Origin of the sequence: Enterobacter sp. RIT637 (genome assembly GCF_019718755.1) — a bacterium.
Taxonomy (GTDB): Bacteria; Pseudomonadota; Gammaproteobacteria; order Enterobacterales; family Enterobacteriaceae; genus Enterobacter.
The window spans coordinates 1-115,343 of record NZ_JAIHAZ010000012.1 but is presented as its reverse complement, the minus strand read 5'-3'; the positions used below and the strand labels follow the sequence as shown (position 1 = coordinate 115,343).

The following is a 115,343-nucleotide window of genomic DNA, read 5'->3' as shown; positions in this document are numbered from 1 at the left end:
CGCAGGACAAACGCGTTCGCCGTAGAGACAAAGGTATAGCTCGGCATGATCACTTCATCGCCGGGCTGAATGTCCAGCAGCAGTGCGGCCATCTCCAGGGAGGCCGTACAGGATGGCGTCAGCAGCACTTTGGCGCTGTGAAAACGTTGCTCCATCCACTGCTGGCAGCGACGGGTAAAACCACCGTCACCGCAAAGCTTGCCGCTGCCCATGGCAGACTGCATATAGTCGAGTTCCGTTCCCACGACGGGTGGTGCGTTAAATGGAATCATCATATCACCTGTATAACCAGTAAGCGGTGGTGTCGACGTTGGCCCCACTCGCAATATAACGTTTAAGCGCGGCGGTGTTGCCCATCTGGGTCGCCACCCGCAGCGTCGATAACTGCTCCTGCTCCGCCCAGTGCAGCGCGGCCTGCATGAGTTTTTCACCCATGCCGCGTCCGGCGAGTAAGCCGATACGCGCGTCCTGCTCATTCAGCTTACGCAGCGAAACAAAGCCCTGAATCTGTCCATCCACCGCGCGGAAAACCAGACACACGTGGTCGAACGTGCCTTTTACCGCATTTTCAATCCACTGCGCATAAAAACGGCCGCTGTCTTCAGGCTTATACCAGGGAGCACGAAAGCGGCTTTGGGCAAAGGCCTGTGCCGCCATCTGGCGCAGCGCGGGAATGTCCTGCTCTGCTGCAATTTCTGCGCCTGCCGACGGGTGGCGGGAAACCGTTATGGAGAGATCAACCTCGCCTTCGACCAGCTGAAAACCATGTTGCTGCAGCGCATCCAGCAGATCGGCGCGGCCCGCCGGGATCTTCGCCTGCACGCGCGGCCAGGCCGCGAAGTCAGACGCCTGCAAAACAGGCGCATCTTCACGCAGACGAACAATCGCCGAAGGCCGGGCAAAAAAAGTGCTTTCCCACTCAAGGGATTCCAGCACGCCGTTGAGTTGACTCAACGCCACACGCCTTTGGTATCAACCACGTACTTCTGGGATACGTTCTTACCGGAGATCGCTTTGAACGCGTTGTGATCCACCAGCAGCACCAGCACATCCGCCGTCGCCAGCGCATCGTTTAGCGCGGTCAGCGTACAATGGCCCGCCAGCTTCGCTGGCAGCTCATGGATATTCGGCTCAACCACCAGCGTTTCACCGCTGTGCCAGCCTGCAATCATCTCAGCAATTTCCATCGCCGGGCTTTCGCGTAGATCGTCAATGTTCGGTTTAAAGGCCAGGCCAAAGCAGGCAATTTTCAGCTCGCTGGCGCGCTTGCCGCTTTCAGCCAGACAATCCGCCACCGTCGCTTTAACCTGATTGAGTACCCAGTGAGGTTTGCTGTCGTTAACTTCACGCGCGGTGCGGATCAGGCGCGCCTGATCGGGGTTCTGCGCCACGATGAACCAGGGATCGACGGCGATGCAGTGACCGCCCACGCCCGGACCCGGCTGGAGAATGTTGACGCGTGGGTGGCGATTCGCAAGGCTTATCAGCTCCCAGACGTTAATCCCCTGATCGGCGCAAATCAGTGACAGTTCGTTCGCGAAGGCGATGTTAACGTCGCGGAAGCTGTTTTCGGTCAGTTTGCACATCTCGGCGGTGCGGGAGTTGGTCACCACGCATTCGCCTTCCAGGAAAATCTTATACAACTCGCTGGCGCGCGCGGAACATACCGGCGTCATGCCGCCAATCACGCGGTCGTTTTTAATCAGCTCGACCATGACCTGCCCCGGCAGCACGCGCTCAGGACAGTAGGCGATGTTAATATCGGCCTGCTCACCCGCCTGCTGTGGGAAGGTTAAATCTGGACGGGCTTCTGCCAGCCACTGTGCCATCTGCTCGGTAGCACCGACCGGAGACGTGGACTCGAGGATCACCAGCGCCCCTTTTTTCAACACAGGCGCGATAGATTTTGCTGCCGCCTCGACGTAAACCATGTCGGGCTCATGATCGCCTTTAAATGGCGTCGGAACCGCAATCAGAAAGGCATCGGCGTCGACCGGCGTGGTGCTGGCGCGCAGGAATCCCCCGTCGACCGCCTTTTTCACCACGAGGTCAAGATCAGGCTCCACAATATGAATTTCGCCACGGTTAATGGTTTCCACCGCGCGCGCATTGATGTCGACGCCTACAACCTGCTTTTGACGAGAGGCAAAGGCCGCCGCAGTAGGCAGTCCAATGTAGCCAAGACCCACGACAGAGATGGTAGTAAAACTCATAGCGTTACCCGATTGTGTTTAAGTGCATGCAAAATACGACCACAAGACTGCCCATCACCATACGGGTTATGGGCGCGGCTCATCGCCTGATACTCTTCTTCATCGTGCAGCAGGCGCGTCACTTCGTCGACGATGCGTCGCATATCTGTGCCTACCAGACGTACCGTGCCCGCTTTTACCGCTTCCGGGCGCTCGGTGGTTTCACGCATTACCAGCACCGGTTTGCCGAGGGACGGCGCCTCTTCCTGAATCCCGCCGGAGTCGGTGAGGATCAGCCAGGCGTGGTTCATCAGCCAGACGAATGGCATATAGTCCTGCGGTTCGATCAGAAGGACATTGTCCACATGACCCAGAATACGGTTCACCGGCTCGCTGACGTTAGGGTTGAGGTGTACCGGATAGACAATCTGCACATCTTCATTCTGCGCGGCAATCTCAGCCAGCGCGTGGCAGATTTGCTCAAAGCCGCGACCGAAACTTTCGCGACGGTGGCCCGTCACCAGGATTGTTTTCTTGCCGTTATGCAGGAAAGGATAGCGCGCAGCGAGTTCTGCCTGCAGCTCGGTGTTCGCCAGCACGCGGTCACGTACCCAGATCAGCGCATCGATAACCGTATTCCCGGTGACAAAGATCTTATTGTCGGCAATATTTTCCCGCAGCAGGTTCTGACGCGAGTTTTCAGTTGGCGCAAAGTGGTACATCGCCAGATGTCCGGTGAGCGTGCGGTTGGCCTCTTCCGGCCAGGGCGAGTAAAGGTTGCCCGTGCGCAGGCCCGCTTCAACATGACCAACGGGAATGCGCTGATAGAATGCGGCCAGACTGGTCGCCACGGTGGTCGTGGTGTCGCCATGCACCAGCACCACATCAGGTTTGAAGGATTCCAGAATGGGCTTCAATTCTTGCAGAATACGGCAGGTGATCTCCGTCAACCCCTGCCCCGGTTTCATAATATTGAGATCATAATCCGGGACGATAGAAAAGAGAGTTAAGACCTGATCGAGCATCTCCCGGTGCTGGGCAGTTACGCATACTTTTGCTTCAATATCAGGATCTCTGGCCAGCGCATGAACCAGAGGCGCCATCTTGATGGCCTCCGGCCTGGTGCCAAATACGGTTAGTACTTTCACATCGATTCTCTTCGATTAGGCGATGAAGGCCGTAGCCTTCATCGTAGACGGCGTTCTTAATTTGTGCGACGACGCATTAATGCTACGCCAGCGCCAGTCAGTGCGCCCACAATCCCCCACATGATCATCAGGAATGCGCGTCGCGGACTATCGCGTTTTACAGGTTCTTCAGGCGTTCTCAAATAACGATACGTCTGAAAACGGGGGTCCATCGTTGGACCGACGTTCAGGGTGTTAAGCATGGCGCGGTTTTGGTCGTAATCGAGGTCAAAATCAGGGCCCACGGCCTGAAGATTTTCCAGTCGCGCCTGGAGCATTGGACGACCAAGGAGGAACATTTCGGAATCAGGCAGTTCATCCGCCGGGACATCCGTTTCGCTGCGAGAGATATTGTGCTGCTCCGCAATTTTTAGCGCCTGCTCAATATTGTGGACACGGCGGGCAAAAATGGCTTTCGCCACCTCTTCCTGACGCTTCACCTGCGCCTTCATCTGAATCGTCCGCGCAGCCCAGGCGCCTTTCAGCTCATCATTGAGATGGCTGGCGGCGCGCTGGCTGGCAAAGGCAACATACTGACGCAGCAGGTTATTCGCATCCGGCGCCGTTTCGGCAATCAGCTTCACGCTGTCGCTGACATTGCGCAGCGCATCGCCCGGCATAAACTGGATATTGTTGATGAGATCATCCAGCAGCGCGGCATCAACTTTTGTGTTATCAACCCGACGCTGCTTGAAGTAATCGGTCTGCGACCAGAAATCGCGACGCGTATCCCACGAGGCGAGCTGCATCACGAACTCTTTGTAGGCCTCATCCATAACGGAAACCTGATCCGGCGTGGCGAGATTCGCTTTAATGTCCAGGTTACGCAGGAACTGCTGCTGGGAATAGAAGCCGCCGAGCATGTTAACCGTTGGTCTGTCGGTAATCGCCGTCGCGCTCCACTCTTGTTTTGCAAAGAATGTGTAGGCAAGCGCTAACAGAGCGAACCCCAACGCGATCCCCGCTATCCAGAACTTGCCCCGCCATAACACGCGAAACAAACCACGAATATCCAGCTCATTCTCAGTTACCACTGATTTCGCTCCCGCCAACGGTTGAGTCATCATAGTCCCGGTTTTACTTAGTTAATGTTGTGTTTTTGCCACTGTTCCGACGCATCCTGCGTTTTAAACGTTTAATGAATCGTGCAACTTTCCATGCGCGTTTGATGCAGTAACCGTACATAAAGAATGCTAGCAAGAATAATACCAACATTACCCATTCAGGGATGAAATGAGCATATTCTGCGGCCACGCCAATTCCGGCGAGGATCGCCGCAGCGAGGGTGATCAGGACAAAAGCCTGACGGGACGTGAACCCGGCGCGCATGATCAGATGATGGATATGCTGACGGTCAGGGGAGAATGGACTCATCCCTTTACGCAGACGGCGATACATAATCGCCACCATGTCCATCAGCGGGATAGCAATAATCCACAGCGCCGTTACCGGGCTAATCGGATGCGTTTTACCTTGTGTGGTTTCCAGCAGGACCCAGATAACGGTAAAGCCAATCAAGGTACTTCCCGCATCGCCCATGAAGACTTTATAGCGACGCCCCAAGACACCGAGGTTGAGGAAGATATAGGGCAGGATGGCGGCAATCATGGCGAAACACCACATTGACAGGCTGTACTGGCCATCAAACCACAAAATAATACCGATCGCGGCAAACGAGACGGAGGACAACCCACCGAGCAGGCCGTCAATACCATCGACCATGTTGAAAGCGTTTATTGCCGCCCAGACCGCAAACAGCGTCAGGAAGAAACCAAACGGACCCAGCACCAGCTCCCACGGGCCAAAAACATAACCCAGGCTTCTCAGGTACAGGCCACCGACCACCATCATGATGACGCCAATGGCCGCCTGTACGGTCGCGCGAAACTTCACACTGATATCAAATCGGTCATCAAGCGCCCCGACTAACACGAGGACACCCGCACATGCCAGGTAGAGCGCGGCATGCGGAATATAGTAATCCGCGATAGCAAACGTGAAACAGATACCTGCGTAAACCGAAATCCCCCCCACTAACGGGATAAGCCCCTGATGGCGCTTACGGAAATTCGGCTTGTCCACTAACCCGATTCTTTTTGCTACCTTGCGCGCAATGAACAAAAAACAGGTTGTGAATAAAAAAATACTGATCAGCTCAGTTACTGCAGTGAGTAGATTCACAATGGATTGCTCTCAACAAAAGTTAGTCCCGGAAGTATAACCATGAAGCCCCCGCCTCTGAAGGAATAAAAGGTGGCCTCTCACAACTCCGTTTGTATGTTTTTCAATCAATTATTTCTTTGACTGTTCAAACCTGCTTATTGTCGCACCGACAGGTCAAAAATGGGAGTCTGTAGTAATAGCGTATAATCCGTAAATGAAAAACGCCACGTAAAAACGTGGCGTTCACTGGGATAATTTGCGTTACGAGCGTTTCATCATGTCGAAGAAATCGTCGTTGGTTTTGGTCATCGCCAGTTTATTGATGAGGAACTCCATTGCGTCGATTTCACCCATTGGATGGATGATTTTGCGCAGGATCCACATTTTCTGCAGCTCTTCCTGGGTGGTGAGCAGCTCTTCCTTACGGGTACCAGAACGGTTGTAGTCGATAGCCGGGAAGACGCGTTTTTCAGCGATCTTACGAGAGAGGTGCAGTTCCATGTTGCCTGTACCTTTAAACTCTTCGTAGATAACTTCGTCCATTTTGGAGCCGGTATCAATCAGCGCGGTCGCAATGATGGTCAGGCTACCGCCCTCTTCCACGTTACGTGCCGCACCGAAGAAGCGCTTCGGACGATGCAGGGCGTTGGCATCCACACCACCGGTCAATACTTTACCGGAAGCTGGCACCACGGTGTTGTACGCACGCGCCAGACGGGTGATGGAGTCGAGCAGGATGATCACGTCTTTCTTGTGCTCAACCAGGCGTTTCGCCTTCTCAATAACCATTTCCGCAACCTGAACGTGGCGAGATGCTGGCTCGTCGAAGGTAGAAGCAACCACTTCACCTTTAACCAGACGCTGCATCTCGGTCACTTCTTCCGGACGTTCGTCAATCAGCAGTACCATCAGCACGCAGTCTGGGTGGTTGTAGGCAATGCTCTGCGCGATGTTCTGCAGCAGCATGGTTTTACCCGCTTTTGGCGGTGCCACAATCAGGCCACGCTGGCCACGACCAATCGGTGATGCCAGATCCAGAACACGAGCGGTTAAGTCTTCGGTCGAACCGTTACCACGCTCCATGCGCAGGCGAGAGTTCGCGTGCAGCGGCGTTAAGTTCTCAAAGAGGATCTTATTGCGCGAGTTTTCCGGTTTGTCGTAGTTAACTTCGTTAACTTTCAACAACGCAAAGTAGCGTTCACCCTCTTTTGGAGGACGAATCTTACCTGAAATGGTGTCACCAGTGCGGAGGTTGAAACGGCGGATTTGGCTAGGGGATACGTAGATGTCGTCAGGGCCGGCGAGGTAGGAGCTGTCTGCAGAGCGGAGGAAACCAAATCCGTCTTGCAATATCTCCAGCACACCGTCGCCAAAGATATCTTCGCCACTCTTAGCATGCTGCTTCAGGATGGCGAAAATGATGTCCTGCTTGCGCATACGAGCCTGGTTTTCCAGCCCCATATTTTCGCCGAGAGTGATCAGCTCAGAAACCGGCGTATTCTTTAATTCGGTAAGATTCATAATGGTGTGGGTTCTTAAACTCGGGGTGATTCTCGAACTTAATGTTGTGAATGGTATGGCAGGGTCATCCATGCCTGTTTAGCGGCCATCAACTCATGTCTGTTCGCTGTCTGGTCACAGGGAAAGAACGCAGAACTGAAACGACAAGACGGATTGAGTGACAAGCCCGGAATCTAGCAACTTCACGCACTGTTCATGTTAACAACGGGAAGTATCGGGTAAAACAAGATTCAAACAACAAGATATGTTTAAAACGAAGTCATAGCTAACTTAGCACGACTAAAGCCGGGCGTCCAGAGATCCACACAATTTAGGCGCTCAGGACGCTCAGCCGAGAAACCTTACGCCAGATTAGCGTCGAGGAACTCTTTCAGTTGACCTTTGGACAGTGCGCCCACTTTGGTCGCTGCCACTTCACCGTTTTTGAACAGCAGCAGGGTCGGGATGCCACGGATACCGTATTTTGGCGCGGTGCCCGGGTTCTGGTCGATGTTCAGCTTGGCAACGGTCAGTTTGCCCTGATATTCGTCAGCGATTTCATCCAGAATCGGGGCGATCATTTTGCAAGGACCACACCATTCAGCCCAGAAATCGACGAGGGTTAGCCCGTCAGCCTTAAGCACGTCCGTGTCAAAACTGTCGTCAGTCAGGTGAATAATTTTATCGCTCATATATAACTCCACAGGAATAAGCCTGGTACGTTGGTTTTGTCTCCACCAACGACGTGTTGATGTCGCATTAACCAACTAAAGGTTGACTTTATTTCACCGGATACGCTTTCGTAAAGCAATAGTAAGCTGATATTCTACCACACTATGAGCAAAACACATTTAACAGAACAGAAGTTTTCCGACTTCGCCCTGCACCCAAAAGTGATCGAAGCCCTTGAAAATAAAGGGTTTCATAACTGCACGCCCATTCAGGCTCTCGCCCTGCCGCTTACGCTGGCCGGTCGCGATGTTGCAGGGCAGGCGCAAACCGGTACTGGCAAAACGATGGCGTTCTTAACGTCAACGTTTCATTATTTACTGTCTCATCCAGCGATTGCAGACCGCAAAGTTAACCAGCCGCGCGCGCTTATTATGGCCCCGACGCGAGAACTGGCGGTACAGATTCACGCAGACGCTGAACCCCTGGCGCAGGCTACTGGCCTGAAGCTTGGCCTGGCCTATGGCGGCGACGGCTACGATAAGCAGCTGAAAGTGCTGGAAAGCGGTGTGGATATCCTGATCGGTACCACTGGCCGTCTTATCGACTACGCCAAACAGAACCATATCAACCTCGGTGCCATCCAGGTTGTCGTGCTGGATGAAGCCGACCGTATGTACGATCTGGGCTTCATTAAAGACATCCGCTGGCTGTTCCGCCGCATGCCTGCTGCGAATCAGCGTCTGAACATGCTGTTCTCTGCAACCCTTTCTTACCGCGTTCGCGAACTGGCGTTCGAACAAATGAACAACGCCGAGTATGTGGAAGTGGAGCCAGAGCAGAAAACAGGTCACCGCATTAAAGAAGAGCTCTTCTATCCTTCCAATGAAGAGAAAATGCGTCTGCTGCAAACGCTGATCGAAGAAGAGTGGCCCGATCGTGCCATCATCTTTGCGAACACCAAACACCGCTGTGAAGATATCTGGGGCCATCTGGCTGCAGACGGTCACCGTGTTGGTCTGCTGACCGGCGACGTCGCACAGAAAAAACGCCTGCGTATCCTTGAAGAATTTACCCGTGGCGATCTCGATATTCTGGTCGCAACCGACGTTGCTGCTCGTGGTCTGCACATCCCAGCCGTGACGCACGTTTTTAACTACGATCTGCCAGACGACTGCGAAGACTATGTACACCGTATCGGTCGTACCGGTCGTGCGGGCGCAAGCGGTCACTCGATTAGCCTTGCGTGTGAAGAGTATGCGCTGAATCTTCCAGCCATTGAGACCTACATCGGTCACTCTATTCCGCAGAGCAAATACAATCCGGAAGCGCTGTTAAGCGAACTGCCGCCGCCGAAGCGTCTTACTCGCCCACGCTCCGGCAATGGTCCGCGTCGTTCTGGTGGCGCACCGCGTAATCGTCGTCGTTCAGGTTAAGAAATTATGCTCAGTTCCACCTCGCTATATGCGGCAATTGATCTCGGTTCGAATAGTTTTCATATGCTGGTTGTGCGCGAGGTGGCGGGAAGCATACAGACGCTGACGCGCATTAAGCGTAAGGTCCGCCTGGCGGCGGGCCTGAGCAGCGACAATCACCTCTCCCCCGAAGCCATGGAACGTGGCTGGCAGTGTCTGCGCCTCTTTGCTGAGCGCCTGCAGGACATACCTCATACCCAAATCCGCGTTGTCGCTACCGCGACGCTTCGCCTGGCAGTTAATGCCGTGGATTTTATTGCCAAAGCGCAGGAAATTCTCGGCTGCCCGGTGCAGGTCATCAGCGGTGAAGAAGAAGCGCGTCTGATCTATCAGGGCGTGGCGCACACCACCGGGGGTGACGATCGCCGTCTGGTGGTGGATATTGGCGGAGCGAGTACCGAACTGGTAACCGGCACGGGCGCCCAGGCGACGTCGCTGTTCAGCCTGTCGATGGGCTGCGTGACCTGGCTTGAGCGCTACTTTACCGACCGCAATCTCGCGCAAGAGAACTTCGACGAGGCTGAAAACGCCGCGCGCGAGGTGCTGCGTCCGGTCATGGACGAGCTGCGCTACCACGGCTGGAAAGTGTGCGTTGGCGCGTCCGGAACCGTACAGGCGCTGCAGGAAATCATGATGGCGCAGGGGATGGATGAGCGGATCACGCTTGCCAAACTCCAGCAGCTGAAGCAACGCGCTATTCAGTGTGGTCGGCTGGAAGAGCTGGAAATTGAAGGTCTTACGCTTGAGCGTGCGTTGGTATTCCCAAGCGGTCTGGCCATTCTGATCGCGATTTTCACCGAACTGAACATCCAGTGCATGACCCTTGCCGGCGGCGCGCTGCGCGAAGGTCTGGTCTACGGTATGCTGCATTTGTCAGTTGATCTGGACATCCGCAGCCGTACGCTGCGTAACGTCCAGCGCCGCTTTATAGTGGATACCGAGCAGGCGCAACGGGTGGGACAGCTGGCGTCGCTCTTTGCGGATCAGGTTAAACAGCGTTGGGATATTGAACCCCTAAGCCGCGATTTGCTGCTAAGTGCATGTGCGCTGCATGAAATTGGCCTGAGCGTTGAGTACAAGCAAGCGCCGCTGCATGCCGCCTGGCTGGTGCGTAACCTTGATTTGCCGGGCTATACCCCTGCGCAGAAAAAATTGCTCGCTACCCTGCTGCTAAACCAGACCAATGCCGTGGACCTCTCTTCACTCCACCAGCAAAACGCAGTGCCGCCGCGCGTGGCCGAGCATCTGTGCCGTTTACTTCGTCTGGCGATTTTGTTTGCCAGCCGTCGCCGCGACGATCTCCTCCCGGCAATTACGCTGGTGGCAGACGATGAAAAGCTCACGCTGACGCTACCGGAAAATTGGCTGGATAATCACCCACTTGGGGCAGAGCTGATCGAGCAGGAGTGCCAGTGGCAGAGCTACGTGCACTGGGCGCTTGAGGTAAAGTAAGTCGCTGAACAATGCCGGGTGGCGGCTTCGCCTTACCCGGCCCACACATCATTATCCCTTCTCTTTGGCTTTTGCCAGCATGGCGCGAATATTCGCCACGTTAGCCTGTCCCTTGTGCATGCGCTCTTCCGCGGTAATGACTTTACGCTCCTGCTCCCAGACGAGGTCGTCCTGAGGTAACTCCAGCAGGAAACGGCTCGGCTCAGGGCGCACCAGTTCACCGTACTGTCTGCGCTCTTTGCACAGGGTAAAAATCAGCTCTTTCTGCGCGCGGGTGATACCCACATAGGCCAGTCGACGCTCTTCATCGACGTTATCTTCATCAATGCTGCTCTGGTGCGGCAGTAAGCCCTCTTCCATACCGACCAGATAGACATACGGGAATTCCAGGCCTTTGGACGCATGCAGGGTCATCAACTGCACCTGGTCGGCTTCTTCCTCGCTCTCACCGCGTTCCATCATATCGCGCAGCGTAAAGCGGGTGACTACCTGAGTCAGCGTCATCGGCTCGTCAATGTCCGAGCCTTCCAGCATTTCGGTCATCCAGCTAAAGAGCTGGTTGACGTTTTTCATCCGCATCTCGGCCGCTTTCGGGCTGGCAGAGGTTTCGTACAGCCAGGATTCGTAGTCGATACCGTGGATCAGATCGCGCACGGCAGCCACAGGCTCACGCTCTGCCAGCCGCTGTACTTCACCAAGCCAGTGGGTGAAGCGGGTTAAGTTGTCATATCCGCGTCCCGTCAGCGTCTGGCTTAGCCCCATATCAAAGCTGGCGGTAAACAGGCTTTTATTGCGGGTCATCGCCCACTCGCCCAGCTTTTGCAGCGTTGCCGGGCCGATCTCGCGTTTCGGCGTATTCACAATGCGCAGGAAGGCACTGTCATCATCCGGGTTAGTCAGCACGCGCAGATAGGCCAGCAGATCTTTGATTTCCGGGCGCGAGAAGAATGAGGTTCCCCCCGAAATTTTGTAAGGGATACGGTTCTGCATCAGCATCTTTTCAAAGACGCGCGACTGGTGATTACCGCGATAGAGGATCGCGTAATCCTTGTACTCCGTTTTATTAACGAAGTGATGGGCTATCAGCTCACCGGTGACGCGTTCGGCTTCGTGCTCTTCATTGTTGGCGCTGAGCACTTTCAGCTCTGTGCCGTAGCCCAGCTCGGAGAACAGACGCTTCTCAAACACGTGTGGGTTATTGGCGATCAAGATGTTCGCCGCTTTCAGGATGCGGCCGGACGAACGGTAGTTCTGCTCCAGCTTAATCACCTGCAATGCCGGGAAATCTTTGCTCAGCAGCACCAGGTTTTGCGGACGCGCACCACGCCAGGAGTAGATCGACTGATCGTCATCGCCTACCACGGTGAAACGCGCGCGTTGCCCTACCAGCAATTTCACCAGCTCGTACTGGCTGGTGTTGGTGTCCTGATATTCATCCACCAGCAGGTAGCGGATCTTGTTCTGCCAGCGCTCGCGCACCTCTTCATTACGCTGCAACAGCAACGTCGGCAGCAGGATCAGGTCGTCAAAATCCAGCACGTTACACGCTTTCATGTGCGCATCGTACAGACCATAGCAGTGAGCGAAGATACGATCCCGTTCCCCTTTTGCGCTGGCTGCCGCCTGGGCTGGCGTCATCAGATCGTTTTTCCAGTTGGAGATCGTCGAGATCAGCTGTTGCAGCAGGACTTTGTCATCTTCGATCAGCCCTTCCGTCAGCTCTTTAAGCAGCGCCACCTGGTCAGTGTCATCGAAAAGCGAGAAGTTAGACTTCATCCCCAGCGCCGCGTATTCGCGTTTAATAATATCCAGCCCCAGCGTGTGGAAGGTGGAGATCATCAGCCCGCGCGCCTCTTTACGGCCCAGCGTTTGCCCCACGCGCTCTTTCATCTCGCGCGCCGCTTTGTTGGTAAAGGTTACAGCAGCGATGTGCCGCGCCTGATACCCGCATCCGCGGATCAGGTGGGCGATTTTATTGGTGATGACTCGCGTTTTGCCCGATCCCGCACCCGCCAGCACCAGGCAGGGTCCGGTGACGAATTCGACGGCTTGTTGTTGTCCGGGGTTTAAACGCATAAAAGATCACTCAATGAAAGTCGGGAGAGGAGGAAAAACGCGTGGTAGTATACCGAGCGTAAACTAGTCGACTCAAGGCACGATCATGGCAAAAACAGCAGCAGCACTGCATATCCTTGTTAAAGAAGAGAAACTGGCACAGGATCTTCTGGAACAGATTAAAAACGGCGCCGACTTCGGCAAGCTGGCGAAGAAGCACTCTATCTGTCCGTCAGGTAAACGTGGCGGTGACCTGGGTGAATTCCGTCAGGGCCAGATGGTTCCGGCATTCGATAAAGTGGTCTTCTCTTGCCCGGTGCTGGAGCCAACCGGCCCCCTGCACACGCAGTTCGGATACCACATTATCAAAGTGTTATACCGCAACTAACAAAAAGCCCGGTGAGTCAATGCACCGGGCTTTTTTGTCAATGACTGCCGACGGGCTAAATGCCGTCGCCATACTCGAACGTGTGATGAATACCGTTGAAGTGCTGATCCATATCCATCGACGGTTTATCGCTGTCCGGTTTACCGACAATGCGAGCCGGTACGCCAGCGGCGGTGGTGTGCGGCGGTACTGGCTGCAGCACAACTGAGCCCGCCCCTATTTTAGCCCCACGTCCCACTTCGATATTACCGAGGATCTTCGCTCCCGCGCCAATCATCACCCCTTCACGGATCTTCGGATGGCGATCGCCGCTGGTTTTACCGGTACCGCCCAGGGTGACCGACTGCAGGATCGAGACATCATCTTCAATCACCGCCGTTTCACCGACGACAATGCCGGTGGCGTGGTCGAGCATGATGCCACGACCAATTTTCGCCGCAGGGTGGATGTCCACCTGGAAGGTCACGGAGACCTGATTTTGCAGGAAGATAGCCAGCGCGCGGCGGCCTTCATTCCATAACCAGTGGCCGATGCGGTAAGCCTGCAGGGCGTGAAAGCCCTTCAGATACAGCAGCGGCGTGGAGTATTTATCCACCGCCGGGTCACGCGTGCGTACGGCCTGAATATCGCAGGCGGCAGAGGCGATCATCTCCGGGTCAGCGGCATACGCCTCTTCCACCACTTCACGAATAGCGATAGCAGGCATGATGGAGGAAGCCAGTTTATTGGCGAGCATATAGCTCAGGGCGCTGCCGAGGTCTTCGTGCTTGAGTAGCGTCGCGTGGTAGAAACTGGCCAGCATAGGCTCGCAGTCGGCCAAAGCCCGGGCTTCAGCTTTTATATTGTTCCAGACGATATCCAGTTCTTCACACGGCATTGCTTACTCCAGACGATAGTTAATGACCAGCCAGTTCTGCGCTGGCTGGGTCATTCAGGTGACAACGGTTCCGACTAGTTACTGCTGCGCTCGTCCTTGCGCGCACGACCTAATAAGGTCAATGCTGCCTCGCGCGCATTTTTTCCGCAATACAATACCTGATAAATTTCCTCGGTTATTGGCATTTCGACACCGAAACGGTGCGCCAACTCGCGGACTTCTTTGGTATTGCGGTAGCCTTCAACCACCTGACCAATCTTCTCCTGGGCGCTTTTTACATCGCTGCCCTGACCGAGCATCATGCCGAAGCGACGGTTACGAGACTGGTTGTCGGTACAGGTCAGCACCAGGTCGCCCAGGCCCGCCATGCCCATAAAGGTGGCCGGGTCGGCACCCAGCGCTGCGCCCAGACGAGACATTTCGGTCAGGCCGCGGGTGATCAGCGCAGTACGAGCGTTCGCACCAAAACCGATACCGTCGGACATCCCGGCACCGATGGCGATCACGTTCTTCACCGCGCCGCCCAGCTGAACACCGATGAAATCGGGGTTGCTGTAGACGCGGAAACTCTTGCCGCAGTGCAGCAGCTGCTGGAGATCGTCGGAGAAGGCCTGATCGGTGGAGGCCAGTGAAATCGCTGTCGGCAGGCCAGCAGCAAGCTCTTTGGCAAACGTCGGTCCGGAAATCACCGCAAGCGGGATATCATCGCCCAGCGCTTCGCGGGCAACGTCCTGCAGCAGGCGTCCGGTTTCCGCTTCCAGCCCTTTTGTTGCCCAGACAATGCGTGCATCCGGGCGCATCAGCGGCTTGATCTGACGCAGAACTTCGCCAAAGACATGGCTAGGCACCACAATCAGAATGTTGCGGCTGGCCGCCAGCGCGGTCGCGAGGTCGCTTTCCAGGTGCAGGGAGTCAGGGAACGGAACGTCCGGGAGAAACGCCACGTTGCAGCGGTCGCGTTGCAACGTCGCGATATGTTTGGGATCGTGGCCCCACAGGACCACGTCGTGACCATTTCTTGCCAGCGTGATAGCAAGAGCGGTGCCGTAAGAGCCGGCACCGATCACAATCATTGACGCATTAACAGTGCTCATCAGGCATCCTGATGTTGTTCGGCACCTTCGCCAGCTTGCTGCTGCAGATAGTTCATGAACAGCGCATCAAAGTTAACTGGCGCAAGGTTCAGTTGCGGGAATGTACCGCGAGAGACCAGGCTGGTGATGCATTCGCGCGCATACGGGAACAGGATGTTCGGGCAGTATGCACCCAGGCAATGTGCCATCTGGTTGCCTTCGATACCGCCAATGGAGAAGATACCGCCCTGCTGTACTTCACACAGGAACGCCGTTTCTTCGCCCAGAGATGCGGTTACGGTCACACGCAGTACAACTTCATACACATCATCCGCCAGTTGGGTGGATGCGGTATCAAGATCAAGTTTAACCTCTGGCTGCCAATCTTTCTGGAAAACGTGTGGCGCATTTGGCGCTTCGAAAGAGACATCTTTGGTGTAGATGCGCTGGATCTGGAAAGTCATTTCAGTGTTGTTTTGTTCTGACATGGAAAAACCCTTTTTAATTGTCCTAAAGTCTCTTAGCTCAGCAGCGGATCGAGTCCACCACGGGCGTCGAGAGCATACAAGTCATCACAGCCACCAATGTGCTGCGCATCAATGAAAATCTGCGGAACCGTCGTGCGACCACTGCGTTGGATCATCTCTTCGCGTTTAATCGCGTCACCATCGATCGGCAGTTCCTGGAACGTTACGCCTTTGCTGTTCAGCAGCGCTTTCGCACGGTGGCAGAACGGGCAAGTTGCTTTGGTGTAGATCTCAATATTGGCCATCACTGAACTCCTTATTTACCGCGAACTAAAGGAAGATTTTCCCCGCTCCAGCCGGAAATACCTTCTTTCAGTACCGTTACGTTTTCGAAGCCTGCTTTATGCAGTGCGTTGGCAGATTCCTGCGCCTGCATGCCGGTGCCGTCAACAACGATGATCGGCTGAGCTTTATGTTTTTCCAGCTCACCAATGTTGTTCGCTTTGATTTCAGCAGGCAGCAGGTTAATAGAGCCTGCAATGTGACCTTTGCGGAAATCGTCGCGCTGACGCAAATCGACGACGACGGCGTCTTCTTTGTTGATCAGACGTGTCGCTTCACCGCGGGTGATCACCTTAATTTTAGACGTCAGTCCTTTAAAGGTGGTGAACAGCACAGCGACCAGCAGGCCAATCCACGCGATGCTCAGAACCGGGTGGCGGCTAACGAATTGCATAATTTCTTGCATGGGGGGTAACAACTCCCGACTAAGTGATTAAAAAAACCAGGACAGGAGTATACCTGTGCGTTGTGGCAAATACAGCCAGCGACAATAAGCTAATCGATTTTCTGCGGCATGCCACGAAAAAAAAGCCTCAAAATGTCTGGAGAAGTGCCTTGCCCCTACGCATTCTTTGATCTTCTGCGGCTATTTGATCGATTCAGCTGTAGTAAAATTACGCAAATTTTTCGTCTCTTGAGCATGAGGTTGTCGCAATGTCGGTTTCTAAAAAACCTATGGTACTGGTGATTCTGGATGGCTATGGCTACCGTGAAGACAGCCAGGATAACGCTATTTTCAACGCCAAAACGCCAGTGATGGATGCACTGTGGGCAAAACGTCCGCATACCCTGATTGACGCGTCTGGCCTGGAAGTGGGCCTGCCGGACCGCCAGATGGGCAACTCCGAAGTTGGTCACGTTAACCTGGGCGCGGGTCGTATCGTGTATCAGGACTTGACGCGTCTGGACGTTGAAATCAAAGAACGTACCTTCTTCTCCAACCCAACGCTCGCTGGTGCGGTCGATAAAGCCGTGGCCGCAGGTAAAGCCGTGCACATTATGGGCCTGCTCTCTGCAGGCGGCGTGCACAGCCACGAAGATCACATCATGGCGATGGTTGAACTGGCCGCCGAGCGCGGTGCGGAAAAAATCTATCTGCACGCTTTCCTGGACGGTCGCGATACGCCGCCACGTAGCGCAAAAGGCTCTCTGCAAGCCTTTGAAGAGAAATTCGCCGCGCTGGGCAAAGGCCGCGTGGCGTCCATCATTGGTCGTTATTACGCGATGGACCGCGACAACCGTTGGGATCGCGTTGAACAGGCCTATGACCTGATGACCCTGGCAAAAGGTGAATTCCAGTTCGCGACCGCCGTTGAAGCGCTGGAAGCGGCCTATGCACGTGATGAAAACGACGAATTCGTGAAAGCATCCGTCATTCGCGCTGAAGGCCAGGCTGATGCTGCCATGGAAGATGGCGACGCGCTGATCTTCATGAACTTCCGTGCTGACCGCGCGCGCGAAATCACCCGTGCGTTCGTGAACAGCGACTTCGACGGTTTCGCCCGTAAGAAAGTGGTGAAACTGGACTTCATCCAGCTGACCGAATACGCCGCAGACATCAAAGCACCTTGTGCGTATCCGCCAGCATCGCTGGAAAATACCTTCGGCGAGTGGATGGCGAAGAATGACAAAACGCAGCTGCGTATTTCCGAAACTGAAAAATACGCGCACGTCACTTTCTTCTTCAACGGCGGCGTTGAAGAGCCGTTCAAAGGCGAAGAGCGCATTCTGATCAACTCGCCGAAAGTGGCCACCTACGATCTGCAGCCAGAGATGAGCTCTGCCGAGCTGACTGAAAAACTGGTTGCGGCCATCGAAAGCGGTAAGTACGACACCATCATCTGTAACTACCCGAATGGTGACATGGTAGGCCATACCGGGGTGATGGAAGCAGCGGTTAAAGCAGTTGAAGCGCTGGACAACTGTGTTGAGCAGGTAGCAAAAGCGGTTGAATCCGTTGGCGGCCAGCTGCTGATCACCGCTGACCACGGTAACGCAGAGCAAATGCGCGACCCGGCGACCGGCCAGGCACACACCGCGCACACCAACCTGCCTGTTCCGCTGATTTATGTGGGTGATAAATCACTGAAAGCAGTGGAAGGCGGCAAGCTTTCCGACATCGCGCCAACCATGTTGACGCTGATGGGCATGCCGATCCCTGAAGAGATGACTGGTAAGCCGCTGTTCATCGTGGAATAATCGCTCCCCATGAGGGGAAAGGCGATTTTTTCAATCACATGGGTCGTGAAGCCGCTTAGGTTATCAGTCAGACCTCTGTTTTACGCCAGCGCACTCAGCGCTGGCGTATTGCTGTGCGCCGCATCCGCCCACGCGGATGACCGCGACCAGCTGAAATCCATTCAGGCCGATATCGCCGCCAAAGAGCGAGCGGTACGCCAGCAGCAACAGCAACGCTCCGCCCTGCTCGCCCAGCTTAAGCAGCAGGAAGAGGCGATCTCCGCCGCCGCTCGCAAACTCCGTGAAACGCAAAATACCCTCGCCCAGCTGAACAAACAGATCGATGAGATGAACGCGTCGATAGCCAAACTGGAACGCCAGCGTGATGCCCAGGAGCGCAATCTGGCCGCGCAGCTTGATGCCGCGTTTCGTCAGGGTGAACACACCGGACTCCAGCTGATCCTCAGCGGTGAAGAGAGCCAGCGCGGCCAGCGTCTGCAGGCCTACTTTGGCTACCTGAATCAGGCGCGTCAGGAGACGATCGCGCAGCTGAAGCAGACGCGCGAAGAGGTCACCACTCAAAAAGCCGAGCTGGAAGAGAAGCAGACCCAGCAGCAGACGCTGCTCTACGATCAGCAGGCCCAGCAGGCGAAGCTGGAGCAGGCGCGCAACGAGCGTAAGAAAACCCTGTCCGGCCTTGAGTCTTCCATTCAGCAAGGCCAGAGCCAGCTGAGCGAAATGCGCGCTAACGAATCTAAACTGCGTAACAGCATCGCGCGTGCGGAAGCCGCGGCGAAAGCGCGCGCGGAAAAAGAGGCGCGCGAGGCGCAGGCCGTTCGCAACAAGCAGCAGGAAGCATCACGTAAAGGCACCACCTACAAACCAAGCGAAAGCGAACGTTCTCTGATGTCGCGTACCGGCGGTTTAGGCTCGCCTCGCGGTCAGGCCTACTGGCCGGTTCGCGGTTCTATTCTGCATCGCTATGGCGAACAGCTGCAGGGTGAGCTACGTTGGAAAGGGATCGTTATCGGTGCGTCTGAAGGTAGCGAAGTGAAAGCCATCGCCGATGGCCGCGTGATCCTGGCCGACTGGCTGCAGGGTTACGGGCTGGTCGTGGTGGTCGAACACGGTAAAGGCGACATGAGCCTTTACGGCTACAACCAGAGCGCGCTGGTCAGCGTCGGCACTCAGGTGCGCGCAGGTCAACCCATCGCCCTTGTGGGCAGCAGTGGCGGTCAGGGCCGCCCGTCACTCTATTTCGAAATTCGTCGCCAGGGTCAGGCGGTCAATCCACAGCCGTGGTTGGGAAGATAAGTTTTGCTTCAATTTCGTCGAATGATTCTCTCCGTCGCCAGCGCGCTGGCGCTGGCTGCACCGGTATACGCAGGCAAACTCGCTATTGTGATTGATGACTTCGGTTATCGTCCGCACTATGAAAATCAGGTGCTGGCGATGCCGTCAGCGATCTCCGTTGCGGTCCTCCCCAATGCGCCTCACGCGCGGGAAATGGCGACCAAGGCCCATAACAGCGGTCATCAGGTCCTGATCCACCTGCCAATGGCACCGCTTAGCAAACAGCCGCTGGAAAAAGACACGCTTCGTCCGGACATGAGCAGCGATGAGATCGACCGCATTATCCGCGACGCCTACAATAAAGTGCCGTATGCCGTGGGCCTGAATAACCACATGGGCAGCGCGATGACATCCAGCCTGTACGGTATGCTGAAAGTGATGCAGTCGCTGGAGCGCTACAACCTCTATTTTCTCGACAGCATGACCATCGGCAACAGCCAGGCCCTGCGAGCCTCTCAGGGAACGGGCGTGAAGGTGATTAAGCGCAAGGTGTTCCTGGATGACACGCAAAATGAAGCGGATATTCGGGTGCAGTTTAATCGTGCTGTACAGCTATCCCGACGCAACGGCTCAGCCATTGCCATCGGCCATCCGCATCCTTCGACGGTGCGCGTGCTACAGCAGATGCTGCCAACCTTACCTGCTGATATCACGCTGGTACGCCCGAGCGATCTGCTCAATGAACCGCAGGTGGATACGTCTCGTCCTGGCAGCGCACAGCCGCCAGCAACGCAGCCGCGTAATCCGTTCAGCGGCGTAAAAAACTGCAAGCCAAAACAGCCGCTTGAACCGGTGCATGCGACCCGCTTCTTCACAGTAATTAGCGAAAGCGTGAGCCAGAGTACGCTGGTGCAATACTTCCAGCATCAGTGGCAAGGTTGGGGTAAAAAGCCCTTCCCCGCGACAGGTGACTAAGGTAGAAAGATGCCGCAACGACACAAAATCCTGCTCCTCGATACCGGTAAAGAATGGGGAGGAGGCACCAACAGCATGCTCGAACTTCTGAAGCGCATTAATCGCGAGAAGTTTGATATCACCTGTTGTTTTTACTCCGACTACAGCCGGGCCGAAGGGCAAACCATCGGTCAGGTGTTGCATGGCATTGGCATCCCGTTAATTGTCATCCCGCAACAAAAGCAGCCCGCATGGGCGAAGATTGCAAAAGAACTGGGTCGCAGCCTGCTTTTCTTCTCGCGCAGCGGCCGCAAGGCCGTCACGCGCCATATCGATACGCTCTGGCGTATTCGCCCCAACGTCAGCAAAATCGAGACGATTTTCAGGGAAGGCGGTTTCGATACGCTGTACATGAACAACCAGCCAGGCTCTAACGAAGAGGGTTACCTGGCGGGGGCTAAACTGCGCACCCGGATCATCCAGCACTGCCGTATTGAACCGGTACTGACGCCGCCGCTGGTGAAGCTGGTGAATGCCCATGCCACAAAAATCATCGCCGTCTCGCACGGCGTTGAGCGCGTGTTACTTCAGCATGGCGTCCGGCCTGAGCTGTGCACAACGGTCAACAATGCCATCGATATCCACCAGCCGTTGCCGGATCGACGCGCCATGCGTCATCGCCTGAACATTGATGACGATACGTTTGTCTTTGGCAGCATTGGGTCGTTAATTCCTCGCAAAGCCAACCACCACACGCTTGCGGCGCTGGCACAGTTCAGCCGCAGGGAACCCGACGCAAAATGGAAGATGGTGCTGGTGGGTGAAGGTGCAGAGCGTGCCGCGTTAACCGCGCAAGCCAGAGAATTGGGCATTGAGAAAAACGTGATTTTCACGGGCTTCCAGAATACGCCTTTTGACTACCTTGCCACGTTCGACGCGTTTATACTCGCCTCAAAAAGCGAAGGGCTGCCTCGCGTAGTGCTGGAAGCGATGCTGCTTAAAATCCCTGTTATTGGCTCTCAGGTAACGGGTACGGCTGAACTGATTGACCATGAGTCAACAGGGCTGCTCTTCCCCTGGAGCGATGTTTCACAGCTTGCTCAGCATCTGAATAATATCTGGGCGGATGCAGACCTGCGGGCGCGACTGGCTGCGGCTGCATACCAGAACGTCTGTCATACCTACGCTATCGAAAACTATGTCAGCGGTGTCGAAGCCGTTCTTGGCGCGCACTAACCAAACGAGAAGAACATGTTTAAATTCCTGAATGCTCGCTACCGCCACATCACCGGGCGACATAACATTCCGTACGCTTCCCTTCCGGTCACGCGCGATCTCGTTGCAGTGGATTCCATCGTGATCCCGTGTACGGGCGCAGATTTCGTCGAAGAAGCGTTATTGTCAGCGACGTTTGCGGAACGTTACGCCACCGGGGTGAGCGAAATCGTCATCGTCAGCGATCAGCCTGAATCCGCCTTCGGGGTATTGCCGCCGAAAACCCGCGTAGTGACGCTGAACCTTCCCGTTCGTGAGGAAGGCTACCGCTATAAGCAGATCTACCTCAGCCGTCTGGTGAAGCTTAACGCCCCGCTACAGGCGCGCGGTGAAGGCGTATTGATGATCGACTCCGATCTCAACCTGCTGAAAATGCCCGAAATCAACATGGCCGACATGCACATCTACTCCAGCTTCCGTCAGGGCAAAATGATTGCCAAGCTGGACGGCGCGCCAGCGGAGAAAGTGCCGGCGTATTACAAAGAGACGGTGCGTCCGTATCTGGTCGATCACGTTAACGGCGCGTTTCTTGCGGCAACCAAAAAAACCTGGCGCCGTATCTGCCCGCTGTGGCTGACGCTTTTCCAGGACACCTGGGAGTTGATGGACGACACGCAGCCGCCGACCGATCAGCTGCCGCTCGCCGCGCTGCTGGACATGCTGGATATAAAAACGGTTAACCTGGGCGACTGGATGAACTGGCCGGTCTCCAAGAAGATCGGCGGCCAGGAAGCCGTTGTACCGAAAGAGGTGATTGGCGCACACGGCGGTTTCCCTCTCTCCGAATGGCAGAAGTATCTTGAATCGCCGGATAGCGCGCTGCTGTTCAAAGGTCAGGACTACACCCGCAAGGTGCGTTACCTGACGGACGAAGAGAAAAAGAATCAATAAAAAAGGGGCCTCAGGCCCCTTTTTGATTACTTATCCCAGCTCAGGATCACTTTCCCTGACTGGCCGGAACGCATCGCGTCGAAGCCCTGCTGGAACTCATCGATGGAGAAACGGTGAGTAATAATCGGAGACAGATCCAGACCGGACTGGATCAGCGCTGCCATCTTGTACCAGGTCTCGAACATCTCGCGACCATAGATACCCTTGATGAACAGCCCTTTGAAGATGACTTTGTTCCAGTCAATGGACATATCTGACGGCGGAATACCCAGCATCGCGATACGGCCACCGTGGTTCATGGTGTCGAGCATGGTGCGGAACGCCGGTGGCGCACCGGACATCTCCAGACCCACGTCAAAACCTTCGGTCATGCCCAGCTCTTCCATCACGTCGGTCAGGCTCTCTTTCGAGACATCTACCGCGCGGGTGACACCCATCTTACGCGCCAGCGACAGACGGTATTCGTTCACGTCGGTGATCACGACGTTGCGCGCCCCTACGTGCTTCGCTACGGCTGCCGCCATAATGCCGATTGGGCCCGCGCCGGAGACCAGCACGTCTTCACCCACCAGGTCGAAGGAGAGCGCCGTGTGTACCGCGTTTCCGAACGGGTCGAAGATAGAGGCCAGATCGTCAGAGATATTGTCCGGGATTTTGAACGCGTTAAACGCCGGGATCACCAGGTATTCCGCGAAGCAGCCCGGACGGTTCACGCCCACGCCGACGGTGTTGCGGCACAGGTGCGTACGTCCGCCGCGGCAGTTACGGCAGTGACCGCAGGTAATGTGGCCTTCGCCAGAAACGCGGTCGCCAATTTTGAAGCCTTTCACTTCCTGGCCGATACCGACCACTTCGCCAACGTATTCGTGACCGACAACCATCGGGACAGGAATGGTTTTCTGCGACCACTGGTCCCAGTTGTAGATGTGAACGTCAGTGCCGCAGATGGCTGTTTTACGAATTTTGATCAGCAGATCGTTATGACCGACTTCCGGCTCCGGCACGTCGGTCATCCAAATCCCTTCTTCCGCTTTCAGTTTGGATAACGCTTTCATCACACGTCCTCAGGCAATTACGCCCAGCTGTTTGCCGATGCGGGTAAAGGCTTCCACCGCACGTTCAATTTGTTCAGGCGAATGCGCCGCAGACATCTGGGTGCGGATACGCGCCTGACCTTTTGGCACCACCGGGAAGAAGAACCCGGTGACGTAAATCCCTTCTTTCTGCAGCTCGCGGGCAAATTGCTGCGCGACGACCGCATCGCCCAGCATCACCGGAATGATCGCGTGATCGGCACCGGCCAGGGTGAAACCTGCGGCGCTCATTTTTTCACGGAACAGACGGGCGTTGGACCACAGGCGGTCGCGCAGTTCAGCGCCGGACTCCACCATCTCCAGCACTTTGATGGAGGCAGAAACAATCGCCGGTGCCAGGGAGTTGGAGAACAGATACGGACGGGAGCGCTGGCGCAGCCACTCCACTACCTCTTTGCGCGCGGCGGTGTAGCCGCCAGATGCGCCGCCGAGCGCTTTGCCCAGCGTACCGGTGATGATGTCCACGCGGCCCATCACGTCGCAGTATTCGTGGGAACCGCGGCCGTTTTCGCCGACAAAGCCGACCGCGTGAGAGTCATCGACCATCACCAGCGCGTCGTATTTATCCGCCAGGTCGCACACGCCCTTCAGGTTGGCGATCACGCCGTCCATGGAGAACACGCCGTCGGTGGCGATCAGCACATGACGAGCCCCCGCTTCACGGGCCTCTTTCAGGCGCGCTTCCAGCTCGACCATGTCGTTGTTGGCGTAGCGGAAGCGCTTCGCTTTGCACAGACGTACGCCGTCGATGATGGAGGCGTGGTTCAGGGCATCGGAGATAATCGCATCTTCTGCGCCGAGCAGGGTCTCAAACAGACCGCCGTTGGCGTCGAAGCAGGAGGAGTACAGAATCGCATCTTCCATTCCAAGGAAGCTCGCCAGCTTTTGCTCAAGCTGCTTGTGGCTGTCCTGCGTACCGCAGATAAAGCGTACGGAGGCCATGCCGAAACCGTGGGTGTCCATGCCGTCTTTTGCAGCGGCAATCAGCTCAGGGTGATTCGCAAGACCCAGATAGTTGTTCGCACAAAAGTTGATCACATGGCTGCCGTCGGCAACGGTGATGTCCGCCTGCTGAGCAGACGTGATAATACGCTCTTCCTTGAACAACCCTTCCGCACGTGCGGTGTCGAGGTCGCTGTTTAACTGTTTGTAAAAATCACCACGCATTGCAATTCTCCAGACTCGGCAAATTTCGGCACATATTACCCAAACCTATAGTTCATGACGAGATGACGCAGTATCTCTTCTCGTTTTTGCAGCATAAATCACGTGTAACCCTGCTGCATATCGGTGAATGGCTGAAGGGTCGCCATACTAATGATATGATATGAATATTAGCGTCCGGGATTGTCCCCGGGCTCCACACTTCAAAGGTTACAGTTATGATCATCGTTACCGGCGGCGCGGGCTTTATCGGCAGCAATATTATTAAGGCCCTCAATGACAAAGGCATCACCGACATCCTGGTGGTGGACAACCTGAAAGACGGCACCAAGTTTGTAAACCTGGTGGATCTGAACATCGCTGATTACATGGATAAAGAAGACTTCCTTATCCAGATTATGGCGGGCGAAGAGTTCGGCGAGATCGAAGCCATCTTCCACGAAGGTGCCTGTTCTTCCACCACCGAGTGGGACGGCAAGTACATGATGGACAACAACTATCAGTACTCTAAAGAGATCCTGCACTACTGCCTGGAGCGTGAAATTCCGTTCCTGTACGCCTCCTCCGCGGCAACCTACGGCGGCCGCACCTCGGACTTCATCGAGTCCCGCGAGTACGAGCAGCCGCTGAACGTCTACGGTTACTCCAAGTTCCTGTTCGACGAATACGTGCGTCAGGTTCTGCCGGAAGCGAACTCGCAGATCGTCGGCTTCCGCTACTTCAACGTTTACGGGCCGCGCGAAGGCCACAAAGGCAGCATGGCGAGCGTGGCGTTCCACCTGAACACCCAGTTGAATAACGGCGAAAGCCCGAAACTGTTCGAAGGCAGCGACGGCTTCAAGCGTGACTTCGTCTACGTGGGCGATGTTGCAGCCGTAAACCTGTGGTTCTGGGAAAACGGCGTGTCAGGTATCTTCAACCTGGGTACGGGCCGTGCGGAATCCTTCCAGGCGGTAGCCGATGCAGCGCTGGCGTATCACAAGAAAGGCAGCCTTGAGTACATTCCGTTCCCGGAAAAACTGAAAGGCCGTTATCAGGCGTTCACTCAGGCGGACCTGACCAACCTGCGCGCCGCAGGCTACGACAAGCCGTTCAAGACCGTTGCCGAAGGCGTAACGGAATATATGGCCTGGCTGAACCGCGACGCGTAAGTATGAAGATTCTGGTGATCGGCCCGTCATGGGTGGGCGACATGATGATGTCGCAAAGTCTCTATCGCACGCTCAAGGCGCGTTATCCCCAGGCGATAATTGATGTGATGGCACCCGCATGGTGCCGTCCGCTGTTGTCGCGTATGCCGGAAGTGAACGAGGCGATCCCGATGCCGCTCGGCCACGGGGCTCTGGAAATCGGTGAACGCCGCAAGCTCGGACATAGCCTGCGCGAAAAGCGCTATGACCGCGCGTACGTGCTGCCAAACTCCTTTAAATCCGCTCTCGTGCCTTTCTTTGCGGGCATCCCACACCGTACCGGCTGGCGCGGTGAAATGCGCTACGGCCTGCTGAACGATGCGCGGGTGCTGGATAAAGAGGCCTGGCCGCTGATGGTGGAGCGCTACGTGGCGCTGGCCTACGACAAAGGCGTGATGCGCAGCGCGAAAGACCTGCCCCAGCCGCTGCTCTGGCCGCAGCTTCAGGTTAACGACGGGGAGAAATCCCACACCTGCAACGCGTTTGGACTTTCATCCGAACGCCCGATGATTGGTTTTTGCCCCGGTGCAGAGTTCGGTCCGGCGAAACGCTGGCCGCACTATCACTACGCCGAACTGGCGAAACAGCTGATCGACGAAGGCTACCAGATTGTGCTGTTTGGCTCGGCGAAAGATCACGAGGCGGGTAACGAAATTCTCGCCACGTTGAGCAACGAGCAGCAGGCTTGGTGCCGCAATCTGGCTGGCGAAACGCAGCTTGAGCAGGCGGTTATTTTGATCGCCGCCTGTAAGGCCGTGGTCAGCAACGACTCTGGCCTGATGCACGTGGCCGCCGCGCTGGACCGCCCGCTGGTGGCGCTGTATGGCCCAAGCAGCCCGGATTTCACGCCGCCGCTGTCGCATAAAGCGCGCGTCATTCGTCTCATCACCGGCTACCACAAGGTGCGCAAAGGTGATGCTGCTGAGGGTTATCATCAGAGCCTGATCGACATCACGCCAGAGCGCGTCCTTGAAGAACTCAACGCACTGCTGTTGAGCGAAGAAGGATAACGAATGCGGGTCTTGATCGTTAAAACGTCTTCAATGGGTGATGTTCTGCATACGCTGCCGTCGCTGACTGACGCCATGCGGGCCATTCCCGGCATTCGTTTCGACTGGGTGGTGGAAGAAGGCTTTGCGCAGATCCCCACCTGGCATGAAGCGGTTGATCGCGTGATCCCGGTGGCGATTCGCCGCTGGCGCAAAGCGTGGTTCTCCGCCCCCATTAAAGCCGAGCGCAAAGCCTTTCGCGATGCGGTGCAGGCTCAGCGTTACGATGCCATCATCGACGCGCAGGGACTGGTCAAAAGCGCCGCACTGGTGACGCGTCTGGCGCACGGCGTAAAGCACGGTATGGACTGGCACACCGCCCGCGAACCGCTGGCAAGCCTGTTCTATAACCGTCGCCACCACATCGCAAAACAGCAGCACGCCGTCGAACGCACCCGGGAGCTGTTCGCGAAAAGCCTCGGCTATGCGAAACCCGACGATCAGGGCGATTACGCCATTGCGCAGCACTTTTTACGCAATACAGCCCCCGACTCTGAGCCTTATCTTGTCTTCCTGCATGCCACAACGCGCGACGATAAGCACTGGCCGGAAACGCACTGGCGAAGGCTGATTGAACTAATGCAACCTTGCGGTATCCATATTAAACTCCCGTGGGGCGCTGAACATGAACGACAGCGTGCGGAGCGTCTGGCCGCAGGATTTTCGCATGTAGAGGTTTTGCCAAAACTCACGCTGGCACAGGTTGCAGCGCAGTTAGCGGGAGCGAATGCTGTCGTTTCCGTTGATACGGGATTAAGCCATCTAACCGCTGCGCTGGATCGTCCAAATATGACGATTTTTGGCCCGACCGATCCGGGTTTGATTGGGGGTTACGGTAAAAACCAGCATCAGATGGTCAGCCCGACTCAGCAAACAAAGGATATTAGCGCAGATGCGATTTTTTCATTTTTACAGGGCAGCCGCTGGCTTTCCAACAGGGATATTTAACCCATGAGTTATGTATTTCTGCTGATTTTACTCTTTCCGGTGAAGCTCATCCGGAAGCTGTTTCGCAAAGACACAGGTAAAAACCTTGTCATTCAGACAGCTAAAATCGGTGACTTTGTTAATGCTACGCCCCTCCTGGCGTACCTGCAAAAAAGCGATGTGCTTATCAGTCGCGGCGTAGGTGCGCTGGCGAAGCATGATGACACTATCGAGCAGATTTATTTTATCGAGCAGCATAAGCGCAATCTGTGGCGCAAGCTCTGCTTTGCCTGCAGGATCATGAATCGCTATGACAACGTGTACCTCCTGCAACCCAATAGCGTGAATCTCTTTTTCGCCTCCGTCTGCAATGCAAAAAACAAACAATTTTTAAGCACTTATACGCGCAGATGGTATCACGGCATTTTTTACGCTACGGCTGACGGTACCGTTGAGCATGGTAAACAAACGTTGTCGGTCACAAACTATCTGAAGCTGGCAGACCGCTCGCTTACGTGGCAAGACTCCCCAAAGCACGCTACCAGGCCACTTTTTAAGCCCCAGACCTGGCCGGAAATCCTTGATAAACCCGGCGTTATCCGCATCGGCATCAGTATCGCCGCGGGAAATAAAGCGAAAACCGTTCCTCCCATTATCTGGAAGCGAATTATTGAGCATCTCGCTGACCTGCCCTGCGAATTTTATGTATTTGGTGCGCCCAATGAGCAGCCGTGGATGGATGATATCACCCGTGCTTATGGTGAAGTGCCCAATCTCATCAACCTGATTGGGCAAATCTCCCTTGAAGAGCTTCCCTGGGCGATTTCAAAGATGGATTGCTATATCGCATCGGATTCGGGGAACGTTTATATTGCCGACGCGGTAGGTGTGCCGGTGGTGTTGCTGTTTGGACCATGCTGTCACCATGAACAGCGTCCGCTTGGCAATGTGTTGTTGATTGGTAATGACGACAACATTTGTTCTTATGTGTTTGAAACACGTTATTATTTTTCACAAGAACGCGAAGCGTTATTCGCGGTAACAGAAGACGCGCTACGCGAGCTTAAACATTTTATCTGCGAGTTACCTACCGTTAACGCAACCACCTATGCTATTGATGCTCAGGGAAACTAATTTCTATGGCTTTTCTTAGCGTCATTATTGCCGCGCATAACGCCGAAGATACGCTTCATGCTACGTTAGAAAGCCTGCACGCCGCGATTGATAATGCGGGCGATGCTGTTGAAGTCATTATCGTTAATGACAGTTCCGATGATGCCACTCAGGATATTATCGAAAAATGGTTGCCTGCGTTCCCACACGCGCAATCCCGGTACGTTGAGTACCGTAACGTCGGTCATGTTCGAAACAGTGCAGTGTCTCTGGCATCAGGCGATTACATCACGATGCTGGATAGTGATGATCGACTGAAGCCTTGCAGCCTCAGGGATGCAGTGGCGTTTTTGAAAGCACAGCGTCCTGATATGCTACTGACGCGCTTGCTGGAAATTCGTGATATCAGGAAAATCACCGCATTCTGGCAGGGCTTTACGCCCGTTTCTTTATCCCAGAGAGACGCGATAAAGCGTTTCTTGCAGCATAAAGAGTTTCAGGCACATCTTATCGGTCAGTTTATTCATCGAAAGTTGTACGAGAGCAACCCCATTCCATCGATGGTCTGTTACGAAGACTTTGCGGTATTTCCTGCCATGCTGATGCAGTCAGAAAAAATCTGCTATCAACGCCAGGGCCATTACTATTACATCAAACGTAGTGAAAGTTTGTCGAGCCGTCTCGACGCCAGTAAAATCACGACACTTGTTGAATGTACATTAAAGATGGAAAAAACGTTTCCGCAAGCGTTTAAAAATCTGATTAATTGTCACTGGTTTGATATCTACAGTAACCATCGGCAACACCTTACCGAGCAACAGCTTAAATGCGTTAAGTCACGGGTAAACGCGCTTTATTCGTTATCATTTTTCTTATCCAGCGATGTTCGCTTCAGCTATAAAAAAAGGGTTATTGAGGCATTATGGAAAAAGTAAAATTGCGTCTTTATCAACTGACGCTAATTCTTAGCCTTATCTCGCTTGCATTGGCCCTGGTCAGTTCGGGTAAACAGCGAGAGTTTTTCTATATCGCGATATATGCCAGCATTATCGGCTTAGCGCTCGAATATAAAAAAATCACACTGCGCCCCTTTTCAATAGCTCTGCCCATTTTGTTGATTGGGTTACTTAATTTTGCCTGGTACATGGTTTATGAATACCATAGTGAAGGTTTAAACGCTTACAGCGATTATCTCGGTTCAAGTAAGAAGCTGATTTTAGCCAGTTTCCTTATTTTCTATCTTGACCGGTTTAAGTCTTACGTTGATAAGGCCTCCTTCCAGAAGTATTTCTTCTATGCCGCAGGCGCGGGGTTTGTCCTCGCCACGGGTTATGGCTTATGGCAGGCATCGCAGGGAATGGTACGCGTTGAGATGGCCATAAATCGTGCGACCGTATCAGCTTACGTATACTCCGTGTTATCTCTGGCTTTCGTATACAGTCTTTATCTTCAGAAAAACGTGAAGCTGTATGTGGCTGCGGGTCTCACCATCTTAATTTCTTACTTCGTCATTCTTCTGACGGGGACGCGTGCCGCAATGGGCCTGTATTTGCTTTTGGCCATTGTGCTCACGCTTTACCACTTCAGACGAATTCATCTCAAATCAACACTGATCTTTTTATGTGTTGTGGCGGGGATTGTCATCGTTAGCTACAAGCCATTGATTTCGCCAAAGATAACGCAAACGCAAATCGAAATAGAAAAGTATGAGAAAGGGTATGACAAAACCTCCCTCGGCGCGCGTTTCTCTATGTGGACGGTGGGTATTCAGAACGGGCTCGCGCATCCATTGGGGCAGTCAGTTGACGATCGCCAGGCATGGACGCAGCGTTATATAAAAGAGGGACATCCGCATCTCGTTACTGCACTAACATATATCAACGTGCATTTACACAACGAATTTATTGAGAAATATTCGCTGCAGGGTATCCCGGGGCTGGTGATATTATTCTTTTTCTTTGCGTCGATGATCGCTTACGCGCTTAAAAATAAAAATGGCCTGTTGCTAACGACCATGCTCCTGCTTTTACTGTATGGCCTGACTGACGTGATATTGTTGAGCTCAGAAGCCCTGATCTTCTTTGTTACCCTGTTTGCCTTGAGTACGCCCTTTTCGCAAACAAGACAACGCTGATGATAATGCCCGCCTGGCGGGCATTAATTTTTTTTGTACTGATAAAACTCCGCCAGCGTCATCCCTACGGTTTTATCTGACAGCCACGTAAACAGCGCTTCCAGATCGCGATACAAGCCTTCAATCGCCGCATCATCCTTAAACGTGGGGCTCCCGCCGGGCATAAACTCAGATGAATGCAGCATAAACTCCACGTAATCATTCCCCTGCGATAAACACTGTTGCGCAACCTGAATCATCTGCGAGGCGTTCCCACCCGACGGCCGTAGCCAGTTCACGGACGGTGAGCGATATTTACCGCGAAGACGATCGTAGCCCTGCTTGACGGTATTCAACCAGGCCGGGTGTTTATACTGAATACTCATCGGGACTTCGAGCAGCGGGCTATTACCCGCCCGGGAAATATCATCCGTGTCCATGAAGTAGGCACGGTCAGGGAAATGCTGATAATTCGTTCCGCCACTCCCCTGCGGGGCACCTTTCGCGTTGCGCCAGTTCACGCGCGGCGTAACGGAACAATCAACCTGATAGCCCAGTTCAATAAGCAGCCTGGCATAGCGGTTATCAAATGCCCAGCGTCCGGCACGATGGCTCAGCATTTTGGTCTGGAAGGTCTCTTCCAGCAGGCGGGTCATGAAGAGGACTTTTTCGCGCATCATCTCGTCTGAAAACTCAATCAGATACGGCTGCCAGCGCCAGTCATCACCCGTGAGATCGTGCTCCGGCGGGCTATTCCAGGCATGCAGGTGCATACCCACTTCCCCCTGGCCGCGAGCAATAACGTCCCGTGCGAATTCAATGAAAACGGGCTCGATTGCCATCTCATAGTTTGTCAGCCAGACGGGCTTAAAACCAAAACGTTCGCAAAGCGCCTGAAAGCGCGCCAGGTAGCGCGCATTTTCCGTTTTGATCACCCGATGGTTTTGCCAGAGATTATCGCCTTCGGTATCGATCGTGATGATAAACGCTGGTTTTTTCATAATGAGTCCACGAGACAAAGTAGTTAGCGCTATGTTACGCACTCCCTAAAGCAGGAGTAAACCCTTCCAGGGAAATTCCTGACATTGTGGAGAAAGAGTGCAAGTCGCTACCAGGTCTATTAGAATTGCCAACAGTACAACGCCGATAAGATGATGATGACTAACTTACCTGACACGCCTGATTTGCGCATTTTACTGATCAAACTTCGCCATCATGGTGACATGTTACTCACCACACCCGTCATCGATTCGTTACGCCAAAAATGGCCCGGGGCGCAAATCGACGTGCTTCTTTATGAAGAGACACGCGATATGCTCGCCGCGCATCCGGCGATCGGCACAATTTATGGTATCGATCGCAAATGGAAGCAGCTGGGCACGCTGAAGCATCTTCAGAAAGAGTGGCAGCTGCTTTGCACATTAAGAAGACAGCGTTATCACCTGGTGATTAACCTTGCCGATCAGTGGCGCAGCGCCATCGTCACGCGCTTCACCGGCGCCCCGGTTCGCCTCGGGTTCGCTTTTAACAAGCGCAAGAGTGCATTCTGGCGTTTTTGTCATAGCAATTTGGTCTCTGTCGCGAATCACCCGTCACTCCACACCGTTGAGCAAAATCTTTCCATCCTCTCAGCGCTGCCGGTTGACCCCAAACCCGCCGTCACCATGGCTTACCGCCCGGATGACTGGCAACACGCGCACCACCTCTTGACGCAAAAAGGTGTGGGAGAGCGGTACATCGTGATTCAACCCACGTCGCGCTGGTTCTTCAAATGCTGGGATGAAGGAAAGATGGCGCAAACCATCACCGCCCTGCAGCAGGAAGGCCACAGCATCGTTCTCACGGCTGGCCCGGATAAAAAAGAGATGGCAATGATCGATCGCATTCTCGCTGCCTCACCGAAAACGGATGTCGTTTCGCTGGCAGGTCAGTTGACGCTGCGTCAACTGGCATCCCTTATCGATCATGCGCGTCTGTTTATCGGCGTGGATTCCGTGCCGATGCATATGGCCGCGGCGCTTCAGACACCCTGTGTGGCGCTGTTTGGCCCCTCAAAGCTAACGTTCTGGTCGCCATGGCAGGTCAACGGGGAGGTTATCTGGGCCGGTGACTACGGCCCGCTCCCGAATCCGGACGCCATTGATACCAACACCAAAGAACGCTATCTCGACGCCATTCCCGTGGATGCTGTCGTCTCTGCTGCAAAGAGATACCTGTAATGAAACACCATCGCCTGGCGATTGTTCGCCAAAAATATCGCCCTGATGGCGGAGCGGAACGTTTCGTCTCCCGAGCGCTGGCGGCGTTAAGCAATCAAAATCTTGAGCTCAACGTTATCACCCGCGAATGGCAGGGAGAAAAGCAGGACGACTGGCATATCCACATTTGCGACCCGCGCAAGTGGGGACGCATCAGCCGCGAACGCGGTTTTGCGCATGCCGCACGCGCACTGTGGCAGCAGCAGCAATTTGATATTGTGCAAAGCCACGAGCGTATCCCGGGCTGCGACATTTATCGCGCAGGCGATGGCGTTCATCGCCGCTGGTTGCTGCAACGTGCGCGGATTCTGCCCGCCTGGCGCGCACAAATGCTCATGCACGATCGCTACCACCGCTACGTAATGAATGCCGAACGTGAAATGTACCAGGCTCCTGAGTTGAAGGCCGTTATCTGTAATGCGGAGATGATCAAACGCGAAATCGTCGAAGACTTTGATATTGACGCAAAAAAGATACATGTGATTTATAATTCAATTGATTCCAGCCGCTTCGTTCCGGCCGAGGAGGCACAGCGTGCCGCGCTGCGTCAGCAGTTTGGTTTACCCGCCGACGCCGTTGTGTTTTGCTTTGTAGGCTCAGGATTTGAACGAAAGGGATTAGCCAGCGCCATACGCGCTATCGCGGGAACCGCGGCGTGGCTGATTGTGGTTGGGCAGGATAAAGCGGAAAATCGTTATCGTGAACTCGCCCGTTCACTCGGCTGTGAAGGGCAAATCCGTTTCCTGGGGATGCAAAAAGAGACGTTGCCATTTTACCAGCTATCCGATGGTTTACTGCTGCCAACGCTGTATGATCCCTTTCCTAACGTTATTCTCGAAGCGATGGCCTGCGGTTTACCTGTCATTACTTCAGAGAGTTGCGGCGGAGCCGAATTTATTGAGCAAGGCAACAACGGATTTTACTGTGACGCACTTGATATCAACACTTTGAAGGAGGCAGTAGCAGCCATTCCTTCTCTGGAAAAGAATAACAATATGGGGCTAGCGGCACATGAACGTGTAAAAGAGGCCACCCCTGAAAAACTATCAAGTCAGCTTATTTCGCTTTATCAAAAATTACTGGATTAAAAATGCGCATCCTAATGATTATTGATGGTTTACCCGGTGGAGGAGCTGAAAAAACAGTTCTTACACTTTCCAGCGGATTGATCGAAATGGGACATCAGGTCTCCCTGTTCTCCCTGCGGAAAGTGTGCGACTACGCCATCCCGGAAGGCATCGATTTTCAGGTTATTCAGGATACGTGTAAAAAGCCGTGGCGTAAGCTGACGGAGATCCCGCGCCGCGCCCGACTGTTGGATAATGCGATTAAGCAGGCTGAACGCAGTGGAAAATTTGATGCGGTGTTCTCCCACCTGCACAAAACAGACCGCATCGTGGCGCACTGCCGCGCACTGGAACGCGATAAAGTCTGGTTCTGCGTACACGGCATGTTCTCGTTCTCCTATCTGCGCCATCGCAGCGGTCTTTCGCGCTGGTTTAAACATTATAAGATTCGTCATACCTACGAAAAACGCAACGTTGTCGCCGTCTCAGCCGCCGTGTTGAAAGATCTCTCGGAAACGCTGGCAATCGATCTTCGTCGCCAGGCGGTTATCCATAATCCTTTCGATATTCCAGAAATCCAGCGTCTGGCAGACGAACCCTATGAGATGCAGGGACAGGATTACCTCATTCACGTCGGCCGCTTCCACGAGCATAAACGTCACGATCGTCTCTTACGCGCCTTTGCGCTGAGCCAGATAGATACAACACTGGTCATGATGGGAAATGGCGCCGACGCTAAAATTCAAAAACTCAAACAGCTGGCCACCGAGCTGGGCATTGAAAACAAAATTGTTTTCCGTCCATTCCAGCCCAATCCCTATCCATGGATCAAAGGCGCACGCCTCTTAGTGTTAAGCTCTGACTGTGAAGGTTTTGGTAATGTATTGGTCGAATCCATTATCTGTCAGACGCCGCCCGTCAGCACAAATTGCCCGGGTGGACCCGCTGAAATCCTCACTGGCGACTTAGCGCGCGGGCTGACAGCATTAAATGATGAGTCACTGGCAAAAACGCTGGCCGATATCTATGCCTCTCCGCCAGTCGTTGATCGCGCAACGATCGCATCGTTCGGCATCAATGCCATCTGCCAGCAATATATTGCTTTGGTCGACAATCCATAATAATCAGGTTTCTTATGCAAAATTCAGCGCCATTATTAAGCGTGGTGGTTGCCGTTTATAACGGTGAAGCGTTCCTGGATCAGTTCTTTACCTGCCTTGTCAATCAACGCATCGACAGCATGGAAGTCATCATCGTCAATGACGGCTCCACTGACCGCTCGATGGAGATCGTCGAAAACTGGCGAGAAAAACTGCCGCAGCTGCAGGTTATTGAACAACAAAACCAGGGTGTCTCCATCGCGCGTAATAGCGGTCTGGCCATCGCGACGGGTCAATACCTTTCCTTCCCGGATATTGATGATGTCTTTAAACCTGGCATGTATCAGCATCTGCTGGATATGGCCGTTACGCAGGATCTGGACGTCGCCACCTGTAACGGGAACTACGTCTGGGAAAATAACAAAAAACCCTCGCGCCCGATTTTCCCTGAGGACAAACTGGCCTCGACAGGCGTTATGACTGGCGCGGCATGGTTAAAGATGGCGCTGGATTCTCGTAAGTTCCTCCACGTCACCTGGTTGAATATCTATCGCCACGACTTTATCCGTAAACACAGTTTCCATTTCGAACCCGGCCTGCGCCATCAGGATATCCCGTGGACGACTGAAGTGCTGCTTGCGGCTGAGCGGGTTCAGTACACCAGTGAACGTTATTATGACTACTACATTCACTCCGCATCGGTGTCCCATATGCCGGACAATGACGACACGCTCATTCGCTCGGCGCGCCATTACATGAAAATCCTGCAGATGCTCGATGCCATCAATCAGCGCTACCCGGATAAAGTGAAAGGTATCCCTGCCTGCCACTGGCAAATCGCCAAAGAGGGGCTGGGGATTATTCACACCTTCGACAACATGAAGGATGAGAAGAAGAAATCTATGATTATTAAAGAGTTCTTCGAAACGGGGATCTGGAAACTCATCTGGAAAAGTGCAAAAAGTCCGCGTTTGCGCTGGCGACTGGGCCGCCGTTACTTCCGCTTAAAGCGGTATCTGGCATAAGAGATAGCTTTACCTGGCTTAAATGCTTAGAATTTGCCCGCCGAAACTAAAAAAACGGATAATCGATTGGAATTGTTGTATACCGCCCTGCTCTATCTCATTCAGCCACTGGTGTGGCTGCGACTGTTGCTTCGTAGCCGTAAAGCACCCGCGTATCGAAAACGCTGGGCTGAACGCTATGGCTACTGCCGTAATAAAGTTGCCCCGGACGGTATTTTGCTCCATTCCGTTTCAGTTGGTGAAACGCTGGCGGCTATCCCGCTGGTTCGCGCCCTGCGTCACCGATACCCGTCACTGCCGATCACCGTCACGACCATGACGCCCACCGGCTCTGAGCGTGCGTTATCCGCTTTCGGAAAAGACGTGCATCACGTCTATCTCCCTTACGATCTGCCCTGCGCCATGAACCGCTTCCTGAATACCGTTCGCCCGAAACTGGTGATCGTGATGGAAACCGAGCTGTGGCCGAATATGATTTCCGCCCTCCATGCCCGTAAGATCCCGTTGGTTATCGCTAATGCCCGCCTGTCTGAGCGTTCGGCGAAAGGGTACGGCAAGCTGGGTAAATTTATGCGTCGCCTGCTGAGCAAAATCACCCTGATTGCGGCGCAGAATGAAGAAGATGCGGCGCGCTTCATCGCGCTGGGCCTGAAACGCAACCAGCTTGCGGTAACGGGCAGCCTTAAATTCGATATTTCCGTCACGCCTGAGCTCGCCGCCCGTGCGATCACACTGCGTCGCCAGTGGGCCCCACGTCGTCAGGTCTGGATTGCGACCAGCACCCACGACGGTGAAGAAGAGATCATCCTCCAGGCTCACCGTAAGCTGCTGGAAACATTCCCTGATTTACTGCTTATCCTCGTGCCTCGCCATCCTGAGCGCTTTAAAGATGCCCGCGATATGGTGCAAAAAGGGGGGTTCAGCTACACCCTGCGCAGCAGCGGTGAGATCCCTTCCGGCAGCACTCAGGTAGTGATTGGCGATACGATGGGCGAACTGATGCTTTTATACGGCATTGCTGACCTCGCCTTTGTCGGCGGCAGCCTGGTCGAGCGCGGCGGTCATAACCCGCTGGAACCGGCAGCACACGCCATTCCGGTGCTGATGGGTCCGCACACGTTTAACTTCAAAGATATCTGCGCGAAATTGCAGCAGGCCGATGGTTTAATTACCGTGACCGACGCGGATTCAGTGGTCAAAGAGGTGTCTACCCTTCTGACTGACGAAGATTATCGCCTGTGGTACGGGCGTCATGCCGTCGAAGTGCTGCACCAGAACCAGGGCGCACTGACCCGTCTGCTGCAGCTTCTGCAACCTTATCTGCCTCAGCGGAGCCACTAATGTCAACGCGTCTGTCGGTCGTGATGATCGCCAAAAACGCCGCCGACCTGCTTCCGGACTGCCTGGCCTCCGTCGCCTGGGCTGACGAAATCGTCATCCTGGACTCCGGCAGCACGGACAACACGGTAGACGTCGCCCGCGCTGCAGGCGCGAAAATCTATACCAACACTGACTGGCAAGGTTATGGCATTCAGCGCCAGCGCGCGCAGGAATATGCCACGGGCGATTATGTGTTAATGCTCGACACTGACGAACGCATCACGCCAGAACTGCAGCAAGCTATTCAGGCAGTGCTTTCCTCGCCTCAACCGGGTGCCGTATACAGCATTGCCCGCCGCAACTACTTCCTTGGCCGCTTTATGCGCCACAGCGGCTGGTACCCTGACCGCGTGATACGCCTCTACGAGCGCGAGCGGTATCAGTATAACGACAATCTGGTGCATGAATCCCTGAGCTGCGATAGCGCCCGGGTCATCCCCCTGACGGGCGATTTGCTGCACCTGACCTGCCGTGATTTCGCGAGCTTCCAGCGTAAACAGCTCAGCTATGCCACCGCATGGGCGCAGGAGCGTCACCAGCGCGGCAAGAAGGCCTCGCTGACGGGTATCTTCACCCACACGCTGGGCGCGTTCCTGAAAACGCTGCTGCTGCGCGGCGGCGTACTGGATGGTAAACAGGGCTGGTTACTCGCGGTCGTGAATGCCCAGTATACTTTCAACAAATACACCGAGCTGTGGGCGCTCTGCCGCGGCTACTCAGAGAAAACGTGAGCCATGAGCACAAAAGCGATTTATCCGGGTACCTTCGATCCGATCACCAACGGTCATCTTGATATCATCACCCGTGCGGCGTGCATGTTCGACAAGGTGATCCTGGCCATTGCCGCCAGCCCCAGCAAAAAGCCGATGTTTGACCTCAACGAGCGCGTACAGCTCGCCATCGATGCCATTTCGCATCTGCCGAACGTTGAGGTGGTTGGGTTTAGCGATCTGATGGCTAACTTCGCCCGCGCTCAGCAGGCGAACATCCTGATCCGGGGTTTACGCGCGGTGGCAGATTTCGAGTATGAGATGCAACTGGCGCACATGAACCGCCATCTGATGCCGGAGCTGGAGAGCGTGTTCCTGATGCCCTCCAAAGAGTGGTCGTTTATCTCTTCCACACTGGTAAAAGAGGTGGCGCGTCATCACGGCGACGTCACCCACTTCCTGCCGGTTAACGTCCACCAGGCCTTAATGGAAAAGTTGAAGTAACGCTATTTCTGGCACTGACGGCAATAGAACGTGGCGCGCTGGGCGTGCTTCGTGGCAATAATTGGCGTCCCGCAGGCTCTGCACGGTTCACCTTTACGGCCATATACCTGCAATTCCTGGGCAAAATAGCCCGGCTTCCCGTCGCTTTGCAGGAAGTCCTTCAGCGTGGTCCCGCCCTGCTCAATCGAGCGCAGCAGCACCGCTTTAATCACTCTGACCAGCAGTTCGCACTCCTGCGCCGACAGCGAAGAGGCCAGCCGATCGGGATGGATCCCGGCCGCGAACAGCGATTCGCTGGCGTAAATATTCCCCACGCCAACCACCAGCTTATTATCCATCAGCCAGGGCTTAATCGGGGTCTTCTTCTTCGCGCACTTCTCTTTCAGGTATTCCGCATTAAACGCATCTGACAGCGGTTCAGGCCCGAGATGCGCCAGCACGTTGTGCCCTTCCAGCTCCTTCGTCCACAGCCATGCGCCAAAGCGCCGTGGATCGGTGTAACGCAGCACTTTGCCGTTGCTCATCACCAGGTCAACGTGATCGTGCTTTTCCGCAGGCAGCTCTTCGGTGAGGATGCGCAGACTCCCGGACATACCCAGATGGATAATAATCCAGCCGTCGGGCAGCTCCAGCAGCAGGTATTTGGCGCGACGCTGCACGCTAAGGACGGGTTTGTCACTTAACGCGTGGATCTCATCGGACACCGGCCAGCGCAGGCGCCCATTACGGACAACTGCGTGAAGAATGGTTGCGCCGACCAGATGGGGCTCAATGCCGCGACGGCTGGTCTCTACCTCAGGTAATTCAGGCATGGTTCCTCCGTTGAGATGCAGAATGCAAAAAACCCCGCAGATGCGGGGTTTTTCAATACAAGGAGACTAAAATTATTTGATTTTAGCTTCTTTGTACAGTACGTGCTGGCGTACAACTGGATCGAATTTTTTCAGTTCCAGTTTTTCCGGCTTAGTACGTTTGTTCTTCGTGGTGGTGTAGAAGTGACCTGTACCAGCAGAAGAAACCAGCTTGATTTTCTCGCGAATACCTTTAGCCATGATTTATTTCCTCTTTAAGTACTTAGTACTTTTCGCCACGGGCACGCAGTTCGGACAGAACTGTATCGATGCCTTTCTTATCGATTACACGCATACCTTTAGCAGATACACGCAGGGTGACAAAACGCTTCTCGCTCTCAACCCAGAAACGGTGAGAGTGCAGGTTCGGCAGGAAACGGCGTTTAGTCGCGTTCAGTGCGTGGGAACGGTTGTTACCGGTCACCGGACGCTTGCCAGTAACTTGGCAGACTCGGGACATGTCTATTCTCCAAAAATCAAATTAGCTCGAGCTTCGTATGGGGTATCGGCGCCTCGTCAGGCTTTACAGCCCGGTCATCGCATAGTTCTAAGTGAACTCTCGATTGCCAGGCCCAAATGCCAAACCCGAGATTCTCAAAGGTGGCGTAGTATACGCTGACTCGGCGGTGTGCTCAAGTCCCGAACAGACAAAGATCCCGATGGATCGCGAGAAATGGTCTAAATCCAACCACGCTCTGCAAAAGAAATGTACTCTCCGCGGCCAATTATCAGATGGTCCAGCACACGAATGTCCATGAATTGACAGCATTTGATAATGCGTTCGGTGATTTCTTTGTCCGCTCTGCTCGGTTCTGCACAGCCAGAGGGGTGATTATGCGCGAGGATCACGCCGGCTGCATTCACTTTTATCGCTTCCCGCACAATTTCTCGCGGATAGACCTCTACGTGGGTCAAGGTTCCAGAGAAAAGGTGACTGTGTTTCAGCACCCGGTTCTTGTTGTCGAGAAAGATCACCATGAAGATCTCCCGCTCCATATCTGACAGCTGGCTTTGCAGGAATTCGCGGGTCATCGCCGGGGAAAGGATCGGATCTTCCTCCTCCATACGGACATTGTAAAAACGGCGGGCAAGTTCAGCAATCCCCCTCAGTTGGGCATATTTCGCCACGCCAATCCCTTCAACGTGCGCAAACGCTGCCAGATCGGCGGTCAGCAAACCATGCAGCGAACCGAAATGTGCTATCAGCTCTTTTGCCAGCGTAAATACCGTTTTCCCCTGCGTACCCGTACGCAAAAAGAGCGCCAGCAGCTCATCGTCTTTTAACAAGGTGACGCCATATCGCAGCAGTTTTTCGCGCGGTAACAGCAGTTCCGTCTCTTCCATGCCCAGCCTCCTTCTGTTTGCCATCATGCTGCCACAGGCCAATCCGGGGCTCGACGCTGACTTTTCGTTCTTGCGTAACGCCTCGCAAAGTGAACGAAGGACAAAATCACCCCGTTTTTGTGATTGTGATAAAATGCCCGCTCTCTGGTGAAACCCAACAGGAAAGAATCATGATGAGCCTGGCCGGTAAAAAAATCGTTCTTGGCGTGAGCGGCGGTATTGCAGCCTATAAAGCGCCGGACCTGGTGCGTCGTCTGCGCGAGCGCGGGGCGGATGTGCGGGTCGCGATAACCGAAGGTGGCAAAGCCTTTATCACGCCTCTGAGCCTGCAGGCTGTCTCGGGGTACCCGGTATCCGACAGCCTGCTTGACCCTGCTGCAGAAGCGGCGATGGGCCACATTGAGCTTGGGAAATGGGCAGACCTGGTGATTCTTGCCCCCGCCACGGCCGATTTGATTGCCCGCGTAGCGGCGGGCATGGCGAACGATCTGGTCTCGACCATTTACCTTGCGACACCTGCGCCTGTCGCCGTCGTGCCCGCGATGAACCAGCAGATGTACCGTAACGCGGCCACCCAGCACAATCTGGAGACGCTGGCCTCACGCGGTCTACTCATCTGGGGACCGGACAGTGGCAGCCAGGCCTGCGGCGATGTTGGCCCGGGTCGTATGCTTGACCCGCTGACGATTGTTGATATGGCAGCAGCCCATTTTTCGCCTGTCAACGATCTGCAACATCTCAACATCATGATTACCGCGGGCCCTACGCGTGAACCGCTGGACCCGGTGCGTTACATCACTAACTACAGCTCCGGCAAGATGGGCTTTGCCATTGCTGCTGCGGCGGCAAAACGCGGCGCGAACGTCACGCTGGTGAGCGGGCCGGTCTCACTGCCGACACCCCCGTTCGTTCAGCGCATTGACGTCACCACCGCGTTGGAAATGGAAGCCGCCGTGCAGGCCCATGCGCAAAACCAGCAGATTTTTATCGGCTGTGCGGCCGTCGCGGATTACCGTGCAGAGACCATTGCAGACGCCAAAATCAAAAAGCAAGGTGATGAATTAACGATAAAAATGGTGAAAAACCCGGATATCGTTGCTGGTGTCGCAGCGCTGAAAAGCCATCGCCCTTACGTTGTTGGGTTTGCCGCAGAAACAAATAATGTGGAAGAATATGCCCGGCAAAAACGTACTCGCAAAAACCTCGATTTGATTTGCGCGAATGACGTATCGCTGGCCACGCAAGGATTTAACAGCGACAGCAATGCACTGCACCTTTTCTGGCAGGATGGAGATAAAGTCTTACCGCTTGAGCGCAAGGAACTCCTGGGCCAACAATTACTGGACGAGATCGTTACCCGTTATGATGAAAAAAATCGACGTTAAGATTCTGGACCCGCGTGTTGGCGAGCAATTTCCGCTGCCAACCTATGCCACCTCCGGCTCTGCCGGTCTTGACCTGCGCGCCTGTCTCGATGACGCCGTAGAACTGGCTCCAGGTGCAACCACCCTGATCCCGACAGGCCTGGCAATTCACATTGCTGACCCGTCGCTGGCGGCGGTGATCCTGCCGCGTTCTGGTCTGGGCCATAAGCATGGCGTCGTACTGGGTAACCTGGTCGGCCTGATCGACTCTGACTATCAAGGTCAGCTGATGGTGTCCGTCTGGAACCGTGGTCAGGACAGCTTTACCATTGAGCCTGGCGAACGTATTGCGCAGATGGTCTTTGTACCGGTTGTGCAGGCAGAATTTAACCTGGTGGCTGACTTCGACGCCACCGACCGTGGCGAAGGCGGCTTCGGCCATTCCGGGCGTAAATAACCGTCCGATAGATACGCATCTCACAGCGCCATAATGCAATAACAAACCGCAAACGTCAGTTTGCGGTCGCTGTGTGGATGCCAGCCTGGCAAGTGCTTATTTTCAGGGGTATTTTGTAACATGGCAGAAAAACAAACCGCGAAAAGGAATCGTCGCGAAGAAATACTTCAGTCTCTGGCTCTGATGCTTGAATCCAGCGATGGCAGTCAACGCATCACTACCGCTAAACTGGCCGCCTCTGTAGGCGTGTCTGAGGCGGCGCTGTACCGTCATTTCCCGAGCAAAACCCGGATGTTCGACAGCCTGATCGAGTTTATTGAAGACAGCCTGATCACGCGCATTAACCTGATTCTGAAAGACGAAAAAGACACCACCGCGCGTCTGCGTCTGATTGTGCTGTTAATTCTGGGCTTTGGTGAACGCAATCCGGGCTTAACCCGTATCCTGACCGGCCACGCGCTGATGTTCGAGCAGGACAGACTGCAGGGCCGCATTAACCAGCTTTTCGAACGTATTGAAGCGCAGCTGCGTCAGGTTCTGCGCGAGAAGAAAATGCGTGAAGGTGAAGGGTACACCATCGATGAGACGCTGCTGGCGAGCCAGATCCTGGCGTTTTGCGAAGGAATGCTTTCCCGTTTTGTGCGTAGCGAATTCAAATACCGTCCAACGGACGATTTTGACGCCCGCTGGCCGTTAGTGGCTGCTCAGTTGCAGTAACACCGTTGCCGGATGGCGGCTTCGCCTTATCCGGCCTACGAAATAGGCAGGCCCGGTAAGCGTCGCGCCACCGGGCAATTCAATTACACGCCGAACTCTTCCCGGTACGCACGTACCGCCGCCAGATGATCCGCCATCTCCGGCTTCTCTTCCAGATAAGCAATCAGGTCTTTCAGGGTGATAATCGACGTCACTTTGCAGCTGTAATCGCGCTCAACTTCCTGAATAGCGGAAATTTCCCCGCGACCACGCTCCTGACGATCCAGAGAAATCAGCACGCCAGCAAGCGTCGCACCGTTGGCCTGAATAATCTCCATCGATTCGCGGATCGCCGTGCCCGCGGTGATCACATCGTCCACCAGCATGACGCGGCCCTGCAGCGCGCTGCCGACCAGATTCCCGCCTTCACCGTGGGTTTTGGCTTCTTTACGGTTAAAGCAGTACGGCACGTCGCGGTCATGGTGTTCCGCCAGCGCCACCGCGGTGGTGGTCGCAATTGGAATGCCTTTGTAGGCCGGGCCAAACAGCAGGTCAAAATCAATCCCGGAATCCACCAGCGCTTCGGCATAGAAACGGCCTAACAGCGCCAGATCGCGCCCGGTATTAAACAGCCCGGCGTTGAAGAAATAGGGGCTCTTACGCCCGGATTTCAGCGTAAACTCGCCAAACTTAAGTACCTGCTTGTTAAGCGCAAACTCAATAAACTGGCGCTGATACGATTTCATGGATTCGCTCCTTTGGTTTTTCTGTCTTACAGGCAAAAAAAAGGCGACTCATTGGTCGCCTTTAAAATCAATTTTCTAACGCCGCTTTCTGCGTCGTTACAATGGATTCGATTCCCCCTCGGGCCAACGCCAGTAAGGAGAGAAGCTCTTCGTGGGTGAACGGCTCACCTTCTGCCGTGCCCTGTACTTCAATGATGCGACCATCTTCGGTCATCACCACGTTCATGTCGGTTTCGGCTGCGGAATCTTCAACGTATTCCAGATCGCAAAGCGCTTCGCCGTTAACGATACCGACAGAAACCGCCGCAACCATGCCTTTCATTGGGTTGGTTTTCAGCTTACCGGCCGCAACCAGCTTGTTCAGGGCATCAGCCAGCGCCACGCAGGCACCGGTAATGGACGCGGTACGCGTACCGCCGTCTGCCTGAATGACGTCGCAATCGAGAGTGATGGTGAATTCGCCAAGAACTTTCAGGTCAACGGCGGCGCGCAGCGCACGCGCGATCAGACGCTGAATCTCCATGGTACGACCGCCCTGCTTACCCTTCGCCGCTTCGCGAGCGTTACGGGTATGGGTCGCACGCGGCAGCATGCCGTATTCTGCGGTGATCCAGCCCTGGCCCTGACCTTTCAGGAAGCGCGGAACGCCTTCTTCGATAGAGGCGGTGCACAGCACTTTAGTGTCACCAAACTCAACCAGCACGGAGCCTTCAGCGTGTTTTGTATAGTTACGGGTCAGGGTGACGGGACGCACCTGGTTGGCGCTACGACCTGATGGACGCATGATGGATTCTCCGGCTTGAAACGAATGTGGCTGCGCATTATACGGATTAAACGCGCTTATTCCTATCCTGACAAAGCCCTGAAAGCTATAATCCCCCCATCTCTCCTTTAAAAACGGGAATATCTATGATCCGCAGTATGACCGCCTACGCCCGGCGTGAAATCAAGGGTAGCTGGGGCAGCGCTACATGGGAAATGCGCTCGGTAAACCAGCGTTACCTGGAAACGTATTTCCGTATGCCGGAGCAGTTTCGCAGCCTTGAGCCTGTCGTACGTGAACGTATCCGTACGCGTCTGACGCGCGGAAAAGTGGAATGTAACCTGCGCTTTGAGCCTGATGCCAGCGCGCAAGGCGAGTTGATTCTTAATGAAAAACTGGCGAAACAGCTCGTGAATGCGGCGAACTGGGTCAAAATGCAGAGCGATGAAGGCGAAATCAACCCGGTTGATATTCTGCGCTGGCCTGGCGTCATGGCCGCCGGTGAGCAGGATCTGGACGCCATTGCCGCTGAAATCCTGGCAGCCCTCGACGGCACGCTGGACGACTTTATCGTTGCCCGTGAAACCGAAGGCCAGGCGCTGAAAGCGATGATTGAGCAGCGTCTTGAAGGCGTGAGCACCGAAGTAGCCAAAGTTCGCACCCATATGCCAGAAGTGCTGCAATGGCAGCGCGAGCGTCTTGTCGCCAAACTGGAAGAAGCGGAAGTTCAGCTGGAAAACACCCGTCTGGAACAAGAACTGGTGCTGATGGCGCAGCGTATTGATGTCGCTGAAGAGCTGGACCGTCTGGAAGCGCACGTTAAAGAAACCTACAACATTCTGAAGAAGAAAGAAGCTGTAGGCCGCCGTCTGGACTTTATGATGCAGGAGTTCAACCGCGAGTCGAACACCCTGGCGTCTAAGTCGATCAATGCAGAAGTGACGAATTCAGCGATTGAGCTGAAAGTGCTGATTGAGCAGATGCGCGAGCAGATCCAGAATATCGAGTAATGCCTTTCGGGTGGTGTCGGTTGCACCACCCATTATTATTTCTAATCCATATCACGACTCGTTTTTACGCGTTACCGCCTGTCATCAAGCCTGCCCAATATAACGTTATAAAAATTTATAGGGCAAACTGACTCACCTTAGAAAAACTCAATCGTGATCTTGTGCACAAATCGTTAACCTCCCCCGCGTTCACACCGGAGGGTATATGCTGCTTCACATTCTTTATCTCATTGGCATCACCGCAGAAGCCATGACCGGCGCGCTTGCTGCCGGGCGTCGCCGTATGGATACCTTCGGTGTAATCATTATTGCTACCGCGACCGCCCTGGGCGGCGGTTCCGTGCGCGACATCCTGCTGGGCCATTACCCGCTCGGCTGGGTTAAACACCCTGAGTACGTGATTATCGTGGCGACGGCTGCTGTATTAACCACCATTGTGGCACCCGTTATGCCCCACCTGCGCCGTCTGTTCCTGGTGCTTGATGCGCTGGGGCTGATCGTATTTTCGATCATCGGTGCGCAAATCGCGCTCGATATGGGAGAAGGGCCAGTTATCGCCACTATTGCCGCCGTGGTCACGGGCGTATTTGGCGGAGTATTGCGTGACATGTTCTGCAAACGCATTCCTCTGGTGTTTCAAAAAGAGCTGTACGCCGGTATCTCCTTTGCGGCAGCGGTGCTTTATATCGCCCTGCAGCATTACGTTTCGAACCATGACGTGGTAGTCATCTCGACGCTGCTGTTTGGCTTTACGGCCCGCATGCTGGCGCTGCGTTTGAAGCTCGGACTGCCCGTTTTTCACTACAAACACAGCGCGCACTGATGTCAAAATCCGTTGATGTGCTGTTCAGCGAGCCACTTCACCAGCACATCAACCTGAGGCGCGCGCATCCAGTTCATGATTTGCCGCGTTTTCTCCTCACCTGTCCCCGGCAAGGTTTGCCAGTCGCCAGCGCTTCGCTGGCTCATCGCCTGCCACGATCGCCCATCGATAGCGTTCAGTGTCGCCTTGGATAGCGGAGCTCCCATCGCGCTAATCCAACGGATAAAAGGCTGTTCCCGCACCTGATTAAAACGATGCCAGAGCGCTAGCCCGCGCGCCGCGGAAAACCCCGGCGTGGCCTGAAGCTGCGCCTGTGTTAATACCAGCCATGAGAAGATATGTTCGAAATGATGTGCCTGCCAGAGCGTACGCCAGCCGGACTCCCCTAAACCTTCGATATCCAGCCCCTGTTTAGAACTGAGCCATGTTAGCCGGGCAAAAAACTGCTCCATGCAGTCCGGCGAGGCATAAAAACAGCTTAATGAATGGTACTTCGAGGCAGGAGGCTGCGGTTTTTGTCTGTTCGTCCCTCGCCAGACCACCTTATCCAGGCGCGGAATACCCTGTCCGGCAAGACTGATCAGCACCTGATCGCCTTGTGCGACATCCAGGCTCTGCCAACGCCCAACCGACCCCAGACTGACTCGTCGCACCTGTTTATCATCCAGTCGCACAGGCTCAAGCCCTGCGACGACGGACACCTTGCCCGTTCGTCCTACAGAAAACTGAATACTCTTTACCTCAGCAAGCTGCGCAACGGGTGGATATTTCCACGCGACGACCCAGTGTCCTTCACCGGGCAACCAGCTTTCGCCCGCAGGTTCATCCTCCGAACGCACCACAATGCCATCCGTGGCAAAGGGTAATCCGGTCTCGTGCCAGGCCGCGCGCTGTTTCTCGACGGCATCAACAGATTTTGCGGGAAGCGTATACCGTGCCGACAGCGTAAAACCGGCTTTAGACAGTTCAGCTAAAGATATCTGCATATCTTTCGGCCCGTCCGGCCAGGCCCAGATGAATACGCCGAGCTTGCTCAGGAGCGCATTATCCTTTTGTCGCATCATCGCACCCGCCACTTTTGCGCGAGCGTTCATTCCTCCCATCTGGCTCTGAATGTGGTTGTCGCGTAACCAGAAAAGTTCGCCCTGCAATACGCTATTCGCCAGTGTTCCGGTGAGCTTTTGCGGAACCGACGGGATTAAACGCACTTTTGCCGTCCAGTCCTCTCCTTTTAGCCCATCTCCGCGACTGATAGCCTGGATTAACGTTCCGTCACGATAGACCAGCGTTATCGCCACACCGTCGACTTTAGGCTGTAGCCAGAGGTTACGTCGGGCTCGCATCCACTGCCTCAGCTCCTCTTTGCCGGTCACTTTATGCACGCCCGTGTGGGCAACAGGATGTTTTACGCTTCCCGTCAGCGCGGGGAGTTTCTCTTCTGAAATCTCACTGCCAAAACAGTGTTGCCACTGCGTTAACCGCCCGTGAAGCTGGTCGTAAACCTCGTCGTTGATCTCGCTCGCCCCCTGCTTCCAGTAGGCATCATCCCAGCGTTTGATCTGCGCGCTTAACGACGCAATCTCTTTCTCTGCTTTTGCCTGCGACCATACCGGACACACCGCCGCGCCATAGCCACACCACAACACCAGTAATCCGCTTATCCATCGCCACATTGCTACCCCTCCTTTGCGTTGCGGGAGGTATAACCTGACGATCGAAACAACGCTAACGGCAACCTTTCGCTTTACGAGGCGCGATCCAGGGTTTCTTTTTATTTCTGCAAACCACAGATAAAACCTGAAAACGGCACGCAAAATTCAATAATCCAGGGGAAAAAGTGTGACAAAGGCTACGTCACGGTGCGCCGACGTGTATAATAAGCCCGTATGTAGGACTTCTTCGTTAACACATACAAAAGACTCTCATGGCTCAAGGCACGCTTTATATTGTTTCTGCCCCTAGTGGCGCGGGTAAATCCAGCCTTATTCAGGCACTGTTAAAAACCCAACCGTTGTACGACACACAGGTTTCTGTTTCTCACACCACGCGAGCGCCGCGTCCGGGTGAAGTGCACGGTGAACACTATTTCTTTGTGGATCACGACGAATTCAGAGCGATGATCGGCAGAGACGCGTTTCTTGAACACGCTGAAGTATTCGGTAATTACTACGGAACCTCGCGTGAAACCATTGAGCAGGTTCTGGCCACGGGCGTGAATGTGTTCCTGGATATCGACTGGCAGGGCGCACAGCAAATTCGCAAGAAAATGCCTGACTCGCGCAGTATCTTTATTTTACCGCCATCGAAAGATGAGCTGGATCGCCGCCTGCGTGGCCGCGGTCAGGACAGCGAAGAAGTGATCGCAAAGCGTATGGAACAGGCTGTTGCAGAAATGAGCCATTACGCGGAATATGATTACCTTATTGTGAATGATGATTTTGATGCCGCATTGAGCGATCTCAAAACCATTCTTCGTGCAGAACGTCTGCGTATGAGCCGCCAGAAGCAGCGACATGACGCATTAATCACCAAACTGTTGGCAGACTGAACCCACTTTCAGTATCATGCCCAGTCATTTCTTCACCTGTGGAGCATTTTAAGTATGGCACGCGTAACTGTTCAGGACGCTGTAGAGAAAATTGGTAACCGTTTTGACCTGGTGCTGGTCGCCGCGCGTCGCGCTCGTCAGATGCAGGTAGGCGGTAAAGATCCGCTGGTACCGGAAGAAAACGATAAAACCACCGTTATTGCACTTCGCGAAATCGAAGAAGGTCTGATCAACAACCAGATCCTCGACGTACGTGAGCGCCAGGAGCAGCAAGAGCAGGAAGCCGCAGAACTGCAGGCCGTAACCGCTATTGCTGAAGGTCGTCGTTAATTAAACCTGCGGGTCGCCCTTGTATCTGTTTGAAAGCCTGAATCAACTGATTCAAACCTACCTGCCTGAAGACCAGATTAAGCGTCTTCAGCAGGCGTATCTCGTTGCACGTGACGCTCACGAGGGCCAGACACGTTCAAGCGGTGAACCCTATATCACGCACCCGGTAGCGGTGGCCTGTATTCTGGCCGAGATGAAACTCGACTATGAAACGCTGATGGCCGCTCTGCTGCACGACGTGATTGAAGATACTCCTGCCACTTATCAGGACATGGAACAGCTGTTTGGCAAAAGCGTTGCCGAACTGGTGGAAGGGGTCTCTAAGCTTGATAAGCTGAATTTCCGCGACAAGAAAGAGGCGCAAGCCGAAAACTTTCGCAAGATGATTATGGCGATGGTGCAGGATATCCGCGTCATTCTCATCAAACTCGCTGACCGTACCCACAATATGCGCACGCTGGGCTCACTTCGCCCGGATAAACGTCGCCGCATTGCCCGTGAAACCCTCGAAATCTACAGTCCGCTGGCGCACCGTTTAGGTATTCACCACATTAAAACCGAGCTGGAAGAGCTGGGTTTTGAAGCGTTGTACCCGAACCGCTATCGCGTGATTAAAGAGGTGGTGAAAGCCGCACGCGGTAACCGTAAAGAGATGATTCAAAAAATCCTCTCTGAAATCGAAGGGCGCTTACAGGAAGCGGGAATTCCGTGCCGCGTCAGCGGTCGCGAGAAACATTTGTACTCCATCTACTGCAAAATGGTGCTCAAAGAGCAGCGTTTTCACTCGATCATGGATATCTACGCGTTCCGCGTCATTGTCCACGACTCGGACACCTGCTATCGCGTGCTGGGGCAGATGCACAGCCTCTACAAACCGCGTCCGGGGCGCATGAAAGATTACATCGCCATTCCAAAAGCGAACGGCTATCAATCTTTGCACACCTCGATGATCGGTCCTCACGGCGTGCCTGTTGAGGTGCAAATTCGCACCGAAGACATGGACCAGATGGCAGAGATGGGTGTCGCCGCGCACTGGGCGTATAAAGAGCACGGTGGCGAAAGCAGCACGACCGCACAAATCCGCGCCCAGCGCTGGATGCAGAGCCTGCTGGAGCTTCAGCAGAGTGCGGGTAGCTCGTTTGAATTTATCGAGAGCGTTAAATCCGATCTCTTCCCGGATGAGATTTACGTTTTCACCCCAGAAGGTCGTATTGTCGAACTGCCTGCGGGGGCAACACCGGTCGACTTCGCTTACGCCGTGCATACTGACATCGGGCATGCCTGCGTCGGCGCGCGCGTCGACAGACAGCCTTATCCGCTGTCTCAGCCACTCTCCAGCGGCCAGACGGTAGAAATTATTACCGCGCCGGGCGCACGTCCGAACGCGGCCTGGCTGAACTTTGTCGTGAGCTCCAAAGCACGCGCCAAAATTCGCCAGCTGCTGAAAAACCTCAAGCGCGATGATTCCGTCAGCCTGGGGCGTCGTCTGCTCAACCACGCGTTGGGCGGCAGCCGTAAGCTGGCTGAAATTCCGCAGGAGAACCTCCAGCGTGAGCTGGAGCGCATGAAGCTCGCGTCGCTTGATGACCTGCTGGCAGAGATTGGCCTCGGCAACGCCATGAGCGTAGTGGTGGCGAAGAACCTGCAGCAAGGCGACACGACAGCGGTGCCGGCAACGACGCAAAGCCACGGACACCTGCCGATTAAAGGCGCGGACGGGGTGCTGATCACCTTCGCAAAATGCTGTCGTCCAATTCCTGGCGACCCGATTATTGCGCACGTCAGTCCGGGTAAAGGGCTGGTTATCCACCACGAGTCCTGTCGTAACATTCGCGGCTACCAGAAAGAAGCCGAGAAGTTTATGGCCGTCGAGTGGGATAAAGAGACCGCGCAGGAATTTATCACCGAAATTAAGGTGGATATGTTCAATCACCAGGGCGCCCTGGCGAATCTGACGGCAGCAATCAACACGGCCTCTTCCAACATTCAGAGCCTGAATACGGAAGAAAAAGATGGCCGCGTGTACAGCGCCTTTATTCGTCTGACCGCCCGCGACCGCGTGCATCTGGCGAATATTATGCGCAAGATCCGCGTCATGCCGGACGTGATTAAAGTCACCCGAAACCGAAACTAGGTTTATGAATTCACAACGTTATGCACGTATCTGCGAAATGCTCGCCAGGCGTCAGCCTGACCTGACGGTCTGCATGGAGCAGGTGCATAAACCTCATAACGTCTCTGCTATCGTTCGTACCGCAGATGCCGTCGGTGTGCATGAAGTGCATGCCGTCTGGCCGGACGGCCGTATGCGCAATACGGTCTCGGCGGCGGCAGGCAGCAACAGTTGGGTGTCTGTCAAAAATCATCACACCATTGGCGAAGCCGTATCGCACCTGAAAGGGCGCGGGATGCAGATCCTCGCCACTAACCTGTCCGCTAAAGCCGTAGATTTCCGCGAGATCGACTACACTCGCCCGACCTGCATTTTGATGGGTCAGGAGAAAACGGGGATCACCCAGGAAGCGCTGGATCTGGCGGATCGGGATATCATCATTCCGATGATCGGCATGGTCCAGTCTCTCAACGTCTCCGTGGCGTCCGCGCTCATTCTGTATGAAGCGCAGCGCCAGCGTCAGAACGCCGGGATGTACGAGCGCAGCAACAGCATGCTGCCGGAAGAGGAACAGCAGCGCCTGCTGTTTGAAGGTGGTTATCCGGTGCTGGCTCGCGTTGCGAAGCAGAAAAAATTGCCTTACCCCCACGTCAACGCGCAGGGCGAAATTGAAGCCGATGCCGAGTGGTGGGCCACCATGCAGTACGCCGGGTAAGCGATGAAAGGCCGCCTGCTGGATGCCATCCCGCTAAACAGCCTGACGGGCGTGGGCGCGGCGCAAAGCAATAAGCTGGCAAAAATTGGCCTGCACACCGTGCAGGATCTCCTGCTTCACCTCCCCCTGCGTTACGAAGACCGCACCCAGCTCTACAAGATTGGCGATCTCCTTCCTGCCATTTACGCCACCGTTGAAGGCGAAGTCCTGAACTGCAACATCACCTTCGGCGGACGCCGGATGATGACCTGCCAGATCAGCGACGGCACCGGCATTCTCACCATGCGTTTTTTCAACTTCAGCGCGGCGATGAAAAACAGCCTGGCAACGGGCCGCAGGGTGCTGGCCTATGGCGAGGCCAAACGCGGGAAGTACGGCGCAGAGATGATCCACCCGGAGTACCGCGTACAGGGCGATCTCAGCACGCCAGAGCTGCAGGAGACGCTCACCCCGGTTTACCCGACGACGGAAGGCATCAAGCAGGCGACGCTGCGTAAGCTCACCGATCAGGCGCTTGAGCTGCTGGATACCTGCGCCATTACCGAGCTGCTGCCGCCCGAGCTGGCGCAGGGCATGATGAGCCTGCCCGAGGCGCTGCGCACCCTGCACCGCCCGCCGCCAACGCTGCAGCTCAGCGATTTAGAAAGCGGCAAACACCCCGCCCAACGGCGTCTTATCCTTGAGGAATTACTGGCGCATAACCTGAGCATGCTGGCGCTTCGCGCGGGCGCACAGCGTTTCCATGCCCAGCCGTTAAGCCAGAATGATGAACTCAAAGATAAGCTGCTGGCCTCGCTACCGTTTAAACCCACCGGCGCGCAAGCGCGCGTCACCGCCGAAATCGAACGCGATATGGCGCTCGACGTGCCGATGATGCGCCTGGTGCAGGGCGACGTAGGCTCCGGTAAAACGCTGGTTGCAGCGCTGGCGGCCCTGCGCGCGATTACCCACGGCAAGCAGGTGGCGCTGATGGCGCCGACCGAACTGCTGGCCGAGCAGCACGCCAACAATTTCCGCGCCTGGTTTGCACCGCTGGGGATTGAAGTGGGCTGGCTTGCCGGGAAGCAAAAAGGCAAAGCACGCCTTGCGCAGCAGGAGGCCATTGCCAGCGGACAAGTGCAGATGATTGTCGGCACGCACGCCATCTTCCAGGAGCAGGTGCAGTTTAACGGCCTTGCGCTGGTGATTATCGACGAGCAGCACCGCTTCGGCGTGCATCAGCGTCTGGCGCTGTGGGAAAAAGGGCTGCAGCAGGGCTTCCATCCGCATCAGCTGATCATGACCGCCACGCCGATCCCGCGCACCCTGGCGATGACCGCCTACGCCGATCTGGATACCTCCACCATCGACGAACTGCCGCCGGGCCGTACCCCGGTCACAACGGTCGCCATTCCTGACACGCGCCGCAGCGATATCATCGACCGCGTGCGCAACGCCTGCACCCAAGAAGGGCGTCAGGCCTACTGGGTCTGTACGCTGATTGAAGAGTCTGAACTGCTGGAAGCGCAGGCTGCCGAAGCCACGTGGGAAGAGCTTAAGCTGGCGCTGCCGGAGCTGAATGTGGGTCTGGTTCACGGACGCATGAAGCCCGCCGAAAAACAGGCGGTGATGCAGTCGTTCAAACAGGGTGATTTGCATCTGCTGATCGCCACCACGGTGATCGAAGTCGGCGTGGACGTCCCGAATTCCAGCCTGATGATCATCGAAAACCCGGAGCGTCTCGGCCTTGCCCAGCTTCACCAGCTGCGCGGACGCGTCGGTCGTGGCGCGGTGGCTTCCCACTGCGTACTGCTCTATAAAGCCCCGCTCTCGAAAACCGCCCAGATGCGGTTGCAGGTGCTGCGCGACAGCAACGACGGTTTTGTGATTGCGCAAAAAGACCTGGAGATCCGCGGCCCGGGCGAACTGCTGGGCACGCGTCAGACGGGGAACGCGGAATTCAAAGTGGCGGATTTGCTGCGCGATCAAGCGATGATCCCCGAAGTTCAGCGCCTGGCACGCCATATTCATGAACGCTACCCCGAACAGGCGGCAGCGTTAATTGAGCGCTGGATGCCGGAAACCGAACGCTATTCCAACGCCTGATCTCAGGCAAACATCGGCAGCATCAGGTACAGCTTGATCACCAGCGCGTTGACGATATCAATAAAGAACGCGCCAACCATCGGGACCACCAGAAACGCCGTATGCGATGGCCCGAACCGTTCGGTGATCGCCTGCATGTTGGCGATAGCCGTTGGGGTAGCCCCCAGACCAAACCCGCAGTGACCCGCCGCCAGCACCGCCGCATCGTAGTTTTTGCCCATCATGCGCCAGGTGACAAACATGGCATAGAGCGCCATAAACAGCGCCTGCACCGCCAGAATCGCCACCATCGGCAGCGCCAGCGAGGCCAGCTCCCACAGTTTGAGGCTCATGAGCGCCATCGCCAGGAACAGCGACAGACTGACGTTGCCGAGCACCGATACCGCCCGTTCAAACACGCGGTAGAAGCCCATCAGCGCCAGACCGTTGCTCAGGATCACACCAATGAACAGCACGCAAACAAACGTCGGCAGTTCAAAGGCTGTGCCCGCCAGCCATTGTGCAACCACTTTTCCTACGGTCAGGCAGATGGCGATCATCGCGATGGTTTCAATCATCACCAGCGAGGTAATACTGCGCCCGACGTCCGGCTTTTCGAACGCGGTCGGCACCATTTCATCGTCCGGCCTGCCGTTCGGCGTGGTGGAGTGCTTAACCAGATACCGCGCCACCGGGCCGCCAATCAGGCCACCCAGCACCAGGCCAAAGGTGGCGCAGGCCATCGCAACTTCAGTCGCATTTTCAAAGCCGTAGCGCTCGATGAACAACTTGCTCCACGCCGCCCCGGTACCGTGACCGCCTGACAGGGTAATTGATCCTGCCAGCAGCCCCATCAGCGGGTCCAGCCCCAGCAGCGTCGCCATCCCGATGCCGATGGCGTTTTGCATCAGCAGCAGCCCCACCACCACAATCAGAAATACGCCGAGCACCTTACCGCCCGAGCGCAGGCTTGCGAGGTTGGCGTTCAGGCCGATGGTGGCAAAGAAAGCCAGCATCAACGGGTCTTTCAGGGACATGTCAAAATCAATTTCCCAGCCCATGCTTTTCTTCAGTATCAGCAGGGCCAGCGCCACCAGCAGACCGCCGGCGACAGGTTCAGGAATGGTGTACTTTTTCAGAAAGGAAACACTGTGTACCAGCTTGCGACCAAGCAGAAGAACCAGCGTTGCGGCAACAAGGGTCGACAACGTATCGAGATGAATCATAAAAGGCTCCTGTTATGCGCGTGTTCCATACACACGCGGCGTTATCCTGGGCCGGTTTGCGCTCGTCATGAGTCACCGGCGCAAAAAGTGTAATTTTTTTTTCCGATGGGTTGTAGAAAACCTGCTCACAGCGGCAGATTTTCTTGTCTTTTTTTGTTGGCAATCGTTTGCTTTTACCAGGTGGTCAGATAAAATGCCCGCTTTTCCACCGTGGGATTGCCGCCGATGTCCGTTAACACCATAGAGTCGCCTGATGCGCAACCGATTGCGCAGAAGCAAAATAGCGAACTGATTTACCGCCTTGAAGACCGCCCGCCGCTGCCGCAAACGCTTTTCGCCGCCTGCCAGCATCTTCTGGCGATGTTTGTTGCGGTGATCACCCCTGCGCTGCTGATTTGCCAGGCGCTCGGTTTACCGGCGCAGGACACGCAGCACATTATCAGCATGTCTCTTTTTGCCTCCGGCGTCGCCTCTATTATTCAAATTAAAGCCTGGGGTCCGGTAGGGTCGGGATTATTGTCGATTCAGGGCACCAGCTTTAACTTCGTGGCACCGCTGATCATGGGCGGTACGGCGCTGAAAACCGGCGGTGCGGATGTCCCGACCATGATGGCGGCGCTGTTCGGCACGCTGATGCTGGCAAGCTGCACGGAGATGGTGATCTCCCGCGTTCTGCACCTGGCTCGCCGCGTCATCACCCCGCTCGTTTCCGGCGTGGTCGTCATGATCATCGGCCTGTCGCTGATTCAGGTGGGCCTGACGTCTATCGGCGGCGGCTATGCGGCAATGAGCGACCACACCTTCGGCGCGCCGAAAAACCTGCTGCTGGCGGGTGTCGTGCTGGCGATCATTATTCTGCTTAACCGTCAGCGTAACCCTTACCTGCGCGTCGCCTCGCTGGTGATCGCCATGGCGGCGGGTTACCTGCTGGCGTGGGCGCTGGGCATGCTGCCGGAGAACACCGCGCCGACCAACAGCGCGCTGATCACCGTTCCTACGCCGCTGTACTACGGTCTTGGCATTGACTGGGGCCTGCTGCTGCCGCTGATGCTGGTCTTTATGATCACCTCTCTGGAGACCATCGGGGACATCACCGCTACTTCGGACGTCTCCGAGCAGCCGGTGTCCGGCCCGCTGTACATGAAGCGCCTGAAAGGCGGTGTGCTCGCGAACGGCCTGAACTCGTTTGTCTCTGCCGTATTCAACACCTTCCCGAATTCCTGCTTCGGTCAGAATAACGGCGTGATCCAGCTGACCGGCGTGGCCAGCCGCTACGTCGGGTTTGTGGTGGCGCTGATGCTGATCGTCCTCGGCCTGTTCCCGGCAGTGAGCGGCTTTGTGCAGCACATCCCTGAGCCTGTGCTGGGCGGCGCGACGCTGGTGATGTTCGGCACTATCGCGGCCTCTGGCGTGCGTATCGTCTCCCGCGAACCGCTGAACCGCCGCGCGATCATGATTATCGCGCTGTCGCTGGCCGTCGGTCTGGGCGTTTCCCAGCAGCCGCTGATCCTGCAGTTTGCGCCTGACTGGGTGAAAAACCTGCTCTCTTCCGGCATTGCCGCGGGCGGTATCACCGCTATCGTTCTGAACCTCGTTTTCCCGCCTGAGAAAAATTGATTTCTCTCACGGCAGGCAGTCAATGCCTGCCGTGACATCTAATTACACCATTCCCGCCTTGAGCATTGCGTATAAATCGTGCATAACTCCTTTATGTGCGTTTTGCGGGATGGAAGACCATGAAATTTATTGGAAAGCTGATCATCTATCTTCTGTTAGCTCTGCTTGTGGTAGTGCTGGCATTTTATATTTTGCTTCAGACCCGCTGGGGCGCGTCGCAGGTCAGCAATTGGGTTACGGTAAATACCGATTACGAACTCAACTTTGACCTGATGGATCACCGTTTTTCATCCCCTTCTCACCTCATTCTGGAAAATGTCACCTTTGGTCGTGACGGCAAACCCGCCACTCTGGTAGCAAAAAAAGTCGATATTGGTCTGAGCAGCCGTCAGGTAACCGATCCGCTGCATATGGACACCATTACCCTGTTCGACGGCACGCTGAACCTCTCTCCGCAAACCGCGCCGCTGCCTTTCCAGGCGGACCGCTTGCAGCTAAACAACATGGCCTTTAACAGCCCGAATACGGAATGGGACCTGAGCGCGCAGAAAGTCACGGGCGGCGTCAGCCCGTGGCAGCCTGAGGCGGGCAACGTGCTGGGCAAAAACGCGCAGATTCAGATGAGCGCAGGCTCGCTCACTCTGAACGGCGTCCCGGCCAGCAACGTCCTGATTCAGGGGCAGCTCAACGGTAAAGAGGTGGTGCTGAGCACCATTGGCGCGGATATGGCGCGCGGCTCGCTCACCGGTTCCGCCCTGCGTAACGCTGACGGCAGCTGGATTATCGACAGCATGCGTCTGAATGAAATCCGCCTGCAAAGTGATAAATCGCTGATGGATTTCTTTGCTCCCATCACCACGCTCCCTTCCCTGCAGATTGGTCGGCTGGAAGTAACAGACGCGCGCCTGCAGGGGCCGGACTGGGCGGTGACGGATCTTGATTTGAGCCTGCGCAACCTGACTCTCAGCAAAGGCGACTGGCAGAGCCAGGAAGGCCGCCTGTCCATGAACGCCAGCGAGTTTATCTACGGCTCGCTGCATCTGTTCGACCCGATTCTGAACGCGGAATTCTCCCCGCAGGGTATCGCGCTGCGCCAGTTCACCTCCCGCTGGGAGGGCGGGATGGTACGCACCTCCGGCAACTGGCTGCGCGACGGTAAAGCGCTGGTGCTGGACGATGTTGCCATCGCCGGGCTGGAGTACACCCTGCCTGACAACTGGAAAACGCTGTGGATGGATCCCCTGCCGGAATGGCTGAACAGCGTGACGCTGAAAAAATTCGGCCTGAGCCGCAATCTGGTGATCGACATCGATCCCACCTTCCCGTGGCAGATCACCTCTCTGGACGGCTATGGCGCAAACCTTCAGCTGGCGAAAGATCGCCAGTGGGGCGTCTGGGGCGGCAGCGCAACCCTGAACGGCGCGGCGGCGACCTTTAACCGCGTGGACGTGCGCCGTCCGTCGCTGGCGCTGAATGCCAACGCCGCCACGGTGAACATTACCGACCTGAGCGCCTTTACCGAGAAAGGTATTCTGGAAGCCACGGCGACGGTTTCACAGCTTCCGCAGCGGCAGACCACGGTGAGCCTGAACGGGCGCGGCGTGCCGCTCAACGTGCTGCAACAGTGGGGCTGGCCTGCGCTACCGATTACGGGCGACGGCAATATTCAGCTCACCGCCAGCGGCAGCGTGCAGGCGAATGCCCCGTTGAAGCCGATGGTGAACGGCAAGCTGAACGCGGTGAATATGGATAAACAGCAGGTGCAGCAGACGATGACGGGCGGGGTGGTTTCAACACCAGTGCAATAAACAAGCCGGGTGGCGGCTGCGCCTTACCCGGCCTACGAGGTTTTGGTTCCCTCTCCCTGTGGGAGAGGGTCAGGGTGAGGGCATCAGACCGCACAATTATCGTAGACACAGTAAGCGAAGCGCCACCGGGCATTTTTACGGCTCAGAAGTGAACCACCACCACTTCCCCCTCCGCTTTCACCACCACACCCCACTCGCTGCCCGCGTGTGAACCACCTTCTACGCCGCTCACCTTCTGCACGTTGCGCAAGCACACCGACCAGTTTTGCGCGTCTCCCGCGCCGGTAAAGGTCACGGTGTCGCCCCGGCGTGACGCCTTCAGCGTAAACGCCACGGAGCCGTCCGCCGCAGGCACTTCGCTCACCGCCGTTGCGCCGTCGTCCAGGTTAAACAGCTGGAAGGCCGTCCCCGCGTTCCACGCGTAGTCCGGCTTCTGGTTATTGCTACCCAGCGCCAGCAGCGTGTTGTCGCGCACGTAGACCGGCAGGCTCATGAAATCGTGCTGCTGCTTATGCCAGCGGCTGCCCAGAATTTCGTCGTTGTGCCACAGGTGCGTCCAGCAGCCTTCCGGCAGATAGAACTGCACGTCCCCCGCTTCGGAGAACACCGGCGCAACCATCACCGAATCCCCCAGCATGTACTGACGGTCGAGATAATCGCACGCCGGATCGTCCGGGAACTCCAGCATCATCGCCCGCAGCATCGGCGTGCCGAACTCGCGCGCCAGCGCCGCCTGACGATACAGATACGGCATCAGCTGACACTTCAGCTGCGTGAAGTGGCGCACCACGTCGCAGGACTCGTCATCGTACGCCCACGGCACGCGGTAGGATTTGCTGCCGTGCAGGCGGCTGTGGCTGGAGAACAGCCCGAACGCGCACCAGCGTTTGTAAACGTGCGCCGGAGCGGTGTTTTCGAACCCGCCGATATCGTGGCTCCAGAACCCGAATCCGGACAGGCCAATCGACAGCCCGCCGCGCAGGCTTTCGGCCATCGATTCATAGTTGGCGTAGCAGTCGCCGCCCCAGTGCACCGGGAACTGCTGTGCACCTACGGACGCCGAACGGGCAAACAGCACCGCCTCTTCTTCTCCCACCGTCTCTTTCAGCACGTTCCACACCAGCTCGTTATAGATGTAGGCATAGTGGTTGTGCATCTTCTGCGGATCGGACCCGTCGAACCACTGCACGTCCGTCGGGATACGCTCGCCGAAGTCGGTCTTGAAGCAGTCGACGCCGATCTCCACCAGGCCTTTCAGCTTGTCGGCATACCACCGGCACGCTTCCGGGTTGGTGAAGTCGTAAATCGCCAGCCCCGGCTGCCATTTGTCCCACTGCCACAGGGAGCCGTCCGGGCGCTTGAGCAGGTAGCCCTTCTCTTTCAGCTCCCGGAAGATCGGCGACTTCTGGCCGATGTACGGGTTGATCCACACGCAGACCTTCAGCCCTTTCTCTTTCAGGCGTCGGATCATCCCTTCCGGATCCGGGAAGGTCACCGGGTCCCACTCGAAATCGCACCACTGGAAGGCCTTCATCCAGAAGCAGTCGAAGTGGAACACGTGCAGCGGCAGGTCGCGCTCGGCCATGCCGTCGATAAAGCTGTTCACCGTGGCTTCGTCGTAGTTGGTGGTGAACGAGGTGGTGAGCCACAGGCCGAACGACCAGGCAGGCGGCAGCGCCGGACGCCCGGTGAACTGCGTATAGCGGTTCAGCACCTCTTTCGGCGTCGGGCCGTCGATCACGAAGTACTCGAGATATTCTCCTTCCACGCTGAACTGCACTTTGGAGACCTTCTCGGAGCCAACTTCAAACGAGACGTTTTCCGGATGATTCACCAGCACGCCGTAGCCGCGGTTGGTCAGGTAGAACGGGATATTTTTGTAGGACTGCTCGGTGCTGGTGCCGCCGTCGCGGTTCCAGGTTTCGACCGTCTGACCGTTACGCACCAGCGCGGTAAAGCGCTCGCCCAGACCGTAGACCGTTTCCCCCACGCCCAGATCCAGCCGTTCGAACACGTAATTGCGGTCGGTGTTGCTGTCCTGCACGTAGCCGTTGTTTTTCAGCTGGCTGCCGGTAATGCGCTGGCCATTACGCAGGAAATCCAGCGCCCAGAACTCGCCTTTGGTAACGCGCACGCTGACGCTGCCGCTTTTCAGCTCGGCAAACTCGGCGTTGTTTTCAATCTCTACCTTCACGTCTTTCAGAACGTTCAGCGGATAGTGTGGGCCGTTATTCAGCGCGCCCTGGAAGTGCTCAATGCGCACCCCGACAATCCCTTCCTGCGGGGCAAACAGGCGCACCGTGAACATCAACGTGTCGAGCTGCCAGGTGCGTTCGCGCACGTCGCGCGGCGCAACAAACACCACCAGGTCATTGCCCTGCTGCTCCACGTCGAACACCTGCACCGGATACGTCACGTTCAGTCCCGGTTGAATAAGCCAGTTTCCATCACTGATTTTCATACTCTCGTCCTCTTAGTTCTGTAATTCTTTGCTGACCGGCAGGTTTTCAAACTCCTGCTGGTTGCGGCGCGCGCCCTGCGCCAGCTCGCCCAGGATTTTGGTCAGGAAAGGGGTTTTCAGCGTGTAGTAGCGTTTGGCGATGATGGCGCTCAGCACGTAGCAGACCGCCGGGGCCAGGGTAAACAGGCCGATAATGATGCTGATGGTCGCGCTGTTCTGGGTTTTGGCTGCCGCATCGTAGCCGCCGCCTGCCAGCATCCAGCCGATCATCGCCCCGCCCAGCGCCAGGCCGAGCTTCAGCACGAACAGCGTGCCCGCAAAGCTTATGCCGGTCAGGCGCTTGCCGTTGGTCCATTCGCCGTAGTCGACGGTATCGGACATCATCACCCACTGAATCGGCGTCACCAGCTGGTGCAGCACGCCGATGACGAAGATAAAGGCGAACATCAGCACGGTGGCGTGCATCGGGACGAAGAACATCGCCACGCTGACCACCGCCAGCGCAGCGTTGGTCCACCAGAAGATGCTGACCTTGCACTTCCAGTCGGTGAGCGGTTTCGCCAGCGCGGAGCCAATCAGGTTGCCGACGCAGTAGGTGGTGAGGAACGCGACGAACACCTCCGGCGAGCCCATGATCCAGGTGCAGTAGTACATCATCGCGCCGCCGCGCACGCAGACGGCGAGGATGTTGAGGATGGTGAGCACGCCAACGATGCGCCACTGGTCGTTGTGCCAGATGTCGCGCAGGTCTTCCCGCATGGAGGTGGTGCTCGGCGGCACCTGGATGCGCTCTTTGGTGGTAAAGAAGCAGAACGCCAGCATCAGGAACGCGACTACCGACAGCACGGCGATGCCGCCCTGGAAGCCGAACGCCTTATCGTCGCCGCCAATCAAGTTCACCAGCGGCATCATCAGCACCGTGGAGAGCATGCCGCCCGCGGTCGCCAGCACAAAGCGCCAGGACTGAAGGGAGATACGCTGCGTCGGGTCGTTGGTGATCACGCCGCCCAGCGCGCAGTACGGAATATTGACCACGGTATAGAGCAGGGTCAGCAGGGTGTAGGTAACGGCGGCGTATATCATTTTGCCGTTGAGGCTGAGGTCCGGCGTGGTGTAGGCCAGCACGCAGACGATGCCGAACGGGATAGCGCCGAACAAAATCCACGGACGGAACTTGCCCCAGCGGCTGCGGGTGCGGTCGGCAATCAGGCCCATGCACGGGTCGGAAATCGCATCCAGCGCGCGCGCCAGCAGGAACATGGTGCCGACAAACCCGGCGGGAATGCCGAAAATATCGGTGTAGAAAAACATCATGTACAACATGACGTTATCAAAAATGATGTGGCTGGCAGCGTCTCCCATGCCGTAGCCAATCTTCTCTTTTACTGACAATACTTCGCTCATCTTTTTTTATCCTTCACGCTGTAGGGGGCGCTGAGACCGGTTGCATTGGTTTTAAACCATTGTTTCAAAGGCGGGTATTGCGTTTTCTGGTTAGCAGATTACGTTTCTTGTTTTTTGTGATCGCGGTAAATGTTGAGAGCACGGTGGGCTAACATGAGGATTTTCTTAGGAATTAACTGAAACAGGGGTGTACAGGTCAAAAGAGAGGTGAAAAAAGTGGTGTGGGGTATGTGGTAAATGTCTGAAAGTAGCTATAATGCGCCCCGCCTCCATGTAGCAATCGAGGCGCGGAAGATCGTCATCTCCGGTGAGGTGGCTGGACTTCAAATCCAGTTGGGGACGCCAGCGTTCCCGGGCAGGTTCGACTCCTGTGATCTTCCGCCAAAAATTTCTACTCAGATAATTTTATCCTTTATTCACAAACTTTATATCGTAAAACTTCGCCATGTTATTCAGGTAGATACCACGAAATCTTATCTTGTATGTCAATAGGGATATTTTCTACTTTATTAAAAACAATATCATCCTCACTAATATATTTAATATGTTCTTCGACTAAATCAATATCTTCAGGAGAAAAACCATATCTAAGTAATAAAGTATGAATAGGATTTAATGTTCCATATTTAAGCAACCCCATTATTTTCATGGCATTATTATCTTTAGTCTTTTCATAATAAACGCGGAATGCTCCCATAAACGCATCCGTGAGTGAAAATGAGATTACAGTATCTAAATAGTCATACGTGTCGAATACAATTCGATCATAACTTACATTCTTAGCTTTAATATTATTGAACATTGAATATGCATTTTCTAAATTAATATCGGGGATTTTACTCGCTGGTTGTATAAATGGAGCATCACCATTTCTATTTTCATCACGATTAGAAGCGTAGCTATATCTCATCCCAACGATTTCCTTAAAAGATTTACCTTGGATAAGGTAAAAGAGTATTGTTATTGCATTATCAAAGACGTTACTCTCTCCTTTCAATAAATCCCTGCCGATATAAGACTCAAAAACAAACTTTAGATTTGAACGAACTATCTCTCTTTTTATTTTATTGCGTTCACCTTTAAGAGAACTGCCATCAGCATTTTCAAATATGATACCTAATGCCTCTTTAATACAAAAAATAACGTCCACTCCAGATATTCTATTTATTCTTGAAACTGGAAGATTATAATTTTCATCAAATGAACCATCAAAAATTGAAGAAACAAACTCATTCATGTCATGAGTGGGATCATCTAAAACATTTTCCAAAATTGAATTCTCACTCATTTTAAATATTGAAGTTATTCTCTGAGCAAGCAACTCTGGGCTTTTTGTATAAACATAACCATAGTCGAATACATTTTCTTTTGTTAACCTGCCACTTCGTCCTATTAGATTTTTAAATGCTAATCCTCGCTCTTTATCATTATCAGCCTGGATTCGCATGTTCACTAGCCAAATAATATCAAACGGCATATTTATACCTTGAGCTAATGTGCTTGTAGCAAAACAGATTTTTGCATAACCGCTCCTGATAAAATCCTCAATAAGAAATCTTACTTCCAATGGAACTGAACCATGATGAATCACGACACCAATTTTAAGAAGATCAACTAAGGTTGATTTATGACCGTGGTTATTAGCGCCCAATAACTCTTCAACTTTAGATATAATATTTAGAGCTTTTTTATTAGAGATAGCATTAAAGCGATTTATAAACTTTTCAAAATCCTTTTTGAAATGACCATTGTATAATGAAGCTTTCGATACATATATTAGTACTGATTTTGAACCATCAAAAGCAAAATCTTCGAATGAACCATCGAAAGGAACAGCTTTATTAAGTAAATGTCCTTTTTTTATATAAGGAGAGAAGTAATAATCTTTCTCATTCGAATGTTTAAAAACAAAAACTTTCCCAACAGTATTATGCGGATAAGCGTGTGAGTAAGACTTGCTGAGATCCAATCCATGTTTTTGCATTTGTGCATTAGGATTTTCAACAAATGGATGGGCAAAAACCAATTTCGCATTTTCAAAATTTGACTTTATTCTTCTTACCAGAGCATCAAATGTAACTCCTCTTTCCTTTTCTTCACAGACTTGTGCTTCATCAAAGAAAAATAAGTCTATTCTTAACTTATTGCGGATTGGGAATAAATCTCTTGCTCTTTCAGGGGTTAAAATAAAAATGTGTCGCAGACCTATTCTGTTGTTGAATATTATGTCAGCAAAAGAGGATATCATTATATTTTTTGATTTTCCAAATTTATCCCTGAGATTATTTATATATTCAGCAATTAAGGCCCTCGAAGGAACAATTATAACAACATCCCCTTTTAATTCTTCAATGTAGTCTTTTACAGAGAATGATTTTCCAGCACTTGTTGGCGCGGAAATAGAAACATATTTTTCTTCTTGAATCGCTAATCTTATACTAGCCTGGACAGGCGTTAAGTATTCCTTAAAAAGACTGTGGTTTGTTCTTCCGATTCCTGACAATATAAATGAAAACAAATCATCTGGTTTAGTATTTTTATAAAACAACCCTAACTCCAAAACTATCCTATCTTCATAGAAAGAAAAATCTTTTTGATGGAATAATTTATAATAGGTTAACTTTTCTAATAATTTGTTGTCTATTGGACCTTTTGTATGTAGCTGCAGAAGCAAAGATTCAATACTCTCGCTGGGATTTACATCTTCTTTTATCTTCAGAATTGCTGTTTTCATTTACAAATCACCCCCACAAGATATACTACCCTGCACTTACTTAAGAGATTTTTTTGCTTCACACTTTCTAAAGCATTTTTAATAATAAGATCATAGTTTTCAGAGTTTATAGAAAATGCAGCAACCACACCGAAAGACTCGTTGTCTAGGTTGTCACAAGCTTCTTCCCCAGCCAAATTTTCCAAATGAAGTACATCTCTTAGATGTTTTTCTACATTTATAAAATCAATAATTTGTGTTAAAGCATCACCATGGGGATTAGAAATACCTGAATACTTTGCCTCACCAAAATTGACCATATTTTTAGGACAAACTGTATGAAAATCAAATCCTTCATTCTGTTTTTTTTGAGGTTTCCAAAGCTCTGCTATTGGAAGAGAAACATGATTGAAAAGTTTATTTAATGCCCTTGACGCTCCCATTGAAACCATTATCTCACCAAATTCAACGCCAATATCCTTTTCAGATGAAGATTGAGCTTTTATTTTGTTGAATATATCAACTAATAATTTCGAAGTTTCCTCTACAGTATACCTATAACATCTTTGTGTACGAGCATCCAAATCCATCATCCATGATTTATCCAAAACTATTTTCGTTAATTCTTCTGCAATTTTATTTATGGTTTTTATTCTTATTACACATATTTTCACCATTACTTCAGCGCTGGTTAATTCATCATAGTAACATCCCCAATCAACATCATCTTGTGTTCTAACAATATTTTTATTATTCATATAAATCAGCCCTTATTCTTTGAAATAATGAATAACTGTCTAACTGAAAAAAATATTATTCTGAAAGAAAGAATTAATTTTGATTTGATTAATCTACAACGATTAGAGGTAAGTAACAATGCTGTTTAAATAAACAGCACTTCACTCAAAAGACTTATTCATAACAGTTATAGATGTATACTCTATTGCTTGTTGAGCCTTAATTTACAAGCTTCCTTCACCCACTTACTAAAATTCCCTTTCCCCGCGGCCTTCTCAATCTTTTCTAAAAGCTCATCCTCAAACCGAATGTTCTTCATCGTGCTCTTAGTGCGGTCAAAATTTGGTTTCTTTTTTTCTTGCATGGTAGGTACCACTTCGGTTAATTTATCTGCATGTGGTACCTACCACATGGATTTAGAATTCTGACAACGCCCAGCAGTGTTGGAGCACTAAAGGGCGTCTAACCTCACCAACTATCAAGGAGTTGATTATTGCTGATTCGCATTCTACCTCAGACACCGACCAATCCGGAACCGAGCGTTCGTTAATTGTGGGATACCGCCCGAATGTTTTCGACAAATCCACGCCGAAAATCATTCTTTCCGGCAAGTGGCTGCGCGCAGCGGGCTTTGATACCGGACAGCAGGTCACGGTAAAGGTCATGAAAGGGTGCATCGTTCAGGTGGCGTATAACGAGCAGGAGCAGAGGTTGCAGGATGATTATAAACGGACGAAAGCAAAGCTTATTGAGATAGAGAACGCGCTTGCAGCGATCCAAATTCCGCATGCTGGAAAGCGCCTCGCAAAATCAAATACAAACGTCCTAGCTTAGCGGCTGTTTCTGGCATACTACAAGTGAGTTGGGTTAATCTTTAAAAAGAGGGAGGCGACATATGAGATGTCTCCCTACATGAAATCCTCTTTTTATTTTTCAATAAGCTTTAGCACATTCTTTCTATCTATTGATAGATAGAAAATATTCATTGCACTAATTGTTAATGTTTTATCGAATTTATTGTTGGAGGCTTTGCAAGTCCAGTCACATTTTAATTTCGCTTCGTATATTAAGATTTTAGTGAGACCAACATCGACGGATAATTTTTATTTTGAACAAGGCACCATATAAAAAGAAGAAGTAAAAATCATGAGAATATTTGAGATGGCCATTCTAAAAGTGGACTATAATGAATAGTATTAAGCTCTGGTTAAAAGAACAAGTTCTCTTCATTCTTCGAGGCTTAGTGCCATTACTATGTGTCATTATTTTTGCCTTGTTTGCCGTAACATGGCTACCAGAAAAAACCGCAATGAATTTAATATGGATTTTTATTACAATCGTAGGCTTCTACATTCTTTTATCAAAAAGACCATAACTGCTCTTTACAATTATTAAGTTCAGTACGCTAACTAACTCATTTAGACCCCTCCCTATAGGGAGAGGGGTCCATCTTAACTACGGCATCACTGAGGCACCTTATTCCAGTGATCCTCATATTTAATGTGTCCCTCCAGATAAAACCACTCGATACCGCGATAACGGATCCCGATGCTTTCCATCATATTGTGGCCAGGCGCCCCTGGAACCCAGGTATGGGCAGCATCGACGGACATAATCACGATACTATCCAACGTTATGCGGTAAACCTCGAATTCCAATCCTGCTTCGTTCACATCGTAGTAATGGATAACCGCTTTCTGTAGCCTTTTGCTTTGACATAAGGCATCAGCAAAGTAAGGGGACGTTTTGTCGATCTGCTTATGGATTGTGAATGCCCCATGTTCTCTGGCCCCCATAAGATTGCCTGTGCTGGCGCTGCAAACCTGATGTATGTGGTAATTGCTGTTAAGGATCTCAATCGCGCCTTCTCTGCCCGAAACGTTGCAGCTGCCTTTGATCGGGTTTCCATTTTCATCATAAAGAAACATATATGCGGGTAATGACATTGATTTTCCTCTCAATGATAATTTATGACTCTGCCATCATTATCTTTAAAAAATGGATAATAATAATTTCGCTCATTCAAGGTATAAGAGATTTCATAGGCATAGCCAGCTGGCAAGGCAATATCAATACAACTATCAGGATATGAACGGTTTTCAAATTCAGCGGTAGCAAGCTCTTTATATTCGCCGTGTTGCACAGACGAAACAGAATATCCATTCATTATCTCTTTTTCGTCAACACTAAAACAAATATGATTTCCATTTATCATGACCGCTCGCTGCTCAGGAATATTAAGATTTTCACCAGGACAACCGGTCAGCATTGAGATAATCGGAATGACTAGAATTTTTAGTTTCACTGTGGAAAGTCCCCTAAAATAGCTTCATACCGCCTGAGGAGATCCTGCTTTTCTTCCGATGGGTCGTAATCAATGAGTTTATGCAGGTTGCTGCGGGGATCAAATCCATAGGTATTAAGCAGCCAGAAATCACTGACGATAGAGGCTTGTTGCTCGAGACCGTAATCGAGCAAATGATCTTTATCTAAATGGTAGGAATAGTCGACAGCCCAGGAGAAAGCTCCACGAAGGCGTACCATCATACCGTGCTGATGCTGCCAGACATGCATCATTTCATGCAGAAAAAGATGTGCTCCGACGATACGAGACATTCTTTGATGGGACATGGAAAAGTCGTTTTCATACGTGCCTTCCATAAAGTAAATCTCACCATTTGGCGTCATTGCGGTTCTGAAGTTCTGTATATTGAAGGGCAAATAACTTCCCCGATGAATCCACACTTCATTATAACGAATACTTAAACCATAAAGCGTTTTGGCAAGATTGATTTCACCGAGTGTTAGCAGTCGTACTCCGCCAATTTTTATTCCATCACTCATCTGCACTCTCCTTTTACGAGAGCAATATTAATATCACCGTAACTTAATACAATTATTTTTTTAATGAATGATAAGGGTGTAATTATATTCCTCAGAAATTACGGTAACGTTTTAAATTATCTACTGATTATTTATACTCACCCAACCGCATATGCAGCAACGGAAACGGATTCCCCTGCCCGTCCAGTTCCGAGCGTCCGACCTGCTCAAACCCCATATGGCGATAAAACGCGACGCCCTGCGGGTTCTGCTCATTCACGTCCACCTCGTTCGCGCCGAACTCTGCGATGGCGTATTGCAGCAGTAGTTTCCCGACGCCCTTCCCACGGCTCGCGTCGTCCACAAACAGCATTTCAATGCGGTTTTCATCCACGCCTAAAAAGCCGTGAATAACGCCTGCGTCATCGCGAGCTAACACGACCTTGAGGTTAGGCAGATAGGCGTTGAGCAATAGCGGGCGCAGCGCCGCAATATCGCTTTCCTGTAAAAAGTGATGGGTGGCGCGAACGGAGGATTCCCAGATCGCGACCAGACGTTCGAAGTGTGTGGGGAGTGCGGTTTCTATTTTCATGGGGGGATCATGTGCGGTTTAGGACGTTAATTCAAGTAACTCCGTGCGCCCTGTTCCCACCTCACCCTAACCCTCTCCCTCAGGGAGAGGGAACAGATCGAGCTAAACCCTAATCTCCATCACCGCATACACCCCGTCCTTCGGCACCACCACGGTGACGTTTTCCACCGGTACGCCCGCCGCGAGGTGGATATCCTGCAGCTGCTGTAACGACCTCGGGTAAATATCCTCCCAGCCGATACCCCGCAGCACAAAGTCAATTTGCGGGCTGCTGGTGAGCATGTTCGACACAATCACCGCCCCGCCGGGTTTGACCAGCCGCAGGGCGCGCTGGAGAAAAATCACCGCATCGGTATCGTTGAAGTATTCGAAGATCCCCAGCGCGTCGACCAGTTCGGCCTGATGCTCGCCCAGCTCAAGCAGCAGGTCCTCGTTACGCACCAGCGTATGGAGCAGGTTGCGCCTGAGCAGCGTCAGCTGTTCACCCACCACAATCCCTTCCTGCGCCGCCATGGTTTCGGCCCAGCTGAGCGCCACCGGGTCTTTGTCTACCAGCGTGAGATAGACCTGCTGGCCGTCGAGCCTGGCTTCGCGCAGCGCCTCCAGCACCGGGATGGCGGCGCCGCTCGCGAGGCTGACCCAGTTATTTTCACTTTCGTTGTGAATGTACTTCTCCACCAGCGCGGCCAGCACGCGGGCGCGGGAGCGCACGCCGATGGCATCATTGGCGTGGATAAACCACTGGCGGCTGTCGCTGTCCATTTTTGTGCCGTCGGGCAGGCGGTCTTCCAGCGGGTTTTGCACCACAAACAGCGCCAGCGCGGAGGGCACCAGCCGGGTGCGCCACGCGGTGAGCGCCGGGCGGTTGCGAAAGGCCTGTTCGGAATAACGGTTCTGCGGGACAAGCACCGCCTGGCCGCCCTCTTCCCACTCAACAAACGGAGGGCGGAGTGCCGGATCGGCTTTCAGTGCCCGATCGAGGGCATTTATCTCCCGGACGGCATCGCCTTTCATCGGCCACCGATCGCTGACGTCGGGGAAGGACGCACTGAAAATCGTCATATTTTCCGGTGCATCGCCGCGAAAAGGCTGCCAGTTCATGTCGTCTTCCCTCCGTTAGGCTTTTAACGGAAGTCTATCCAGGCGGGCCAGTAATACCCTACGAAGAAAGCACGATCTTCATTGCTTCACCCACACCAATTGATCGGTTCGGAAGCCCAGACCGCGCGCGGTATTCAGGTAATCCTGCTTCACCGCATCCGGGATGGTTGGCGTGCGCGACAGGATCCACAGGTAGTCGCGGTTCGGGCCGCTGACCAGCGCGTACTGATACTTATCGTCGAGTTTGATCACGTTATACCCGCCGTAGAACGGGCCGAAGAACGACACCTTCAGCGCAGCCGTGGTAGGTTCGCCGGTAAAGTAGGCTTTACCCTCGCTCTCGTTCCACTTGTTCTTCACCGGGTCGTAGCCGCGGTTAAGCACGCTGATCCCGCCGTCGCTGCGCTTGCCGTAGGTGGCGGTAACCTGCTCCAGGCCGCGTTCAAAGCGGTTTTCCAGGCGGGCGACTTCGTACCATTTGCCGAGATAGCGGCTGGCGTCAAAACCAGAAATCGGCTGCACGCCCTTCGGCGGCGTGGGGGATTTACAGGCGACCAGCGTCAGGGCAATGGCAACACCGGTCACAACAGGCCATAGCTTCATGAGAATTCCTTTCATTTGCACGATTGGAAATTAAGTGTAGTGCACCGCGGCGGCGCTTCATCCCGTCCGCGAAAATTCGTAGTATATTGAGAGTATTCCTCAACTCTGGACACGGACATGGCTTACTCCATCGGCGAATTCGCCAGACTCAGCGGGATCACCGCCACTACGCTGCGGGCCTGGCAGCGGCGCTACGGCTTACTCAAGCCTCAGCGCACGGAGGGCGGCCACCGCCAGTACAGCGATGAGGACGTCCAGCAGGCGCTAAAAATCCTCGACTGGGTAAAAAAAGGCGTCCCGATTGGTCAGGTCAAACCGCTGCTGGAGCGACCCACGTCGCGCCTGACCAACAACTGGCTCACGCTGCAGCAGAGCATGTTACAGCGCCTGCAGGACGGCAAAATCGAGTCCCTGCGCCAGATGATTTACGATGCCGGTCGCGAGTACCCCAGACCAGAACTGGTTGCGAACGTGCTGCGCCCGCTGCGCAGTCAGATATCGGCAAACGTCGCCGCCGCCATGACCCTGCGCGAGATCCTCGACGGCATCATCATCGCCTACACCTCGTTTTGCCTGGAAGGCGATAAAAAAGCGCCGGGCGACAACATCCTGCTCAGCGGCTGGTACCTGAATGACCCGTGCGAAGTCTGGCTCGAAGCCTTAACACGCACCGGACAAGGTCACCGTATTGATATTTTACCCACGCCGCCCGCCACGCTGGCTCCGGAGATTTTCCCGGACCGCCACTGGCTTCTGGTCACGCGCGGTAAACTCACCGCCGCGCGCAAAAAGCAGGTGGAACAGTGGCAGCAGCAGGTATCGCTTGAAGTGATTATGCTCTAATCATTTTCTCCTGCGGGAATGTTCACGAAAAGTTGAATATTTTCCCGCGCCACAAATGCTAACGTTTTCCTGTGACTGACAACTCCACAGGAAAACACAATGAAAAAAACTGCCTCTCTGCTGATGCTGACCACCCTGGCCTTTGCCCCAGCCGCCTTTAGCGCCCCTGCCGGCACGCTGAGCGTACACATTCTCGACCAGCAAACCGGGATGCCGCCGTCGGACGTCACCGTCACGCTGGAAAAACAGCAGCAGGACAAATGGACCCCAATTGCCAGCGGCAAAACCGACCATGACGGCCGCATCAAATCGCTTTATCCGCAGGATCAGGATATGCAGCCCGGCGTCTATAAAGTGACGTTTAAAACCGCCGATTACTTCCACGGGAAGAAGCTGGATTCCTTCTTCCCGGAGATCCCGGTGCTGTTCACCGTCACCCGCACCAACGAAAAGCTGCACATCCCTCTCTTGCTGAGCCAGTACGGTTATTCAACTTACAAGGGCAGTTAAGTCGCATTGATTTTAAAGGGAAATAAAAAATAATTCCGCTAATACTTGGACAAATTAGCCATGTTGTGTAAGTTTTAAAAGAGAAGAACGGGAGGACCACACCATGACAACGAAACCTGTGCTCGGTATTAGCGGATGTTTGACCGGGTCTGCCGTTCGCTTCGACGGCGGCCACAAGCGTATGGGCTTTGTCATGGATGAACTGGCCCAGTGGGTGAGCTTCAGGCCCGTTTGCCCGGAAATGGCGATTGGCCTGCCGACGCCACGCCCGGCCATACGCCTGACGCTGGCGGACAGCGGCGAAACGCAGCTGCGCTTCAGCAAGCCGCCTCATGATGACATTACGCAGAAAATGGCCGACTTTACGGTGGACTATCTGCCAAAAATCGGCGATCTGTCGGGATTTATCGTCTGTGCGAAATCGCCAAGCTGCGGCATGGAACGCGTGCGGCTGTATGATGAAAACGGCAACCGGGGCCGCAAGGAGGGTGTCGGGCTGTTCACCGCTGCCCTTCTTGAAACCTATCCGTGGCTGCCCGTGGAGGAAGACGGTCGGCTGCATGACCCAGTGCTGCGGGAAAACTTTATCGAACGGGTATTTGCCCTGCACGAGCTGAACACGCTGCGCGCTAAAGGTCTGACGCGCCGTGGGCTGCTGGATTTCCACAGCCGCTATAAATTGCAGCTGCTGGCGCACCATCAGGCGGGCTACCGCGAGATCGGCCCGTTCGTTGCGTCGCTGCACGAGTGGGAAGATCTGGACGCCTTCTTCGTGGCGTACCGCGAAAAGCTGATGGCGATCCTGAAAAAACCCGCCTCGCGGAAAAACCACACCAACGTGCTGATGCATATTCAGGGCTATTTCCGTAACCAGCTGAACAGCCGCCAGCGCGTCGAACTGCGCGATGTGATCCTGCACTATCGCGACGGGCTGCTGCCCATCCTCGCGCCGCTGACGCTGCTGAAACACTACATGGCCGAATACCCTGACCGGTATCTGATGACGCAAAACTACTTTGATCCCTATCCTGATGATTTGGGTCTGCGTCTGGCAGTAACCTGATGATAAAAATGCGAAGGCCCAATTGACCCATAGAGGCCCAAAGCAGTACCCCGTTTAGACGACATCCTCACTGTCGTCTCTTTTTTGCATTCCACACAAAAGACTGTAATTATATACAGGATTGTTACGCAAAAAAGGGACTGCCTGTGATCACCACCCTGCACATTCAAAACTACCGCTCGATTCGCGAAATGTCGCTGGAGCTGGAACAGCTCAACATCGTCTTTGGCCCAAACGGCACCGGAAAATCCAATATCTATAAGGCGATCCACCTGATGCACAGCGCCGCGCAGGGGCAGTTTTCGCAGGCACTGGCGAACGAGGGTGGGATTTTAAAAGTGTTCTGGGCAGGCAAAACCCGCAGCGACCAGCTGCGGCGGATGAATTTGGCCGTTGAAACAGAAACCTACGAATACGAGCTGCAGGTAGGCTTTGTCGAAAAACTGCCTTACCCCTCACAGTTTCAACTCGATCCGGTGATCAAAGAAGAGTCCATCTGGCTGAGCGGCCAGCACCGTCGGCCTTCGTCACAGCTGATGAAGCGTAAAAATCAGGCCGTATTTCTGAACAACGTGCATCACGAAAAAGTCACCCACAGCGGCACGCTGTATGAGAATGAATCGGTGTTCGGCCAGCTTGGCGAGCCGCATCTTTACCCGGAAGTGTCGCAGATGCGCGAGTCGCTGCGTAACTGGCGCTTTTACCATGAGTTTTCTGTATCAATCGGCTCGGCCATGCGCGCGCCTCAGGTTGGTTTCCGCTCCCCGGTGCTGGCGAGCGACGGCGCAAACCTGGCGGCGGCGTTTCAGACCATCGTCGAAATTGGCGACGAACTGCTGCTGAAGCGCATTCTCGACCAGGCCTTCCCCGGCTGCGTGTTTTACAGCGACAACACCGGCGGACGTTTTCGCATGATGATGCAGCGCGAGGGGCTGAGCAGACCGCTGGAACCGGCGGAGTTCTCCGACGGCACTCTGCGTTTTCTGTGCCTGGCGGTAGCCTTGCTCAGCCCGCGCCCACCGGCGTTTATCGCGTTGAACGAACCGGAAAACAGCCTGCATCCGCAGATGCTGCCCGCGCTGGCGAGCCTGATTGCCGAGGCCAGTCGCTACTCGCAGATTTGGCTGACCAGCCACTCGCCGGAGCTGGCGAATTTAATTGAGAAACATCGTTCGTTTTCACTGTATCAGCTGTCGATGGTGGAGGGGGAGACGCGGGTGGAGAGGCTGGGGTAAGCCGCATTCTCTTCCTTTGAAGCCCAATAAAATGAAATTTTCATTTTTTCTCTTTCACCTGCAGGGACTGCCCCCCTCCAATGATGAACCCTCCGCCTACAGAGATTTTGAGCGCAGTAATCAAGTCGCTCCACTTGAAATCAAAATCATTAAGGAAGAGATAGGAGGCCGCTGCAATTAGCAGACGGCCACCAGCCATGGTGATAAAGAGGCCTGATACCCAGAGTAATACCAGTAACAGGAAAAGTTTTAATCGAGGATTAATCATCATTTCTATAACTACCACAATCGCTTTCGTGATATTGATATTTCGTTTGGCAGTACGTCGAGATTGAGACTCTCTCTTTATCCCTATTTCGCTTCAACGTATCATTCCGATAAAGAACCCCAGATACCCGGCCCGACTTAACCATAAAAAGGGGCTAGTGAGGCTGGACAACCTAATACTTGTCAATTCTCTCATGGGTGCAAGCCCATCATTTTTGATAACGACATTTTTTGCGCAATAGCGACAGTGCATAATTAGAAAGAAAATCCCGGCAATCCCGAGACCAAAATAGCTTTCTCGACTCCCCCAAAAATGTGCGCTTAATTTTAAATAAGTTAATCCCCATACGCTTAGTAAAAAGACGATAAACGAACATGCTGCGATATTCATGTCTCGCTTACTGCCCAGCCCAAAAAAGAGCGCATCAAAGAAAATCATAGAGGTAAAAGGTGACTGGACGCTTCTTCCCGTCACTTTACTAAAGCGAAGAAACACGACCGTTCCAACTACAAAAGCGAAAAATGCAATTCCTAATAATACATAAATCATTTCATGAGTCCTTTTTGCCGCCTCATTCAATATACCTATCTGTTCTTCGACAGGTAAGAAAGTATCTTATCGGCATCAGGTTTGTTTGGTTGAGACTTCGTACGCCACACATTTTCTTCTTCCGCTATGTGCTCTCCTGTATCAGGCTCCTCACCCTGCTTAGTATCGGCTGGGGTAGCTCAATCTCTTCATACCCAACTTACCTGGGTGGGTCTTCGGATCGGTTCTTTTCCTTCGCCATAATGCACTGTATTCCTCCAATGAGGATCCCACCACTAATGGCAAGGGTAATAGCTTCAACAAGATCGCTGATTGGAAAATCAAATTGTCCAATGAAAAAGAAGCTGACCAGGGCAATCAACAAACGTCCAAATAAAAGCGTGGCAAATATTCCTGCTATCCAAACAGCGGCCAGTAATAAGAATAATTTTACCTTTGTAGTAATCATTATTTTCCTCTATCTGAATGCGGCAAACTGGTGAAGGACTGTAACCACTAGTTTCTGTAGGTTCCTGAATACTCGAATTTCTTAACCTGTCGTTATGACAGAACTTGCACGCTAGTTCTGCAGACGAAACGTCTTCCGCCACTCCGCCGGGCTGACCCCAAAACGCGCTTTAAACTGCTGTCGCCAGGTGACAGCAGAGTTAAACCCCACCAGCTCGGCCACGCGCTCAATCGGCATATTGCCGGCTTCAAGCAGGATCTGGCTGCGCCGCAGGCGCTCGGCGGTAAGCCAGTCGGCAACGCTCATCCCCGTGGCTTTAACAAAATGACGCGTCAGCGTGCGCCGGCTCATCGAGACGACTTCCGCCAGCGAGTCCAGATTATGCGGTTCGGTGATGTGCTGCTGGAGATAGTCAATCAGAAAGTTAATCCGCGCGTCGCGGGTATCCTTTGGCACTGGCTGGGCAATGAACTGCGCCTGACCGCCCTCGCGGTGCGGCGGCACAATCATCCGCCGGGCAATCTGGTTGGCGACGACGCTGCCAAACCGCTGGCGAATGATATACAGGCAGCAGTCCAGCGCGGCGGCCGTGCCTGCGGAAGTGATGATATTGCCGTCATCCACGTAGAGGGCGTTGATATCCAGCCGGACGTTTGGGAAGAGCGACTGAAACTGGCGCTCGAACTCCCAGTGGGTGGCCGCACGTTTGCCGTCGAGGATGCCCGCATAGGCCAGCACAAACGACCCAAGACACAGCCCGACGATTTCCGCCCCGTTGTCTCTTGCCTGTACCAGGCTGTCGAGCAGCGACTGAGGCGGGCGTTCAAGGACGTGCTGCCAGTATGGAACGACGACTATATCGGCCTGACCAATGGCGGTGTAATCCTGCGTGGCATTGAGGGCGAACCCGTCTTTTGAGGTGAGAAAACCCGGCGTTTCGGCGCAGATCGTGACATTAAAGCGCTTTTCGCCCGATACCGTATCGCCAAACAAAATGCAGGGAACGGAGTAGTGGAATGGGCTAAACCCGTCCACCGCGACAATGGCAACATGTAATAGTGACATCACTCTCTCCTTCCCTTTGTGGTGCTCAGAATATAACGCTTTCACCATCCTGGGGAATGCTCAACGCATCGCTAAACTGGTTGGCTTCGGCGTATTCACGCAGCGCGCTGCGGGTCAGCAGACAGTGGTTGATGGCCTCCATATGGGTCGCCACAATCTGCGCCTCAGGCAACAGAAAATGCACGTTCAGCACATCCTGCTCGCCCATGATAATGGGGCCAAAACCAATCACATGCGCGTAGCCGGCGTTCAGTACCACCACATCCGGCTGATGCTTTTGCATGTCGGCCGCCACCTCTTCACGCCAGATGGTATCCCCGGCGAGATAAAGCGTCTTTTCGTCAGGATGACGGAAGACGACGCCGCAGGCCTCGCCCAGGCGCTCCGCCAGGTCCGGCACGGCATAAGCGCGGTCAGTACCGTGCTGGCCGCCGTGGGTTTTCACGATGCTTACGTCATCAAATGCGGTCTCTTCGGTCATCACCGTCAGGTGGGTAAATCCCTGACTGCGCAGCAGCGCGGCGTCGCTGTCGTTTTGTACGTAGATCGGCTTGTCTTTGGCGATCAGCGCAATGGCGGTTTGATCCCAGTGATCGTCGTGCGTGTGGGTGACAATCACCGCGTCGGCATCGAGCAGCGTAGTAACCTCAACAGGTAGGTCAACGGTCGGGTTACGTATATCCGCACGTGCCGTACCGGGGAACCCCGGATAAGCACCTTTCGGCGCGAGCATGGGATCAACTAAAAAACGTTTTCCCGCGTAGGTAATCAGCTGAGTGGCATTGCGAATCTGAGTAATGTTCATGGGCTATCCTCCGGTGGGTGTGATAAGGAGAATAGCCCGCGACCACGCGTTACGATGTGGGTTAAAGGGCGATCATCGATGGAATTGGGCCAAACTTACCAGCCTGGCACCGCGCCGCCGTTGAAAATCGTTTCGGCCGCTTTTGCCACCTCAGGCGACTGATACGACTGTATGAATTCCTTCACGTTTTCCGCATCTTTCTTGTCCTCACGCGTCACGACAATGTTCACATACGGCGAATTTTTATCTTCAATGAAGACGCTGTCATGAACCGGCGACAGGCCGGTTTGCTGGAGGTAGGTGGTACTAATAATGGCGACATCCACCTTCGGATCATCCAGCACGCGCGGCAGCTGCGCGCCTTCAAGCTCCATAATCTTCAGATTTTTAGGGTTGGCGGTGATATCCAGCGCCGTCGGCAGCAGGCCAACGTCCGGCTTCAGGGCAATCAGCTTCTCTTTTTGCAGCAGCAGCAGCGCGCGACCGAGGTTGGTTGGGTCGTTTGGAATGGCAATAGTTGCGCCGTCTTTCAGTTCATTCACCGATTTGATCTTGCGGGAATAGCCAGCCATCGGGAAGACGAAGGTGTTTGCAACGGCCACCAGCTTGTAGCCGTGCGCCTTGTTATCTTCTGCGAGGAACGGGCGGTGCTGGAAGACGTTGGCATCCAGCTCCCCCTGGTTAGTGGCGTCGTTGGGCAGCAGCGATCCGCTAAAGCCCACCAGCTCCACGTCCAGACCGTATTTCTCTTTTGCCACCTTTTTACCGACCTCCGCCACGTCCTGCTCGGCACCGTTAATCACGCCGACCTTAATGTGTTTGGCATCATTGCTGTTTTGGTCACAGCCCGCGAGCAGCAGGCCAGTCAGGAGAAGCGCACCCAGTCGAAGTTTCACGAGACAGTTCCTTTTGTTAAACGTTTTGAAGACTATATCGACAACGCGACGACGCGCTAAAAAACGAAAAGGAATCAATAAGAAGGATAAGTTATATGCGGCCTATTGCCGGGTGGCGCTGCGCTTACCCGGCCTACGCGCGCAGGTGTTGTAGGCCCGGTAAGCAAAGCGCCACCGGGCGATGGGCATCACGCCTGCCGACGCAGCGGCGCTTCCCGTAAAAACCACGACAGCGCAAACGCCAGCACCATAATCCCTGCCGCCAGCAGGAACACCGCGTGAATGGCCGAGCCGAACGCATCAAGGTAGTCCAGCCTCAGAGCGTCAGGCAGATGATGGATGGCGGTCGGGTTCAGCTCGCGCGGCAGTTCTGCGCCTTCCGGAAGGCTGGCCATCAGCCCCGATTGCAGAATATTTGTGAATACCGCGCCAAACAGCGCGACGCCGATCGCCCCACCGATGGAGCGGAACAGCGTAACGCCCGACGTCGCTACACCGTATTGATCCGCCGACACGCTGTTTTGCACCGCCAGCACCAACACCTGCATCACCAGGCCCAGCCCCATCCCCAGCACGCTGGTGAACAGATAAAGCTGCCAGGTTGGCGAGGTGATTGAAATGCGCGTCAGTAAAAACATCCCCACCACGCCGAGCAGCGTGCCGAGGATCGGGAACAGGCGATATTTCCCGGTACGGCTGATGATCCGCCCGCTGATAATGGAGGTCAGCAGCAGCCCGCCCATAAGCGGAATGAGCTGCAGGCCTGCCTGCGTTGGCGTAGCGTCTTTCACCACCTGCAAATAAAGCGGCAGGAAGGTGACCGAGCCAAACAGCGACATACCGATGATAAAGCCAATCAGGCTACAGAGCAGGAAGCTGCGGTCGCGGAACAGCGACAGCGGAATAATCGGCTCCCACGCCAGCCGCTCCTCATAGATAAACCCGGCGATCCCCGTCAGGCCAAAGGCCAGAATGCACCACAGCTGCGGGTCGCTCCACGGGCGAACGGTGCCCCCTTCGGTGGTAAACAGGATGATGCACAGCAGCGCCATGCTGAGGTAAATCGCCCCCAGATAGTCAATCTCATGTTTGCTGCGCCGCGCGCTGCCGTGGAATACCGCGCCAATCACCAGCAGCGCAAACAGCCCCAGCGGCAGGTTGATGTAGAAAATCCAGCGCCAGGAGGCGTGCTGAACGATAAACCCGCCGATCAGCGGCCCGATGACCGTCGCCAGCCCAAACACGCCACCAAACAGCCCCTGATAGCGCCCGCGATCGGCAGGCGGGATCACGTCCGCCACAGCGGCCATGCTGATCACCATCAGGCCGCCGCCGCCCAGCCCCTGCAGGGCGCGCATCAGCACCAGTTGGGTCATGTTCTGCGCCAGCCCGCACAGCGCGGAGCCCGCAAGGAACAACACAATGGCGATTTGCAGGACGATTTTGCGGCCAAACAGATCGCCGAATTTACCGTACAGCGGCACCACGATGGTGGAGCTGAGTATGTACGCCGTCACTACCCAGGAGAGCTTATCCAGGCCGCCCAGCTCACCGACAATGGTTGGCAGCGCGGTAGAGACGATGGTTTGATCAAGCGCAGAAAGCAGCATCACCAGCAGCAGCGCGCTGAACAGCAGCTTAATCGACGGCGCTTTTTGCGCGGGTTGAGTCATTACGTCGGATTCCATAAGAGATCGCTTGAAATTAATTAATTGCATAATTAATATTTGTGGAAGTAATGAATAAGATCAAGAGGCACCGTGGTCATGCCAGCATTAAAAGACAATTCTGAACCGCGCCGCCCCGGCCGCCCTCGCGGGGGTAAACGCGTCACCGCCAGCCGCGAACAGCTGCTGGATATCGCCCTGAACCTCTTTTCCCGTCAGGGGATCGCCAACACGTCACTCAACGCCATTGCCAAAGAAGCGGGCGTCACGCCCGCGATGCTGCACTATTACTTCAACTCCCGTGAGCAACTGTTGGATGCGATGATTGAGGAGCGTTTTCTGCCGTTACGCGAGCGGATCGGGACGATTTTCGCCGATAACCGGAATTCGCCGGTGAACGCCCTGACGGAAATGGTTAAGGTGCTGGCCGAACTGGCGGAACAGTATCACTGGTTTGCACCGCTGTGGATGCAGGAGGTGATTGGCGAAATGCCGGTACTGCGCACTCATCTTCAGGCGCGGTTTGGTGACGAGAAGTATCAGGCGACGCTTGCCACCATCAAAGGCTGGCAGCAGGAAGGGAAGCTGAATCAGGCGCTGGCACCGGAGCTGCTGTTTACCACCTTGCTGAGCCTGGTGCTGGTGCCGTTTTCACGCATGCGCAATGACGAGAGGCTAAAATCCCTCTCGCCGGAGATTATTGTCCGTCATGCGCTTGCCGTAATCGGCACCGGGATCGGCGGTTAAAGCGCCTTTGCCAGATAGTGGCGCTGCATGCCCGCATGGGGATAATCCTGCAAAGACATCTGCAGCCGGTAGCCCTGTTTTTCATAGAACGGGCGCGCCTGGAAGCTGACGGTATCGACCAGCGCGTGCTTGCAGCCCTGGCGTCGGGCTTCATCTTCTGCCGTTTTGATGAGCTTGCTGCCCACGCCGGAGCCGCGCAGGGATTCGCTGACCCAGAGATAATCTATATTCAACCATTCTCCTTTACGCGCCCCGATTAACCCGCCCAGCATTACGCCATTATCGTCACGTACGTAAACGCCAATGTCGCCACTAAAGTTCGCCATATCTAAAAACTGCCCGTTATAGGCTCTTAACCCTACAAATAACTCTTCTTTCTCTTCAGGTGTGACTTTTTTAGTGATGCTCAACTGCATATTGCTCTCCTTATTTTCAGCGCAATTTGAATATCTCACAGCTTAACCTTCATAAAAACTCCTTATTTCCTCCATTGTTTAATCCAGGAAATATTCATTCAATATGTAAATAAAAAAAGCCTTTCCAATACGCACCTAAAACGTATAATGAGAACGATCATTCTCACTTTTACACGGTAGCCGACGATGAGCACAAAGCTGGAAGAACGACAAAAACTGCGCCAGGACGAGATCATCACCGCCGCGCGCCGCTGCTTTCGCGCCAGCGGGTTTCACGCCGCCAGCATGTCGCAGATTGCCAGCGAGGCGAAGCTCAGCGTCGGACAAATTTACCGTTATTTCAGTAACAAAGACGCGATTATCGAAGAGATGATCCGCCGCATCATCGACTCGCGCATCGAGGAGATGCAGGGCAAAACGCTGGTTGAAGGGATGCCGCAGGCCCTCGCCTGGCGGCAAACGCTCAACGAGGATGACGATGCCCTGATGCTGGAAATGTCCGCCGAGGCCACGCGTAATCCTCAGGTTGCCGCCATGCTGATCGAAGCCGAATCGCGCATGTTCGCCAACGCCTGCGCGCACCTGAAAAAGCAGTTTCCGCACCTGAGCGATGAGCATATTCGCTGCTGTGTGGAGATTACCGCCGTGATGATCGAAGGAACGATTTACCGTCGACTCGCGCCGTTAAAAGTACCGTCAGAACAATTAGAACCTCTTTATCAGGATATTTTAAATATGCTTTTCACTGCGAAGTAATCGCATATGAATAATTAGCGGGAATAAGTAATTCCCCTTTTTTACATTTCTGGCTCAGCCAGAGATGCGGTATCGCTGTGCCTTTAACTAGCCCTCCTCCCTGTTAAGCGATTAACAGGGCAGGCATCGTTCACCCTGGAAAAAGATTATGAAAACCATAACAACCTCCATCGCGGCATTACTCCTCCTGACAGGGTGCGATAATGCGCAAACATCTGCTCCCCAGCGTCCTCTTCCGGAAGTGGGGATTGTCACGCTCATGAGCCAGCCGGTGTCCGTCGTCAGCGAGCTGACGGGCCGCACCACCGCCGCCATGAGCGCCGAAGTGCGCCCGCAGGTAGGCGGCATTATCCAGAAGCGCCTGTTCACCGAAGGCGATACGGTCAAGGCCGGGCAGGCACTGTATCAAATCGACCCTTCCAGCTACCGCGCCGCCTACGATGAAGCCGCCGCCGCGCTGAAGCAGGCGCAGGCGCTGGTGCAGGCCGACTGCCAGAAGGCCCAGCGCTATGCGCAGCTGGTAAAAGACGACGGCGTGTCGCGTCAGGACGCAGAGGACGCGAAGTCCACCTGCGCGCAGGACAAGGCCAGCGTCGAGTCAAAGAAGGCCGCGCAGGAGAGCGCGCGCATTAACCTCAACTGGACCACGGTGACCGCGCCGATTGCCGGACGCATCGGCATCTCCTCCGTGACCCCCGGCGCGCTGGTGACCGCCCAGCAGGATACCGCACTCGCCACCGTTCGCGGCCTGGACAGCATGTACGTCGATCTCACGCGTTCCAGCGCCGATCTGCTGCGTTTACGCAAGCAAACCCTCGCCACCAATAGCGATACGCTAAGCGTGTCGTTAATCCTCGAAGACGGCAGCACCTACAGCGAGAAAGGCCGCCTGGCGTTAACCGAAGTGGCGGTGGATGAATCAACCGGCTCCGTCACGCTGCGCGCCGTCTTCCCGAACCCGCATCATCAGCTCCTGCCGGGTATGTTCGTTCGCGCCAGGGTGGATGAAGGCATCATGAACGACGCGATCCTGGCTCCTCAGCAGGGCATCACCCGCGATGCCAAAGGCACCGCCACCGCGCTGGTGGTCAATGCCAGCAACAAGGTCGAGCAGCGCCAGCTGGAGACGGGCGACACCTACGGCGACAAATGGCTGGTGCTGAGCGGCCTGAAGGCGGGCGATAAGCTGATTGTGGAAGGCACCGACAAAGTGACCGCCGGGCAGGAAGTGAAGGCCGAAGAGATGAAAGCCAGCGGAGGAAATGCCTGATGTTTTCACGTTTCTTCGTGCGTCGCCCGGTCTTTGCCTGGGTTATCGCCATTCTTATCATGCTCGCCGGGATGCTGGCGATCCGCTCGCTGCCGGTGGCGCAGTACCCGGACGTCGCCCCGCCGTCGATCAAAATCTCCGCCACCTACACCGGCGCCTCCGCGCAGACGCTGGAAAACAGCGTGACGCAGGTGATCGAGCAGCAGCTCACCGGGCTGGATAACCTGCTCTATTTCACCTCCACCAGCAGCTCGGACGGATCGGTGAGCATCAACGTCACCTTCGAGCAAGGAACCGACCCGGACACCGCGCAGGTGCAGGTGCAGAATAAGGTTCAGCAGGCGGAATCGCGCCTGCCAACCGAGGTGCAGCAGTCCGGCATTACCGTCGAGAAATCCCAGAGCAACTTCCTGCTGATCATGGGCGTGTACGATAAAACCGACACCGCCAGCAGCTCGGATATCGCCGACTGGCTGGTGAGCAATATGCAGGACCCGCTGGCGCGCGTGGAGGGCGTCGGCAGCCTGCAGGTGTTCGGTGCAGAATATGCGATGCGCATCTGGCTCGACCCGGCGAAGCTGGCGTCCTTCTCGCTGATGCCGTCCGACGTGCAAAGCGCAATTGAAGCGCAGAACGTGCAGGTTTCCGCCGGTAAAATCGGCGCGCTGCCCTCGTCGAACGCCCAGCAGCTGACCGCCACCGTGCGCGCCCAGTCTCGCCTGCAGACGGTGGATCAGTTCAAAAACATCATCGTGAAGAGCCAGTCCAACGGCGCGGTCGTGCACATCAGCGACGTCGCCCGCGTGGAGATGGGCAGCGAAGACTATACCGCCACCGCGAAGCTCAACGGCCACCCAGCGGCGGGTATGGCAGTCATGCTCTCACCGGGTGCGAACGCGCTCAACACTGCGACGGCGGTAAAAGACAAGATTGCTGAGTTCAAAAAGTCGATGCCGGAAGGCTACGACGTGGCCTACCCGAAAGACAGCACAGAGTTCATTAAGATCTCCGTTGAGGACGTGATTCAGACCCTGTTCGAAGCCATTATCCTCGTAGTGGTGGTGATGTACCTGTTCCTGCAAAACATCCGCGCGACGCTGATCCCGGCGCTGGCGGTGCCTGTCGTTCTGCTGGGCACCTTCGGTGTGCTGGCGCTGTTCGGCTACTCCATCAACACCCTGACGCTGTTTGCGATGGTGCTGGCGATTGGACTTTTGGTGGATGACGCCATCGTGGTGGTGGAAAACGTCGAGCGTATTATGCGCGACGAGGGGCTGCCCGCCCGGGAAGCCACTGAAAAATCAATGGGCGAAATCTCCGGCGCGCTGGTCGCCATTGCGCTGGTGCTCTCTGCAGTATTCCTGCCGATGGCCTTCTTCGGCGGCTCCACCGGGGTGATTTACCGTCAGTTCTCGGTCACCATTATTTCGGCGATGTTCCTCTCCGTGGTGGTGGCGTTGACCCTGACGCCCGCGCTCTGCGGCTCGATCCTGAGCCACACGACGCCGCACAAAAAGGGCTTCTTCGGCGCGTTTAACCGCTTCTACAGCAGGACCGAGCGCGGCTATCAGAACAAGGTGCTGCGCGCTCTGCGCCGTTCCGGCGGCATGCTGGTCATCTACGCCCTGCTCTGCGGCGCGATGGGCTTCGCCATGCTCAAGCTGCCGGGCAGCTTCCTGCCGACGGAAGACCAGGGCGAAATCATGGTGCAGTACACCCTGCCCGCCGGTGCGACGACGGTACGTACCGCCGAAGTCAGCCGCCAGGTGCGCGAGTGGTTCCTCACCAAAGAGAAAGCCAACACCAACGTGATCTTCACCATTGAAGGCTTCAGCTTCAGCGGCAGCGGCCAGAACGCCGGGATGGCGTTTGTCTCCCTGAAAAACTGGTCAGAGCGTAAAGGCGATGAGAATACCGCTCAGGCCATCGCCCTGCGCGCCACACAGGAGTTGAGCACCATCCGCGATGCGACCATCTTTGCCATGACGCCGCCTGCGGTGGACGGTCTGGGTCAGAGCAACGGCTTTACCTTTGAGCTGATGGCCAGCGGCGGCACCGACCGCGACGCCCTGCTGAAGCTGCGTAACCAGCTGATTGGCGAAGCCAACCAGGACAGCTCGCTGCACGCCGTGCGCGCCAACGATCTGCCGCAGATGCCGCAGCTTCAGGTGGATATCGACAACAACAAGGCCGTGTCGCTGGGGCTGTCCCTGAGCGACGTCACCGACACCCTCTCCAGCGCCTGGGGCGGGACCTACGTGAACGACTTTATCGATCGCGGCCGCGTGAAAAAGGTCTACATCCAGGGCGACAGCGACTATCGCGCCGTGCCGTCGGATCTCAACAAATGGTATGTGCGCGGCAGCGACAGCACCATGACCCCGTTCTCCGCCTTCGCCACCACCCGCTGGGAGTACGGCCCGGAAAGCCTGGTGCGCTACAACGGCTCGGCGGCGTATGAGATTCAGGGCGAAAACGCCAGCGGCGCAAGCTCCGGCACGGCGATGAGCAAAATGGAGCAGCTGGCGAATAATCTGCCGTCCGGCAGCACCTGGGCGTGGAGCGGTTTGTCGCTGCAGGAAAAACTGGCGAGCGGTCAGGCGATGAGCCTCTATGCCCTCTCCATCCTGGTCGTGTTCCTGTGCCTGGCAGCGCTGTATGAGAGCTGGTCAGTACCGATTTCGGTCATCATGGTGATCCCGCTTGGCGTGCTGGGCGCGGCCGTCGCCGCCTCCCTGCGCGGCCTCAACAACGACGTCTATTTCCAGGTAGCGCTGCTCACCACCATCGGCCTGTCGTCGAAGAACGCCATCCTGATTGTCGAGTTTGCCGAAGCCAAAGTCGCGGAAGGTTACTCACTGACCCGCGCTGCGCTGCGTGCCGCTCAGACGCGTCTGCGTCCGATCATCATGACCTCGCTGGCGTTTATCGCAGGGGTGACGCCGCTGGCCGTGGCAACCGGTGCAGGCGCCAACAGCCGCGTGGCAATTGGTACCGGCATTATCGGCGGGACGCTGGCCGCGACGCTGCTGGCGATCTTCTTCGTCCCTTTATTCTTTGTACTGGTGAAACGTCTGTTCTCCGGTAAACACGCGAACCGGAGGTCATAATGTTTCGTGTATCTATTTTAGCGTTAGCCCTGCTGAGCGCAGGCTGTGTGTCGTTAGACCCGACGTATCAACGCCCGGACGCCCCCGTCCCGGCAACCTTACCCGGCGCGCACGGTGAAGCCACGGCCGTGGTGAGCCAGTGGCAGCAGGTGATGAACGACGCGCGGCTGAAAAGCGTGGTGACGATGGCGCTGAACAGCAACCGCGACGTGCAAAAAGCGATTGCGGATATCGACGCCGCCCGCGCCCAGTACGGTGAAACGCGCTCGTCCCTGTTCCCGACGGTGGACGCCGAGCTGAGCCACACCCGCAGCCGCACGCTGGCGAGCGGCGTGACCACCAGCGACGAAGCCAACGGCGCGGTCTCCAGCTTCGAGCTGGATCTGTTTGGCCGCAACCAGAGCCTCTCCCGCGCCGCGCGTGAAACCTGGCTTGCCAGCGAATTCACTGCGCAGAATACGCGCCTGACGATGGTTAGCGAGCTGACCACGGCCTGGGTGACGCTGGCGGCGGATAACAGCAACCTGGCGCTGGCGGAATCCACGATGGAGAGCGCCGCGAACTCGCTGAAGATTGTGAAGCGCCAGCAGGACGTTGGCGTGGCGGCGGCGACGGACGTCAGTGAAGCGATGGCGGTGTACCAGCAGGCGCGCGCCAGCGTGGCGAGCTATCGGACGCTGGTGATGCAGGACAAAAACGCCCTCAATCTGCTGGCGGGCGATACGGTGCCGGAGAACCTGCTGCCCGGCACGCTGGAGAGCCTGAGCGACAACGCCATCACGCTGATCCCGGCGGGCGTCAGCTCCAGCGCGCTGCTGCGCCGCCCGGATATTCAGGAAGCCGAGCATAACCTGCTGAGCGCCAACGCCAACATCGGCGCGGCGCGCGCCAACTTCTTCCCGACCATTTCGCTGACCGCCAGCGCGGGCGTCGGCAGCGACTCACTCTCCTCCCTGTTCAGCCACGGTATGAAGGTCTGGTCGTTCGCGCCGTCCATCACCCTGCCGCTGTTTAGCGGCGGGAACAACCTGGCACAGCTGCGCTACGCGGAAGCGGAGAAGAAGGGGCTGATCGCCACCTACGAGAAAGCCATCCAGAGCGCGTTTAAGGACGTGGCCGACGCGCTGGCGCGTCGTGAAACCCTGAGCGAGCAGCTCGACGCCCAGCGTGAGTACGTCGCGGCGGAGCAAAAAACGCTGGATGTGGCAACGCGCAGCTATAAGGCGGGCGCGGGGGATTATCTGACGGTACTGACCGCGCAGCGGTCGCTGTGGTCAGCGCAGGAATCACTGATTGCGCTGCAGCAAACCGACCTCGAAAACCGCATCACGCTGTGGCAGTCGCTGGGCGGGGGGATCCAGTAACCTCATCGGTGGGCGATTCTCATGCGCAGAAAAGAGAAAATCATACTTTCGGCTGGAATCGCTACACTGAATGTAACGATATATTTCATGGGAAGCATGTGACTTCTAAAGGGGGTTGTTGATGAAAGCTGCGCACCTGGTCTGCCTGCTGGTTTGTCTGCTCTACCGTAGCAGGTGATTTACGGATTGATATTACAACGGTGGATAACTCGCATAAGCAGATGGCCGGTACCTCCTATCTGATTTATATCAGAACAGGCCCAAATAATCCGTTAACCACAGATATCAAATATTAATGGATGTATTTATCCCAATCTGCAAAGATTTCTTGCCGCCCCGAAGTGCTTAATTGAATATCCTGCATTGTTATATTTATGCGGGGGTTCCCCTCAGCATTTAATTTGATTCGTGAATGCTTGTTATATATTTATTTATTCAGTGAATAAATAATGTTTTGTACTATTTTACTCTACTTTGTGGAATGGTATTTTAATAACCAGCCTGAAAGCGTATTATTTTGATGAACCTTATTGCTTTATCAAAAGGATTTTGACGATGGCAGGACAATCAGACACGGTTCAACAACAGGATACCCTGAATCGTTATTTACTGTATTTCCCACGAAGTAAAAACGTTTCACCGGATGTTCATTCTTTTTGCGGGGAAGAAGAACTCAGTAAGCCCTACCGTTATACCATTCGCTTCACCAGTCCGAATCCGAACATTGCAGTGAAAGACGTTCTGAACCAGATGGCTGAATTTATTCTGCGCGCGCCTAACCCGAAAGCGAAATCGACCTGGCACAATCAGGAATCCTGGTTGCCGGTGCGCCAGATTAATGGCGTGATCACATCATTTTCCCGTCTGAAGTCGTCCGCCGATGAAGCCCTGTATGAGTGCGTGCTGGAGCATGAACTGGCGCTGCTGGATCGGAACTACCGTTCGGCCGTGTACATGGACATGACAGTGCCTGAGCTCGTCACGAAGTTGATGAAGGAGAGCGGGCATTTTCAGGGTTACAACATCGATTTTGACCAACTGAGCCACAACTACCCCAGCCGTGAAATGATTATCCAGTGGAAGGAAACCGATCTCCAGTTTATCCGCCGTCTGCTGGCCGAAGTCGGGATCTGGTTCCGCTTTGAAAATCACGACAAAGTACAAGGTGAAACGGTGGTGATTTTCGGTGACGGTGGTCGCCGCTATGTTTTCAGCAATAAGCAGCTGCCATACGTCCGCCATTCCGGCATGACCAGTCATGAAGAGTATGTAACCGAACTCGAAGAGCAGTACCAGCTCATCCCCGAAAATGTACTGGTCCGCACCTATAACTACCGCGATCCGTTTTCCCCACAGGCGGATAAAACCATTGCAGGGAACGACATTCCTCACGGGATAACCCGTGGAAAACAGTACCACTACGCCGATCACTTTATGGCTGCAGGTGACTTTTACGGCCAGGAGGCAGAAACAGCCTCGTTCTACGCACGTCTGCGTTATGAACGCCTGCTGAACAAACAGAGCGTACTGGGGGTGACAACCAGCGATCCGGAACTGCTGCCGGGCGTGATGTTTCACCCGACAGGGGATATTCCTGACGGGTTTAAGCCCGGATTTCTTGTGACCACCATGACGCTATCCGGCAGTCGCGCACAGCACTACCGCGCCATCCTGAAGGGTATCCCTTATCTGAACGGCTACAGCTACCGTCCGGAGTATCTGCCGCGGCCGGTAATAGCCGGTACGGTGCCCGGCCGCGTGGCGGCCATCAATCGCGATCATACATATGCCGGAGTCGATGCGCAGGGCCGCTACCGCGTGAAGTTTGATTTTGATCTTGATGAAAAACGGGACGGTTTTGAAAGCGCGCTGATGCGTCTGGGCAGGCCGTACGGCGGGGATGTGTTCGGTTTTCACTTCCCGCTGCTGGACGGCACAGAAGTGGCTGTTGCCTTTGAAGGCGGCGATCCGGACAGGCCGTATATCGCGCACGTCATGCATGACGGCAGTCATCCGGATTTGGTCACAAACCGCAACGACACCCGCAACGTGATCCGTACGGCTGCGTCGAACAAGATTCGTCTTGAGGACCGGCGCGGGCAGGAACACATCAAAATTTCCACGGAGCACGGTAAGGGGCAGGTCAGCGTCGGCCACCTGGTGGACGCCGAAGGGAAAAAGCGCGGGGAAGGCTTGGAGGCCCGTACCGATGACTGGATGGCGCTGCGTGCCGCTAAAGGGGTATTACTCACCACGGAGGCCCAGCCGCGCGCGGCAGGCAAACAGCTGGATATGACGGCCGCCATTGCACAACTGGAAAAAGCGCTGTCACTGGCGATGACGCTGCAACAATCAGCGGCGACGGCCGGGGCCGGGAATGTGGAAACCGATCAGCAAAACCAGCTGAGCCAGATGCTGAAAAACCTCACTGGTGCGGGCCTGCTGACCTATGCCGAAAAAGGGCAGGCGCATGTCACGCCAGACAGCCTGCAGCTGTCAGCCGGAAAAGACCTTATTGCCACGGCAGGCAGTGATGCCAGCGTGAACGTAGTAAGAAAATTCTCGCTGGTCGTGGGGGAAAAACTCTCGCTGTTCGCCCGCAAGCTCGGCATTCAGATGATTGCCGGTGCCGGTGACATCACGACGCAGGCCCAGCGCGGCGAAATGCACCTGCTTTCGCAGAAGGATTTCACGATGGCGAGTACCGCCGGGAAGATGAACGGCAGCGCTAAAGAGGGGATGCAGTTTGTCTGCGGTGGCGGCGGGATCCGTATCAGCCCTAATGGTCTGGTCACACTCTTCTCACCGACGGGAATCGAACTGAAAGCGCCAAACCTGAAGTACGACGGCCCGGAAAGTGCGCAGGTCACTGTCCCGCCGTTCAATAAGGGTGCGTTTAAACTCCGCTACCAGCTGCATGCCGGAGACGATCCGGAGCAAATTCTCGCGAACAAAAAATTCAGACTGACCAGCTCGGCCGGGAAAGTGGTGGAAGGCGTGACGGACAGCAACGGTCATTCATCGTTGCTCGATGCCGATGACCTGGATACCTACAAAATGGAGTTAATGGAATGACGGAAGCCAAACAAAGCCCGTACGCGCCACGGGTGATTTCTGAAGGGGATATCCCGGTACATAAAAGTCTGGGTGAGGTTGCCCAGACGCGCCGCGTAGGTGTACCGCGCCCGATGCCGGGGATTGTGATTCTGATTCACGGAGTGAACGACGTGGGCGAAGCGTACCAGAATCAGGAGAAAGGCATTCTTGCCGGTCTGAGTAAACGTCTTAATCGTCAGGACTTTTACGCGCATGAATGGGGAGAGTACCGCATTACCCATCCTGGCCGTTCGCCTGTTATCCCATTCTACTGGGGGTATAAGCCTGTTACACATGAAGACTACCGGGCAGACCAGAAGCGGTACCGGGATGAAGTCGGAAAACTTTCTTCCGGTGCCCAGCTGCCTTATGACGCCTATCAGGAAGATAACGAGACGAACAAGGCCGCGCTGGGTAATGACGGTAAGGGTTCGTTTAAGTATCAGAATGACAACCTCAAGAATGGTCTTGATTCAAATTTTGCAAAAGGTGGCGGTACGTTCGCCAATGCGACTACCAACATTCCCGATATGCTGGGGCCAGGAGCGGGAGGTTTTGGCGTGGCAGCGGTGGGATTTGCATCACTGCATATGAACGACGGGGATTACACTCACCCCATTTATGAAAACCCGCACCGAATCTATCAGTTTTTGCGGCTCAGCGGCTAGCGGACTTGATTCTTACCATCCGCCGAAACCCGGTAACGGCAAAGGATGTGATCAACGTGGTAGCCCATAGCCAGGGTACCATCATCACCATGCTGGCGAATATGCTCGTCAAACAAGAAACAATGGATCCGGTGAACTGCGTCATCCTTAATCATTCCCCTTATTCACTGGAGTCCCGCATGGCTGAAAATATTCAGCCCGGATATCAACAGACGGATGCCGCCAGGCAGAAGACATTCAAAAACTTCTGTAGCTTGATGCATACGCAGTGGAAAGGAGGAGGGATATTAGACGAGGATGAATTACTTGCCCTTGAAGCCTCCTGTACGCTGCGTAAACCTTCTGATAATCCGTTGCGGGCTGATGACCGCTATGGACGTAACAATAACGGTAAAGTGTATAACTACTTCTGTCCAAATGATGGCGTTGTATCGCTGGAAAATGTGCAGGGATTTGGCTGGCGAGGGATCCCTCAGAAAATTGCAGATGGCATCCCTAACCTGTTCCAGCGAGTTTTTTATCAACACGGCGAAGTAGGGAAAGCACCTGACACTAAACCCTTTGAGTTGCCACAACGAAAAGAGGGTGATGCAAAATATTCGTTTCTCCCGAATGCCAGCTACCGCGCCCATGACGTAGTGGTAAACGGTGAAGAATTGCCGGAGCCCTTTATTTTCAAACTACAGGGGCAGGATAACCATCCGGATAATGACCCTAAAACGAGTGACAAGCCGTATACGTATTATATCGACCCGGAGAGCCCTGATGCCTATATATCGTATTCGGCTAAAGCCAGTGCCATCAAACGCACGGATTCTGCGATGTATATGCTTAACAGTTATCAGCGTATTAGCTGGAAGCCTGGGCACGTTTTAACACCAGCTGAGCTGAATGTGGAAAGTAATGGCCGGGAGCATACCGTTATTCACGGGGAAGTTACTGGTTCTAAAGATTATCCTGTTTTGTCCATTACCTGGATGAAAACCCGTGAAGAACTTGAAAAAGAATGGAAAAAAGCTGACCCGGTAAGCTACAGCCAGCATTCGTCAATTGTTATGAGCGAGTTCGCACCTTCGCACGCGATGGCGTTCGACCTGGCAATCGGCCAGTGCAAGTCATTTGACTACAAAGCCGGTAAATTCTGGGAAAGCCTGTTGCATCGTGCCGACTGGCGTGATCCGTTGAATGGTAATGCTGATGCGAGAGAATATTATCGTTCTGGGAGATTGCCAGTTGCCGGGACTAAAAACTTTATGAATAAGCCTGATGAGGTACTGCCGCTGGGCGATTTTGGTGTGGAAAATGATTATATCGGTATTCGACCTCGTTCGCGTAACCTGATGGATATTGAGATGGGAACCGTCAGACCGGAAGATTTCCAGAAGATAAAGCTCCTTCAATGGGAAATGCCTAAACCTAAAAGTGACAGCCAGCTGGCTTAAGGGTAAGACATGAAAGGATTATGTATTGGCCTGGCGGTCTCCGCTATTTTTCTGGTAGCTGCGTGTCAGGCTCAGGAAACACCGACGCAGGTAGTGTATCGGTTCGATGACCATCGTTATCTGGAGTTGAAGGGCTGGGGCTGTGAAGGTGAACTCTGGTATACGGACACAGAACGAGGGATTCATTCTCAGCCATTTTTTCAATTTTACCGGATATTCACTAAAAAGTTTGAACATCCATCCCAGCGCTATATTGCTGTTCCAAACTGGGAAGTAGATGGATTTATGGTTTCCAAAGATTATGGGCAAACCTGGAAGGCTGTAGGTTTTTCTCCTTCGGGGAATGAACCGAATGGTGATAACCGAGCGCCAGCGGAAGACGCAGTATCCTTCACCGTCGTTAATGATCAGGGTTTTTTACAGACCAAACACCGGCTGTATATATCGTCAAAACCGTTCGATGATCCGCGTCTGGCTGCTGGTGGTCCTGGGATCGAATATACCGTGGATGACGGTATGGGAGGTAAGGTAAACGGCAAGCTGGAGTCGAGTAACGCCGGTCCATCCTGGGGACTGGATTACATTACCAAACAAGGTCTGAAAGAAGATACGGCTCAGTTTAAGACCAACTATCAGGGATTACCAGACAAGATCCCCGAAGTAAAAGGCTACACCGGTTGGGACCATATGCGTTGTGACATGGACGTGGGGAAATAACTCATGAAAGGATTATGTGGAGGGATTATTACTACCGCTGTTTTATTTGCGGCAGCTTGTAAGGCTTCAGAACCGCCAACACAGGTGGTTTACCGATTTGATGACCATCGTTATCTGGAGTTGAAAGGCTGGGACTGTGAAGGTGAACTCTGGTACACGGACACTGAACGAGGGATTCATTCTCAGCCATTTTTTCAATTTTACCGGATATTCACTAAAAAGTTTGAACACCCATCCCAGCGCTATATTGCTGTTCCAAACTGGGAGGTGGATGGATTTATGGTTTCCAAAGATTATGGGCAAACCTGGAAGGCTGTAGGTTTTTCTCCTTCGGGGAATGAACCGAATGGTGATAACCGAGCGCCAGCGGAAGACGCAGTATCCTTCACCGTCGTTAATGATCAGGGTTTTTTACAGACCAAACACCGGCTGTATATGTCGTCAAAACCGTTTGATGATCCGCGAATTTTGCCGGGCGGACCGGGGATTCAATATCGTTTAGACACTGGTGAAATGGATGAAATTACGCCAGACGCGCCAGGATGGTCCTGGGGAATGGTTTATTTTACACAGGAAGGTTTACAGGGAAAAACCATGCGCCGTGAGGCTAACTATCAGGGCTTGCCGGACAAGGTGCCTGAAGTGAAGGGGTACACCGGTTGGGACCATATGCGGTGTGACATGGACGTGGGGAAATAACTCATGAAAGGATTATGTGGAGGGATTATTACTACCGCTGTTTTATTTGCGGCAGCTTGTAAGGCTTCAGAACCGCCAACACAGGTGGTTTACCGATTTGATGACCATCGTTATCTGGAGTTGAAAGGCTGGGACTGTGAAGGTGAACTCTGGTACACGGACACAGAACGAGGGATTCATTCTCAGCCATTTTTTCAATTTTACCGGATATTCACTAAAAAGTTTGAACACCCATCCCAGCGCTATATTGCTGTTCCAAACTGGGAGGTGGATGGATTTATGGTTTCCAAAGATTATGGGCAAACCTGGAAGGCTGTAGGTTTTTCTCCTTCGGGGAATGAACCGAATGGTGATAACCGAGCGCCAGCGGAAGACGCAGTATCCTTCACGGTCGTCAACGATCAGGGTTTTTTACAGACCAAACACCGGCTGTATATGTCGTCAAAGCCGTTCGATGACCCTCGTTTATTGCCGGGGGGGGCGGGGATTCAATATAAACTTGCCGATGGAACAAATGGAAATATTAAGCCCGGTACCGGGGGATGGGCTTGGGGAATGGTTTATATGACTAAGCAAGGGCTGAAGGGAACGGTTCAGGAACGTCAGTCCAACTGGCAGGATCAACCGAAAAAGGTACCGGAAGTTAAGGGGTACACGGGCTGGAATCATATGCAGTGTAATATGGATGCGGGACGATAGTTATGAATATTTTAAGAACTGCCTTGATCGTTCTTTCTGTTTTTAATTTAACAGGCTGCCTTACAATTAACTTGTCAAATACTATTAGAGATAGTAAATATTACACTGAGGAATCACTATTCGATACTGTAACTGATATTTATGTTAGCAAACATTCATCACATAGCATTCAATTGGGTGGAATGAATAGTTCTTTTTTGGTACTTGATGGTTCTGCCGGATTAAAAACACTTCTTTCCTCATCATTAATGAATGTCAATAATTTATCATTAAAACAGAATGGTGGATTCAGTCTGTATAAAGATAGCGATTATACAAAAATTTATGTGAAAATTGATGTACTTTATTCATTCTCAAACACAGATGAAGCTGGAAGTAATGAGTTACTTTCTAAAACGGAATGTCAACCAAATGCGTTAAAGGAATGTGTTTTTGAAATTAGTGATTTAATGGGTGATTATAATCAAAAGCCAGTTAGAGTTGAAGAGCAAAATGTCATTCATTTACAAAAACCACTAGTGTTAAACATGAAAAGATACACTGAGCACACGCCTCTCAGCTCTTATGCTTTAATGTTACTTTATCCAGTGACTATTCTCCTTGATGCTGTGACCATTCCAGTGCAGATTTTCATCATTCCATTTGGGATGGGTACTGTAGGTAAATAAGGACATAACCATGAATGGCGTAATTCGACTCAATGATCCGCTAGTGAGCGGTGGAAAAGTGATTAAAGCGTCCGGCGCGGACTTTATGGGAAAACCTGTGGCCCTAAAAAACGATCTGGTAATGTGCCCTGAGCACAAAGGAACGTTCCCTATCAACGAATGCCACCCGACCTGGACGATGAACGGCCGTGGCGTGGTCGTGGATGGCTGTAAAGCCGCGTGCGGCTGTGCCATTCGCACCACGCTCCCCACTGCGGGGGCTGTTTGATGAACTGGTGGTTATTCTCAAAACAGAATGAATTTGATGAGAAGTATCCCTATCTTTGGATATGTCTCTTATATGTGGTCGTCGTGGTTATCTGCCTGGCCGTCAGGGCTGTCACCTGGCCGGGTAATAAACATGTCGATCTCGATTTTCTTGCCCAGTCTGTGGTGATTCCGGTTGTTTTCCTGACGGGGTTCGTACAAGTGTTCTCTGCCGTGTATCACGGGCTCAGGCACTACATGGAAACGCGGTTGCTGATTGCGGCCGAACAGGAATATAAGGTTGTCAGCTACGCCAGGGGCAACATTACCCTGGCAGGCTGGTCCGTGCTGACTCCTCCAAAGGCAACGAAAGAACTGGCGCTGAGTATGCTGAAACTGGAGGGGGAGTTTCCGCTGGCCGCTAAAATGCGGTTGAAAATCGAACTGGAAGCATCGTTCGATTTCACGAGAGCCGGGCAGGCAATGATCCACATTCTGGAGCCGATGGCAGGAAAACTTTCTAAGTATCAGCAGATTGAAGCGCTTGTGTGGGTTCGCGGTGGGGACGTATCCTGTAGCGATGAACTCCGTCGTGTGCTCGAACGGTTAGCAATCTCTGCTAAAAAAATTACTTTTTTGCCTGAATGTCCGGACTATACGCAAGTCACGGAATGGATAAAGCAGACTAACGGGTATGTTGTTGAACGGCTGCTTATCAGTGTAGACCTTCATTCTGACGAAGAAGAGTCAAAACAGATGGAAAATGTTACTGCGCTTCTCTTCACGAATTACTACGTCAAAACAGAAGGAGAAAAACGGGTTTATCTTTACCAGCCGATGACGGGGGTTACAGACGTTGAAACAACAGTACCTGTTTATCTGCGAGCGGAAGCTGTCAGTAAACCAAAACAACTCTGGTATACCGGACTCTCTCGCACGGAGAAGTACCCGCTGCTGGAAGTGCTGGATGAGAAAAAGGCCGTACCGGACAGGCTGGATCTTGAAATGTCACTCGGTGAGCATTCTGCCGGGTACGTCTGGCTGATGCTGGCACTGGCATCAGATGCAGTGGTGTATGCGCAGGGTGATCAGCTGGTGGCAGCTTCCGAACAGAACAGGTTTTCAATGACGGCTCTGTCGTCCCGATTAACTCGCCAACCTGATTATCCCCAGCAGAAACGATACACGACACCGTGGGAAGTTTGTGGGATCGCCGGGCTGATGTTCTTTTTTGGAATTATGATAACCATTGGCACTTTTGGTGAGGGCGGTAAATCTATATCCGGCTGGTTTTTAATTATAGTGGCTGTTCTATGCATAGTTATATTTTGTGGTATGGGGGCATTTTTTACCTGGTTTTATGGTGATAAAGCTCGTGAGCATATGGGAATGTAACAATGAATTTATTGCTCTGATTTTACCTTATAAAGCTGTTTTTTATTATAATGGTTTAGCTGTAGGCGTAATACTTGCGTTAATGGCAGTGTATGTTGATTTATCATTTGATTACAGAAGCAGAAAATACTGGTGTGTGCGCAATAAATTAAAGACATTGAAGGATTCTCCGAAAACCTACCTGTTGTAACTGTTGAGCTACTGTATTGCGCTGGCAGTCGGGTCTTAGACGCAGAAAGCGTAAATTCATACTTTCGGCTGGAATCGCTACACTGAATGTAACGATATATTTCATGGGAAGCATGTGACGTTAACTGGAGGTTTCGATGAAAGCTGCGCACCTGGTTTGCCTGCTCGTTTGCCTGTTGTTCGCCGCGTTTGTCCACGCTCAGGAGAAGGACGATCCGGCGAAAGATGCCCAGATAAAACAGCAGGTTCTGAAAGATGTGAAGAAAACCTGCACGCCACAGAAAAAGCAGAGCGATAAGGCCTGGCAGGCAATGATTTTGTCGTCGGAGGCCAACCAGTTGCTGATCAAAAACGCCATCACCGCCGTGAAGCGCGACAATCTGGACGCCTACTGGGATGCCGTCAGTCAGGTGGATTGTATGGAAGATTATTGAGAACTGCTTGCCGGGTGGCGCTGCGCTTACCCGGCCTGGAAAATATTTTTAGCGCTTACGCATGTCCGGAATAATTAAATCCCCGCGCAGCACGTACGACCCCAGCATCTGCGTTTTCTCCGTCAGCCAGCTCACAATGCGCGCAGCCATCGCGTCCATGGAATATTCAATCGCCGGGATCACCGGAATACCCGGCAGATGCAGCGACCCGCCCAGGCTGAAGACCATAATATCGTCCGGCACCGATTTATTAAACGCCTGCAGCTGCGGGATCACCCGCTGGGCTTCCTGCTCGTCCGCCACCAGCAGCGCGTTGAAATTCAGGGTGCTGGCGTTGTTAAGCAGCTCCTGCAGCGCAACGGACGAGGAGGTGGCATCCATGAAGACCAGGCTTCGATTAAAGGGCAGGAAATTTTTCTCCAGCGCGTGCTTGTAGCCGAGCAGCACCTGGTCGGCAAAACCGCTGCCGTGCGGGTGGATCAGCGCAATCTGGCGACGCCCCTGGCTGGTGAGGTAGTTACAGGCGGTTTCGGCGGCAAAAGCGTGATCGAACTGGATGCTGTTGGCGTTTTCGGCTTCCATACAGTCAACCAGAATGATGTTGTCCATATCCACATCCAGCGGGAAACGCGCGCCAATCACCAGGATGTCGTCACACAGGCCGCAGGAGAGTTCTTCGAGGGCGTGCATCACTTCCGCTTTGCTATGCGCGAAGCGCAGCAGGAGGTGTTTTTGATGCTGGCTGAGCTGTTTTTCCAGCGCATACAGATAACCGGTGGTCTGGTTAATGTTTTCCTGCGCGCAAATGACGCCAATACAGCCCGTCGACTGACTGAGCAGCGACTGTGCAATCACGTTAGGCCGGTAGTTCAGCTCATCCACCGCTTTCAGAACGGCCTGACGGCTGGCTTCCTTTACGCCACGCGACCCGCTCAACACCCGTGATACCGTGGCTTTGGACACCCCGGCCAGACGTGATACATCGTTGATTGTAGACATCTCTCTCCCCTGGCAGGCCGACTTCACGCCTGCAAATTCCATTACCGCTACGGCTCAGATTATAGCCAGAACGGAGTATATCCGTTTCCGTTTTTCATGGAAACCGATTTTCCGTTTCCACTCAAAATGATGTCAAAACAGCCAAATTATGTGATGCACATCCGGTTAATTAGCCTCATAAGTAAGGGATCTTGATGGTTGTCACACTTCTGTCTTTTATGAATGGAAACCGGTTTCCGTATCATGTCCAATCATCCTCGCAATAACTTTTTACATTTAGAGGATGGTTGTCGATGTTCAAGATTATGCTGTGCTGCTCTGCCGGGATGTCCACCAGCCTGTTGGTCAGCAAAATGGTCGATGTCGCGAAAGAACGTGGTTTGCCGGTGAAGATTGATGCGTACGGTGTTTCCGAATTTGATACGCAGTTTCCGCAATACCAGGTTGTCCTTCTCGGACCGCAAGTGAAATACATGTTAAAGACACTCTCAGACAAGGCGGCGACGCAAGGCATTCCGGTACAGCCCATCGACATGATGGACTACGGCATGCAGCGTGGCGATAAGGTACTGGACTATGCTCTGTCGCTTATCGAAGCGGCACACTAAAAGGTGTTCACATGAGTTCGTTATATCAATCCATGGTCGCGGTGATTGAGCAGTCAATTACCCCGCTGGCCGCGAAGCTGGGTCAGCAAAAGTATGTGATTGCCATCCGCGACGGCTTTACCGCCGCGCTGCCGTTTATGATCATCGGCTCGTTTATGCTGGTGTTCATCTTCCCGCCGTTCTCGGCGGATACCACCAACAGCTTCGCCCGCGGCTGGCTGGATTTTTCCCAGACCTACCGCGAGCAGCTGATGCTGCCGTTTAACCTCAGCATGGGCGTGATGACCTTCTTCATCTCGGTGGGGATTGGGGCGAGCCTGGGGCGTCAGTTCAACCTCGACCCGGTGATGTCCGGCCTGCTGGCCTTTATGGCCTTCCTGCTGGTTGCCGCGCCCTATGCCGACGGCAAAATCTCGACCCAGTATCTCTCCGGCCAGGGCATTTTCACTGCGCTTATCACCGCGATTTACTCCACCCGCGTCTATGCGTGGCTGAAGCAGAACAACGTGACCATCCGCCTGCCGAAGGAAGTGCCCACCGGCGTGGCGCGTTCGTTTGAGATCCTGATCCCGGTGATGGTGGTGATCGGCACGCTGCACCCGCTGAACCTGTTCATCGAAGCGCAGACCGGAATGATCATCCCGCAGGCAATCATGCACCTGCTGGAGCCGCTGGTGTCCGCCTCTGACTCCCTGCCCGCCATTTTGCTCTCCGTGCTGCTGTGCCAGATCTTCTGGTTCGCCGGTATCCACGGCTCGCTGATCGTCACCGGCATCATGAACCCGTTCTGGATGGCAAACCTCTCCGCAAACCAGGCGGCGCTGGCGGCAGGCGCGGCGCTGCCGCACGTTTACCTGCAGGGCTTCTGGGATCACTACCTGCTGATTGGCGGCGTAGGCTCCACCCTGCCGCTGGCGTTCCTGCTGCTGCGCAGCCGCGCCACCCACCTGCGCACCATCGGCAAAATGGGCATCGTGCCGAGCTTCTTTAACATCAACGAACCGATTTTGTTCGGCGCGCCAATCATCATGAACCCGATGCTGTTTATCCCGTTCGTGTTCGTTCCGCTGGTCAACGCCTGCCTGGCGTACGGCGCAACCAAGCTCGGCTGGCTGGCGCAGGTTGTGTCGTTGACTCCGTGGACCACGCCTGCACCGATTGGCGCGTCATGGGCGGCAAACTGGGCGCTCAGTCCGGTGATCATGTGTCTGGTCTGTATGGTGATGTCCGCGCTGATGTATCTGCCCTTCCTGCGCGCCTATGAGCGTACGTTGATGAAAAACGAAGAGCAAAAAGCCCAGGCAACTGTTGGTAACGCTGAAGCCGCAAGCAATTAAGTCAAAGAGGAATGGTCATGAAATACGCATTTCCCGATAACTTCTGGTGGGGCAGCGCAAGCTCCGCTCTCCAGACGGAAGGGGCAAGAGAGGGGGAAACCACGTGGGATTACTGGTTTGCCCGCGAGCCGAACCGTTTTCACAACGGCGTGGGGCCGCAGCAGACCTCCACGTTTTATCAGCACTGGAAAACGGATATTCAGCTGTTAAAGCAGCTGAACCACAACAGCTTTCGCACCTCGATTAGCTGGGCGCGCCTGATCCCCGACGGTATCGGTGAAGTGAACCCGGAAGCGGTCGACTTTTACAATCAGGTCATTGATGAGCTGAACGAACAGGGCATCACGCCGTTTATCACCCTGTTCCATTTCGACATGCCGATGGCGATGCAGGAAATTGGCGGCTGGGAAAACCGCGACGTGGTGGACGCCTACGCCCGCTATGCGCAAATCTGCTTCGAGCTGTTCGGCGATCGCGTGCTGCACTGGTTCACCTTTAACGAGCCGATCGTGCCGGTGGAAGGCGGTTATCTGTACGACTTCCACTATCCGAACGTGGTGGATTTTCGTCGGGCGGCCACCGTGGCGTACCACACCGTGCTGGCCCATGCGAAGGCGGTTCAGGCCTACCGCGCCGGGCATTACGCGGGGGAGATTGGCATCGTGCTGAACCTGACGCCGTCGTACCCGCGCTCGCAGAACCCGGCGGACGTGAAGGCGGCGCACATTGCGGACCTGATGTTTAACCGCAGTTTCCTCGACCCGGTACTGCGCGGCGAATACCCGGCGGACCTGGTCGCGCTGCTGAAATCCTACGATCAATTACCCGCCTGTAAACCGGAAGACGGTTTCCTGATTGCGGAAGGGAAAATCGACCTGCTCGGCGTGAACTACTATCAGCCGCGTCGCGTGAAGTGTCGCGACAGCGCGGTGAACCCGCAGGCGCCGTTTATGCCGGAGTGGTTCTTTGATAGCTACGAGATGCCGGGCCGCAAGATGAACCCGTACCGCGGCTGGGAAATCTACGAGCCGGGTATTTACGATATTCTGGTTAACCTGCGCGACAATTATGGCAATCCACGCTGCTTTATTTCTGAAAACGGCATGGGCGTCGAAAACGAGCAGCGCTTTATTGAAAACGGCCAGATTAACGATCAATACCGCATAGAGTTTATTTCCGAACATTTAGCCTGGCTGCATAAGGGTATTAGCGAAGGGTGCAATTGTCTCGGTTACCATATGTGGACGTTTATTGATAACTGGTCGTGGTGCAACGCGTATAAAAATCGCTACGGATTTATTCAGCTCGATTTAGAGACGCAAAAACGCACCATTAAGAAAAGCGGAGAGTGGTTTGCCGCCACCGCGTTAAATAATAGTTTTGATAAAGAGTAATGATGATGATCGCACTAGAAGAAGCCGTAATGGAAATTATCGTCAATGCCGGACAGTCCCGCAGCCTGTGCTTTGAAGCGCTGCACGCGGCGCGCCAGGGCAACATTGACGAGGCCAAAAGCCTGCTGCGCGAAGCCGACGGCTACGCGCGCCAGGCGCACAAGATGCAGACCAAACTGATCGAGCAGGATGCGGGCGAAGGCCGCCAGCCGATGACGTTAATTATGGTGCACGCGCAGGATCATTTAATGAATTCCTTATTAGCGCGTGAATTATCCGAAGAAATTATTCATTTATACCAGAGATAATCTATGGCGAAATAATTACTGTAATACCTCTGTACCCTAAATAGAGATCCACTTGTTCTGATGATAGCGACATACTCTGTCAGATCGGAGCGGGATGGTTATTGTCTGAATAAAATTAAACTATATTGAGATAACCATGAATACGATTAAAAAACTTCCATTAACCATGGCGGTTATCGCCGCGCTTTGCCCAATTTCCGTGCTCGCACAAGAATTCACGCAGGAGCAAATCGACGCCATTGTGGCGAAAGCGGTGGATAAAGCCCTGGCCGAACGTCAGGCCAAAATGGATGCGGCGGTCGCGAAAAAAGCGGACGTGGTAACCGAACCGCAAAGCGCGGCGCAGTCTCCGGACATGGCGATCCCATTCGGGATTAAATTTACCGGCTACGCCCGCTACGGCGCGCACTTCCAGGCCGCCGATCAGAAATACGTCGCGGTGGACGGCTCCTACAACGGCGCGTCCGCCATTGGTCGTCTGGGCAACGAAGGCAACGGCGGGGAATTCCAGCTCTCCAAGGCCTTCAAGGGTGAAAACGGCGCCATCTGGGACATCAACGTGATGATCGACCACTGGGGCGACGAAGTTAACCTGAAAAAAGCCTACGCGGGGGTGACCAACATTATGGCCTCCAACCCGAACGCCTACTTCTGGGCAGGCCGTGACTTCCACCAGCGTCCGCAGCAGGGCATCAACGACTACTTCTGGATGAACCACGACGGCCAGGGCGCCGGGGTGAAGAACTTCGACATCGGCGGCGTGCAGTTCGACGTGGCCGCCGTTGCGGCAGTGGAATCCTGTAGCCCGGAAGTGATGGAAGATGAGGCCAACCCGTCGCGCATCACCTGTACCGGCGGTTCCGGCACGGGCGACAAAGGTAACTATGCCGCGACATCAAAAATCCACGGCATGAAGCTTGGCCCGATCGACATGGAGCTGTACGCCAACTACGGCTTTGACTCCAAAGCGGTGGAGAGCGACGAGCGTCTGAACGCCTGGCAGGGCGGCGTGGTGCTGAGCCACACCAACGACAGCGGCGTGAACAAGGTGATTGCCCGCTACTCCGATAACGCGGACAACAGCGTGTTCAACAAAACCGAGGATCTGACCACGGTTTACGCCAGCTTCGAAGGGCTGTACAAATTCACCCAGGCCACGCAGGTGGAGTACATCCTCGCCTTCCACGACTACGACAACAGCCGTGACAGCACCGACAACCGTAAGAACTACAACGCCATCGTGCGTCCAATGCACTGGTGGAACGACGTTCACTCCACCTGGCTGGAAGCGGGCTGGCAGCACGTTGACTACGACAACGGCGGCGACAACAAGGGCTGGAAGCTGACCCTGTCGCAGAACATGTCTATCGCCATGGGGCCGGAGTTCCGCCCGATGCTGCGCTTCTACGTGACCGGCGGCAAAGTGGATAACGAACGCACCGCGCGCGTGAACAACACCAAAGACGAAACCCTCGACGACTTCAACGTCGGGGCGATGTGGGAGGCGTGGTTCTAGTACGGCGCCGTTTGTTTCGCCCGGCGGCGCTGCGCTTGCACGGGCCTACAAAACCTTGTAGGCCGGGTAAGCGCAGCGCCACCCGGCAAGATCCCATGTTATGCTAGAAAAAAATTAACATCGCAGGGGAGAACATGGGTTCCACACGTAAAGGGATGCTGAACGTCCTGATCGCCGCCGTTTTATGGGGCAGTTCAGGCGTTTGCGCGCAGTACATCATGGAGAAAAGCCACATTTCTTCGCCTTACCTGACCATGGTTCGCCTGCTGTTTACCGGCGTGATCCTGCTGACGCTCTCCTTCGTTCACGGCGACAAGATTTTCTCGGTCATCAAACATCGCAAAGACGCCCTCAGCCTGCTGATTTTCTCGCTGGTCGGTGCGCTCACCGTGCAGCTCACCTTCCTGCTGACGATTGAAAAATCCAACGCTGCGACCGCTACCGTGCTGCAGTTCCTGTCACCGACCATCATTGTGGCGTGGTTCGCCCTGGCGCGGAAAAAGCGTCCCGGCCTGTTTGTGCTGTCGGCCATCATGACGTCGCTTGTCGGTACCTTCCTGCTGGTCACCCACGGCGACCCGACCTCGCTCTCCATCTCGCCTGCCGCGCTGTTCTTCGGCATCGCCTCGGCGTTTGCCGCCGCGTTTTACACCACCTATCCGTCAACGCTGATCGCCCGCTACGGCACGCTGCCGATTGTCGGCTGGAGCATGTTGATTGCCGGGTTAATGCTGACGCCGTTCTACGCCGGGCGCGGGACCACGTTCGTGATTGACGGCAGCCTGCTGCTGGCGTTTTTCTATCTGGTAGTGATTGGCACCGCGCTGACGTTCAGCCTGTACCTGAAAGGCGCGCAGATGATTGGCGGACCGAAGGCGAGCATTCTGAGCTGCGCCGAGCCGCTGAGCAGCGCGCTGCTGTCGGTGATTTTGCTGGGCGTGGCGTTCACCCTGCCGGACTGGCTGGGGACGCTGCTGATTGTGTCGTCGGTGGTGCTGATTTCGATGGATTCGAGAAGACGGGTGAAGGCATCGGCATGATCTACGAATAATAATGATAGCGGCACATTAAAATAGTGAGAGCGCTATCCGACACCCCGTAAACCAGACGGTCAGTATCATTGATCCGGCGGGACCAGTATCCGGAAAGATTACCCTTAAGCGGTTCCGGCTTACCCAGGCCATCGAAGGGTTGACGCTTCGCATCTTCAATCAATTTATTGATTCTGCGAAGCGTTTTCTTATCCTGCTCCTGCCACCACAGGTAATCATCCCAGCCGTTATCAGTCCAAATCAGTAGCCTGGTCATCTATCAAATCCCTCTGCGTGGTTTTTCCGGTGTTTACCTGTGCGATTGACTCCATCAGTCGACTGGCATTGGCAGGCGAACTCATCAGATGGATGGTTTCCATCATCGAGTTGTAGTGCTGTAAAGACATCACCACCGCATCTCCCCCGTTTCGGCGGCTGATGATGGTTGTCTCCACATTGTCATTCACGTCGTCCAACACATCTTTGAGTCGGCTTCGTGCTTCGGTAAACGTCACAACCTGCATATTTCCTCCTGTACAAGTTACGGTACAAGTATATCGATGAAGTGACTATTTATCAATCAGCGTGCCTTCACCTTCCCTGCCACCAGCAGCGCCGTCAGTAGCATCAGCGTACCGGAAATCACCAGCGGTGACGTCAGCCCCAGATGGTCGAGCGCCACGCCGCCAATGGCCGCACCGCAGGTGTTCGCCAGCTGGATCACCGCCACCTGAATCGACCCGGCTTTTTCCGCCTGATCGGCCAGAGAGCGGGTGATCCACGTCGACCAGCCCACCGGCACCAGCGCAAAGGCAAAGCCCCAGATAATCGCGATGGCAGACGCCACCCACTTATCGCTGCCCCACAGCACCAGCACCGTGGCGCTCGCCGCCAGCACCAGCGGCGCGCCCGCCAGCGCCACCTTCAGGGAGCGTTTCAGGAACTGCGACGACAGCGAGGTGCCGACAAAGCTGGCGATACCGAAGCTCAGCAGCACCAGCGTCAGGCCGTCAACGTCAAAACCCGCCATGGTCATGTACACCGGGCGGATATAGGTGAAGAAGGCAAACTGCCCGGCAAAGGCCATGAAGATGGCGGTCATCCCCGCCAGCACGCCAGGGCGCTTCAGCAGCGCGAACATGTTCTGCTTATGATGCGCCGCTTCGCCCGGCAGCGACGGCAGCGCTTTCCACACCCAAATGATGCAGAGCAGGCCCATCACCGCCGCGGCGTTGAAGACGTTACGCCAGCCGATAATCCCGCCGAGGAAGCTGCCCAGCGGTGCGGCAATCACCAGCGCGATAGAGACCGCACCGAAGATAACGGACAGCGCTTTTGGCACCGTGCGCGCGGGCACCAGGCGCATGGTCAGCGAAGCCGACATCGCCCAGAAGCCGCCTAACCCCAACCCCAGACAGGCGCGACCGAGCAGCAACAGGGTGAAGCTTTCAGCAAAGGAGACCAGCAGGCAGGAGAGCGTCAGCAGCACGCTGAACAGGATGACCACCTTGCGGCGGTCGATGGTGCCAATCACCTGGGTGATAAACAGGCTGGCGAACATCGCCACAAAGGCGGTGACGGTAACGGACTGCCCCGCCACGCCCTCGGAAATGCCCAGATCCTGCGCCATCGGCGTCAGCAGGCTTACCGGCAGAAACTCAACGGTAATCAGGCAGGCGACGCAGAACGCCACGGAGAAAACCGCCGACCAGTTGGGGCGAGAAACCTCTTTGGTCTGCGGTCTGATCGTGGGCTGGATATGTTCTGTCATGGCGTCACCTGAAGATAAAAACGTGCGGAAAAGTCGCGCAGTTTATCATCAAAAGTGTGACGGATTTAACGATTTGACAACTTTTCTTGCATCGCCGCATTCGCCAGCCCGACGATCCACTCCTGATGCCCGTTAATCATCGGGTTCGGCACGGTGCGAGCAAGTTCCTGCGCTGGTGCGCCTTTCTGCGATTCCTGAGTCAGAATGCGCACTCGGTTTCCGGGCAGGTCTTCAAACAGCCAGGCGTGGATCACATCCAGACGAGAATTCGCATCCCCTTCCACCCAGCCGTGCCACGCGATACGCGCGGCTTCACCGTCCACAGGTGGAACATACTCCGTTACCTGCGCCTCAACCGGAAAGCCAAAGGTGGTAAAGCGAAAGCGAGCGTTAGCACTCAACGCCGGGCCGCTGCCGTCATGGAAACGGATATCCTCGGCGTTGCTGTAATAAGACGGCCACAGGGTGGTGTCGTTGAGCTGCGCCCAGATCTCTTTCGCGCTCAGCCCGGCGACGATGATTTCGTTAGATGCAAAGTTATCGGTGGTGCCTGGCAGGTAGTCGTTCGGCCAGATAATTGCGGATTGTTTCATGGTTCACCTCATCGTTTTAGTGGATGAGGTGATGGTGCGCCCGTGAGTGGTATAAATCTAATGACGATGCTTTATACTCTTCATCACGGTTCGTGATATCAGTGCAGGTAAAACACACCCTCTTCCGGCAGGAAGAGCTGGTTATAGCGTAGCTGGAAGGCGTTAAGCTCCTGCGGGTCGGGCTCCATCTCGCGCATGAAGCCAAGCGCCAGACGAATTTGCGCATCGGTAATGGGTGCGGCCAGGCGAGCTTTACGCAGCAGGCGGTGCCAGGTATGCAGGTTCTCTTCGCTACCGTCGACAATGCAGACCTGCCAGATCAGCAGTACCTGCGCCGCGTTTTGCAGATGCGCCTCGTCCGGCCGTTCAAGGTAGCGGATAAACTCATTGCCCGATGTTTTACCAAACTGGTCGATCATCGACTCAACCGGCATCGGGGTGATCCCCAGACGCTCGCTTAAACGTTTGATGGCGCGGCGGGAATCTGAGGTCAGGACGCGAAATCCAACCACAAAGACCACGGCAAGCGTTGCCAGCATTATCCAGACCATGCGTTCTCCTTAGACTAGCCGCTCATCATAGCGGGAAACGCAGCGCGTCGACAGCGGGCAGCACCATAATAGTGAACGGAAAAGAGGTGGAAAAACGTCATGAAAGCAGATCTGCGCACGCTGGATCTTAACCTGCTGAAAACGCTCGACGCCCTGCTGGATGAACGCAGCGTCACCCGCGCGGCGGCGCGTCTTGCCCTGACTCAGCCCGCCGTAAGCGGCATGCTCAACCGCCTGCGGGATTACTTCGACGATCCGCTCTTCATCCGCGCCCCGCATGGGATGGTGCCAACCACGCGCGCCGAAGCGTTAGCCGCTCCGGTGAAGCGCATTCTCGCTGATATCGACGTGCTGCTACAGCCCGTGGCGTTTGACCCGATCACCGCAACGCTCACCTTCACCCTCGCCGCGACCGACTACGCCCTGCGCGCGGTGGTCGTACCCTTTATCGCCGCCCTTAAAGTGCAGGCGCCTGGCATTCGCGTGCGCGTGGTGCCCGTAGAATCGGGTCGCCTGGTCAGCCAGCTTGAACAGGGCAGCGTTGACGTGGCGCTGATCACCCCACATACCACGCCCGATGAGCTTCACAGCCGGGCGCTTTATGATGAACGGTACGTTTGCATGATGCGCGCCGACCACCCGGATGCAGGAAAGACCATGACCTTAGACCGATTTTGCGCGCTGGAGCATGTGCTGGTCTCTTACGAAGGCGACGGTTTTCGTGGCGTTACCGATGGCGCGCTGGAGAAAATTGGCCGCATGCGGCACGTGGGGCTTTCGGTGAGCAACTTTTTGGTGCTGCCGGACGTGCTGGCCCTCAGCGATATGATTGCCGTCGTGCCGTCACGCATAGCGGAAAACCAGACGGGAATGTTCGTCTGCGAGACGCCCGTTCCCGTGCCCGGCTTTACTAAAAGCATGGCCTGGCACGGCAGAACGCACCGCAATCCCGCGCAGGCGTGGCTGCGCGGGCTGTTGCTGGAGACCAGTCAGCGCGCCTGAAGCCCCTTCAGCAGCGCCTCGAGGAAGCGTGCGGGATCCTGCATCTGCGGCGCGTGGCCCATGTCGTTAAATTCCACCAGCGTCGCGTGCGGAATGCGTTTCGCCGTCTCTTTACCCAGCACCGCATAGTTGCCAAGCGTCTTGCGGATCTCCGGCGGGGCGAGATCTTTCCCGATGGCGGTGTTGTCCTTCGTTCCGATCATCAATAATACCGGCATCTTCAGGTCGCTAAATTCGTAGATCACCGGCTGGGTATAAATCATGTCGTAGAGCAGCGCCGAGTTCCAGGCCACGCGTTCTTTACCCGGCCCGTTGTTCAGCCCGGCAAGCATGGTCACCCAGCGCTCGTATTCCGGCTTCCACTCCCCGGCGTAGTAGGTGTTTTTCTCGTACTGGCGAATGCCGTCGGCGCTGACCTTCAGCTCGCGCTGGTACCACTGATCGACCGTAATATGCGGCACACCGCGCGCTTTCCAGTCTTCCAGGCCTATCGGATTGACCATCACTAGCTGTTCCACCTGCTGCGGCCACATCAGCGCGTAGCGGGTCGCCAGCATGCCGCCGGTCGAGTGGCCGATGACCGTCACGCGATCGACGCCGAGCGATTTCAGCAGCGCGTGGGTGTTATCCGCCAGCTGCTGGAAGGTGTACTGATAACGCTCCGGCTTGGTGGATTTACAGAAGCCGATCTGGTCGGGAGCAATCACCCGATACCCGCTGGCCGACAGCGCGCGGATGGTGCCGTCCCAGGTACCGGCGCAGAAGTTTTTGCCGTGCATCAGCACCACGGTGCGGCCATTGGGGTTTTCCGGCTTAACGTCCAGGTAGGCCATATCCAGAGGCTGGTTTTGCGAGGTAAAGGCAAAGTTTTTTACCGGCCAGCCATAGTCAAAACCTTCCAGTTTCTCGCCGTAGGTAGAGTTATCCGCGGCCATCGCGGGGGACGCCAGCGCCATCAGCAGCGCCAGGCAGGACAATCGTCGGGTCAACATGCAGGTTCTCCATTCTAAGGCTGCACGAATGGCGGCAGCAAAAACACTTTAGAGCATGGAGAGGAGCGGGTGTGTAAAGCGGGGTAAAGGTAGAGCCTGTAAATAAAAAAGCCCGGCATAGCACCGGGCAAAGAAGTCACCTGCACACTCAGGCTGCTTTCAATTTCTGCTTTTGCGCACGATTCTCACGGCGAATCTTACGTTCTTCCAGCACCGCGACCATCGCCATCAGGACGATACAGCCGATTGCTGCCGTATCCAGCGCCGCGAAGGTGCCCGCCCAGCCGGTGAGGCCGAAAATTGGCGTGCCGTCGGCGATCATCCCCAGGCCCAGCTTGGCGAAGCTGTCGCCGATCAGGTAGGCGAAGGTGCCTTTAATTCCATCGGCGGCGCCGATCGCTTTTTTCGGGACGAAGCCCACTGCCGCCACGCCGATCAGCAGCTGTGGACCAAACACCAGGAAGCCGAGCGCGAACAGGGACGCCAGGTAAACGTACTGGTTGCTGGCGTGCTGATAGACGCCGAGCGTGGCGATAATCAGCGCCAGCGCGACGCAGGCCACCAGCGCACGACGGCCGTTGGCGAGGTCGGAGAGCCAGCCCCACAGCAGCGTGCCGACCAGCGCGCCCACTTCGAACAGGGTGAAGCCCTGAATCGCCACTTCTTTAGAGAGCTTCAGCTCCTGGAAGGCGTACACGGTCGACCACTGGTCGATGCCGATACGCACCACGTAGAGGAAGATGTTTGAGAAGCACAGCAGCCAGATCACTTTGTTTTTCAGCACGTACTCAACAAAGATCTGCCATTTGGACATCTCGTTTTCTTCGGTCTCTTTGTCCTCTTCGCTGATCTCCTCGCCGAACAGCTCTTCGGCTTTGCCAAGGCCGTACGATTCCGGGGAGTCGCTGCCGTAGCGCAGGCCGATAAAGCCGACAATCAGGGCAATAATCGACGGGAAGATAAACATGCCGATCACGTGGCCGTCGAACAGATAGTTTGCGCCGAACAGCGCTACGCCAGCCGCACCCGCCCCGCCGAGGTTGTGGGAGATGTTCCACATGCCGAGGTAGGAACCACGCTTGCGGCGCGGGGTCCATTTGGTGATGGTGGAGTAGCTGCACGACCCGCCGGTACTCTGGAAGAAGCCGCTCAGGGCGTAGAAGGCGATCATCATGAACAGACTGACGGAGCCCGCGCCCATGCTGGCGCTAAAGCCGAGCATACAGATGGCGGAGAGGATCAGCATAAACGGCAGGAACTGTTTGGTGTTTTTGCCGTCCGCGTAGTAGGAAACGACGGTTTTACCTACGCCATAGGTGATGGAGAAGCCCAGGCCAATCATCCCCAGCTGCGTCATGCTCAGCCCGTAGGTTGAGATCATGTCGTTCTGCGCGATGTTAAAGTTTTTGCGGATCAGGTACATGGTCAGGTAGCCGATGAAGACCACCAGATAGGACTGCATGAACGGTTTGAACCACATCTTGCGCCGCACGTCGAGCGGCAGATCCAGGGTCGGCTTGCGCACCTGATTTAAGAAGGCCAGCATGACTGAGTTACTCCTGAGCTGATTTTTGCAGCATTGTAAAAATCAGCCGGGAGAGATGCCTGAGACAGCGTCCAGGTAAAACCGGGAAAATTTCTTAGTTTTGCGCCATTCGGGGTGAAAAGGTGAGACGCATCACGCTTCGCTCACCTCGCGCGGCGCCTGCGCGTGCAGGAACGGCAGCAGCAGCAGAGCGGATATCCCCGCCGCGATAGCGATCACCGCAAAGAACCCGCTCCAGTGCCAGACGTCGATCACCCGCGCCAGCGGCCAGCCGGAGAGCGATGCGCCAAGGTAGGCAAACAGCCCGACAAAGCCCGTCGCCGCGCCTGCCGCCTCTTTGTGGGAACACTCCGCCGCCGCCATGCCGATCAGCATCTGCGGGCCAAACACGAAGAAGCCGATGGTAAAGAAGCACGCCGCCTGCATCACGTAGCTGGCGAACGGCATCAGCCACAGCGAGCCGACGGAGAGCAAAATCCCGGCGGCGAAAATCAGGTTCATCGGGCCTCGGTTGCCGTTGAACAGCTTGTCCGATCCCCACCCCGCCACCAGCGCGCCGATAAACCCGCCCAGCTCGAACATGGTCACCGCCGAGTTAGCGGTCACCAGATCCACGCCGAGCGTCTCGGACATGTACAGATTGCCCCAGTCGTTGATGGCCGCGCGCACCACGTAGACCAGCACGTAGCAGAGCGACAGCAGCCAGATGTACGGATTTTTCAGCACGTATTTTGTGAGGATCTCCCTGCGGGTCAGCCCCGCGCCTTCCTGCTGCTGGGCAATCTCCATCTCGTCGTGCCGCCAGTCGCCCACCGGCGGCAGGCCGACGGTTTGCGGCCTGTCGCGCAGGCGCCAGCAGAGGAACAGCCCGGCGACAATCGCGAGGCCACCGGCAATCATCATCCCCGCGCGCCAGCCGTAGTGCAGCGCTGCCGCGCCCACCACCATCGGGATCAGCGCCCCGCCGACGTTATGCGCGGTGTTCCAGATCGCCCACCAGCCGCCGCGCTCGTTGCGCGAGTACCAGGCGGTGAGCAGACGAGCGCAGACCGGCGCGCCCCAGCCCTGGAAAAAGGCGTTCAGCGCCCACAGCAGGGCAAAGGCCCAAAGCGAGGTGGAGAAACCAAACAGGATGTTCACCACCCCGGTGGCGATCAGCCCAACGCCCATAAAATAGCGCGCGTTGGAGCGGTCGCTGACGATGCCGGAGAAGAACTTCGACAGGCCGTAGGTGATGTAAAACAGCGTCGCCAGCAGGCCGATATCGGTACGCGTCATCACGCCGCTGGCGAGGATTTCCGGCGCGGCGGCGTTGAAGCTTTTGCGGGTGAAGTAGAACAGCGCGTAGCCGAGCCAGATGGTAATCAGGATATGGCGACGCCAGTAGCGGTAGCGGGCGTCGATTTCCGCTTTGTCGCCTATCGGCGCGGCGCTGGCAGGGGTTTTAAACATGATAACTCCGTAGCGGCAGGCTGACGCTGACGCGCGTCCCGTGAGTGCAGGAGATGCTCAGCGTGCCGCCGAGCGCCTTCACGCGCTCGCGCATGCCCGCCAGGCCAAAGCCCTGCTGGCCGGATCCCGGCGGCAGGCCGCAGCCGTCGTCTTCAATCACCAGCATCAGGCGCTCGTCCTGCTGCCAGCCCTGGATCGTGACCGCGCTGGCGCTGGCGTGCTTGACGATATTGTTCAGCCCCTCCTGACAGACGCGGAACAGCGTCACGCGCTGGCCTTCGCTCAGCGCAGGCTCGTTAATACGCCAGTCGAGATGGCTGACAATGCCGCGGCTTTCCAGCTCCATCTCGCGCATCAGGGAACGCACCGCCTGCTCAAGCGACAGGTCGTCAAGCTGGCGCGGGCGCAGCCGTCCTAACAGTCGACGAACGGAGTCATAGACGCCCAGCGAAAGCTGTTCGATATGCGCCCCGCCCTGCTTCACGCCCGCGTTTTCCGCCGCCAGGCGCTGAACAATGCCCGCCTGCGTGCGGATAGCGGTGATGGTCTGGCCGATATCGTCGTGCAGCTCGCGGGCGACCTCCTGCCGCACGCTCTCTTCGGTTTCCAGCAGACGCTCCGCCAGACGGCGGTTGCGCGCCAGCTCGGTTTGCAGGGACTGGTTCAGCTCGCGCAGGCGCTGTATGCCCGCGCCGAGCAGCAGCCCGGTCAGGCTCTGGACCAGCAGGGAAAGCAGCAGATCCACAGGATGATCGTGCCAGGTCTGGCTGGCAATCAGCGCGATGGCGTTCATTAGCGTCGCGATCAGCGCTCCCTGCCAGCCGTAGTGCCAGGCCAGGGCAATGATCGGCAGCGCAAGGCAAAATGGGGTAAAGCGTGAAAGCTCGGCGGGAAGGCCAAGCTGGAGCCACAGGCTCACCACAAACAGCAGCAGATACCAGAT

The 115,343-nt window shown here is 54.6% G+C and carries 112 protein-coding genes, 1 tRNA gene and 1 pseudogene (1 of these 114 running past the window's edge); 60 read left to right on the top strand and 54 right to left on the bottom strand.

All coding sequences use genetic code 11. The annotated features are described in order from the left end of the window. The 8 genes from rffA to trxA all read right to left on the bottom strand — a co-directional run. Positions 1-272 carry the 5' end (the start) of a dTDP-4-amino-4,6-dideoxygalactose transaminase gene (rffA, locus tag K5E19_RS17000; RefSeq protein WP_042717731.1) on the bottom strand. 859 nt of this gene lie to the left of the window's left edge, so only the first 272 of its 1,131 coding nucleotides appear in the window; the start codon lies at positions 270-272; its stop codon lies beyond the left edge, outside the window. A gap of 4 nt (positions 273-276) precedes the next feature. Next, positions 277-954, bottom strand: coding sequence for a dTDP-4-amino-4,6-dideoxy-D-galactose acyltransferase (gene rffC / locus K5E19_RS16995; RefSeq protein WP_221552227.1), 678 nt, complete (start codon positions 952-954; stop codon positions 277-279). Further along, the gene (gene wecC, locus K5E19_RS16990; protein ID WP_221552226.1) at positions 951-2,213 is read right to left on the bottom strand and encodes a UDP-N-acetyl-D-mannosamine dehydrogenase; all 1,263 of its coding nucleotides are present in this window, start codon (positions 2,211-2,213) and stop codon (positions 951-953) included. The genes rffC and wecC overlap by 4 nt, the downstream gene beginning before the upstream one ends. Continuing rightward, positions 2,210-3,340, bottom strand: coding sequence for a non-hydrolyzing UDP-N-acetylglucosamine 2-epimerase (gene wecB / locus K5E19_RS16985; protein ID WP_221552225.1), 1,131 nt, complete (start codon positions 3,338-3,340; stop codon positions 2,210-2,212). The genes wecC and wecB overlap by 4 nt, the downstream gene beginning before the upstream one ends. Positions 3,341-3,396: 56 nt before the next feature. Beyond that, positions 3,397-4,443: an ECA polysaccharide chain length modulation protein gene (wzzE, locus tag K5E19_RS16980; RefSeq protein ID WP_042717725.1), complete on the bottom strand. Its 1,047-nt coding sequence runs from the start codon at positions 4,441-4,443 to the stop codon at positions 3,397-3,399. A 13-nt stretch (positions 4,444-4,456) separates the two neighbouring features. Continuing rightward, positions 4,457-5,560, bottom strand: coding sequence for a UDP-N-acetylglucosamine--undecaprenyl-phosphate N-acetylglucosaminephosphotransferase (wecA, locus tag K5E19_RS16975; protein ID WP_089598263.1), 1,104 nt, complete (start codon positions 5,558-5,560; stop codon positions 4,457-4,459). Between the two features lie 243 nt (positions 5,561-5,803). Beyond that, positions 5,804-7,063, bottom strand: coding sequence for a transcription termination factor Rho (rho, locus tag K5E19_RS16970; RefSeq protein ID WP_001054528.1), 1,260 nt, complete (start codon positions 7,061-7,063; stop codon positions 5,804-5,806). Positions 7,064-7,404: 341 nt separating this feature from the next. Beyond that, positions 7,405-7,734 carry a thioredoxin TrxA gene (gene trxA, locus K5E19_RS16965; protein ID WP_004386384.1) on the bottom strand — a complete coding sequence of 110 codons (330 nt, stop codon included), beginning with the start codon at positions 7,732-7,734 and terminating at the stop codon, positions 7,405-7,407. 144 nt (positions 7,735-7,878) lie between these two features. Here trxA and rhlB point away from each other — a divergent pair, with 144 nt between their 5' ends. Next, positions 7,879-9,147, top strand: coding sequence for an ATP-dependent RNA helicase RhlB (gene rhlB, locus K5E19_RS16960; protein WP_010426359.1), 1,269 nt, complete (start codon positions 7,879-7,881; stop codon positions 9,145-9,147). A 6-nt stretch (positions 9,148-9,153) separates the two neighbouring features. Continuing rightward, the gene (gppA, locus tag K5E19_RS16955) at positions 9,154-10,638 is read left to right on the top strand and encodes a guanosine-5'-triphosphate,3'-diphosphate diphosphatase (RefSeq protein ID WP_042717735.1); all 1,485 of its coding nucleotides are present in this window, start codon (positions 9,154-9,156) and stop codon (positions 10,636-10,638) included. A 51-nt stretch (positions 10,639-10,689) separates the two neighbouring features. Here gppA and rep read toward each other — a convergent pair whose 3' ends face one another. Next, the gene (gene rep, locus K5E19_RS16950) at positions 10,690-12,714 is read right to left on the bottom strand and encodes a DNA helicase Rep (protein WP_221552224.1); all 2,025 of its coding nucleotides are present in this window, start codon (positions 12,712-12,714) and stop codon (positions 10,690-10,692) included. Between the two features lie 85 nt (positions 12,715-12,799). Here rep and ppiC point away from each other — a divergent pair, with 85 nt between their 5' ends. Next, positions 12,800-13,081: a peptidylprolyl isomerase PpiC gene (ppiC, locus tag K5E19_RS16945; protein WP_006812396.1), complete on the top strand. Its 282-nt coding sequence runs from the start codon at positions 12,800-12,802 to the stop codon at positions 13,079-13,081. Positions 13,082-13,136: 55 nt separating this feature from the next. Here ppiC and cysE read toward each other — a convergent pair whose 3' ends face one another. From cysE to K5E19_RS16920, 5 genes are all read right to left on the bottom strand, one after another. Further along, positions 13,137-13,958 (bottom strand): serine O-acetyltransferase, encoded by an 822-nt coding sequence (cysE, locus tag K5E19_RS16940; RefSeq protein WP_010426365.1) that lies wholly within the window; start codon positions 13,956-13,958, stop codon positions 13,137-13,139. A 74-nt stretch (positions 13,959-14,032) separates the two neighbouring features. Continuing rightward, on the bottom strand, positions 14,033-15,052 hold the full coding sequence (gene gpsA / locus K5E19_RS16935) for an NAD(P)H-dependent glycerol-3-phosphate dehydrogenase (protein WP_010426366.1): 1,020 nt from the start codon (positions 15,050-15,052) through the stop codon (positions 14,033-14,035). Continuing rightward, a complete protein-coding gene (gene secB, locus K5E19_RS16930; RefSeq protein ID WP_003860835.1) occupies positions 15,052-15,519 on the bottom strand; it encodes a protein-export chaperone SecB in 468 nt (155 codons plus the stop codon). The genes gpsA and secB overlap by 1 nt, the downstream gene beginning before the upstream one ends. Before the next feature lie 32 nt (positions 15,520-15,551). After that, on the bottom strand, positions 15,552-15,803 hold the full coding sequence (gene grxC / locus K5E19_RS16925; RefSeq protein WP_010426371.1) for a glutaredoxin 3: 252 nt from the start codon (positions 15,801-15,803) through the stop codon (positions 15,552-15,554). 11 nt (positions 15,804-15,814) lie between these two features. Further along, complete coding sequence (locus K5E19_RS16920; RefSeq protein WP_010426372.1) at positions 15,815-16,246, bottom strand: rhodanese-like domain-containing protein; 432 nt, start codon at positions 16,244-16,246, stop codon at positions 15,815-15,817. A gap of 248 nt (positions 16,247-16,494) precedes the next feature. Between K5E19_RS16920 and gpmM the strand changes: the two genes are divergently transcribed. From gpmM to K5E19_RS16895, 5 genes are read left to right on the top strand one after another with little or no spacing between them, the layout of a single operon-like run. Further along, positions 16,495-18,039 carry a 2,3-bisphosphoglycerate-independent phosphoglycerate mutase gene (gpmM, locus tag K5E19_RS16915; protein WP_221552223.1) on the top strand — a complete coding sequence of 515 codons (1,545 nt, stop codon included), beginning with the start codon at positions 16,495-16,497 and terminating at the stop codon, positions 18,037-18,039. 33 nt (positions 18,040-18,072) lie between these two features. After that, the gene (envC, locus tag K5E19_RS16910) at positions 18,073-19,332 is read left to right on the top strand and encodes a murein hydrolase activator EnvC (RefSeq protein WP_296223179.1); all 1,260 of its coding nucleotides are present in this window, start codon (positions 18,073-18,075) and stop codon (positions 19,330-19,332) included. Between the two features lie 3 nt (positions 19,333-19,335). Continuing rightward, positions 19,336-20,286, top strand: coding sequence for a divergent polysaccharide deacetylase family protein (locus tag K5E19_RS16905; RefSeq protein WP_221552221.1), 951 nt, complete (start codon positions 19,336-19,338; stop codon positions 20,284-20,286). Between the two features lie 9 nt (positions 20,287-20,295). Further along, on the top strand, positions 20,296-21,501 hold the full coding sequence (locus K5E19_RS16900) for a glycosyltransferase (protein ID WP_221552220.1): 1,206 nt from the start codon (positions 20,296-20,298) through the stop codon (positions 21,499-21,501). A gap of 15 nt (positions 21,502-21,516) precedes the next feature. Then, positions 21,517-22,431 carry a hypothetical protein gene (locus K5E19_RS16895; RefSeq protein WP_221552218.1) on the top strand — a complete coding sequence of 305 codons (915 nt, stop codon included), beginning with the start codon at positions 21,517-21,519 and terminating at the stop codon, positions 22,429-22,431. Positions 22,432-22,457: 26 nt separating this feature from the next. Here K5E19_RS16895 and tdh read toward each other — a convergent pair whose 3' ends face one another. Together tdh and kbl are read right to left on the bottom strand one after the other, a co-directional pair. Further along, a complete protein-coding gene (tdh, locus tag K5E19_RS16890; protein ID WP_042717745.1) occupies positions 22,458-23,486 on the bottom strand; it encodes an L-threonine 3-dehydrogenase in 1,029 nt (342 codons plus the stop codon). A gap of 9 nt (positions 23,487-23,495) precedes the next feature. Then, positions 23,496-24,692, bottom strand: a complete 1,197-nt coding sequence (kbl, locus tag K5E19_RS16885) for a glycine C-acetyltransferase (protein WP_221552215.1) — start codon at positions 24,690-24,692, stop codon at positions 23,496-23,498. 215 nt (positions 24,693-24,907) lie between these two features. Between kbl and rfaD the strand changes: the two genes are divergently transcribed. The 6 genes from rfaD to K5E19_RS16855 are packed head-to-tail and all read left to right on the top strand — an operon-like array spanning position 24,908 to position 31,102. Beyond that, a complete protein-coding gene (gene rfaD / locus K5E19_RS16880) occupies positions 24,908-25,840 on the top strand; it encodes an ADP-glyceromanno-heptose 6-epimerase (RefSeq protein ID WP_131634669.1) in 933 nt (310 codons plus the stop codon). 2 nt (positions 25,841-25,842) lie between these two features. Further along, positions 25,843-26,889 (top strand): ADP-heptose--LPS heptosyltransferase RfaF, encoded by a 1,047-nt coding sequence (rfaF, locus tag K5E19_RS16875; protein WP_108417300.1) that lies wholly within the window; start codon positions 25,843-25,845, stop codon positions 26,887-26,889. A gap of 3 nt (positions 26,890-26,892) precedes the next feature. Next, complete coding sequence (gene rfaC, locus K5E19_RS16870; protein WP_221552213.1) at positions 26,893-27,876, top strand: lipopolysaccharide heptosyltransferase RfaC; 984 nt, start codon at positions 26,893-26,895, stop codon at positions 27,874-27,876. Positions 27,877-27,879: 3 nt separating this feature from the next. Beyond that, entirely contained in the window at positions 27,880-28,989 is a 1,110-nt protein-coding gene (locus K5E19_RS16865; protein WP_221552212.1) for a glycosyltransferase family 9 protein, read from the top strand. A gap of 5 nt (positions 28,990-28,994) precedes the next feature. Beyond that, positions 28,995-29,903: a glycosyltransferase family 2 protein gene (locus tag K5E19_RS16860; protein ID WP_221552210.1), complete on the top strand. Its 909-nt coding sequence runs from the start codon at positions 28,995-28,997 to the stop codon at positions 29,901-29,903. Then, on the top strand, positions 29,891-31,102 hold the full coding sequence (locus tag K5E19_RS16855) for an O-antigen ligase (RefSeq protein ID WP_221552208.1): 1,212 nt from the start codon (positions 29,891-29,893) through the stop codon (positions 31,100-31,102). Before K5E19_RS16860 ends, K5E19_RS16855 begins: the two co-directional genes overlap by 13 nt. Before the next feature lie 23 nt (positions 31,103-31,125). Here the strand turns inward: K5E19_RS16855 and K5E19_RS16850 are convergent, their stop codons facing one another. Then, positions 31,126-32,082, bottom strand: coding sequence for a polysaccharide deacetylase family protein (locus tag K5E19_RS16850; RefSeq protein ID WP_221552206.1), 957 nt, complete (start codon positions 32,080-32,082; stop codon positions 31,126-31,128). A 150-nt stretch (positions 32,083-32,232) separates the two neighbouring features. Here K5E19_RS16850 and rfaQ point away from each other — a divergent pair, with 150 nt between their 5' ends. The 7 genes from rfaQ to coaD all read left to right on the top strand — a co-directional run bounded on the left by rfaQ (position 32,233) and on the right by coaD (position 39,125). After that, positions 32,233-33,300, top strand: coding sequence for a putative lipopolysaccharide heptosyltransferase III (gene rfaQ / locus K5E19_RS16845; protein ID WP_221552205.1), 1,068 nt, complete (start codon positions 32,233-32,235; stop codon positions 33,298-33,300). Further along, positions 33,300-34,427 carry a glycosyltransferase family 4 protein gene (locus K5E19_RS16840; protein ID WP_221552203.1) on the top strand — a complete coding sequence of 376 codons (1,128 nt, stop codon included), beginning with the start codon at positions 33,300-33,302 and terminating at the stop codon, positions 34,425-34,427. Before rfaQ ends, K5E19_RS16840 begins: the two co-directional genes overlap by 1 nt. A 2-nt stretch (positions 34,428-34,429) precedes the next feature. After that, positions 34,430-35,527: a glycosyltransferase gene (locus K5E19_RS16835; protein WP_221552201.1), complete on the top strand. Its 1,098-nt coding sequence runs from the start codon at positions 34,430-34,432 to the stop codon at positions 35,525-35,527. 14 nt (positions 35,528-35,541) lie between these two features. Beyond that, positions 35,542-36,531 (top strand): glycosyltransferase, encoded by a 990-nt coding sequence (locus K5E19_RS16830; RefSeq protein ID WP_108417291.1) that lies wholly within the window; start codon positions 35,542-35,544, stop codon positions 36,529-36,531. A 66-nt stretch (positions 36,532-36,597) separates the two neighbouring features. Next, a complete protein-coding gene (gene waaA / locus K5E19_RS16825; protein ID WP_010426410.1) occupies positions 36,598-37,872 on the top strand; it encodes a lipid IV(A) 3-deoxy-D-manno-octulosonic acid transferase in 1,275 nt (424 codons plus the stop codon). Continuing rightward, on the top strand, positions 37,872-38,642 hold the full coding sequence (locus K5E19_RS16820; protein WP_221552200.1) for a glycosyltransferase family 2 protein: 771 nt from the start codon (positions 37,872-37,874) through the stop codon (positions 38,640-38,642). Before waaA ends, K5E19_RS16820 begins: the two co-directional genes overlap by 1 nt. Positions 38,643-38,645: 3 nt before the next feature. After that, complete coding sequence (gene coaD, locus K5E19_RS16815) at positions 38,646-39,125, top strand: pantetheine-phosphate adenylyltransferase (RefSeq protein WP_221552199.1); 480 nt, start codon at positions 38,646-38,648, stop codon at positions 39,123-39,125. A 2-nt stretch (positions 39,126-39,127) separates the two neighbouring features. Here the strand turns inward: coaD and mutM are convergent, their stop codons facing one another. From mutM to radC, 4 genes are all read right to left on the bottom strand, one after another. Then, positions 39,128-39,937: a bifunctional DNA-formamidopyrimidine glycosylase/DNA-(apurinic or apyrimidinic site) lyase gene (mutM, locus tag K5E19_RS16810; protein ID WP_100167467.1), complete on the bottom strand. Its 810-nt coding sequence runs from the start codon at positions 39,935-39,937 to the stop codon at positions 39,128-39,130. A 72-nt stretch (positions 39,938-40,009) separates the two neighbouring features. Continuing rightward, positions 40,010-40,177, bottom strand: coding sequence for a 50S ribosomal protein L33 (gene rpmG, locus K5E19_RS16805; protein WP_003024094.1), 168 nt, complete (start codon positions 40,175-40,177; stop codon positions 40,010-40,012). A 22-nt stretch (positions 40,178-40,199) separates the two neighbouring features. After that, positions 40,200-40,436 carry a 50S ribosomal protein L28 gene (rpmB, locus tag K5E19_RS16800; RefSeq protein WP_002436699.1) on the bottom strand — a complete coding sequence of 79 codons (237 nt, stop codon included), beginning with the start codon at positions 40,434-40,436 and terminating at the stop codon, positions 40,200-40,202. A gap of 218 nt (positions 40,437-40,654) precedes the next feature. Then, the gene (gene radC / locus K5E19_RS16795; RefSeq protein ID WP_221552198.1) at positions 40,655-41,320 is read right to left on the bottom strand and encodes a RadC family protein; all 666 of its coding nucleotides are present in this window, start codon (positions 41,318-41,320) and stop codon (positions 40,655-40,657) included. Between the two features lie 173 nt (positions 41,321-41,493). Here radC and coaBC point away from each other — a divergent pair, with 173 nt between their 5' ends. From coaBC to slmA, 3 genes are all read left to right on the top strand, one after another. Next, positions 41,494-42,705, top strand: a complete 1,212-nt coding sequence (coaBC, locus tag K5E19_RS16790) for a bifunctional phosphopantothenoylcysteine decarboxylase/phosphopantothenate--cysteine ligase CoaBC (protein WP_221552246.1) — start codon at positions 41,494-41,496, stop codon at positions 42,703-42,705. Next, on the top strand, positions 42,683-43,141 hold the full coding sequence (dut, locus tag K5E19_RS16785) for a dUTP diphosphatase (protein ID WP_015570042.1): 459 nt from the start codon (positions 42,683-42,685) through the stop codon (positions 43,139-43,141). The genes coaBC and dut overlap by 23 nt, the downstream gene beginning before the upstream one ends. A 120-nt stretch (positions 43,142-43,261) precedes the next feature. After that, positions 43,262-43,858 carry a nucleoid occlusion factor SlmA gene (gene slmA, locus K5E19_RS16780; protein ID WP_010426428.1) on the top strand — a complete coding sequence of 199 codons (597 nt, stop codon included), beginning with the start codon at positions 43,262-43,264 and terminating at the stop codon, positions 43,856-43,858. A gap of 83 nt (positions 43,859-43,941) precedes the next feature. On the opposite strand, the gene pyrE is transcribed toward slmA, so the two are convergent. Both pyrE and rph read right to left on the bottom strand, forming a co-directional pair. Beyond that, positions 43,942-44,583 carry an orotate phosphoribosyltransferase gene (pyrE, locus tag K5E19_RS16775; protein WP_010426430.1) on the bottom strand — a complete coding sequence of 214 codons (642 nt, stop codon included), beginning with the start codon at positions 44,581-44,583 and terminating at the stop codon, positions 43,942-43,944. Between the two features lie 67 nt (positions 44,584-44,650). Beyond that, the gene (rph, locus tag K5E19_RS16770; RefSeq protein WP_006177715.1) at positions 44,651-45,367 is read right to left on the bottom strand and encodes a ribonuclease PH; all 717 of its coding nucleotides are present in this window, start codon (positions 45,365-45,367) and stop codon (positions 44,651-44,653) included. A 125-nt stretch (positions 45,368-45,492) separates the two neighbouring features. On the opposite strand from rph, the gene K5E19_RS16765 reads away from it, so the two are divergent. Beyond that, on the top strand, positions 45,493-46,356 hold the full coding sequence (locus K5E19_RS16765) for a YicC/YloC family endoribonuclease (RefSeq protein WP_023309886.1): 864 nt from the start codon (positions 45,493-45,495) through the stop codon (positions 46,354-46,356). 205 nt (positions 46,357-46,561) lie between these two features. Then, positions 46,562-47,179: a trimeric intracellular cation channel family protein gene (locus K5E19_RS16760; RefSeq protein ID WP_023334014.1), complete on the top strand. Its 618-nt coding sequence runs from the start codon at positions 46,562-46,564 to the stop codon at positions 47,177-47,179. Between the two features lie 2 nt (positions 47,180-47,181). Here K5E19_RS16760 and ligB read toward each other — a convergent pair whose 3' ends face one another. Next, a complete protein-coding gene (gene ligB, locus K5E19_RS16755) occupies positions 47,182-48,852 on the bottom strand; it encodes an NAD-dependent DNA ligase LigB (RefSeq protein ID WP_221552197.1) in 1,671 nt (556 codons plus the stop codon). A gap of 251 nt (positions 48,853-49,103) precedes the next feature. On the opposite strand from ligB, the gene gmk reads away from it, so the two are divergent. The 5 genes from gmk to recG are packed head-to-tail and all read left to right on the top strand — an operon-like array spanning position 49,104 to position 54,970. Next, complete coding sequence (gmk, locus tag K5E19_RS16750; RefSeq protein WP_010426438.1) at positions 49,104-49,727, top strand: guanylate kinase; 624 nt, start codon at positions 49,104-49,106, stop codon at positions 49,725-49,727. 54 nt (positions 49,728-49,781) lie between these two features. Beyond that, entirely contained in the window at positions 49,782-50,057 is a 276-nt protein-coding gene (gene rpoZ, locus K5E19_RS16745) for a DNA-directed RNA polymerase subunit omega (protein ID WP_000135058.1), read from the top strand. 19 nt (positions 50,058-50,076) lie between these two features. After that, entirely contained in the window at positions 50,077-52,191 is a 2,115-nt protein-coding gene (gene spoT / locus K5E19_RS16740) for a bifunctional GTP diphosphokinase/guanosine-3',5'-bis pyrophosphate 3'-pyrophosphohydrolase (RefSeq protein WP_221552196.1), read from the top strand. A gap of 4 nt (positions 52,192-52,195) precedes the next feature. Beyond that, the gene (gene trmH / locus K5E19_RS16735) at positions 52,196-52,885 is read left to right on the top strand and encodes a tRNA (guanosine(18)-2'-O)-methyltransferase TrmH (protein WP_024906644.1); all 690 of its coding nucleotides are present in this window, start codon (positions 52,196-52,198) and stop codon (positions 52,883-52,885) included. Positions 52,886-52,888: 3 nt separating this feature from the next. Then, a complete protein-coding gene (gene recG / locus K5E19_RS16730) occupies positions 52,889-54,970 on the top strand; it encodes an ATP-dependent DNA helicase RecG (RefSeq protein WP_221552195.1) in 2,082 nt (693 codons plus the stop codon). Positions 54,971-54,972: 2 nt separating this feature from the next. Here the strand turns inward: recG and gltS are convergent, their stop codons facing one another. After that, positions 54,973-56,175, bottom strand: a complete 1,203-nt coding sequence (gene gltS, locus K5E19_RS16725) for a sodium/glutamate symporter (protein ID WP_221552194.1) — start codon at positions 56,173-56,175, stop codon at positions 54,973-54,975. Positions 56,176-56,400: 225 nt separating this feature from the next. Here gltS and xanP point away from each other — a divergent pair, with 225 nt between their 5' ends. Both xanP and K5E19_RS16715 read left to right on the top strand, forming a co-directional pair. Further along, entirely contained in the window at positions 56,401-57,792 is a 1,392-nt protein-coding gene (gene xanP / locus K5E19_RS16720; RefSeq protein ID WP_014881972.1) for a xanthine/proton symporter XanP, read from the top strand. A gap of 119 nt (positions 57,793-57,911) precedes the next feature. Continuing rightward, positions 57,912-59,600 (top strand): AsmA family protein, encoded by a 1,689-nt coding sequence (locus K5E19_RS16715; RefSeq protein WP_221552193.1) that lies wholly within the window; start codon positions 57,912-57,914, stop codon positions 59,598-59,600. A gap of 142 nt (positions 59,601-59,742) precedes the next feature. On the opposite strand, the gene yicI is transcribed toward K5E19_RS16715, so the two are convergent. Then, positions 59,743-62,061, bottom strand: coding sequence for an alpha-xylosidase (yicI, locus tag K5E19_RS16710; RefSeq protein WP_221552192.1), 2,319 nt, complete (start codon positions 62,059-62,061; stop codon positions 59,743-59,745). A gap of 12 nt (positions 62,062-62,073) precedes the next feature. Continuing rightward, positions 62,074-63,465, bottom strand: a complete 1,392-nt coding sequence (locus K5E19_RS16705) for a glycoside-pentoside-hexuronide family transporter (protein WP_221552191.1) — start codon at positions 63,463-63,465, stop codon at positions 62,074-62,076. A 289-nt stretch (positions 63,466-63,754) separates the two neighbouring features. On the opposite strand from K5E19_RS16705, the gene K5E19_RS16700 reads away from it, so the two are divergent. After that, a tRNA-Sec gene (locus K5E19_RS16700) sits at positions 63,755-63,849 on the top strand. Positions 63,850-63,913: 64 nt separating this feature from the next. On the opposite strand, the gene K5E19_RS16695 is transcribed toward K5E19_RS16700, so the two are convergent. From K5E19_RS16695 to K5E19_RS16685, 3 genes are all read right to left on the bottom strand, one after another. After that, a complete protein-coding gene (locus K5E19_RS16695; protein WP_221552190.1) occupies positions 63,914-66,199 on the bottom strand; it encodes a DEAD/DEAH box helicase in 2,286 nt (761 codons plus the stop codon). Further along, positions 66,196-66,936 carry a hypothetical protein gene (locus K5E19_RS16690; protein WP_221552189.1) on the bottom strand — a complete coding sequence of 247 codons (741 nt, stop codon included), beginning with the start codon at positions 66,934-66,936 and terminating at the stop codon, positions 66,196-66,198. Before K5E19_RS16690 ends, K5E19_RS16695 begins: the two co-directional genes overlap by 4 nt. A gap of 182 nt (positions 66,937-67,118) precedes the next feature. After that, the gene (locus tag K5E19_RS16685) at positions 67,119-67,280 is read right to left on the bottom strand and encodes a YlcI/YnfO family protein (RefSeq protein ID WP_221552188.1); all 162 of its coding nucleotides are present in this window, start codon (positions 67,278-67,280) and stop codon (positions 67,119-67,121) included. A 128-nt stretch (positions 67,281-67,408) separates the two neighbouring features. Between K5E19_RS16685 and K5E19_RS16680 the strand changes: the two genes are divergently transcribed. Next, positions 67,409-67,750 carry a SymE family type I addiction module toxin gene (locus tag K5E19_RS16680; protein ID WP_221552245.1) on the top strand — a complete coding sequence of 114 codons (342 nt, stop codon included), beginning with the start codon at positions 67,409-67,411 and terminating at the stop codon, positions 67,748-67,750. Between the two features lie 629 nt (positions 67,751-68,379). On the opposite strand, the gene K5E19_RS16675 is transcribed toward K5E19_RS16680, so the two are convergent. From K5E19_RS16675 to K5E19_RS16650, 6 genes are all read right to left on the bottom strand, one after another. Then, the gene (locus K5E19_RS16675; RefSeq protein WP_221552187.1) at positions 68,380-68,862 is read right to left on the bottom strand and encodes a type VI secretion system tube protein TssD; all 483 of its coding nucleotides are present in this window, start codon (positions 68,860-68,862) and stop codon (positions 68,380-68,382) included. An 11-nt stretch (positions 68,863-68,873) separates the two neighbouring features. Beyond that, complete coding sequence (locus K5E19_RS16670; protein WP_311775521.1) at positions 68,874-69,221, bottom strand: putative T6SS immunity periplasmic lipoprotein; 348 nt, start codon at positions 69,219-69,221, stop codon at positions 68,874-68,876. After that, on the bottom strand, positions 69,218-69,760 hold the full coding sequence (locus tag K5E19_RS16665) for a type IV secretion protein Rhs (RefSeq protein WP_221552186.1): 543 nt from the start codon (positions 69,758-69,760) through the stop codon (positions 69,218-69,220). Before K5E19_RS16665 ends, K5E19_RS16670 begins: the two co-directional genes overlap by 4 nt. Positions 69,761-69,887: 127 nt before the next feature. Continuing rightward, positions 69,888-70,331, bottom strand: coding sequence for an acetyltransferase (locus K5E19_RS16660; RefSeq protein WP_221552184.1), 444 nt, complete (start codon positions 70,329-70,331; stop codon positions 69,888-69,890). 102 nt (positions 70,332-70,433) lie between these two features. After that, on the bottom strand, positions 70,434-71,432 hold the full coding sequence (locus K5E19_RS16655; protein ID WP_221552181.1) for a class I SAM-dependent methyltransferase: 999 nt from the start codon (positions 71,430-71,432) through the stop codon (positions 70,434-70,436). Between the two features lie 78 nt (positions 71,433-71,510). Further along, the gene (locus K5E19_RS16650) at positions 71,511-72,035 is read right to left on the bottom strand and encodes a lipocalin family protein (protein WP_221552179.1); all 525 of its coding nucleotides are present in this window, start codon (positions 72,033-72,035) and stop codon (positions 71,511-71,513) included. 117 nt (positions 72,036-72,152) lie between these two features. Between K5E19_RS16650 and K5E19_RS16645 the strand changes: the two genes are divergently transcribed. The 4 genes from K5E19_RS16645 (at position 72,153) to K5E19_RS16630 (ending at position 75,686) form a co-directional block, all read left to right on the top strand. After that, on the top strand, positions 72,153-72,878 hold the full coding sequence (locus K5E19_RS16645) for a MerR family transcriptional regulator (RefSeq protein WP_221552177.1): 726 nt from the start codon (positions 72,153-72,155) through the stop codon (positions 72,876-72,878). A gap of 99 nt (positions 72,879-72,977) precedes the next feature. Next, positions 72,978-73,388 (top strand): hydroxyisourate hydrolase, encoded by a 411-nt coding sequence (gene uraH / locus K5E19_RS16640; protein ID WP_042714413.1) that lies wholly within the window; start codon positions 72,978-72,980, stop codon positions 73,386-73,388. Positions 73,389-73,491: 103 nt separating this feature from the next. Then, the gene (locus K5E19_RS16635) at positions 73,492-74,451 is read left to right on the top strand and encodes a DUF523 and DUF1722 domain-containing protein (RefSeq protein ID WP_221552175.1); all 960 of its coding nucleotides are present in this window, start codon (positions 73,492-73,494) and stop codon (positions 74,449-74,451) included. A gap of 146 nt (positions 74,452-74,597) precedes the next feature. Next, positions 74,598-75,686: an AAA family ATPase gene (locus K5E19_RS16630; protein WP_221552172.1), complete on the top strand. Its 1,089-nt coding sequence runs from the start codon at positions 74,598-74,600 to the stop codon at positions 75,684-75,686. 40 nt (positions 75,687-75,726) lie between these two features. On the opposite strand, the gene K5E19_RS16625 is transcribed toward K5E19_RS16630, so the two are convergent. The 7 genes from K5E19_RS16625 to K5E19_RS16595 all read right to left on the bottom strand — a co-directional run bounded on the left by K5E19_RS16625 (position 75,727) and on the right by K5E19_RS16595 (position 81,405). Beyond that, complete coding sequence (locus K5E19_RS16625; protein WP_221552169.1) at positions 75,727-75,957, bottom strand: hypothetical protein; 231 nt, start codon at positions 75,955-75,957, stop codon at positions 75,727-75,729. A 90-nt stretch (positions 75,958-76,047) separates the two neighbouring features. Further along, positions 76,048-76,503, bottom strand: coding sequence for a hypothetical protein (locus K5E19_RS16620; protein WP_221552167.1), 456 nt, complete (start codon positions 76,501-76,503; stop codon positions 76,048-76,050). Between the two features lie 199 nt (positions 76,504-76,702). Then, positions 76,703-76,951 (bottom strand): hypothetical protein, encoded by a 249-nt coding sequence (locus tag K5E19_RS16615; RefSeq protein ID WP_221552164.1) that lies wholly within the window; start codon positions 76,949-76,951, stop codon positions 76,703-76,705. Between the two features lie 111 nt (positions 76,952-77,062). Next, positions 77,063-78,016 (bottom strand): GlxA family transcriptional regulator, encoded by a 954-nt coding sequence (locus K5E19_RS16610; protein WP_221552162.1) that lies wholly within the window; start codon positions 78,014-78,016, stop codon positions 77,063-77,065. A gap of 25 nt (positions 78,017-78,041) precedes the next feature. Then, positions 78,042-78,821, bottom strand: coding sequence for an MBL fold metallo-hydrolase (locus K5E19_RS16605; RefSeq protein ID WP_221552159.1), 780 nt, complete (start codon positions 78,819-78,821; stop codon positions 78,042-78,044). Between the two features lie 95 nt (positions 78,822-78,916). Continuing rightward, entirely contained in the window at positions 78,917-79,717 is an 801-nt protein-coding gene (gene nlpA / locus K5E19_RS16600) for a lipoprotein NlpA (RefSeq protein WP_221552157.1), read from the bottom strand. A 188-nt stretch (positions 79,718-79,905) separates the two neighbouring features. Beyond that, positions 79,906-81,405 (bottom strand): MDR family MFS transporter, encoded by a 1,500-nt coding sequence (locus K5E19_RS16595; protein ID WP_221552156.1) that lies wholly within the window; start codon positions 81,403-81,405, stop codon positions 79,906-79,908. A 78-nt stretch (positions 81,406-81,483) separates the two neighbouring features. Between K5E19_RS16595 and K5E19_RS16590 the strand changes: the two genes are divergently transcribed. Beyond that, positions 81,484-82,131 carry a TetR/AcrR family transcriptional regulator gene (locus K5E19_RS16590; RefSeq protein ID WP_221552155.1) on the top strand — a complete coding sequence of 216 codons (648 nt, stop codon included), beginning with the start codon at positions 81,484-81,486 and terminating at the stop codon, positions 82,129-82,131. On the opposite strand, the gene K5E19_RS16585 is transcribed toward K5E19_RS16590, so the two are convergent. Next, entirely contained in the window at positions 82,128-82,547 is a 420-nt protein-coding gene (locus tag K5E19_RS16585; RefSeq protein WP_221552154.1) for a GNAT family N-acetyltransferase, read from the bottom strand. The two genes, K5E19_RS16590 and K5E19_RS16585, sit on opposite strands and share 4 nt — an antisense overlap. Before the next feature lie 186 nt (positions 82,548-82,733). Here K5E19_RS16585 and K5E19_RS16580 point away from each other — a divergent pair, with 186 nt between their 5' ends. From K5E19_RS16580 to K5E19_RS16520, 13 genes and pseudogenes are all read left to right on the top strand, one after another. Beyond that, positions 82,734-83,303, top strand: coding sequence for a TetR/AcrR family transcriptional regulator (locus K5E19_RS16580; RefSeq protein WP_221552153.1), 570 nt, complete (start codon positions 82,734-82,736; stop codon positions 83,301-83,303). A 148-nt stretch (positions 83,304-83,451) separates the two neighbouring features. Then, the gene (locus K5E19_RS16575; protein ID WP_221552152.1) at positions 83,452-84,573 is read left to right on the top strand and encodes an efflux RND transporter periplasmic adaptor subunit; all 1,122 of its coding nucleotides are present in this window, start codon (positions 83,452-83,454) and stop codon (positions 84,571-84,573) included. Further along, on the top strand, positions 84,573-87,683 hold the full coding sequence (locus K5E19_RS16570; RefSeq protein ID WP_221552151.1) for an efflux RND transporter permease subunit: 3,111 nt from the start codon (positions 84,573-84,575) through the stop codon (positions 87,681-87,683). The genes K5E19_RS16575 and K5E19_RS16570 overlap by 1 nt, the downstream gene beginning before the upstream one ends. Continuing rightward, on the top strand, positions 87,683-89,047 hold the full coding sequence (locus K5E19_RS16565) for an efflux transporter outer membrane subunit (protein ID WP_059347361.1): 1,365 nt from the start codon (positions 87,683-87,685) through the stop codon (positions 89,045-89,047). The genes K5E19_RS16570 and K5E19_RS16565 overlap by 1 nt, the downstream gene beginning before the upstream one ends. Before the next feature lie 555 nt (positions 89,048-89,602). Further along, entirely contained in the window at positions 89,603-92,122 is a 2,520-nt protein-coding gene (locus K5E19_RS16560) for a type VI secretion system Vgr family protein (protein ID WP_221552150.1), read from the top strand. Continuing rightward, positions 92,119-94,253 (top strand): annotated as a pseudogene (locus tag K5E19_RS16555) (DUF3274 domain-containing protein). Before K5E19_RS16560 ends, K5E19_RS16555 begins: the two are co-directional and overlap by 4 nt. Positions 94,254-94,262: 9 nt before the next feature. Continuing rightward, a complete protein-coding gene (locus tag K5E19_RS16550) occupies positions 94,263-94,970 on the top strand; it encodes a hypothetical protein (protein WP_221552149.1) in 708 nt (235 codons plus the stop codon). Between the two features lie 3 nt (positions 94,971-94,973). Continuing rightward, positions 94,974-95,669, top strand: coding sequence for a hypothetical protein (locus K5E19_RS16545; RefSeq protein WP_221552148.1), 696 nt, complete (start codon positions 94,974-94,976; stop codon positions 95,667-95,669). Between the two features lie 3 nt (positions 95,670-95,672). Continuing rightward, positions 95,673-96,368 (top strand): hypothetical protein, encoded by a 696-nt coding sequence (locus tag K5E19_RS16540; RefSeq protein ID WP_221552147.1) that lies wholly within the window; start codon positions 95,673-95,675, stop codon positions 96,366-96,368. A 2-nt stretch (positions 96,369-96,370) separates the two neighbouring features. After that, a complete protein-coding gene (locus tag K5E19_RS16535; RefSeq protein ID WP_221552146.1) occupies positions 96,371-97,036 on the top strand; it encodes a hypothetical protein in 666 nt (221 codons plus the stop codon). 10 nt (positions 97,037-97,046) lie between these two features. Beyond that, entirely contained in the window at positions 97,047-97,304 is a 258-nt protein-coding gene (locus K5E19_RS16530) for a PAAR domain-containing protein (protein ID WP_023333978.1), read from the top strand. Then, positions 97,304-98,677, top strand: a complete 1,374-nt coding sequence (locus tag K5E19_RS16525; RefSeq protein ID WP_221552145.1) for a hypothetical protein — start codon at positions 97,304-97,306, stop codon at positions 98,675-98,677. Before K5E19_RS16530 ends, K5E19_RS16525 begins: the two co-directional genes overlap by 1 nt. A gap of 326 nt (positions 98,678-99,003) precedes the next feature. Next, positions 99,004-99,300, top strand: coding sequence for a YicS family protein (locus K5E19_RS16520; protein ID WP_010426504.1), 297 nt, complete (start codon positions 99,004-99,006; stop codon positions 99,298-99,300). Between the two features lie 48 nt (positions 99,301-99,348). Here the strand turns inward: K5E19_RS16520 and K5E19_RS16515 are convergent, their stop codons facing one another. After that, on the bottom strand, positions 99,349-100,299 hold the full coding sequence (locus K5E19_RS16515) for a LacI family DNA-binding transcriptional regulator (protein WP_221552144.1): 951 nt from the start codon (positions 100,297-100,299) through the stop codon (positions 99,349-99,351). A 293-nt stretch (positions 100,300-100,592) separates the two neighbouring features. Between K5E19_RS16515 and K5E19_RS16510 the strand changes: the two genes are divergently transcribed. From K5E19_RS16510 to K5E19_RS16485, 6 genes are all read left to right on the top strand, one after another. Beyond that, positions 100,593-100,907, top strand: a complete 315-nt coding sequence (locus K5E19_RS16510; protein ID WP_010426508.1) for a PTS sugar transporter subunit IIB — start codon at positions 100,593-100,595, stop codon at positions 100,905-100,907. Positions 100,908-100,918: 11 nt separating this feature from the next. Further along, positions 100,919-102,244 (top strand): PTS sugar transporter subunit IIC, encoded by a 1,326-nt coding sequence (locus K5E19_RS16505; protein ID WP_221552143.1) that lies wholly within the window; start codon positions 100,919-100,921, stop codon positions 102,242-102,244. A 17-nt stretch (positions 102,245-102,261) separates the two neighbouring features. Then, a complete protein-coding gene (locus K5E19_RS16500; protein WP_221552142.1) occupies positions 102,262-103,638 on the top strand; it encodes a glycoside hydrolase family 1 protein in 1,377 nt (458 codons plus the stop codon). A 5-nt stretch (positions 103,639-103,643) separates the two neighbouring features. Beyond that, on the top strand, positions 103,644-103,946 hold the full coding sequence (locus K5E19_RS16495) for a PTS lactose/cellobiose transporter subunit IIA (RefSeq protein WP_029741865.1): 303 nt from the start codon (positions 103,644-103,646) through the stop codon (positions 103,944-103,946). A 136-nt stretch (positions 103,947-104,082) separates the two neighbouring features. Beyond that, positions 104,083-105,462, top strand: a complete 1,380-nt coding sequence (locus K5E19_RS16490; protein ID WP_221552141.1) for a carbohydrate porin — start codon at positions 104,083-104,085, stop codon at positions 105,460-105,462. A gap of 134 nt (positions 105,463-105,596) precedes the next feature. Then, positions 105,597-106,502 (top strand): EamA family transporter, encoded by a 906-nt coding sequence (locus tag K5E19_RS16485; protein WP_205916114.1) that lies wholly within the window; start codon positions 105,597-105,599, stop codon positions 106,500-106,502. Position 106,503: 1 nt separating this feature from the next. Here K5E19_RS16485 and K5E19_RS16480 read toward each other — a convergent pair whose 3' ends face one another. The 5 genes from K5E19_RS16480 to K5E19_RS16460 all read right to left on the bottom strand — a co-directional run bounded on the left by K5E19_RS16480 (position 106,504) and on the right by K5E19_RS16460 (position 109,408). Further along, positions 106,504-106,770 (bottom strand): Txe/YoeB family addiction module toxin, encoded by a 267-nt coding sequence (locus tag K5E19_RS16480; protein WP_041911701.1) that lies wholly within the window; start codon positions 106,768-106,770, stop codon positions 106,504-106,506. Further along, positions 106,745-107,017 (bottom strand): type II toxin-antitoxin system Phd/YefM family antitoxin, encoded by a 273-nt coding sequence (locus tag K5E19_RS16475; protein ID WP_080329782.1) that lies wholly within the window; start codon positions 107,015-107,017, stop codon positions 106,745-106,747. The genes K5E19_RS16480 and K5E19_RS16475 overlap by 26 nt, the downstream gene beginning before the upstream one ends. Positions 107,018-107,073: 56 nt before the next feature. Further along, complete coding sequence (gene nepI / locus K5E19_RS16470; RefSeq protein WP_221552139.1) at positions 107,074-108,264, bottom strand: purine ribonucleoside efflux pump NepI; 1,191 nt, start codon at positions 108,262-108,264, stop codon at positions 107,074-107,076. Between the two features lie 65 nt (positions 108,265-108,329). Further along, positions 108,330-108,857, bottom strand: coding sequence for an SRPBCC domain-containing protein (locus K5E19_RS16465; RefSeq protein ID WP_221552136.1), 528 nt, complete (start codon positions 108,855-108,857; stop codon positions 108,330-108,332). A 98-nt stretch (positions 108,858-108,955) separates the two neighbouring features. Then, positions 108,956-109,408: a DUF1198 domain-containing protein gene (locus K5E19_RS16460; RefSeq protein WP_024907368.1), complete on the bottom strand. Its 453-nt coding sequence runs from the start codon at positions 109,406-109,408 to the stop codon at positions 108,956-108,958. Between the two features lie 99 nt (positions 109,409-109,507). On the opposite strand from K5E19_RS16460, the gene K5E19_RS16455 reads away from it, so the two are divergent. Continuing rightward, entirely contained in the window at positions 109,508-110,410 is a 903-nt protein-coding gene (locus K5E19_RS16455; protein ID WP_221552135.1) for a LysR family transcriptional regulator, read from the top strand. Here the strand turns inward: K5E19_RS16455 and K5E19_RS16450 are convergent. The 4 genes from K5E19_RS16450 to uhpB form a co-directional block, all read right to left on the bottom strand. After that, positions 110,398-111,402, bottom strand: a complete 1,005-nt coding sequence (locus tag K5E19_RS16450; RefSeq protein WP_221552134.1) for an alpha/beta fold hydrolase — start codon at positions 111,400-111,402, stop codon at positions 110,398-110,400. The two genes, K5E19_RS16455 and K5E19_RS16450, sit on opposite strands and share 13 nt — an antisense overlap. A gap of 148 nt (positions 111,403-111,550) precedes the next feature. Continuing rightward, a complete protein-coding gene (gene uhpT, locus K5E19_RS16445) occupies positions 111,551-112,948 on the bottom strand; it encodes a hexose-6-phosphate:phosphate antiporter (protein WP_221552133.1) in 1,398 nt (465 codons plus the stop codon). 132 nt (positions 112,949-113,080) lie between these two features. After that, positions 113,081-114,400, bottom strand: a complete 1,320-nt coding sequence (locus tag K5E19_RS16440; protein WP_023333956.1) for an MFS transporter — start codon at positions 114,398-114,400, stop codon at positions 113,081-113,083. Continuing rightward, the coding region (uhpB, locus tag K5E19_RS16435; protein ID WP_221552132.1) for a signal transduction histidine-protein kinase/phosphatase UhpB at positions 114,393-115,343 on the bottom strand (951 nt) is incomplete at its 5' end. The genes K5E19_RS16440 and uhpB, both read right to left, overlap by 8 nt.

Coding starts and splice junctions, on each gene's coding strand:
- rfaF (WP_108417300.1), top strand. CDS start 25,843: ATGAAGATTCTGGTGATCGGCCCGTCATGGGTGGGCGACATGATGATG.
- K5E19_RS16575 (WP_221552152.1), top strand. CDS start 83,452: ATGAAAACCATAACAACCTCCATCGCGGCATTACTCCTCCTGACAGGG.
- rho (WP_001054528.1), bottom strand. CDS start 7,063: ATGAATCTTACCGAATTAAAGAATACGCCGGTTTCTGAGCTGATCACT.
- K5E19_RS16855 (WP_221552208.1), top strand. CDS start 29,891: ATGGAAAAAGTAAAATTGCGTCTTTATCAACTGACGCTAATTCTTAGC.
- K5E19_RS16920 (WP_010426372.1), bottom strand. CDS start 16,246: ATGCAAGAAATTATGCAATTCGTTAGCCGCCACCCGGTTCTGAGCATC.
- coaBC (WP_221552246.1), top strand. CDS start 41,494: ATGAGCCTGGCCGGTAAAAAAATCGTTCTTGGCGTGAGCGGCGGTATT.
- K5E19_RS16765 (WP_023309886.1), top strand. CDS start 45,493: ATGATCCGCAGTATGACCGCCTACGCCCGGCGTGAAATCAAGGGTAGC.
- K5E19_RS16675 (WP_221552187.1), bottom strand. CDS start 68,862: ATGTCATTACCCGCATATATGTTTCTTTATGATGAAAATGGAAACCCG.
- rpmG (WP_003024094.1), bottom strand. CDS start 40,177: ATGGCTAAAGGTATTCGCGAGAAAATCAAGCTGGTTTCTTCTGCTGGT.
- K5E19_RS16715 (WP_221552193.1), top strand. CDS start 57,912: ATGAAATTTATTGGAAAGCTGATCATCTATCTTCTGTTAGCTCTGCTT.
- gpmM (WP_221552223.1), top strand. CDS start 16,495: ATGTCGGTTTCTAAAAAACCTATGGTACTGGTGATTCTGGATGGCTAT.
- gltS (WP_221552194.1), bottom strand. CDS start 56,175: ATGATTCATCTCGATACGTTGTCGACCCTTGTTGCCGCAACGCTGGTT.
- K5E19_RS16520 (WP_010426504.1), top strand. CDS start 99,004: ATGAAAGCTGCGCACCTGGTTTGCCTGCTCGTTTGCCTGTTGTTCGCC.
- K5E19_RS16840 (WP_221552203.1), top strand. CDS start 33,300: ATGAAACACCATCGCCTGGCGATTGTTCGCCAAAAATATCGCCCTGAT.
- wecC (WP_221552226.1), bottom strand. CDS start 2,213: ATGAGTTTTACTACCATCTCTGTCGTGGGTCTTGGCTACATTGGACTG.
- K5E19_RS16500 (WP_221552142.1), top strand. CDS start 102,262: ATGAAATACGCATTTCCCGATAACTTCTGGTGGGGCAGCGCAAGCTCC.
- radC (WP_221552198.1), bottom strand. CDS start 41,320: ATGGAAGAGACGGAACTGCTGTTACCGCGCGAAAAACTGCTGCGATAT.
- K5E19_RS16510 (WP_010426508.1), top strand. CDS start 100,593: ATGTTCAAGATTATGCTGTGCTGCTCTGCCGGGATGTCCACCAGCCTG.
- K5E19_RS16835 (WP_221552201.1), top strand. CDS start 34,430: ATGCGCATCCTAATGATTATTGATGGTTTACCCGGTGGAGGAGCTGAA.
- K5E19_RS16570 (WP_221552151.1), top strand. CDS start 84,573: ATGTTTTCACGTTTCTTCGTGCGTCGCCCGGTCTTTGCCTGGGTTATC.
- K5E19_RS16590 (WP_221552155.1), top strand. CDS start 81,484: ATGCCAGCATTAAAAGACAATTCTGAACCGCGCCGCCCCGGCCGCCCT.
- pyrE (WP_010426430.1), bottom strand. CDS start 44,583: ATGAAATCGTATCAGCGCCAGTTTATTGAGTTTGCGCTTAACAAGCAG.
- K5E19_RS16465 (WP_221552136.1), bottom strand. CDS start 108,857: ATGAAACAATCCGCAATTATCTGGCCGAACGACTACCTGCCAGGCACC.
- K5E19_RS16505 (WP_221552143.1), top strand. CDS start 100,919: ATGAGTTCGTTATATCAATCCATGGTCGCGGTGATTGAGCAGTCAATT.
- K5E19_RS16545 (WP_221552148.1), top strand. CDS start 94,974: ATGAAAGGATTATGTGGAGGGATTATTACTACCGCTGTTTTATTTGCG.
- K5E19_RS16580 (WP_221552153.1), top strand. CDS start 82,734: ATGAGCACAAAGCTGGAAGAACGACAAAAACTGCGCCAGGACGAGATC.
- K5E19_RS16660 (WP_221552184.1), bottom strand. CDS start 70,331: ATGAAAATAGAAACCGCACTCCCCACACACTTCGAACGTCTGGTCGCG.
- K5E19_RS16820 (WP_221552200.1), top strand. CDS start 37,872: ATGTCAACGCGTCTGTCGGTCGTGATGATCGCCAAAAACGCCGCCGAC.
- K5E19_RS16595 (WP_221552156.1), bottom strand. CDS start 81,405: ATGGAATCCGACGTAATGACTCAACCCGCGCAAAAAGCGCCGTCGATT.
- K5E19_RS16685 (WP_221552188.1), bottom strand. CDS start 67,280: ATGCAAGAAAAAAAGAAACCAAATTTTGACCGCACTAAGAGCACGATG.
- uraH (WP_042714413.1), top strand. CDS start 72,978: ATGAAAAAAACTGCCTCTCTGCTGATGCTGACCACCCTGGCCTTTGCC.
- rfaQ (WP_221552205.1), top strand. CDS start 32,233: ATGATGATGACTAACTTACCTGACACGCCTGATTTGCGCATTTTACTG.
- K5E19_RS16540 (WP_221552147.1), top strand. CDS start 95,673: ATGAAAGGATTATGTGGAGGGATTATTACTACCGCTGTTTTATTTGCG.
- K5E19_RS16440 (WP_023333956.1), bottom strand. CDS start 114,400: ATGTTTAAAACCCCTGCCAGCGCCGCGCCGATAGGCGACAAAGCGGAA.
- K5E19_RS16535 (WP_221552146.1), top strand. CDS start 96,371: ATGAATATTTTAAGAACTGCCTTGATCGTTCTTTCTGTTTTTAATTTA.
- K5E19_RS16625 (WP_221552169.1), bottom strand. CDS start 75,957: ATGATGATTAATCCTCGATTAAAACTTTTCCTGTTACTGGTATTACTC.
- trxA (WP_004386384.1), bottom strand. CDS start 7,734: ATGAGCGATAAAATTATTCACCTGACTGACGACAGTTTTGACACGGAC.
- ligB (WP_221552197.1), bottom strand. CDS start 48,852: ATGTGGCGATGGATAAGCGGATTACTGGTGTTGTGGTGTGGCTATGGC.
- gpsA (WP_010426366.1), bottom strand. CDS start 15,052: ATGAGCACTGTTAATGCGTCAATGATTGTGATCGGTGCCGGCTCTTAC.
- K5E19_RS16705 (WP_221552191.1), bottom strand. CDS start 63,465: ATGAGCGAAGTATTGTCAGTAAAAGAGAAGATTGGCTACGGCATGGGA.
- rfaC (WP_221552213.1), top strand. CDS start 26,893: ATGCGGGTCTTGATCGTTAAAACGTCTTCAATGGGTGATGTTCTGCAT.
- K5E19_RS16525 (WP_221552145.1), top strand. CDS start 97,304: ATGAACTGGTGGTTATTCTCAAAACAGAATGAATTTGATGAGAAGTAT.
- yicI (WP_221552192.1), bottom strand. CDS start 62,061: ATGAAAATCAGTGATGGAAACTGGCTTATTCAACCGGGACTGAACGTG.
- K5E19_RS16655 (WP_221552181.1), bottom strand. CDS start 71,432: ATGAACTGGCAGCCTTTTCGCGGCGATGCACCGGAAAATATGACGATT.
- gmk (WP_010426438.1), top strand. CDS start 49,104: ATGGCTCAAGGCACGCTTTATATTGTTTCTGCCCCTAGTGGCGCGGGT.
- grxC (WP_010426371.1), bottom strand. CDS start 15,803: ATGGCCAATATTGAGATCTACACCAAAGCAACTTGCCCGTTCTGCCAC.
- K5E19_RS16480 (WP_041911701.1), bottom strand. CDS start 106,770: ATGACCAGGCTACTGATTTGGACTGATAACGGCTGGGATGATTACCTG.
- K5E19_RS16490 (WP_221552141.1), top strand. CDS start 104,083: ATGAATACGATTAAAAAACTTCCATTAACCATGGCGGTTATCGCCGCG.
- K5E19_RS16645 (WP_221552177.1), top strand. CDS start 72,153: ATGGCTTACTCCATCGGCGAATTCGCCAGACTCAGCGGGATCACCGCC.
- K5E19_RS16560 (WP_221552150.1), top strand. CDS start 89,603: ATGGCAGGACAATCAGACACGGTTCAACAACAGGATACCCTGAATCGT.
- K5E19_RS16515 (WP_221552144.1), bottom strand. CDS start 100,299: ATGTCTACAATCAACGATGTATCACGTCTGGCCGGGGTGTCCAAAGCC.
- K5E19_RS16610 (WP_221552162.1), bottom strand. CDS start 78,016: ATGTCACTATTACATGTTGCCATTGTCGCGGTGGACGGGTTTAGCCCA.
- rpmB (WP_002436699.1), bottom strand. CDS start 40,436: ATGTCCCGAGTCTGCCAAGTTACTGGCAAGCGTCCGGTGACCGGTAAC.
- secB (WP_003860835.1), bottom strand. CDS start 15,519: ATGTCAGAACAAAACAACACTGAAATGACTTTCCAGATCCAGCGCATC.
- mutM (WP_100167467.1), bottom strand. CDS start 39,937: ATGCCTGAATTACCTGAGGTAGAGACCAGCCGTCGCGGCATTGAGCCC.
- K5E19_RS16760 (WP_023334014.1), top strand. CDS start 46,562: ATGCTGCTTCACATTCTTTATCTCATTGGCATCACCGCAGAAGCCATG.
- K5E19_RS16900 (WP_221552220.1), top strand. CDS start 20,296: ATGCCGCAACGACACAAAATCCTGCTCCTCGATACCGGTAAAGAATGG.
- rep (WP_221552224.1), bottom strand. CDS start 12,714: ATGCGTTTAAACCCCGGACAACAACAAGCCGTCGAATTCGTCACCGGA.
- K5E19_RS16860 (WP_221552210.1), top strand. CDS start 28,995: ATGGCTTTTCTTAGCGTCATTATTGCCGCGCATAACGCCGAAGATACG.
- K5E19_RS16530 (WP_023333978.1), top strand. CDS start 97,047: ATGAATGGCGTAATTCGACTCAATGATCCGCTAGTGAGCGGTGGAAAA.
- K5E19_RS16565 (WP_059347361.1), top strand. CDS start 87,683: ATGTTTCGTGTATCTATTTTAGCGTTAGCCCTGCTGAGCGCAGGCTGT.
- xanP (WP_014881972.1), top strand. CDS start 56,401: ATGTCCGTTAACACCATAGAGTCGCCTGATGCGCAACCGATTGCGCAG.
- K5E19_RS16475 (WP_080329782.1), bottom strand. CDS start 107,017: ATGCAGGTTGTGACGTTTACCGAAGCACGAAGCCGACTCAAAGATGTG.
- rpoZ (WP_000135058.1), top strand. CDS start 49,782: ATGGCACGCGTAACTGTTCAGGACGCTGTAGAGAAAATTGGTAACCGT.
- gppA (WP_042717735.1), top strand. CDS start 9,154: ATGCTCAGTTCCACCTCGCTATATGCGGCAATTGATCTCGGTTCGAAT.
- K5E19_RS16635 (WP_221552175.1), top strand. CDS start 73,492: ATGACAACGAAACCTGTGCTCGGTATTAGCGGATGTTTGACCGGGTCT.
- K5E19_RS16830 (WP_108417291.1), top strand. CDS start 35,542: ATGCAAAATTCAGCGCCATTATTAAGCGTGGTGGTTGCCGTTTATAAC.
- uhpT (WP_221552133.1), bottom strand. CDS start 112,948: ATGCTGGCCTTCTTAAATCAGGTGCGCAAGCCGACCCTGGATCTGCCG.
- rhlB (WP_010426359.1), top strand. CDS start 7,879: ATGAGCAAAACACATTTAACAGAACAGAAGTTTTCCGACTTCGCCCTG.
- kbl (WP_221552215.1), bottom strand. CDS start 24,692: ATGCGTGGTGATTTTTACAAACAGTTAAACAGCGACCTCGACACCGCA.
- K5E19_RS16605 (WP_221552159.1), bottom strand. CDS start 78,821: ATGAACATTACTCAGATTCGCAATGCCACTCAGCTGATTACCTACGCG.
- K5E19_RS16665 (WP_221552186.1), bottom strand. CDS start 69,760: ATGAGTGATGGAATAAAAATTGGCGGAGTACGACTGCTAACACTCGGT.
- K5E19_RS16615 (WP_221552164.1), bottom strand. CDS start 76,951: ATGATTACTACAAAGGTAAAATTATTCTTATTACTGGCCGCTGTTTGG.
- K5E19_RS16450 (WP_221552134.1), bottom strand. CDS start 111,402: ATGTTGACCCGACGATTGTCCTGCCTGGCGCTGCTGATGGCGCTGGCG.
- nepI (WP_221552139.1), bottom strand. CDS start 108,264: ATGACAGAACATATCCAGCCCACGATCAGACCGCAGACCAAAGAGGTT.
- K5E19_RS16695 (WP_221552190.1), bottom strand. CDS start 66,199: ATGAAAACAGCAATTCTGAAGATAAAAGAAGATGTAAATCCCAGCGAG.
- rfaD (WP_131634669.1), top strand. CDS start 24,908: ATGATCATCGTTACCGGCGGCGCGGGCTTTATCGGCAGCAATATTATT.
- cysE (WP_010426365.1), bottom strand. CDS start 13,958: ATGCCGTGTGAAGAACTGGATATCGTCTGGAACAATATAAAAGCTGAA.
- K5E19_RS16620 (WP_221552167.1), bottom strand. CDS start 76,503: ATGATTTATGTATTATTAGGAATTGCATTTTTCGCTTTTGTAGTTGGA.
- K5E19_RS16550 (WP_221552149.1), top strand. CDS start 94,263: ATGAAAGGATTATGTATTGGCCTGGCGGTCTCCGCTATTTTTCTGGTA.
- dut (WP_015570042.1), top strand. CDS start 42,683: ATGATGAAAAAAATCGACGTTAAGATTCTGGACCCGCGTGTTGGCGAG.
- coaD (WP_221552199.1), top strand. CDS start 38,646: ATGAGCACAAAAGCGATTTATCCGGGTACCTTCGATCCGATCACCAAC.
- wzzE (WP_042717725.1), bottom strand. CDS start 4,443: ATGACTCAACCGTTGGCGGGAGCGAAATCAGTGGTAACTGAGAATGAG.
- K5E19_RS16650 (WP_221552179.1), bottom strand. CDS start 72,035: ATGAAGCTATGGCCTGTTGTGACCGGTGTTGCCATTGCCCTGACGCTG.
- recG (WP_221552195.1), top strand. CDS start 52,889: ATGAAAGGCCGCCTGCTGGATGCCATCCCGCTAAACAGCCTGACGGGC.
- slmA (WP_010426428.1), top strand. CDS start 43,262: ATGGCAGAAAAACAAACCGCGAAAAGGAATCGTCGCGAAGAAATACTT.
- K5E19_RS16850 (WP_221552206.1), bottom strand. CDS start 32,082: ATGAAAAAACCAGCGTTTATCATCACGATCGATACCGAAGGCGATAAT.
- K5E19_RS16585 (WP_221552154.1), bottom strand. CDS start 82,547: ATGCAGTTGAGCATCACTAAAAAAGTCACACCTGAAGAGAAAGAAGAG.
- rph (WP_006177715.1), bottom strand. CDS start 45,367: ATGCGTCCATCAGGTCGTAGCGCCAACCAGGTGCGTCCCGTCACCCTG.
- K5E19_RS16895 (WP_221552218.1), top strand. CDS start 21,517: ATGTTTAAATTCCTGAATGCTCGCTACCGCCACATCACCGGGCGACAT.
- K5E19_RS16865 (WP_221552212.1), top strand. CDS start 27,880: ATGAGTTATGTATTTCTGCTGATTTTACTCTTTCCGGTGAAGCTCATC.
- K5E19_RS16495 (WP_029741865.1), top strand. CDS start 103,644: ATGATCGCACTAGAAGAAGCCGTAATGGAAATTATCGTCAATGCCGGA.
- ppiC (WP_006812396.1), top strand. CDS start 12,800: ATGGCAAAAACAGCAGCAGCACTGCATATCCTTGTTAAAGAAGAGAAA.
- K5E19_RS16455 (WP_221552135.1), top strand. CDS start 109,508: ATGAAAGCAGATCTGCGCACGCTGGATCTTAACCTGCTGAAAACGCTC.
- K5E19_RS16485 (WP_205916114.1), top strand. CDS start 105,597: ATGGGTTCCACACGTAAAGGGATGCTGAACGTCCTGATCGCCGCCGTT.
- K5E19_RS16460 (WP_024907368.1), bottom strand. CDS start 109,408: ATGGTCTGGATAATGCTGGCAACGCTTGCCGTGGTCTTTGTGGTTGGA.
- trmH (WP_024906644.1), top strand. CDS start 52,196: ATGAATTCACAACGTTATGCACGTATCTGCGAAATGCTCGCCAGGCGT.
- K5E19_RS16690 (WP_221552189.1), bottom strand. CDS start 66,936: ATGAATAATAAAAATATTGTTAGAACACAAGATGATGTTGATTGGGGA.
- tdh (WP_042717745.1), bottom strand. CDS start 23,486: ATGAAAGCGTTATCCAAACTGAAAGCGGAAGAAGGGATTTGGATGACC.